This is a genomic window from Rhizobium sp. NLR22b, from assembly GCF_019685295.1.
Classification (GTDB): domain Bacteria; phylum Pseudomonadota; class Alphaproteobacteria; order Rhizobiales; family Rhizobiaceae; genus Rhizobium.
In genome coordinates this window covers 1-115,343 of record NZ_JABDWM010000018.1, presented here as the reverse complement: position 1 = coordinate 115,343, position 115,343 = coordinate 1, and the positions used below count along the sequence as shown (strand labels likewise).

General features: G+C 61.5%; 100 protein-coding genes and 5 pseudogenes (1 of these 105 running past the window's edge). 44 read left to right on the top strand and 61 right to left on the bottom strand.

Annotation, left to right across the window (positions count from 1 at the left end; genetic code table 11):
• The 6 genes from HJC00_RS25815 to HJC00_RS25790 all read right to left on the bottom strand — a co-directional run.
• On the bottom strand, nt 1-80 hold the beginning of the coding sequence (locus HJC00_RS25815) for a mandelate racemase/muconate lactonizing enzyme family protein (RefSeq protein WP_221147424.1). Its footprint begins 1,108 nt before the window's first position; only the first 80 of its 1,188 coding nucleotides appear in the window; the start codon lies at nt 78-80; its stop codon lies beyond the left edge, outside the window.
• 12 nt (nt 81-92) lie between these two features.
• Entirely contained in the window at nt 93-1,310 is a 1,218-nt protein-coding gene (locus HJC00_RS25810) for a mandelate racemase/muconate lactonizing enzyme family protein (protein WP_221155892.1), read from the bottom strand.
• Nucleotides 1,307-3,028, bottom strand: coding sequence for an ABC transporter ATP-binding protein (locus tag HJC00_RS25805; RefSeq protein WP_221147410.1), 1,722 nt, complete (start codon nt 3,026-3,028; stop codon nt 1,307-1,309). The genes HJC00_RS25810 and HJC00_RS25805 overlap by 4 nt, the downstream gene beginning before the upstream one ends.
• Nucleotides 3,029-3,035: 7 nt before the next feature.
• Complete coding sequence (locus tag HJC00_RS25800) at nt 3,036-4,157, bottom strand: ABC transporter permease (protein ID WP_210631880.1); 1,122 nt, start codon at nt 4,155-4,157, stop codon at nt 3,036-3,038.
• A gap of 9 nt (nt 4,158-4,166) precedes the next feature.
• Nucleotides 4,167-5,153 carry an ABC transporter permease gene (locus tag HJC00_RS25795; RefSeq protein WP_221164801.1) on the bottom strand — a complete coding sequence of 329 codons (987 nt, stop codon included), beginning with the start codon at nt 5,151-5,153 and terminating at the stop codon, nt 4,167-4,169.
• Between the two features lie 115 nt (nt 5,154-5,268).
• Entirely contained in the window at nt 5,269-7,206 is a 1,938-nt protein-coding gene (locus HJC00_RS25790) for an ABC transporter substrate-binding protein (RefSeq protein WP_221164800.1), read from the bottom strand.
• Nucleotides 7,207-7,577: 371 nt separating this feature from the next.
• Between HJC00_RS25790 and HJC00_RS25785 the strand changes: the two genes are divergently transcribed.
• From HJC00_RS25785 to HJC00_RS25750, 8 genes and pseudogenes are all read left to right on the top strand, one after another.
• A complete protein-coding gene (locus tag HJC00_RS25785; protein WP_210631877.1) occupies nt 7,578-8,291 on the top strand; it encodes a FadR/GntR family transcriptional regulator in 714 nt (237 codons plus the stop codon).
• Between the two features lie 21 nt (nt 8,292-8,312).
• Nucleotides 8,313-9,143: an NAD(P)-dependent oxidoreductase gene (locus HJC00_RS25780; RefSeq protein WP_221147407.1), complete on the top strand. Its 831-nt coding sequence runs from the start codon at nt 8,313-8,315 to the stop codon at nt 9,141-9,143.
• The gene (locus HJC00_RS25775) at nt 9,140-10,015 is read left to right on the top strand and encodes an SMP-30/gluconolactonase/LRE family protein (protein ID WP_221147406.1); all 876 of its coding nucleotides are present in this window, start codon (nt 9,140-9,142) and stop codon (nt 10,013-10,015) included. The genes HJC00_RS25780 and HJC00_RS25775 overlap by 4 nt, the downstream gene beginning before the upstream one ends.
• A 33-nt stretch (nt 10,016-10,048) precedes the next feature.
• Nucleotides 10,049-10,993 carry a dihydrodipicolinate synthase family protein gene (locus HJC00_RS25770; protein WP_221164799.1) on the top strand — a complete coding sequence of 315 codons (945 nt, stop codon included), beginning with the start codon at nt 10,049-10,051 and terminating at the stop codon, nt 10,991-10,993.
• Nucleotides 10,994-11,038: 45 nt separating this feature from the next.
• Nucleotides 11,039-11,307: pseudogene (locus tag HJC00_RS25765) on the top strand (ABC transporter substrate-binding protein); the annotation flags it as partial.
• Nucleotides 11,308-11,487: 180 nt separating this feature from the next.
• Complete coding sequence (locus HJC00_RS33055) at nt 11,488-12,582, top strand: hypothetical protein (RefSeq protein ID WP_221164808.1); 1,095 nt, start codon at nt 11,488-11,490, stop codon at nt 12,580-12,582.
• Nucleotides 12,583-12,805: 223 nt separating this feature from the next.
• Nucleotides 12,806-13,723, top strand: a complete 918-nt coding sequence (locus HJC00_RS25755) for a DMT family transporter (RefSeq protein ID WP_221164798.1) — start codon at nt 12,806-12,808, stop codon at nt 13,721-13,723.
• 369 nt (nt 13,724-14,092) lie between these two features.
• Complete coding sequence (locus HJC00_RS25750) at nt 14,093-15,085, top strand: DUF4105 domain-containing protein (protein ID WP_259672317.1); 993 nt, start codon at nt 14,093-14,095, stop codon at nt 15,083-15,085.
• Between the two features lie 75 nt (nt 15,086-15,160).
• Here HJC00_RS25750 and HJC00_RS25745 read toward each other — a convergent pair whose 3' ends face one another.
• Entirely contained in the window at nt 15,161-16,411 is a 1,251-nt protein-coding gene (locus HJC00_RS25745; RefSeq protein ID WP_221147402.1) for a DUF763 domain-containing protein, read from the bottom strand.
• A 108-nt stretch (nt 16,412-16,519) separates the two neighbouring features.
• Here HJC00_RS25745 and HJC00_RS25740 point away from each other — a divergent pair, with 108 nt between their 5' ends.
• Complete coding sequence (locus tag HJC00_RS25740) at nt 16,520-18,055, top strand: phospholipase D-like domain-containing protein (protein WP_221164796.1); 1,536 nt, start codon at nt 16,520-16,522, stop codon at nt 18,053-18,055.
• Here HJC00_RS25740 and HJC00_RS25735 read toward each other — a convergent pair.
• A complete protein-coding gene (locus tag HJC00_RS25735; RefSeq protein WP_210631869.1) occupies nt 18,002-18,961 on the bottom strand; it encodes a lysylphosphatidylglycerol synthase domain-containing protein in 960 nt (319 codons plus the stop codon). The two genes, HJC00_RS25740 and HJC00_RS25735, sit on opposite strands and share 54 nt — an antisense overlap.
• Before the next feature lie 124 nt (nt 18,962-19,085).
• Here HJC00_RS25735 and HJC00_RS25730 point away from each other — a divergent pair, with 124 nt between their 5' ends.
• Nucleotides 19,086-19,814: an endonuclease/exonuclease/phosphatase family protein gene (locus tag HJC00_RS25730; RefSeq protein WP_221164795.1), complete on the top strand. Its 729-nt coding sequence runs from the start codon at nt 19,086-19,088 to the stop codon at nt 19,812-19,814.
• A 210-nt stretch (nt 19,815-20,024) separates the two neighbouring features.
• A pseudogene (locus HJC00_RS33180) lies at nt 20,025-22,528 on the top strand (methyl-accepting chemotaxis protein).
• Between the two features lie 149 nt (nt 22,529-22,677).
• On the opposite strand, the gene HJC00_RS25720 reads toward HJC00_RS33180, so the two are convergent.
• From HJC00_RS25720 to HJC00_RS25700, 5 genes are all read right to left on the bottom strand, one after another.
• Nucleotides 22,678-22,929 (bottom strand): hypothetical protein, encoded by a 252-nt coding sequence (locus HJC00_RS25720; protein ID WP_221164794.1) that lies wholly within the window; start codon nt 22,927-22,929, stop codon nt 22,678-22,680.
• Nucleotides 22,930-23,047: 118 nt separating this feature from the next.
• Entirely contained in the window at nt 23,048-23,560 is a 513-nt protein-coding gene (locus tag HJC00_RS25715; protein WP_221164793.1) for a hypothetical protein, read from the bottom strand.
• Between the two features lie 94 nt (nt 23,561-23,654).
• Nucleotides 23,655-24,791, bottom strand: coding sequence for an FAD-binding oxidoreductase (locus tag HJC00_RS25710; protein WP_221164792.1), 1,137 nt, complete (start codon nt 24,789-24,791; stop codon nt 23,655-23,657).
• Between the two features lie 64 nt (nt 24,792-24,855).
• Nucleotides 24,856-26,394, bottom strand: a complete 1,539-nt coding sequence (locus HJC00_RS33050; RefSeq protein ID WP_221164791.1) for an amino acid ABC transporter permease/ATP-binding protein — start codon at nt 26,392-26,394, stop codon at nt 24,856-24,858.
• A 76-nt stretch (nt 26,395-26,470) separates the two neighbouring features.
• Nucleotides 26,471-27,298: an ABC transporter substrate-binding protein gene (locus HJC00_RS25700; RefSeq protein ID WP_210631859.1), complete on the bottom strand. Its 828-nt coding sequence runs from the start codon at nt 27,296-27,298 to the stop codon at nt 26,471-26,473.
• 179 nt (nt 27,299-27,477) lie between these two features.
• On the opposite strand from HJC00_RS25700, the gene HJC00_RS25695 reads away from it, so the two are divergent.
• Entirely contained in the window at nt 27,478-28,548 is a 1,071-nt protein-coding gene (locus HJC00_RS25695; RefSeq protein ID WP_210631858.1) for a LacI family DNA-binding transcriptional regulator, read from the top strand.
• A gap of 31 nt (nt 28,549-28,579) precedes the next feature.
• Here HJC00_RS25695 and HJC00_RS25690 read toward each other — a convergent pair whose 3' ends face one another.
• The 5 genes from HJC00_RS25690 to HJC00_RS25670 form a co-directional block, all read right to left on the bottom strand.
• On the bottom strand, nt 28,580-28,843 hold the full coding sequence (locus HJC00_RS25690; protein ID WP_221164807.1) for a hypothetical protein: 264 nt from the start codon (nt 28,841-28,843) through the stop codon (nt 28,580-28,582).
• Nucleotides 28,844-28,942: 99 nt separating this feature from the next.
• Complete coding sequence (locus HJC00_RS25685; RefSeq protein ID WP_210632201.1) at nt 28,943-29,173, bottom strand: hypothetical protein; 231 nt, start codon at nt 29,171-29,173, stop codon at nt 28,943-28,945.
• Nucleotides 29,174-29,381: 208 nt separating this feature from the next.
• Nucleotides 29,382-29,630 (bottom strand): hypothetical protein, encoded by a 249-nt coding sequence (locus HJC00_RS25680; protein WP_210631857.1) that lies wholly within the window; start codon nt 29,628-29,630, stop codon nt 29,382-29,384.
• 66 nt (nt 29,631-29,696) lie between these two features.
• The gene (locus HJC00_RS25675; protein WP_221102841.1) at nt 29,697-30,104 is read right to left on the bottom strand and encodes a hypothetical protein; all 408 of its coding nucleotides are present in this window, start codon (nt 30,102-30,104) and stop codon (nt 29,697-29,699) included.
• 15 nt (nt 30,105-30,119) lie between these two features.
• Nucleotides 30,120-30,410 (bottom strand): hypothetical protein, encoded by a 291-nt coding sequence (locus tag HJC00_RS25670; protein WP_221164790.1) that lies wholly within the window; start codon nt 30,408-30,410, stop codon nt 30,120-30,122.
• A 340-nt stretch (nt 30,411-30,750) separates the two neighbouring features.
• Here HJC00_RS25670 and HJC00_RS25665 point away from each other — a divergent pair, with 340 nt between their 5' ends.
• The 4 genes from HJC00_RS25665 (at nt 30,751) to HJC00_RS25650 (ending at nt 32,116) form a co-directional block, all read left to right on the top strand.
• Nucleotides 30,751-30,957 carry a DUF982 domain-containing protein gene (locus HJC00_RS25665; protein ID WP_311044193.1) on the top strand — a complete coding sequence of 69 codons (207 nt, stop codon included), beginning with the start codon at nt 30,751-30,753 and terminating at the stop codon, nt 30,955-30,957.
• 200 nt (nt 30,958-31,157) lie between these two features.
• The gene (locus tag HJC00_RS25660; RefSeq protein WP_184491010.1) at nt 31,158-31,346 is read left to right on the top strand and encodes a hypothetical protein; all 189 of its coding nucleotides are present in this window, start codon (nt 31,158-31,160) and stop codon (nt 31,344-31,346) included.
• Between the two features lie 135 nt (nt 31,347-31,481).
• Nucleotides 31,482-31,844, top strand: a complete 363-nt coding sequence (locus HJC00_RS25655; protein ID WP_221164789.1) for a hypothetical protein — start codon at nt 31,482-31,484, stop codon at nt 31,842-31,844.
• A 47-nt stretch (nt 31,845-31,891) separates the two neighbouring features.
• On the top strand, nt 31,892-32,116 hold the full coding sequence (locus HJC00_RS25650; RefSeq protein ID WP_221164788.1) for a hypothetical protein: 225 nt from the start codon (nt 31,892-31,894) through the stop codon (nt 32,114-32,116).
• 212 nt (nt 32,117-32,328) lie between these two features.
• Here the strand turns inward: HJC00_RS25650 and HJC00_RS25645 are convergent, their stop codons facing one another.
• The 9 genes from HJC00_RS25645 to HJC00_RS25605 all read right to left on the bottom strand — a co-directional run bounded on the left by HJC00_RS25645 (nt 32,329) and on the right by HJC00_RS25605 (nt 45,581).
• On the bottom strand, nt 32,329-32,490 hold the full coding sequence (locus HJC00_RS25645) for a hypothetical protein (RefSeq protein ID WP_221164787.1): 162 nt from the start codon (nt 32,488-32,490) through the stop codon (nt 32,329-32,331).
• Nucleotides 32,491-32,573: 83 nt separating this feature from the next.
• Entirely contained in the window at nt 32,574-32,762 is a 189-nt protein-coding gene (locus HJC00_RS25640; RefSeq protein WP_221164786.1) for a hypothetical protein, read from the bottom strand.
• A 9-nt stretch (nt 32,763-32,771) separates the two neighbouring features.
• Nucleotides 32,772-32,948 carry a hypothetical protein gene (locus HJC00_RS25635; protein WP_210631848.1) on the bottom strand — a complete coding sequence of 59 codons (177 nt, stop codon included), beginning with the start codon at nt 32,946-32,948 and terminating at the stop codon, nt 32,772-32,774.
• Between the two features lie 10 nt (nt 32,949-32,958).
• Nucleotides 32,959-33,174 carry a hypothetical protein gene (locus tag HJC00_RS25630; RefSeq protein WP_210631847.1) on the bottom strand — a complete coding sequence of 72 codons (216 nt, stop codon included), beginning with the start codon at nt 33,172-33,174 and terminating at the stop codon, nt 32,959-32,961.
• Nucleotides 33,175-33,277: 103 nt separating this feature from the next.
• Complete coding sequence (locus HJC00_RS25625) at nt 33,278-33,478, bottom strand: hypothetical protein (RefSeq protein WP_210631846.1); 201 nt, start codon at nt 33,476-33,478, stop codon at nt 33,278-33,280.
• 11 nt (nt 33,479-33,489) lie between these two features.
• Nucleotides 33,490-35,412 carry a 4-alpha-glucanotransferase gene (malQ, locus tag HJC00_RS25620; RefSeq protein ID WP_221164785.1) on the bottom strand — a complete coding sequence of 641 codons (1,923 nt, stop codon included), beginning with the start codon at nt 35,410-35,412 and terminating at the stop codon, nt 33,490-33,492.
• Nucleotides 35,413-35,425: 13 nt separating this feature from the next.
• The gene (gene treZ, locus HJC00_RS25615) at nt 35,426-37,207 is read right to left on the bottom strand and encodes a malto-oligosyltrehalose trehalohydrolase (RefSeq protein ID WP_221164784.1); all 1,782 of its coding nucleotides are present in this window, start codon (nt 37,205-37,207) and stop codon (nt 35,426-35,428) included.
• A 390-nt stretch (nt 37,208-37,597) separates the two neighbouring features.
• Nucleotides 37,598-39,271, bottom strand: coding sequence for a response regulator (locus tag HJC00_RS25610; protein ID WP_221147393.1), 1,674 nt, complete (start codon nt 39,269-39,271; stop codon nt 37,598-37,600).
• Nucleotides 39,272-39,281: 10 nt separating this feature from the next.
• Nucleotides 39,282-45,581 (bottom strand): HAMP domain-containing protein, encoded by a 6,300-nt coding sequence (locus tag HJC00_RS25605; protein WP_210631842.1) that lies wholly within the window; start codon nt 45,579-45,581, stop codon nt 39,282-39,284.
• A gap of 168 nt (nt 45,582-45,749) precedes the next feature.
• Here HJC00_RS25605 and HJC00_RS25600 point away from each other — a divergent pair, with 168 nt between their 5' ends.
• From HJC00_RS25600 to HJC00_RS25580, 5 genes are all read left to right on the top strand, one after another.
• Nucleotides 45,750-46,202: a hypothetical protein gene (locus tag HJC00_RS25600; RefSeq protein WP_221147391.1), complete on the top strand. Its 453-nt coding sequence runs from the start codon at nt 45,750-45,752 to the stop codon at nt 46,200-46,202.
• Between the two features lie 26 nt (nt 46,203-46,228).
• Nucleotides 46,229-46,510 (top strand): hypothetical protein, encoded by a 282-nt coding sequence (locus tag HJC00_RS25595; protein WP_210631840.1) that lies wholly within the window; start codon nt 46,229-46,231, stop codon nt 46,508-46,510.
• Nucleotides 46,511-46,671: 161 nt separating this feature from the next.
• Complete coding sequence (locus HJC00_RS25590; protein WP_210631839.1) at nt 46,672-47,697, top strand: ABC transporter substrate-binding protein; 1,026 nt, start codon at nt 46,672-46,674, stop codon at nt 47,695-47,697.
• Nucleotides 47,694-48,734: an iron ABC transporter permease gene (locus HJC00_RS25585; RefSeq protein WP_210631838.1), complete on the top strand. Its 1,041-nt coding sequence runs from the start codon at nt 47,694-47,696 to the stop codon at nt 48,732-48,734. The genes HJC00_RS25590 and HJC00_RS25585 overlap by 4 nt, the downstream gene beginning before the upstream one ends.
• The gene (locus tag HJC00_RS25580) at nt 48,731-49,492 is read left to right on the top strand and encodes an ABC transporter ATP-binding protein (protein WP_221164783.1); all 762 of its coding nucleotides are present in this window, start codon (nt 48,731-48,733) and stop codon (nt 49,490-49,492) included. The genes HJC00_RS25585 and HJC00_RS25580 overlap by 4 nt, the downstream gene beginning before the upstream one ends.
• 18 nt (nt 49,493-49,510) lie before the next feature.
• Here HJC00_RS25580 and HJC00_RS25575 read toward each other — a convergent pair whose 3' ends face one another.
• Nucleotides 49,511-49,978 carry an Lrp/AsnC family transcriptional regulator gene (locus HJC00_RS25575; protein WP_210631836.1) on the bottom strand — a complete coding sequence of 156 codons (468 nt, stop codon included), beginning with the start codon at nt 49,976-49,978 and terminating at the stop codon, nt 49,511-49,513.
• A 153-nt stretch (nt 49,979-50,131) separates the two neighbouring features.
• On the opposite strand from HJC00_RS25575, the gene HJC00_RS25570 reads away from it, so the two are divergent.
• Nucleotides 50,132-51,310 (top strand): amino acid aminotransferase, encoded by a 1,179-nt coding sequence (locus HJC00_RS25570; RefSeq protein ID WP_221164782.1) that lies wholly within the window; start codon nt 50,132-50,134, stop codon nt 51,308-51,310.
• A gap of 25 nt (nt 51,311-51,335) precedes the next feature.
• Nucleotides 51,336-52,964 (top strand): thiamine pyrophosphate-dependent enzyme, encoded by a 1,629-nt coding sequence (locus HJC00_RS25565; protein WP_221164781.1) that lies wholly within the window; start codon nt 51,336-51,338, stop codon nt 52,962-52,964.
• A gap of 21 nt (nt 52,965-52,985) precedes the next feature.
• On the opposite strand, the gene glgB is transcribed toward HJC00_RS25565, so the two are convergent.
• From glgB to HJC00_RS25550, 3 genes are read right to left on the bottom strand one after another with little or no spacing between them, the layout of a single operon-like run.
• Nucleotides 52,986-55,190 carry a 1,4-alpha-glucan branching protein GlgB gene (glgB, locus tag HJC00_RS25560; RefSeq protein ID WP_221164780.1) on the bottom strand — a complete coding sequence of 735 codons (2,205 nt, stop codon included), beginning with the start codon at nt 55,188-55,190 and terminating at the stop codon, nt 52,986-52,988.
• Nucleotides 55,187-58,468 (bottom strand): maltose alpha-D-glucosyltransferase, encoded by a 3,282-nt coding sequence (gene treS / locus HJC00_RS25555; protein ID WP_221164779.1) that lies wholly within the window; start codon nt 58,466-58,468, stop codon nt 55,187-55,189. The genes glgB and treS overlap by 4 nt, the downstream gene beginning before the upstream one ends.
• Nucleotides 58,469-61,696, bottom strand: a complete 3,228-nt coding sequence (locus tag HJC00_RS25550; RefSeq protein ID WP_221164778.1) for an alpha-1,4-glucan--maltose-1-phosphate maltosyltransferase — start codon at nt 61,694-61,696, stop codon at nt 58,469-58,471. It abuts the gene before it with no gap.
• Between the two features lie 269 nt (nt 61,697-61,965).
• Here HJC00_RS25550 and HJC00_RS25545 point away from each other — a divergent pair, with 269 nt between their 5' ends.
• The 3 genes from HJC00_RS25545 to HJC00_RS25535 all read left to right on the top strand — a co-directional run bounded on the left by HJC00_RS25545 (nt 61,966) and on the right by HJC00_RS25535 (nt 64,064).
• Nucleotides 61,966-62,328, top strand: a complete 363-nt coding sequence (locus HJC00_RS25545) for a hypothetical protein (protein ID WP_221164777.1) — start codon at nt 61,966-61,968, stop codon at nt 62,326-62,328.
• Between the two features lie 70 nt (nt 62,329-62,398).
• On the top strand, nt 62,399-63,280 hold the full coding sequence (locus HJC00_RS25540) for an MBL fold metallo-hydrolase (protein ID WP_221164776.1): 882 nt from the start codon (nt 62,399-62,401) through the stop codon (nt 63,278-63,280).
• Between the two features lie 10 nt (nt 63,281-63,290).
• Nucleotides 63,291-64,064: a phosphotransferase enzyme family protein gene (locus HJC00_RS25535; protein WP_221155915.1), complete on the top strand. Its 774-nt coding sequence runs from the start codon at nt 63,291-63,293 to the stop codon at nt 64,062-64,064.
• On the opposite strand, the gene HJC00_RS25530 is transcribed toward HJC00_RS25535, so the two are convergent.
• Nucleotides 64,065-65,108: a magnesium and cobalt transport protein CorA gene (locus HJC00_RS25530; RefSeq protein ID WP_210631827.1), complete on the bottom strand. Its 1,044-nt coding sequence runs from the start codon at nt 65,106-65,108 to the stop codon at nt 64,065-64,067.
• Between the two features lie 160 nt (nt 65,109-65,268).
• Complete coding sequence (locus tag HJC00_RS25525) at nt 65,269-65,979, bottom strand: DUF4272 domain-containing protein (protein WP_221158221.1); 711 nt, start codon at nt 65,977-65,979, stop codon at nt 65,269-65,271.
• Nucleotides 65,980-66,159: 180 nt separating this feature from the next.
• On the opposite strand from HJC00_RS25525, the gene HJC00_RS25520 reads away from it, so the two are divergent.
• Nucleotides 66,160-68,043 (top strand): HAMP domain-containing methyl-accepting chemotaxis protein, encoded by a 1,884-nt coding sequence (locus HJC00_RS25520; RefSeq protein WP_221164775.1) that lies wholly within the window; start codon nt 66,160-66,162, stop codon nt 68,041-68,043.
• Between the two features lie 89 nt (nt 68,044-68,132).
• Here HJC00_RS25520 and HJC00_RS25515 read toward each other — a convergent pair whose 3' ends face one another.
• From HJC00_RS25515 to HJC00_RS25495, 5 genes are all read right to left on the bottom strand, one after another.
• Nucleotides 68,133-69,584 carry an NCS1 family nucleobase:cation symporter-1 gene (locus tag HJC00_RS25515; protein WP_221164774.1) on the bottom strand — a complete coding sequence of 484 codons (1,452 nt, stop codon included), beginning with the start codon at nt 69,582-69,584 and terminating at the stop codon, nt 68,133-68,135.
• 82 nt (nt 69,585-69,666) lie between these two features.
• On the bottom strand, nt 69,667-69,807 hold the full coding sequence (locus tag HJC00_RS25510; protein WP_221164773.1) for a hypothetical protein: 141 nt from the start codon (nt 69,805-69,807) through the stop codon (nt 69,667-69,669).
• A gap of 11 nt (nt 69,808-69,818) precedes the next feature.
• Entirely contained in the window at nt 69,819-72,890 is a 3,072-nt protein-coding gene (locus tag HJC00_RS25505) for an efflux RND transporter permease subunit (protein ID WP_221164772.1), read from the bottom strand.
• Nucleotides 72,887-73,972, bottom strand: a complete 1,086-nt coding sequence (locus HJC00_RS25500) for an efflux RND transporter periplasmic adaptor subunit (protein ID WP_221147379.1) — start codon at nt 73,970-73,972, stop codon at nt 72,887-72,889. Before HJC00_RS25500 ends, HJC00_RS25505 begins: the two co-directional genes overlap by 4 nt.
• The gene (locus tag HJC00_RS25495) at nt 73,969-75,042 is read right to left on the bottom strand and encodes an efflux RND transporter periplasmic adaptor subunit (protein WP_221155918.1); all 1,074 of its coding nucleotides are present in this window, start codon (nt 75,040-75,042) and stop codon (nt 73,969-73,971) included. Before HJC00_RS25495 ends, HJC00_RS25500 begins: the two co-directional genes overlap by 4 nt.
• Before the next feature lie 108 nt (nt 75,043-75,150).
• Between HJC00_RS25495 and HJC00_RS25490 the strand changes: the two genes are divergently transcribed.
• Complete coding sequence (locus HJC00_RS25490) at nt 75,151-75,783, top strand: TetR/AcrR family transcriptional regulator (protein ID WP_210631820.1); 633 nt, start codon at nt 75,151-75,153, stop codon at nt 75,781-75,783.
• A gap of 113 nt (nt 75,784-75,896) precedes the next feature.
• The gene (locus HJC00_RS25485; protein WP_221164771.1) at nt 75,897-76,934 is read left to right on the top strand and encodes a LacI family DNA-binding transcriptional regulator; all 1,038 of its coding nucleotides are present in this window, start codon (nt 75,897-75,899) and stop codon (nt 76,932-76,934) included.
• Between the two features lie 161 nt (nt 76,935-77,095).
• On the opposite strand, the gene HJC00_RS25480 is transcribed toward HJC00_RS25485, so the two are convergent.
• Complete coding sequence (locus HJC00_RS25480) at nt 77,096-78,100, bottom strand: AraC family transcriptional regulator (RefSeq protein WP_405048801.1); 1,005 nt, start codon at nt 78,098-78,100, stop codon at nt 77,096-77,098.
• 192 nt (nt 78,101-78,292) lie between these two features.
• On the opposite strand from HJC00_RS25480, the gene HJC00_RS25475 reads away from it, so the two are divergent.
• Entirely contained in the window at nt 78,293-79,444 is a 1,152-nt protein-coding gene (locus tag HJC00_RS25475) for an ROK family transcriptional regulator (protein WP_221164770.1), read from the top strand.
• Between the two features lie 137 nt (nt 79,445-79,581).
• On the opposite strand, the gene HJC00_RS25470 is transcribed toward HJC00_RS25475, so the two are convergent.
• From HJC00_RS25470 to HJC00_RS25445, 6 genes are read right to left on the bottom strand one after another with little or no spacing between them, the layout of a single operon-like run.
• Complete coding sequence (locus HJC00_RS25470) at nt 79,582-80,628, bottom strand: carbohydrate ABC transporter permease (protein ID WP_210631817.1); 1,047 nt, start codon at nt 80,626-80,628, stop codon at nt 79,582-79,584.
• A gap of 1 nt (nt 80,629) precedes the next feature.
• Nucleotides 80,630-81,625 carry a carbohydrate ABC transporter permease gene (locus tag HJC00_RS25465; RefSeq protein ID WP_210631816.1) on the bottom strand — a complete coding sequence of 332 codons (996 nt, stop codon included), beginning with the start codon at nt 81,623-81,625 and terminating at the stop codon, nt 80,630-80,632.
• 1 nt (nt 81,626) lies between these two features.
• The gene (locus tag HJC00_RS25460; RefSeq protein WP_221147376.1) at nt 81,627-82,733 is read right to left on the bottom strand and encodes an ABC transporter ATP-binding protein; all 1,107 of its coding nucleotides are present in this window, start codon (nt 82,731-82,733) and stop codon (nt 81,627-81,629) included.
• Nucleotides 82,721-84,085: a glycoside hydrolase family 28 protein gene (locus tag HJC00_RS25455; RefSeq protein WP_221164769.1), complete on the bottom strand. Its 1,365-nt coding sequence runs from the start codon at nt 84,083-84,085 to the stop codon at nt 82,721-82,723. Before HJC00_RS25455 ends, HJC00_RS25460 begins: the two co-directional genes overlap by 13 nt.
• On the bottom strand, nt 84,082-85,176 hold the full coding sequence (locus HJC00_RS25450; RefSeq protein WP_221158215.1) for a glycoside hydrolase family 105 protein: 1,095 nt from the start codon (nt 85,174-85,176) through the stop codon (nt 84,082-84,084). Before HJC00_RS25450 ends, HJC00_RS25455 begins: the two co-directional genes overlap by 4 nt.
• A gap of 17 nt (nt 85,177-85,193) precedes the next feature.
• The gene (locus HJC00_RS25445; protein WP_221164768.1) at nt 85,194-87,716 is read right to left on the bottom strand and encodes a hypothetical protein; all 2,523 of its coding nucleotides are present in this window, start codon (nt 87,714-87,716) and stop codon (nt 85,194-85,196) included.
• A gap of 190 nt (nt 87,717-87,906) precedes the next feature.
• Between HJC00_RS25445 and HJC00_RS25440 the strand changes: the two genes are divergently transcribed.
• Nucleotides 87,907-89,193, top strand: a complete 1,287-nt coding sequence (locus HJC00_RS25440) for an ABC transporter substrate-binding protein (RefSeq protein ID WP_210631811.1) — start codon at nt 87,907-87,909, stop codon at nt 89,191-89,193.
• A 134-nt stretch (nt 89,194-89,327) separates the two neighbouring features.
• On the opposite strand, the gene HJC00_RS25435 is transcribed toward HJC00_RS25440, so the two are convergent.
• Nucleotides 89,328-89,804, bottom strand: a complete 477-nt coding sequence (locus tag HJC00_RS25435; RefSeq protein WP_221147372.1) for a MarR family winged helix-turn-helix transcriptional regulator — start codon at nt 89,802-89,804, stop codon at nt 89,328-89,330.
• A 97-nt stretch (nt 89,805-89,901) separates the two neighbouring features.
• On the opposite strand from HJC00_RS25435, the pseudogene HJC00_RS25430 reads away from it, so the two are divergent.
• A pseudogene (locus HJC00_RS25430) lies at nt 89,902-90,271 on the top strand (antibiotic biosynthesis monooxygenase family protein).
• 96 nt (nt 90,272-90,367) lie between these two features.
• Here HJC00_RS25430 and HJC00_RS25425 read toward each other — a convergent pair.
• The 6 genes from HJC00_RS25425 to HJC00_RS25400 all read right to left on the bottom strand — a co-directional run bounded on the left by HJC00_RS25425 (nt 90,368) and on the right by HJC00_RS25400 (nt 98,096).
• Complete coding sequence (locus tag HJC00_RS25425) at nt 90,368-92,512, bottom strand: methyl-accepting chemotaxis protein (protein WP_221164767.1); 2,145 nt, start codon at nt 92,510-92,512, stop codon at nt 90,368-90,370.
• A 16-nt stretch (nt 92,513-92,528) separates the two neighbouring features.
• Nucleotides 92,529-93,458 (bottom strand): substrate-binding domain-containing protein, encoded by a 930-nt coding sequence (locus HJC00_RS25420; RefSeq protein WP_210631807.1) that lies wholly within the window; start codon nt 93,456-93,458, stop codon nt 92,529-92,531.
• 197 nt (nt 93,459-93,655) lie between these two features.
• Nucleotides 93,656-94,540, bottom strand: a complete 885-nt coding sequence (locus HJC00_RS25415) for a carbohydrate ABC transporter permease (protein WP_210631806.1) — start codon at nt 94,538-94,540, stop codon at nt 93,656-93,658.
• On the bottom strand, nt 94,530-95,456 hold the full coding sequence (locus HJC00_RS25410) for a carbohydrate ABC transporter permease (protein WP_221147370.1): 927 nt from the start codon (nt 95,454-95,456) through the stop codon (nt 94,530-94,532). The genes HJC00_RS25415 and HJC00_RS25410 overlap by 11 nt, the downstream gene beginning before the upstream one ends.
• Nucleotides 95,457-95,508: 52 nt before the next feature.
• Complete coding sequence (locus HJC00_RS25405) at nt 95,509-96,729, bottom strand: sugar ABC transporter substrate-binding protein (RefSeq protein WP_221164766.1); 1,221 nt, start codon at nt 96,727-96,729, stop codon at nt 95,509-95,511.
• A 47-nt stretch (nt 96,730-96,776) separates the two neighbouring features.
• The gene (locus tag HJC00_RS25400) at nt 96,777-98,096 is read right to left on the bottom strand and encodes an alpha-L-fucosidase (RefSeq protein ID WP_221164765.1); all 1,320 of its coding nucleotides are present in this window, start codon (nt 98,094-98,096) and stop codon (nt 96,777-96,779) included.
• 208 nt (nt 98,097-98,304) lie between these two features.
• Between HJC00_RS25400 and HJC00_RS25395 the strand changes: the two genes are divergently transcribed.
• From HJC00_RS25395 to HJC00_RS25375, 5 genes are all read left to right on the top strand, one after another.
• Entirely contained in the window at nt 98,305-99,312 is a 1,008-nt protein-coding gene (locus HJC00_RS25395) for a LacI family DNA-binding transcriptional regulator (protein WP_210631802.1), read from the top strand.
• Between the two features lie 404 nt (nt 99,313-99,716).
• Complete coding sequence (locus tag HJC00_RS25390) at nt 99,717-100,445, top strand: FadR/GntR family transcriptional regulator (protein ID WP_210632199.1); 729 nt, start codon at nt 99,717-99,719, stop codon at nt 100,443-100,445.
• 263 nt (nt 100,446-100,708) lie between these two features.
• Nucleotides 100,709-101,722 (top strand): ABC transporter substrate-binding protein, encoded by a 1,014-nt coding sequence (locus tag HJC00_RS25385; RefSeq protein WP_210631801.1) that lies wholly within the window; start codon nt 100,709-100,711, stop codon nt 101,720-101,722.
• Between the two features lie 94 nt (nt 101,723-101,816).
• Nucleotides 101,817-102,635 carry an ABC transporter ATP-binding protein gene (locus tag HJC00_RS25380; protein WP_221164764.1) on the top strand — a complete coding sequence of 273 codons (819 nt, stop codon included), beginning with the start codon at nt 101,817-101,819 and terminating at the stop codon, nt 102,633-102,635.
• An 11-nt stretch (nt 102,636-102,646) separates the two neighbouring features.
• On the top strand, nt 102,647-103,528 hold the full coding sequence (locus HJC00_RS25375) for an ABC transporter permease (RefSeq protein WP_210631799.1): 882 nt from the start codon (nt 102,647-102,649) through the stop codon (nt 103,526-103,528).
• Nucleotides 103,529-103,609: 81 nt separating this feature from the next.
• Here the strand turns inward: HJC00_RS25375 and HJC00_RS25370 are convergent, their stop codons facing one another.
• Entirely contained in the window at nt 103,610-105,010 is a 1,401-nt protein-coding gene (locus HJC00_RS25370) for a sensor histidine kinase (RefSeq protein WP_210631798.1), read from the bottom strand.
• A complete protein-coding gene (locus tag HJC00_RS25365; RefSeq protein ID WP_221164763.1) occupies nt 105,000-105,668 on the bottom strand; it encodes a response regulator in 669 nt (222 codons plus the stop codon). The genes HJC00_RS25370 and HJC00_RS25365 overlap by 11 nt, the downstream gene beginning before the upstream one ends.
• Before the next feature lie 181 nt (nt 105,669-105,849).
• Here HJC00_RS25365 and HJC00_RS25360 point away from each other — a divergent pair, with 181 nt between their 5' ends.
• Both HJC00_RS25360 and HJC00_RS25355 read left to right on the top strand, forming a co-directional pair.
• On the top strand, nt 105,850-106,428 hold the full coding sequence (locus HJC00_RS25360) for an isochorismatase family protein (RefSeq protein ID WP_210631796.1): 579 nt from the start codon (nt 105,850-105,852) through the stop codon (nt 106,426-106,428).
• The gene (locus HJC00_RS25355) at nt 106,425-107,435 is read left to right on the top strand and encodes a GlxA family transcriptional regulator (RefSeq protein WP_210631795.1); all 1,011 of its coding nucleotides are present in this window, start codon (nt 106,425-106,427) and stop codon (nt 107,433-107,435) included. Before HJC00_RS25360 ends, HJC00_RS25355 begins: the two co-directional genes overlap by 4 nt.
• Here HJC00_RS25355 and HJC00_RS25350 read toward each other — a convergent pair.
• A pseudogene (locus tag HJC00_RS25350) lies at nt 107,430-107,741 on the bottom strand (carbohydrate-binding protein); the annotation flags it as partial. The gene HJC00_RS25355 and the pseudogene HJC00_RS25350 overlap by 6 nt on opposite strands.
• Between HJC00_RS25350 and HJC00_RS25345 the strand changes: the two are divergent.
• The 3 genes and pseudogenes from HJC00_RS25345 to HJC00_RS25335 form a co-directional block, all read left to right on the top strand.
• Nucleotides 107,741-108,093, top strand: a pseudogene (locus tag HJC00_RS25345) (hypothetical protein); the annotation flags it as partial. The pseudogenes HJC00_RS25350 and HJC00_RS25345 sit on opposite strands and share 1 nt — an antisense overlap.
• A gap of 163 nt (nt 108,094-108,256) precedes the next feature.
• Nucleotides 108,257-108,499, top strand: a complete 243-nt coding sequence (locus HJC00_RS25340; RefSeq protein ID WP_210631794.1) for a type II toxin-antitoxin system Phd/YefM family antitoxin — start codon at nt 108,257-108,259, stop codon at nt 108,497-108,499.
• Nucleotides 108,499-108,921 carry a type II toxin-antitoxin system VapC family toxin gene (locus tag HJC00_RS25335; RefSeq protein WP_221164762.1) on the top strand — a complete coding sequence of 141 codons (423 nt, stop codon included), beginning with the start codon at nt 108,499-108,501 and terminating at the stop codon, nt 108,919-108,921. Before HJC00_RS25340 ends, HJC00_RS25335 begins: the two co-directional genes overlap by 1 nt.
• Here HJC00_RS25335 and HJC00_RS25330 read toward each other — a convergent pair.
• From HJC00_RS25330 to HJC00_RS25305, 6 genes are all read right to left on the bottom strand, one after another.
• On the bottom strand, nt 108,918-109,427 hold the full coding sequence (locus HJC00_RS25330; protein ID WP_221164761.1) for an HIT family protein: 510 nt from the start codon (nt 109,425-109,427) through the stop codon (nt 108,918-108,920). The two genes, HJC00_RS25335 and HJC00_RS25330, sit on opposite strands and share 4 nt — an antisense overlap.
• 85 nt (nt 109,428-109,512) lie before the next feature.
• Nucleotides 109,513-111,879, bottom strand: a complete 2,367-nt coding sequence (locus HJC00_RS25325) for a PAS-domain containing protein (RefSeq protein ID WP_405048800.1) — start codon at nt 111,877-111,879, stop codon at nt 109,513-109,515.
• 198 nt (nt 111,880-112,077) lie between these two features.
• Nucleotides 112,078-112,497, bottom strand: coding sequence for an HD domain-containing protein (locus tag HJC00_RS25320; protein WP_210631791.1), 420 nt, complete (start codon nt 112,495-112,497; stop codon nt 112,078-112,080).
• Nucleotides 112,498-112,502: 5 nt separating this feature from the next.
• A complete protein-coding gene (locus HJC00_RS25315) occupies nt 112,503-112,826 on the bottom strand; it encodes a DUF2934 domain-containing protein (protein ID WP_210631790.1) in 324 nt (107 codons plus the stop codon).
• A gap of 69 nt (nt 112,827-112,895) precedes the next feature.
• Nucleotides 112,896-113,252, bottom strand: a complete 357-nt coding sequence (locus tag HJC00_RS25310) for a hypothetical protein (protein ID WP_210631789.1) — start codon at nt 113,250-113,252, stop codon at nt 112,896-112,898.
• Nucleotides 113,253-113,359: 107 nt separating this feature from the next.
• Nucleotides 113,360-113,650, bottom strand: coding sequence for a hypothetical protein (locus tag HJC00_RS25305; RefSeq protein ID WP_210631788.1), 291 nt, complete (start codon nt 113,648-113,650; stop codon nt 113,360-113,362).
• Nucleotides 113,651-114,001: 351 nt separating this feature from the next.
• On the opposite strand from HJC00_RS25305, the gene HJC00_RS25300 reads away from it, so the two are divergent.
• Complete coding sequence (locus tag HJC00_RS25300; protein WP_210631787.1) at nt 114,002-114,316, top strand: co-chaperone GroES; 315 nt, start codon at nt 114,002-114,004, stop codon at nt 114,314-114,316.
• A 150-nt stretch (nt 114,317-114,466) separates the two neighbouring features.
• Nucleotides 114,467-115,343 (top strand): chaperonin GroEL (gene groEL / locus HJC00_RS25295; protein WP_221164760.1); only part of this gene is annotated, 877 nt, incomplete at its 3' end.

The following is a 115,343-nucleotide window of genomic DNA, read 5'->3' as shown; positions in this document are numbered from 1 at the left end:
TCGTCGGTATCGAGCGCGACGATCACGCGGGGTCGGTCCTTGTCGCGGGTCATGAACACCCGCATGCGGTCGATCTTCATCATTCTGTCCTTCTAGCGATTGAAATAACTGCGGCGCGCCACGCGCGTCTGCACGTAGAGATGCTCGTCGTAGGTTCCGGGATTGTAGGAACCGGCGGCCTCCGGCACGGGAACGGAGACGTTGCCGCCGCTCGGAAAGCGGGCGACGAATTCCTCGTCGATATCGCAGCCAAGCCCGGGGGCGTCGGGAACGGTGATCATCCCGTCCACCTGCTCTGGATGCGGCACGATCGTCTGGCGGCGGCCGTCCCAGTCATCGTCGAGCCGCTCGAGGATGAGCGCGTTCGGAATGGCGGCCAACAGATGCAAGGCTGCATATTCCGCCACCGGTCCGAGCGAGCCTGAATGCGGTGCCATCTGGATATGATGGGCTTCGGCCATGGCCGCGATCTTCTTCATCTGGGTGATGCCGCCGGCTCGGCCGGTATCGGGCTGAATTACGTCGACCAGCTCTCTTTCGATGAGCTCGCGCTCGCCAAAGATGGTCGCCGAACGTTCGCCGGCGGCAAGCGGCACATGAGCGGCGTCGCGAATGCGCTGGTAGCCTTCGAGATTGTCGGGCGCGATCGGATCTTCCACCCACATCAGCTCATAGGGTTCGAGCGCCCGCACCAGGCGGCAGGCGTCCGCAGGGGTCAGCCATGGCGGCCCGTGCAGGTCGATGGCGACGTCCATATCGTCGCCGACCGCCTCGCGCAGTGCTGCGACCTTGCGAACCGGATCGGCCACGCCACCGCACTTGATCGCCTTTATGCCGCGCTGTTTGACCGCAAGCGCGCGTTCGGGCGTATTGGCATGCGAATAGATCGGGATCTTGTCGCGCACCTTGCCGCCGAGCAACATCCAGACCGGCACGCCGAGCGCCTTGCCCTTGATGTCCCAGAGCGCCATGTCGATGCCGGTCATCGCGCCGCCTCCGACGGTGCCGAGCATGCCGTGACCCATCATTGCGATATGCAACTTCTGCCACAGACGTTCGATATGGGCGGGATCTTCGCCGATCAGGAGAGGCGCCAGATCATGGATCGCCGTCTCGATCACCCGCGGCCAGCCGGAGCATTCGCCGATGCCGGTGATGCCTTCATCGGTGTCGATCTTCAAAAACAGCCAATTTCTCGTGCCCCGCAGCTGCGTGGATGCACCGTCTCCCGACCGCTCATCCGAGGCCCATTTCGAAGGGTCTGGCTGACCGGCGTGCATGAGAAATGTTCTTATGCCGGTGATCCTCATCGCTGAGCGCTCCCGTTCTTGAGAGTGTCGGGAGCGATATAGCGGAAGCGCCGCGAACGGTCGCGGTCACGTGGATCGGGGCGCGGAATGGCCGATATCAGCGCTTGCGTGTAAGCATGCTCGGGCGTGCGGCAGACCTTCTCCGCCTCACCGATTTCGACGAGCTGACCCTTATACATGACGCCGACGCGGTCGCACATATAGCGGATCACGCCGATATCATGGCTGATGAAGATATAGGCGAGGCCGAGTTCGTCCTGCAGGCGCATCAGGAGATCGAGCACCTGCGAGCGCACGGAGACGTCGAGCGCCGAGGTCGCCTCATCGGCAACGATGACCCGCGGATTGAGGGTGATGGCGCGGGCGATGCCGATGCGCTGGCGCTGGCCGCCGGAGAAGGCATGCGGGTAGCGTTCGCGCGCCCTCGGATCGAGGCCGACCTGCTCCATCAGGTGGCAGACGCGCTCGTCGAGCGCCCTCCCCTTGGCGATGCCGTTGACGAGCAAGGGTTCACCGATGATCTGGGAGACGGTCATGCGTGGATTGAGGGAGCCGAAGGGATCCTGGAACACCATGCGCAATTCGCGGCGCGCGGCAGCAAGCGTCTGCCCTTTTGCCGTTGCCAGGTCGATGATGCCGCCATCGGCGCGGCGATAGAGGATTTCGCCGGCGGTGGGATCGAGCAGCCGCATGATCGAGCGGCCCATCGTCGTCTTGCCGGATCCGCTTTCGCCGACGATGCCGAGTGTCTCACCGGGCAACAGCGAAATGGAGACGTCGTCGAGTGCTTTTACCTCGCCGAAATCCATCGAAAGATTACGCAATTCCAGGATTGGCGCCGCCGTCCGATCGAGCGGCGCCCGCGCCAGGCGAATCTCGGCCTTCTGCTCCAGCTTCAGCACCGAGCCAATCAACATGCGGGTATAATCGTCTTTCGGGGCGTGAAAGATCTGCTCGACCGGCGCATATTCCTTGGCGACGCCGTTATGCATGACCAAAACATCATCGGCGATCTGCGCCACGACGCCCATATCATGCGTGATGAAGAGAACGGCCATGCCGTTGGCCTTCTGCAGCCGGGCGATCAGGTCGAGAATTTCGGCCTGCGTCGTCACATCAAGCGCCGTGGTCGGCTCGTCGGCGATCAGCAACTGCGGCCTGCAGGCGAGGGCCATGGCGATCATCGCGCGCTGACGCATGCCGCCGGAATATTGAAAGGCATATCGATCCAACGCCTTTTCAGGCGCGGGAATTTCCACCTGTTTGAGCAGCGATATGGCTTCGGCGCGCGCTTCCCCCTTGCTCATCCTGGTGTGGAGGCGAAGCGCCTCGATGATCTGGTTGCCGACGGTGTGGATGGGCGACAGCGACGACATCGGCTCCTGGAAGATCATCGCGATATCGCGGCCGCGGATCGCCCGAATCTGGCGCCCGCGCGGATTGAGGCTGGTCAGATCTATGGAGCCGCCCTTCGGGTGGTTCAATGTGATCGAACCGCCGGCGATCCGGCCGGGCGCGTCGACAATCTGCAGGATCGAGCGCGCCGTCACCGACTTTCCGGATCCGCTTTCACCCACCACGCAGAGCGTCTTGCCCGGCTCGATTGTAAAGGACAGGTCGCTGACGGCGCGAAAGACGCCGGTGCGCAGGGGGAACTCGACGGTGAGGTTTTTCACCTCGAGCAGCGGCCTGCCGGCAATGGGAACGATGTCGGTCATGCCGGCCTCATTTGTTGTAGGGATCGGCCGCGTCGCGCAGACCGTCGCCGAGGAGATTGAGCGCCATGACGGCGACCACGACCGCGCAGCCCGGCAGGAAGAGCCAGGGCGCCGTGGCGATCGAGCGAATGTTCTGGGCCTCGCGCAGCAGCACGCCCCAGGAAATGGTCGGCGGCTGCAGCCCGAGGCCGAGGAAGGACAGAGAGGTTTCAGCCAGGATCATCGCCGGCACTGCGAGGGTGATCGAAGCAATGATATGGCTCGCAAAGCTCGGCAGCATGTGGCGAAAGATGATGCGGCCTTCACGAACGCCATCCAGTCTGGCGGCCGCGACGAATTCCTCGGTTCGCAGGGATAGGAAGCGGCCGCGAACGACGCGGGCAAGCTGGGCCCAGCCGGTCAGCGACAGGATGATCGTGATCATCATATATTGCAGCGTCGCCGGCCAATCCTGCGGCAGGGCGGCAGCCATGGCGAGCCAGATCGGTATCGTCGGCAGCGACAGCACGAAGTCGATTACACGCTGCATGAAGAAATCGATGCGGCCGCCGTAATATCCCGAGATGCCGCCGATCACGATACCGAGCATCAATGACAGGAAGACGCCGACGAGGCCGATCGACAGCGAGACCTGCGAACCCTGAACCGTCCGGCTGAAAACATCGCGCCCCAGCCGGTCGGCGCCGAAGAGAAGCAACGGCGTCGTCTTGTCGGGCGAGGCGATCAGATGGATGTTGGTCTTGAACAGGCCAAACACGGAATATTCATAGCCGCGCCCGAAGAACTGGACGTCGACGCGCTTCGTCGTGTCTTCCTTGAAGATGGCGGCGAGCGTTTCCGGATCGCGGCTCAGCTTCATCGGATAATAGTGCGGACCGAAGGAAAATCCGTTCTCGGTATCGATCAGATGCAATTTCTGCGGCGGGTGGAAGGTCGCCCGCGCATTTTGCAGGTTCGGATCGTTGATGGTGAAGAAGCCCGGAACCAGGGCAACGATGTACATCATCACGGTGACGACGAGCGCCACCATGGCCAGTTTGTGGCGGCGAAAAGCCCACCAGATCAGCTGCCACTGCGATGCGACGGCGGCGCGATCCGGCTGAATGTTTGTAACGGCGATGTCGGCCATATCAGGCTCCTATTCCAACCGGATGCGGGGATCGACCAGCGCAAGCAGAATGTCGCTGATCAGAGAGCCTATCAGCGTCAGCGCGCAAATCAGCAGAACGAAGGCGCCGGCCAGATACATGTCCTGGGCCATCAGTGCCTGCAGCAGCAAGGGGGCGGCCGTCGGCAGGTTGAGGACGATGGCGACGACGACCGAGCCGGAGATGAGATTGGGCAGTAGCCAGGCAATCGTCGAGATGAACGGATTGAGCGCGATCATCATCGGATATTTCATCAGCAGGCGGAATTCCGAGAGCCCCTTTGCCCGTGCCGTCGTCACGTAAGGCTTCGGCAGCTCGTCGAGCATGTTTGCGCGCATGACGCGGATGAGGCTCGCCGTCGAGGAGACGGCAAGGATGACGACGGGAAGCCAGAGATGCGAGAAGAGATCGCCCATCTTGGCAAAGCTCCAGGGCGCATTCTCATATTGTGGCGAAAACAATCCACCGACGTCCTGGCCGAATTCGACCGCTGCGATATACATCAGCACCAGCGCCAGGAGGAAGGACGGAACGGCCAGACCGAAGAAGGTGAAGGCGGTGAAGAAATAGTCGCCGATCGAGTATTTGCGCACCGCGGAAAAGACGCCGATCGGCAGGGCAATCGCCCAGGTGGCGATCAATGTCGAAAGAGCGAGAACCAGGGTCAGCGCCATGCGCTCCCAGATCAGATCCGACACCGGCTGCTGCCATTCGAAGGAAATGCCGAAATCGCCGCGCGAGAGGATGCCCCAGATCCATTTGAAATATTGGATGAGCATCGGGTCATCGAGTCCGAAGCGTTCACGCAATTGTGCCGCGGTGTTCTGATCGACGATCTCGTTGGAAGCCGCCAGCGTCGCAATATAGGTCGTGACGTAATCGCCCGGCGGCAGCTGGATCAGCACGAAAGCGAGGAAGCTGACGGCAAAGAACGATGGAATCATCCACAGCAAACGTTTGGCGATAAAGACCAGCATGGGCGCCTCTTGCATTGAGTACCGCCCTCGGGGCTAACCGGCTCTCATCGCCGGCAAGGCATCGGAAGGCGAACCGAAGAAAGCGCCGTACCGTCGGTACGGCGCTCGATCAAAATCAGCTCGTGAAGGTGAACTGCTGCGGCATCGCAGGTCCCGGATTGGGCCAGGACCAGCTATCCGGCTGCTTCTCGGGAACATTGCGCAGATTATTGCGGATGATGCCGAAGCCGCCAACGGCGAGGCAAAGTCCGACGGTCTCGAATTCCTCCGCGGCGATGTCGAAGATCTGCTTCATGATCGCGCCGCGTTTGTCGAGATCGGCCGTCGAACGTGCTTCGTCGAACAGCTTCATGCGCTTCTTCTGGCTTTCCGGCGGCTCCTCGCCGCGCGCGCCGTTAGACGTATACCAGAGCGTCCACGGAATGGCGTAACGCGAACCCTGCGGATGGAAAGCGAAGAAATCGCGCGGGTCAAGCATCGGATCGAGACCACCCGGCCCCGGCCACACCTGCGCATCATGGGCATTATCGTCGCCGCGGGTATAATAGAGGGCCCGCTCGATCGTATTGACCTTCATGTCGATGCCGATCTGCGACCAATGCGTCTTGACCAGCTCCAGGGCATCGACGAGATCGGGATAAAGCGTCGGAATGACGTCGACCGAGAAGAACACCTTCTGACCGTCGGGCCGAACGCGAAAGCCGTCCGGCCCCTTCTTATAACCGGCCTGATCAAGCATCGCGCCTGCTTTATCGGCGTCATATTCGGTGAATTGGCGCGCATATTTCTCATGATACCACGGATGGGTCGGACGCGGCCCGGCCTGGTAGGGCTCGCTCTGCCCGAAATAGACGATATCGATAAGCTCCGGGCGATTGATGCCGATCGAGAGCGCCTGCCGGAATGACTTGTCCGCAAACATCTTGCGCATGGCAGGATCTTTGTGGGTGATGTTGAAGTAGATCTGGCACTGCTGCGAGGCCGAAGGCACGAGCGTCAGCAGGCGATAATCACCCTTCTGCATGTTCTGGGAAAGCGTCGGCTTGTTGGCCAGCACGCTGATGTGACGTTCCTGAATATCGATCTTGCCCGAGATGACGTTCAGCATCAGCGATTCGACGTCCTGGGAAATGCCGAAATTGATCTCATCGATGTAGGGAAGCTGGTTGCCTGCCGTATCGACCTGCCAGAAATAGGGGTTCCGGGCCATGACGACGCGCGTGGCGCCGCCGACATAAGGCTCACTGACGACCCAGGGATCGAGGGTCGGCTTGTCGACATTGCCCCAGCGTGTCGGGATCTCGATGTCACCGCAGCGGCTGCGGAAGAGCTCCGTCCAGCTGGTGACGCCCGCCTTCTTCGCATCGGCCTCGATATTGGGATTGTATTTCGGCAGGAACTGGCTGCAGTAATGCTTCGGGAAGAGCGTCGGATGCTGGCCGAGCGGCGTGGCGAGATTTTCGAGGTAAAGCGCGTTCGCCGCCGCAAAGGTGAACTTCACCGTATAATCGTCGATCTTCTCGACGGTGACCGGCTTGCCGGCGACAGCAAGCTGCGCCGGTGTCGAGCTGTAGAGTTCGGTGTTCTTGACGCAGTCTTCGATCGCGAAAACGACGTCGTCGGCGGTAAAGGGATGACCGTCTGACCAGCGCACGCCTTCGATCAGATGGAAGGTGAATTGCGTTGCGTCGTCGCTGACTTCCCAGCGCTCGGCAAGGTTCGGCTGCACGGCGGTGAATTCCAGATTCCAGCGCACGAGGCTCTGGTTGCCGACCATGCGCAGGATGCCGTTATGGTCGGATGAACCGCGCAGGCCGCGGCGCAACGTGCCGCCATAGGTGCCGACCTTCTCGAACGGCGTTACCACCATCGGCTTCTTCGGCAGGCGCTCGGCCAGCGGCGGCAATTTGCCGTCCTTGACCAGTTGCGCCAGCGCAGGCGCTTCGCCGCCGGCGGCGAAGGCGCGACCGGCGATGGACAGTGCTGCAGCACCAGCCATGCCGCCGAGAACGGCGCGGCGGGTGACACCGCGAGACAGAATTTCATTGGGCATCGATTCCTCCCCTTTTATGCCGGCACAGGCTTGTCCCGGCTGGTGCGGCGGGCTCCCGACCTGCCGTTTTGCGCCCTCCTCGGCGCTGGAACGAAACCATAGACACGTTCTCAAATGATTACAAGAGTTGACAGATAATTACAGATTCGATAGCACATGCCGTATCAGACACAACGCCAAGCCGTTGGCAATCCTGCGTTGGATAGAGAAAGAAGACAGATCTGTCAGAAGCTGTATACAGGCCGCATCGCGGCCGGTGACGGCGCGGCGCCATCCCGGCGCATGGTCGAGAAGGCATATCCGGCTTCTGCTCGCCGGGCGAAGAGCCGACGGGGCGAATTTGCCACTTGGCGGGGGAGAAAAGAGCGATAATGACGTTTGCACTTGATGCCGTTTCGAACCGGGGCGCAACGCGCTTCAGCGACATCATCTACGAGAAGATCGTGGGGATGATCGCGGACGGCAATTTCCCTGTCAACGAGCGGCTGCCGTCGGAGACCAGGCTTGCAGCCGATTTCGGCGCATCGAGACCCGTCGTGCGCGAAGCGCTCGAACGCCTGAGAGCCGATGGCCTCGTCGTTTCCCGCAAGGGCTCTGGCTCCTATGTCCGGCAGCGGCCGGATTCGTCGATGCTGAAAATGGTCCCGGTCGGCTCGCTTGCCGATGTCCAGCGGTTCTTCGAATTCCGCGCCGGCCTCGAGGCCGAAGCTGCGGAGCTTGCCGCGCGAAACTGGCAGCCGGCCGACAAGGAGCGGATCACTGAGGCGCTTCTTGCAATCGAACAATGTTTGAGGAACGGCGAACTCGGCGCCGACGAAGACCAGGCCCTGCACGACGCGATCGCGATGGCGACGGGAAATCAGTTTCACATCACCGTGCGTGAATGGTTCAAGCCGCATTTCGCCATCGGCCATTCCGTAACGCGAAGCCTGAGCCTGAAACGGACTCCGGAGCAGATCCGCAGCGTTCAGGACGAGCATGCGGTCATCGTAGAGGCGATCTTCGCACGTCGGGAAATCGAAGCGCACGACGCGATGAAGAGACACATACTGAATGCGCGCGCCCGCATGTTCCAGGGGGTTTGAGCGACAATGGGAGGAAGGACGATGAGACGGATCGCCATAACGGGTGCCGCCGGACGTGTCGGGACGCTGTTGCGCCCGTTCCTCCGGCAGCATGCGGAGCATGTCCGCTTGATCGATATTCGCGAGCCTGTGGACCTGGCCGGAAATGAAAGCTTCGTCCGCGCCGATCTGTCAAAGCTCGAAGAGGTAACGGCCGCTTTGCGCGGCGTCGACGGCGTCGTTCATCTCGCCGGCATCGCCAGCGGCGTCGATATGAACGCTATTTTGCAGGCTAATGTCCTCGGCACCTACAATCTCTATGAGGCCGCCCGGATCAACAAGGTCGAGAGGATGGTCTACGCTTCCAGTAACCATGCGACCGGCTTTTATCCCCGCGGCGAGGTCATTTCACCGCTCGATCCCATGCGACCGGACAGCCCCTACGGGCTTTCCAAATGCTGGGGCGAACTGGTGGCGGGACTCTATTACGATACGTCGGGCATTCGCTCCCTATCCATCCGCATCGGCAATGCCGGCACCTATCCCAACAGCGAACGCACGATCGCAATCTGGATCAGCGCCCGGGATCTGGCGCAATTGGTGCGGATCGGCCTCACCCATCCGCAGATCGCCGCGACCGTCGTTTATGGCGTTTCCGATACCGACACGAAATGGTGGGACAACGATCTGGCGACGCGGCTTGGCTACCAGCCGCAGGACCGGCCGCGTGATCACGCCCATATCGAGAACGGCGCGGAAGGACGGGTCGCCCTTGCATTCCAGGGCGGCGGCTTCTGCGAATTCAATCACGATGGCAGCATCCGCATGCGCGATGCCGAAGGCCTCGTCAAAGATCCGGAGACAGTCTCGTGACGGCACCCCGCATCGTTGAGCCGAAGATCCGTCCTGTCCTGCAGCAACCGCTGACGGTCGGTGAATCGCCGGTATGGGACGAGGAGACCGGCGCGCTCTGGCTCGTCGATATCCTGGCGCCGGCGCTCGTCCGGCTCTCGGCCGAAGGCAAAGCCGACCACTTCGACATGCCTTCCGCGATCGGCTGCCTCGGACTATGCCGCGACGGCAGGATCGTCGTCGGACTCCAGACGGGCGTGCATCTCTTCGATCCCGTCTCCCGCCAGCTTGAATTTTTGTGCGATCCCGTGGGACGAGAGATGATCGGCCGCCTCAACGACGGCAAGGTCGGGCCGGACGGCCGCTTCTGGGTCGGCTCGATCAGCGAGGCCAAGCCGCAGGTGAATGATGCGGCGCTCTTCAGTGTCGGCGCCGACGGCAGCACGCGGACCGTCGCAACGGGGCTGACGAGTTCCAACGGCCTTGCCTGGTCGCCGGACGGCCGGCGGATGTATCACTCCGACAGCCGGCAGTGTTTTCTGCAAGCCTTCGATTTCAATCCCGAGACGGGCGAACTCGGCGGGGGACGCCGCCTTCGCAGTTTCACCGAAGAACAAGGCCGGCCGGACGGAGCGACCACCGATCGCGACGGTTTCTACTGGAGCGCCGGCGTCTCCGCCGGCCGCCTGAACAGAATATCGGCCGACGGCGAAATCGTTGAAATCTACATTCTGCCGGTCGCAGCACCGACAATGCCGTGTTTCGGAGGCCCTGATCTCAGCACCCTCTACGTCACGAGCCTGTCGAGCGACCGCACCGGACGTCTCGAGGCGGGGACGGTCATTGCCTTCGATGTCGATGCGGAGGGGCTGCCGCCCTTCCGGTTCGGCTGACGATCACTGAAGAAGAGCCAACGGGGGAGAAAAATGAGCATCGCGATCATGCGCAAGGCGCTTAGGGGCGTGTCGGGCGTTCCCGTCACGGCTTATGATGCCGGGGGCGAAGTCGAGCCCCGGATTACCGCGAAGGTCTATGCGCGGGTGGCCGCGGCCGGCATTCACAACATCGTCGCGGCCGGCAATACCGGAGAATTTTATGCCCTGACGCCGCAAGAGATCCGGATCGTCCACGAGGCGGCGGTATCGGGTGTGGATAGCCGGGCGCCGGTGACGGCGGCGATCGGCCGGTCGCTGCGCGAAGCGATCGGCATGGCCAGGGATGCGGCCGCGCTCGGCGCCTCCGCGGTCATGTCGCATCAGCCGGTCGATCCCTTCGCGGCACCATCGGCCCAGATCGATTATTTCTGCAATCTCGCCGATGCATCCACTCTGCCGCTCGTCGCTTACGTCAGGGCCGAGGGTTTCAGCGTCGCCGAGATCGTCCGCCTCGCCAATCACGGCAATATTGCTGGCATCAAGTTCGCCACGACTGATCTGATGTTGCTGTCGCGGGCGATCCCCGCCGCCGATCCCAAAGGCGCGTTGTTCGTGTGCGGCCTGGCGGAGAGCTGGGCGCCGACATTCACCGCGGCCGGGGCGCGCGGCTTCACCTCGGGCCTCGTCAACGTCGCGCCGAAGCTGTCGCTCGCCGTCCATGAAGCGCTTGAGAAAGGCGACTTCGCCGGGGCGAGAGCAATCGTCAACAAGCTCGAACCCTTCGAGCGGATGCGCACCAAGTTCCGCAACGGCGCGAACGTCACCGTCGTCAAAGAGGCCGTCACCTATTGCGGCCTCGATGTCGGCCCGGTACGCGTGCCAGGATTGCCGCGGCTCGACGCGCAGGATCGCGACGAGCTGCATCGGCTGCTTCGAGGCTGGGAGGCCGAGGGCGATATCCAAACGGACCGCCAGGACGTGAAGACGGCCGGCTAATTCGAAACATCATTCCCGCAAGCAACAGGATTGGGAGGTCTTGAGATGCTGAAACAGCTACTGACGACGATCGCAATGACAGGCGCGCTGATGGCGGCGCAGCCGAGGCTGGCGGCATCGCCGCCAGCATGCTGTTAATCGGGACGAATCTGACAGGTATCCGCACGCTCGATCCGGCTCAGAACAACGCCCGCACGGTGTCCGAGCTGATCTCGAACCTCCACGACAATCTCGTGCAGCTGTCGCCTGATGACCTCAAGACCCTGAAACCGATGCTGGCGACGAAAACCGTCCCTCGATGGTCCGCCAGCGCACGACCCATGACACCCCCAGTTTTATGTGAAGATGTGCCGGTCTCGCGAGACAACCAGAGTGACATTTGGCCGGCGCACAATGTATCAGTGCGAACATTACTGCGAAGCTGTCACCCGCTTCGATCAAAATTCCTATCCGGCGTATTTCTCAGCTCGAATACTCGAAAGGCGTCCTCCCCCGTGCCTGCGCTCGTTCTTCCCAGCCGCCCTTTATCGCTTACACCTGATGTGATCTCCACGCCGCGGGCTTACTTCTGGGCCACTCCCTTCATCGCGGCACTGGCGGTGTTTATGGTCACTTGGCAAGCGCCCGGCGTCATCAGGGATTTTCAGGTCAGCCAAAATCCGTTGACCCTTGAGAATGGTGACGTCCAAAATGGGAGATGCACGACACGCAAGGTCTTCTTTACGGACTGTGAGGCGCGCCTCGTCTACAGTTACGACGGACGCAACTACGACACGGAAGTCCAAGTGATGTTCGTCGATTTTCATACCGGCGATTATGAAACCGGCGTGGTGATCTCGGCCGACCATCCGGAATTGGCGACAATGAGCCTCGGTCTGGACAAGCTCTGGAACCGGATCATAACCCTCACCGTATTTGCCCTGTTTCTTGGCGGCATGAGCCTTGGAACACTGTTCCAGGCGTTGCGGATCTGGCGTGTTAAACGGCAACTGCGCCAACCGGCGTTCTTGGATACCATACTGGTGGAAATTGCTGCGTTCGATCGCAAGCGCAACACTCTTTCCGTTACCTACAATGACAAGATCGCCAACGATCGGACAGGTCGATCAGCCTACACCCAGATGAAGGAAGGTCAGGAGCCTTTGATTGTGGGGGTGGCAAACGGCAAAGCCGTGGGCTTGGCGGTCCGGCATGGCAGGACAGCGCTGCCAGTGCTTCTGGATGATCGTCTGCAACGTATCGGGCTGACGGATGACGAGCGAAAGATTGCGCTTGCGCCATTCGCACAGCACGGCGGTGGACAGACTGTGCCGGTCTTGATCGGCAAGCGCGGGAAGACAATGTCGGTCGGCGCGCGGCTGCGGCTGTTTTTTGGCACCCTCCTCTTGATCCTCGCCGGCTTCATCGGTTTCTGGCTTTGGTACGTGACCAGTGCCAGCACACCTTTCCAGTCGCCGGGGATGGACATCAACAATCTCATGCCGACGCCGTTGAACAAATGGGGGTGCCTTCAATTGCGGAAGCGGTTCGGCCAAGATCGCGCTCCCTTCGGATGCGTTGCGGGCGACTATACAAGCTGGAAATACTGAAGGCGGTCAGATCGCCGCGTTTACGCTCAACTCGACGGAAGTGACGAAGCCGAGAAAAAACAGCGCGCCGTCGGGCTTGCGCTAGGGCACAGTCGCTCACCCTATCACCCATGTGAAATTCAACGCAGGTGTTTCAAACTGATCGTTGACATCGGCCGCGTTAAGGCCGAAGCCGCACGCACTCGGCCGTGCATGCGCGGCCGTTTTTGCGAGGATATGAGGAATGAAGACGAAGGCGACCGTCGCCAATGCCGGAAACCTGATCATGACGGGCGTCGTGCTGATGCTTCTCGGCGATCTGCTGTTTGCGCTGAACGATGCGATGGGCAAGTGGCTGGTGACGAGCTTTGCCGTCGGTCAGGTGTTGGTGATCCGTTCGGTCGGCGCTTTCATCCTGCTCGGGCCGATGATCCTGCGGCAGGGACCGCTGGCGCTCTTCCGCGTCGAGCAGAAAAGCTTGCAGTTCATGCGGGTCATCATGGCGACCGGCGATGTCGCGCTGTTCTACGCCGCCGTCGCCTATCTGCCGCTCGCCGATGTCATGACCTTCTACATGGCCGGGCCGATCTACATTGCGGCGCTCTCGCATTTCTTTCTCGGGGAAAAGATCGGCTGGCGCCGTTGGCTCGCCGTTCTGGTCGGTTTTGCCGGCGTCGTCATCGCGTTGCGTCCGTCGACGGCAATGCTGTCGCTTCCCTCGCTTTTCGGCCTCGCCGGCAGTTTGGCCTTTGCCCTATCGTTGGTGATGAGCCGCTATCTCCGCTCGACCAGCGACACGACGCTGGTGACATGGCAGACGGTTGCGGCGCTTGCCACCGGCATCGTACTCAGCATCGGCCACTGGCAGCCGGCAACATCGATCGATTGGGCCGGCATGCTGCTGCTCGGCATCGTCGCCACCTGCGCGCATCTGCTGATCACCCGCTCGCTGAAGCTCGCGCCAGCATCGCTGCTGGCGCCGCTGCAATATACGCTGCTGCTCTGGGCAATCGTGCTGGGCTATATCTTCTTCAACGATATTCCCGATATGCAGATCGTCGTCGGCGCCGCAATCATCGTCTTTGCCGGCCTGTTCATCTTCCACCGGAAGAACCTGAAGGAGACGGTGCCGGCGGAGGCCGTCCCCCCGGACGGCCATTGACGAACCGCATCGGCATTCAGGAATGCGTCTTGCCCGTAAGGATCTACTCTTGCTGGCGCTGCTCCGAATGGCACGGACATATCGCCCGGATATATTCGACTGTCGTTTGCTCGTAAGACTCTTGGCTTTGTCCGATGCGGACTGGACAAGCGTCCTCAGTTCAAGACAAATTGTTCGCCATCCCCTCGTCACGGGAGCCGCGTCTCCGGATAAATACGCCTTCTCGGCCCTCGTCACATGACTGGGACACCGAAATCATCGATTGACCTTCAACAAGGATAGGAAGGCGTCATGAGTTTCAACAACAGCCAAAGTGCGTCAAGATATTCAGGCCGCGGACGGCGGCAAGCGCCCCTGCTCGTTCGGATATTGTTTCGGGCTGCAAAGGCTGTCTTCTGTCTAGCGTTTCTGCTGGCGACCATATGGGCCTCTCTCGCGCTATTCTATCGTCTGCCCGTTTCCGTGCTGGTCCGAGAGGTCGCAGCAGGAGTCCTCGCGTTGGTCGGTGTTGCCGCGGCAGTTTCCATAATCTGGAAGCCACGCCCCATGGTTGTCCTTCCGTTCGTCCTATGTTTTGCAGGCATCGCCGTTTGGTGGACCTCAATAAAGCCGCCAGTGACGGCCGACTGGGCGGGAGACGTCGCCAGGCAGGTGACAGGCACGGTCGACGGCAACATCCTCACGCTGACCAATGTCAGAAATTTCGCCTGGAAAACGGATGGCGGTTTTGTGGAGAAATGGGAGTCGCGCACCTACGACCTGAGCAAGCTCAGGAGCCTCGATTTGTTCATGTCCTATTGGTCAGGGCCTGAGATGGCGCACATGATCCTGAGTTTCGGGTTCGATGACTACCAATACCTGGCATGGTCGATCGAGGTGCGGAGGACGGCCGGGGGTAAATTCTCTCCGATCGGCGACCTCTTCAAAAGCAATCCCCTCGTCATTATCGCGGCCACCGAAAGCGACGTCATTCTTGTCCGATCCAACATACGCGGCGAGGACGTTCAGCTTTTTCGCATGCGCGTTCCGCCGGCCAATGCCGCTCGGCTTCTCCTGCAATATGTGAGCGATGCGAACACGCTCGCCGAACACCCGCGCTTCTACAACTCGCTCACCACCAACTGCACCACGACTGCCGCTAAAATGATGCGGGCCGTCGGCGCTACATTTCCGTTTGATTGGCGGCTGATCGTGAACGGTTACCTTCCGGAATTCGCCTATGACCGGAAAGCGCTCGATATGAAGCTGCCTTTTGAGGAATTGAAAGCGGCGGCGCGTATCACCGCACGGGCAAAGGGTGCCGCCGCCTCCGAGGAATTTTCGAAAGAGATCCGCGAGGGTGTGCCTTCACCGGGCGATTGAACAGCGCATCGGCCTGAAACTCCGAATCGATGGCACGATGCCGCCCGAAATGGCTGACACATTCGCCGTCATGACCTAATCCTCATCCCCGGGCGGCGGCTCCCAGCCGAAGACGCTGCGGCCGCCGAAATCGGCGGATTGGCGGAATTCGCCGGCGATGATCTCCTTGAGATCGGGACCCGTGACATAGCGTTCCATCTGCCGGGATTGATCGTCCAGGCGCTTCAGCGCCTGCAGTTCCTCCTCGCGCCCGAGCCTGCCCTTGCGCACCGCCGATTTCATCACGTCGATCGTTTCGTCATAGACCTTGAGCGGCACCGGGAAGGGATGTCGATCCTTGCCGCCGTGGGCGATGGAGAAGCGTGCCGGGTCAGAAAAACGGCAGGGCGCGCCGTGTATCACTTCCGCCACCATCGCCAGCGCCTTCACCGTGCGGGCGCCGACACCTGGAACGAGGAGCAACTCCTGAAAGTCCACCGGTCCGCGGTCCGCCGCAGCCGCCATATTTCCATGCAGGCGCCGCATGTGGACATCGCTCTCGCGGACATCATGATGAGTGGGCATGACCAAATGCGGCAGCATCGGCTGTTCGGCAGGTTCGGGCGCCGGCTCCTCCGCACGCATCAGCGCGGCCGCCTCACGGATGATCCTGTCGGGGCCGAGCGTTGCCAAGAGGTCGAGCTGACCACGCCGTGAGCGCTCGGCGCGTTTATCGGCGAGATTGACAATTTCGCCCTGACTTCTGCCTTCAATTGCCGCATGCGGCGAGTCGACGAAACTTTCGAGTCCTTCGGAGAGCCAGTGATAACGCCGGGCCTGCCGCCGGTCGCCATTCATGCCCTGCTGCACCACTACCCAATGACCGTCATCGGCGACGATGAAGCCGTGCAGATAGAGGTCGAAGCCGTCCTGCAGCGCGGCGCTGTCGACCTTGGCGATGAGCCGGCTCGTCGTCGCCAGCCCCTCCCCGTCGAGGCCGACGCGCTCGCCGATCGAGACCAGCTCTTGCGGGGTCTTGCGCGAATGCGCGCCTCGGCCGCCGCAGACATGCAGGCCGAGCTCGCCGGCGCGCGGCTTCAGCCCGCGCTTCAACGCACCGAGAACACTTGTCGTAATGCCGGAGGAATGCCAATCCATGCCCATGACCGCGCCGAAGGACTGGAACCAGAAAGGGTGGGCAAGCCGGCGCAGAAATTCGTCGCGGCCGTAGTGATGAACGATCGCCTCGGTGATCAGCGTTCCCAACCGGGTCATCCTGTCGCCGAGCCAATGCGGCACACGTCCCCCGTGAAGGGGAAGATCGGCGCTGCCTGCCCGTTGTGACATCTCGTTTCCTATATCCTCGCTGTTCGACCCGCTGTGCGGCGACGGCCGGGATCGGGAACCCGGTGAATTTCCAGGCGTTTGTTTTCAGTCAAAACGGCCGAGGCAAACATGACCGCATTCGAAACCATTTCCGATCAACCTTACCTGACCCGAACAAAAGCGCAACATCGGGGAGGCGAAAAAGAGGGGAGTGCGGCATTTCGGCTCCAGGGACGCGCGGAAAAAGCCGCCTTTCTAATCAACGGCAACAAATATTTTGCCGAAGTTTCAAGGGCGTTGCGGCAGGCCCGCCGCAATGTGTGGATCATCGGATGGGACTTCCATCCCAATATTCGATTGGAGCCCGAGAAGTCGGACGAAACCTTGGCGGACCTGCTGCACGCGCTGGCGGCGGAAAATCCCGAACTCGAAATACGCATTCTTATTTGGGCGCTCGGGCCGATCTACTCGGACAAATCGATAGATCTACTTCGGAAGAAGAATTTCCCCAAGAATGCCAGGATCGATCTGCGTTTCGATCTTCAGGACGCGTTGCGCGGCTGTCATCATCAGAAACTCGTCTGCATCGACGACGCGGTCGCCTTCATCGGCGGTATAGACATGACGTCGCGGCGATGGGATACCAGGCGCCATCACGCCAAGGACAAGCTGCGGCGCGACCCCGACGGTGCCCCCTACGATCCGCTGCACGACGTGCAGGCGATGGTTACGGGCGATGCCGCCCGGCTGATCGGCGATATCGCCAGGCGGCGCTGGGAAAACGCCACCGGCGAAAAGCATCTGCCACTTGCCGGCAGCCTGTCCTTCGCCTGGCCAGACGATCTCTCGATATCGCTGCAAGACATCCCGGTCGGTTTCGCCCTCACGGAGCCGGAAACCACCTGGCGCACCGGTATCGGCGACGGCATCGCATCGACCCTGGAGATCATCGCCCGAGCGCGGCGTCAACTCTATATCGAGGCGCAATATCTCGCCTCCTTCCGCGTCGCCGACGCCATTGCCGCACGGTTGCAGGAGGAGGACGGGCCCGAGGTGGTCGTCATCTGCACGCGCAGTTCTCACGGGCTGATCGAAAAGCTCGTCATGGGCAGCAATCGCGACCGTGTCATCCGCCGCCTCAAACGCGCCGATCGCGCCAACCGCCTGCGGGTCTGTTACCCCGTCGTGCCCGGGCCGAAAGTGCCAGGGCCTGAGGCGCCCGGGCAGTCGGCGCAGGCAGACAGCGAGGTCGAGGTGCTCATCCATTCGAAATTGATAATCGCCGACGACGAACTGGTCCGCATCGGCTCTTCCAATCTCAACAATCGCTCGGAAGGGCTTGATTCAGAATGCGATCTGCTGTTCGAGGCTGAAACCGGCGAGCATCGCCGCGCGATCGCGGAGCTGTACAATCGGCTTCTCGCGGAATATCTCGGAGCGGCTCCCGAGGCTTTCGCGGCTGCCTACGCGCAACGCGGTTCGATGATCGAGGCGATCGACGCGCTAAACCAGGGGGCTCGCGGCCTCAGGGAATTTGCCGTCGAACTGTCAGGCAAAGTCTCGCCGATCACAGGTACGGCGATCGTCGACCCCAGCCGGCCCTTTCTGCTCCTACACCGACTGGGCCTCGGCGCGCTCCTCCGCCTGTTCGCCGGCACTGCGTGACCGCCGGAAGATGAATTCGCTGATGAGGAGAAGTGTCGTGCCCAGCGTCAGCGGGATGAAGAAATAAGCGCAGCGGAAAGCGATCAGCGCGCCGATCGAGGCCTGCTGCGGCACGGCGTAGGAGACGGTCGCCTCCAGCACGCCGAGGCCGCCGGGGACATGGGTTGCCAGGATCGCCGAATTGGCGAGCACGTAAGCCGTGACGGAGCGGAAGAAGGCAACGTCGCCGAAGGTCGCGAGCATCTGGTGCAGGCAGGCGGACACCAGCATGAAGTTGATCGTCCCGACGCCTACCTGCGCCACCGCGATCGGAAAGCGCGGCAGTTGAAACGACCACCGCCACAGCCGCAGCTTGCCGCGGATGAAGAACGCCAACCCCGCGTAGACGGCCGGCACGGTCAGAGCCAGCAGCCCGAACACCCGGGTGCTTGCCGCATCGAGACGCAGCAGACGTGCCGCGTCAGCGGGATTGACGATCAGGGCAAGGCCGCCGAGCGTGATGAGGCCGAGCCCCACTGTGACACCGCAGAACAGGATGATCTTCGCCACGTCCTCCGTCGTCAGTCCCCAGCGGGAATAATAACGATAGCGGAAGGCGCCGCTACTCAGACCTGCAAAGCCAATATTGTGACCGAGCGAAAGGCTGATGAATGAGGCGAGCAAGACCCTCCGGTAAGACAGGGATTTGCCAAGGGAACGGATCGCCAGCAGGTCGAAACAGCTGAGGCATAGATACGATGCCGCCGCGAAGAGCAACGCGGTGGCGAAGGTCGCAAACGGTATGCCGCGGACCGATTGGACGATCTGCTCCAGGCTGTACTGGCGGAAAATCCGATAGAGAAGAAAGCCCGCGACGCAAAGGGCGGCAACGAGCAGTCCATTCCAGATTATGGTTTTCAGATTCATCGATTGTCCGTTTCCGAAGTGCGAGCCCCACGGCTCGATCATTTGGAACGATCAAAAGAGTTCTGTGTTCCCCTGGGGGAGAACGAGTCCCGTCTCTCGAGGGGAGATCAGCTTCAGCGGACCTATGCCGGATAGATCGATCAAACTCCTAACTTATAACGTTCACAGCTGCATCGGCAACGACCGGAAGCTCGACCCCGGGCGGATCGCTTCGGTCATCGCCGAGGCTGAAGCCGACATTGTCGCCCTGCAGGAGGTCGACGTCCTCAGGCGCAGGACCGGCGGCGTCGACCAGGCCCATGCAATCGCTTCCCTTCTAAAGATGCAGGCTCATTTTCACCCTGCGCTGTCGATTGCCGAGGAGCAATATGGCGATGCAATCATCACCGCGTTGCCAACCGGCGCGGTCAAGGCCGGTCCGCTGCCCTCCATCGGCGAAGCGAGGGGCGCGTTGTCCGTCGAAATATTACTCGGCGACAGGAAGTTGCTCGTTGTCAATACTCATCTCGGCCTTCGAGGGCGCGAGCGCATTCGGCAGATGACGACGCTCTTGAATTCCGGCTGGCTGCGCGGTCCGTCGGACGAACCGGTTCCAAGCGTTCTCTGCGGCGATTTCAACGCCATTCCGTCATCGGCGACTTACCGGCTTGCCGCGCGCTCATTGACCGACGCCCAGCTCGCAGGCAGCGAGGCGCCGAGAGCGACCTTCCCCTCCCGCTATCCGCTGATGCGTCTCGACCACATCTTCGTCACCGATGACCTGGTCGTCCAACGGGCAATAGTGCTCCAAAGCCGGCTGACGAGGGTCGCCTCCGACCACCTCCCTCTTCTTGCAGAGATCAGTTTCGCCTGATCATTCGCCAGCGGCGATGGAGTCTCCGGCAGAAAACGGCATTCAACGTCACCCATAGCGACATTGAAACGAATATTTCACGAGTTAGGCGTTATGAAATATTCATTCCGCGATACCATAGGTTTCGGGACGGAGACGGATAGAGTCGATTCAAGCGGATCGGGACTTTCACTCGAGATCGGCTGTTTCCTGCAGGGGTGGAGGGGTTTGATGCTGGGAAGGCTGTTATCGCGGGTTCGCATCCAGACGCAGGTGATGCTGTTCATCATTCCGTTCATCTTGAGCATCATGGCCGTGGGCGCGACGGGTTTTTATGCATCGAGTCTGCTTCAGGGGCGGATGGATATTTCCAACTCCGTCCTGCAATCCTTGAGCGGCTTTCGCAATCTGTCGGCGGCAATGGCCGAGTTCCTCGCCAATGCCACGCAGGAAAACCGGGAGGCCGTCAACGCCAGGCTTGCCGACCAGCGCAGCCTTCTGAAATCCGGCATCGAGCGGCTCAGCGCAGATCATAGTGGTCAGCAGGAACTGGAGCAGGTGCTCTCTTCCATTGACGGAATTGCAGCCCGCATGGATTTGCTGTGGCAGCTTCAGGAGAGCAGGGCAGCGCTGCTCACCGATCTTCAGAAAGCCCAGAGCGTCGTCGTATCGTCTCAGACAGATATTGTCGAAGGGACCAAGGCTCTCCAGCGTACCGCCGACCTGCAGGAAGATGAATCCCGCAACACCCTCGCCGACGCACAGCGTATTTCGGACTTCGCGTCCTTCGCCCAATTGCTGAACGACAAGGCCCAGGCCGCAGGCACGATTGCCAGGCCGGATATGGAGCAACTCGCCCGGCAGCAGCGCGTCGTGGGAATGGCCCTTGGCGGCGAAGCGCCGGATGCCAAAAAGGCGATCGACGACGCCGTCGCTTCCCTGAAGCCGCTCGTCGAAGCCTCTGGCCAGACCGAGGAACGCGCAGCCGCGCTTAGCGATAAAACTGGCCAGATCGTCGGCAGCCTGCCCGAATTGCGGGTGGTCGCCACACGGCGGCTGAAGGCCGTGACCGACAAGGCGGCCGAGACAGCCAAAATGGTCGAGCGCGCCAAGATCAGTCAGAGAGATGGTCAGAAGCTGACGACCTCGGCTTACGTGATCCAGATCGTCCTGGCGAAGCTGGCGCTGGCCCCGACGGACGCCAATCTCCAGCGGCTTTCGCAGGAGATCACCGCCGTCAGAAAAGGTCTGGACATGCTGATTTCCAATGCCGGCGGCGTTACACAATTCGATAATCTCAAACCGAAGCTTCTGCCGGCGCTGGACAAGATGCAGAAATCCGCTGCCGACCTCGTCCGCATCAGCGCGCAGCGCCAGGACGAATTCCGTGCCGCCGCCGCCGATGTGGATCGGATGTGGTCCCAGCTGACGGCTTTCGCCGAAATGCAGCGGCAGAACGCGGCCGACGAACGCGATGACGCCAACTCCATGTCGCTTGGAACAACGATCCTCGGCGTGGTGATCGCAATTCTCGCCGGCATCGGTCTGACTGTGACGCTTAAAGGGCCGATCAATCAGATCACCTCGGCAATGCGGCGACTGGCGGACGGCAGGCTGGAAACGTCGATCGTCGGCGAAAGCCGCGCCGATGAATCGGCGACATGGCTCGTGCGCTTGGTGTCTTCAAGAACAATGCGATCGCCAAGGTCGAGATTGAGGAGCGCAGCGAGATCGAACGGACGAGGGCCGAGGAGGAAAGGCACCGCAATGACGAGGAGAAACGCGCTGTCGAGCAGCAGATCGATTTTGCGGTGACGGCACTGGCCGAGGGGCTCGGGCGCCTGGCGCGAGGCGACATCTCCCAGCCGATCGCGACGCCTTTCTTCGGCCGGCTGGAGCAACTTCGTAACGATTTCAATTCGTCGCTGCTTCGTCTGCAGGAAACGATTGACCAGATTCGCACCAACACGCGGATGATCGAGGGCAATGCCGGTCAGATGGATCTGTCCGCCAGCAACCTCGCGAAGCGCACGGAACAGCAGGCCGTAGCGCTCGAAGAGATCGCCGCCGCCATCGAGGAGATTACAACGACGGTTCGCTCATCAGCGGCCTGCGCCGACGATGCCCGTGAGATTATCACGGATACCAAGAAGACCGCCGATTCTTCATCCGAGGTGGTAGCCAGCGCCATCGACGCGATGAGCAAGATAGAGGCGGCTTCCAACGAGATCGTGCAGATCATCGGCGTTATCGATGACATCGCCTTTCAGACGAACCTGCTCGCGCTCAATGCCGGCATCGAAGCGGCCCGCGCCGGCGAGGCCGGCAAAGGTTTTGCGGTCGTGGCCCAGGAAGTCCGCGATCTCGCCCAGCGCTCAGCGGAGGCCGGTCAACGGATCAAGCAACTCATCGGACGTTCGCGAGCCGAGATCACCAACGGCGCGCGGGTCGTTCGCGAAACGAGTGAGGTCCTTGAAAGCATTTCCGCAAAAGTGGTCACCGCATCCGAGCAGATGGATGTCATCGCCCGCTCGAGCCGGGAGCAGTACAACGCGCTGCACGAGGTCAATTCTTCCGTCAACAGGATGGACCAGATGACGCAGCAGAATGCCGCCATGGTCGAGGAAACCAGTGCGGCGACGAAGGAACTTGCCGATGAGACCAGAACGCTCCTGCAGCTGATCGACCAGTTCCAGCTGGATCAAACGGAGGCACGCCGGGTTGCCGCTGCATAGAGCATGACGCGCAAAAGTGTGCAGCGGTTTTGCAAAAACGACATGCGTAAGCACAAGGACGCAAAGCGCGGCAGGCGAATCCGAAAGATCGCGACGCGCTTTAGGCCCATCCTATCCTACCCTCGCGATGGTCACGACGCGCGGGTGCGTCAGTGATGGCTGTAGAGCGGCGGCGCCACCTCTTCGTCGGCTAGCTCCGGGTAGAGGTACCTGCGCGTGCGGGCGAGTGCTTCCGCCTCCCGGCGGTTCCGCTCCAGCAGCGCAGCAGTAACATCCTTGTACGGTTCGCCCTCCGATAGGGCGACGCGGACAGTTCCGCCCTGCGAGAGGAAGTCGCAGAACGACCGTACCGAGCGAAGACGCGTGGTAATCTCGATGTAGCGATCGTCATGTCCAGCCATGTTCGCCTCCGTTTAAAGCGGTAGGATGTCACGAACACTTCGGCGAGATGATGGCGTGCCTTCCATTGTGAGGAAACCGACGCGCGATCAAACCCAGACCCGTTCGTGCCTGCTGCCATCACCGCCGGGCGAGGTTTCGATTCATCGCAGCGACGGCCAAAGGCAATGCCGTTGTCATCACGGCTCCCCAAGGCAGGCGCTTCAGACCCCTGGTGATGACGAAGGCACCCGCCATCGCGCCGGCGAGCTTCAGCCAGGGCTGATCGCCAAGCTGGGCATGGGCGCTGGAATCAGCCCACCGGAGGTTTTCGGTGACAACGGTCGCGGCCTGGCGTCTGATTCCATGAAGACGAGCCTGCAGAATTTCGAGTTCCCACCTCAATTCCTGCAGCCGGCTTCCCAGGATGTGTTCCTCGGAGGTCCGCACCGGTTCTCCCACGTGATCTTCGGTCGGAGCGGACACATCTCTGCCCAATGTGGCAAAGTAGGCGCGGTATTCGGCCTCGCTCGCGAACCCCTCACGCCGAATGAGATCCGGATTGATGGCCGGTTCCTCTCCATTCGGCATTGAAGCGGTGGCATCGCCGCGGTTATTTTCGGCGCCGAAGGCGGCGGCCTGATCCTTGAACATGTTGCGTCTCCCATTGGTTCCTTTCGGCAGAACGCTCGATGGCTCTAAATGATCCGCGTGCCGATCAGGCTGGCAGCCACCCATATCGCGGACGTCACCGGCACGATGCGCTGAAGCGCTCAGGGCGAAACGCCGCCAGCAGCGGATGGCGGCGGCCCGTGGCGATCTCATCCGCCAACAGCTCGCCGGCAATCAGGCCAAGGGTGGCGCCGCTATGACTAAAGGCGACGAAGTAACCCGGGATCGAGGACAGCTCGCCGAAAACAGGCTCGCCATCGCCAGGAATAGGTTTCGGACCGACCCCATAATCTTCGATCTCAAGGACCGGATTGCCTTCGAGGACTTTCGACGCTTCCCGCATCAGTCCCTGCAGCGTCGATTGCCTGACATTGTAGCTGCCGTCGGGGTTGGCGCCTACCTCTTCCTCCGACCAGGCGGAATCGAGTGCGAAGCCGCCATTGGACATCGGTCGAATGGCAACACGCGGCGTGTTGAGCACGGCCTTCAGCGGGTGGCGGATCGGCTTTGTCCTGACGAGAAGGGCGACAGGCGTTGCATCCTCGATCTGTTGGCCGGCCTCCGCAACGATTGCGGGAACCTCGCTGCCTGCAGCGAGCAGCACGGCGTCGGCGTCGTGGCGCGTGCCGTCCGGTGTGACCACGCAGCTGGCACGCCCGTTGCTGACATCGACCGCCGCGCGTCCGGCATCCGTGATGATCTCGCCGCCCAGCGCCTGGAATTCTTCCGAAAGCCTACCAATCAGGGATGGAAGATCGACCCACCCCTCCCCCGGATTGAAGATAGCGCCTTGCGGCGTCACAGCGCTTGGGTCGACGCCGGGCGTTACCGCAGCGATCTTCTCCGGGGTGAGCCATTGTGCGTGATAGCCGAGGTCACGTTCATAGTCGAAGACTTCGGCGATCTCGTTGCTCGCGTCGTCCGCGTCCCAGGTCAGGCCGCCGTCGAAGCGCAACCACGGCGCATCGGGATATCGAGCAGCCAGCGTACGATAGCGGTCAATGCCTGCCAGACGCAGCCGGTGATAGGCATCGGAGCGCTTTCGCGCCGAGTTCAGCCAGGCGAGCGACCGGCCGGAAGCCCCGTTGGCAAGGGGGCCGTCATTGATGAGCATGGTATCAACCCCGAGCCGGGCCAGATGGAGCGCGGTCGAGACGCCGAAAATCCCGCCGCCGATGACAACGACCTTCGAAGGTTTGGTGGAAGCATTCATGTCGGGTACCCTGTTCCTGCTCTTGCTTGATCGAACCGAATTTGCACGCCTTACGGCTGGCGCCTCACAGAACTTCCGCAAGGAAGCGCTTCAGCCGTTCGCTTCGCGGATTGTCAAAGATCTGCTGCGGCGAGCCGGCTTCGACGATACGGCCCTCATCCATGAAGACCACCTGGTCGGCGACGCGGCGGGCAAACCCCATCTCATGCGTCACGACGGCCATCGTCATGCCCTGACGACCGAGCCTCGCCATCAGGTCGAGCACGCCCTTCACCAATTCAGGGTCAAGCGCGCTCGTCACCTCGTCAAACAGGATGATCTCCGGATCCATGGCCAATGCCCGCGCGATCGCGACGCGCTGCTGCTGCCCGCCGGAGAGGCCTGCCGGCCGGTGATCCCGGCGCGCGGCAAGACCGACATCGGCCAGGCGCGCCTCGGCGACGCGCCGCGCCTCCTGCCTCGGCATCTTCTTGATCTTCGTCAGTGCAAGCATGACGTTTTCGAAAGCGGTGTGGTCGGGAAAGAGGTTGAAGTGCTGGAACACCATGCCGACCCGACGACGGAGCTTTTCCGGCTTCATGGCCAGGATGCTTTCGCCGTCGAGCCGTATGTCGCCACCCTTCGGTTCGACGAGCCTGTTCATGCAACGCAGCAGCGTCGATTTTCCCGAGCCGGAAGGGCCGATGATGCAAGTGACGGTTCCGGCGGCGATATCGAGATCGACACCCTTGAGTACCTCGAGCTCTCCGTAAGCCATACTCACATCTCGGATTTCAAGCGTCCCGCCCTTGAAATGCTGATTATCGCAGCTCGCGACGCCGGTGATGGAGTGGGGGCCCACCGCCGCCGCAAGCTCGGTCACCTCGACCAATCCACTCCCGGGACCGGGACCCCGCCCCTGTTTTCCCAATCGCAGCCTCGCATCGATGTAATTGACGAAGTGGGTCAGCGGCACGGTGATCACGAGGTAGAAAACACCTGCCAGGAGCAGTGGCGACAGGTTGCCGGTTACGACCGCGTGGTCTTGCCCGACGCGGAAAATCTCCCGCTCTGAGGCGAGCAATCCGAGGAAATAAACAAGGCTCGAATCCTTGACGTTGCCGATGAACTGATTGACCAGCGCCGGCAGCACGCGCCGCACACCCTGCGGAATGACGATCAGGCGCATGCCTTGCCCATAGCTCATGCTGAGCGCCCGGCAGGCTTCCATCTGGCCGCGCTCGACGCTTTGGATGCCCGATCGAAAAATTTCGCCGATGTAGGCGCCGGCAATCAGGCTGAGCGCCAGTATTCCGAGCGGGAATGGCGACGGGCCGAAGATATCCCGTCCGATCCGGGCAAAGCCCTGGCCGATGATCAGGATCGTAACGATGGCCGGCAGCCCGCGAAATATATCGGTATAGATGCGCGCCGGCAGCCGCAGCCAGCGAGACTGAGAGATGCCCATCACGGCAAGAACCATGCCGATGACGACGCCGAGCACGGTCGATGCCGCGGCAAGGATCAGAGTATTTTTCAGGCCGACACTGATCATGCTCGGCAGCACGTCCCCCATCGCGCTCCAATCGAGGAAGCTGCGGCGCAGATTGTCTATCCAGTTCATCGTGATCCCCGTGAGGCCTTGTCGGGCATGCAGCCGCCGAGACTAGGCCGTCCGCCTCGGCGGACGGCTTGGCGCCTCATTTCTTCGGGAGATATTGGTCCGGCATCGGTGAGCCGGGGAACCACTTCTCATAGAGCGTCTTCCAGGTGCCGTCCTGCATCGCGTCGTGAAGGGCACTGTTCAGGGCCGTGCGGAAGGCGTCGTTTCCCTTCCTGATCACGAAGCCCGCCGGCGCATCGAAGGATGGAATGTTGACGGCGACCTTCAGCGCAGGATAGCGCTCGCCATATTGTTTGGCCGCCTCGTAGTCGAGGAAATGCGCATCGATCGTGCCGTTGTTGAGCGCGGCGACGGCGGAATTGTTGTCAGGAAATTTAACGAGATCGGTCTCACCGAAATTCTTGGCGGCGTAGACTTCCTGCAAGGTTCCCTGCACGACACCAAGCCGCTTGCCCTTCAGCCCGGCCGCGTCCTTGATGGCACCGTCCGACGTCAGCACAGAGAGATAACCGGCGAGATAGCCGTCGGAGAAGTCGACGGTCTTCTTGCGGGCTTCGGTGGTTCCGATCGCGGCGACGGCAACGTCGAACCGCTCGTTCGCCACCGATGGCAGGAGGGCGGAAAATTCCTGGCCGGTGAATGTCACCTTGTCTTTCTGAAAGCCGAGCCTAGACACGACGTTGAGAAACAGTTCGATGTCGAAACCGGTGAACTGGCCATCCGCGGTCGCAAATGTATAGGGCTTGGCATCGCCCATCGTGCCGACGCTGATAACGCCAGGCTCGATCAGATTGTAGGGATTGTCGGCCGCTGCTGCGAAACCCACTCCCATCGCCAGAAAGCAAGCCGTGAGGCCGGCTTGCAGAGGCGCAATGACTGCCGGAAGTGATTCAAAAAGTTTCATGTTCGTTCTCCGCTCCGGAAGGAATGCTCTTGTCGGCATTAGCTGTTTATCCGTTGCCGCCGTTCTGCGGCAACACTTTCCTGCAAGGAAACCGGTCTCTATCTAAAAGAGACCGGTCTCACAGCCATTTTGATAACTGTCAATTGACCGCCCGTCAATAACTCTTGTAGTGCTGCGGCATGGAAAATTCCGCTGGCCCGAAACGTTCAGTTACTGTCGCCGACGTCGCGAAGGCGGCACGGGTGTCGAAAGCGACGGCCGCCCGCGTGCTCGGCGGCTACGGTGTCGTTAGCGGTAAGATAAAGGATCAGGTCCTGGCGGCGGCGGCCGCACTCGAATACCGGCCGAACGAACTTGCGCGCAGCATGAGCACCGGCCGGTCCGGCATCATCGGGATCGTCGTCGGCGATATCGAAAACGCCTTCTTCAGTCTGGCGGTACGCGGCATCAGCGATGCGGCTCGGCTCGCCGGCTTCAACGTGATCATTTCCAATTCGGGCGAGAAGCTCGAAGCGGAGAAATCAGCCGTCGACCTCCTGATCGGCAAGCGTGTCGATGGCTTGATCGTGACGCCCGCTCGCTGCGACAGCGTCGACCATCTCCGGCACGTCGGCCGCGCCGGTATGCCGCTGGTCCTCTTCGACCGGAGCATCCCGGAACTCGATGTCGACGCCGTGACCGGCGATGATCGCGAGGCTGCCATCGCCGCCGCCCGGTTTATGGTCGAGGCAGGACACCGACATCTCGCTTACGTTTCGGCCATGGACGCCGAGGACGGCGGACCCACCGATGTCGCCCGCATATCGAATTCTGCCGTGCGTGAACGCGTGGAGGGCTTCGTGAGCGTCCTGACAGAGGCAGGCTTGCCCAACCCCCTTCACTATGTGCGGCTCGGCGCGACGGACCAACCGCAGACGGACGCCGTGATCAGACGCCTGCTCTCGGATTCATCACCGCCAACGGCAATCCTCGCATCAGACAGCCTGGTGGGGCTGCGCGTCTTCAAGTCGCTGCAATCACTCGGCCTCTCAATTCCCGACGACATCTCGATGATTTCCTTCCTGGATGCCGATTGGACAAGCGTTACCGTTCCCCCGATCACAGTCGTTGACCAGCGCGTATACGAGATGGGCAAACTCGCCGGCGAGCGGCTCGTCGCCCGCATCGAACAGATCCCCCTAGCCGTTGAACGGCTGCGGGTCAGCACGAGCCTCGTCATACGCAGCTCGGTCGCAAGGATTGGCCGGTGAGATGCGTCCTGAGCCGGATGTGAGCGACGTCCTAATCGAAAAGCTCACCATGGCCGATCTGCTCCCGCTTGCCCGGCACGTCGCTAATCACGGGATCTTCCGCAGGATCGGGATCTTTTTTATTGGCCTCGGTCAAAAACCGCGCCGCCTCAAGGAATGCGACCGAGATTTCTTCGGTTCCCCATCCGGCTTGATTGGCGGCTGCAATCAGCTCCTCCAAAGCGTCGCGCGCAGCAGCGCTCGCTTCTTCGAACCGCTGAGCGGGAGCCTCGGCTTTTGGCGGTGGAAAGGTCATCGGCGTTCCCTTCATGTCTGACTACCCAGGATGAACGCAGCTCCACTGAAATGGATGCACCACCAACACGATTTAGCGGTGGATGCTCGACTTTCTCGATCAGATGACCGTCCGCAAAAGAAACGGGGAACGCTCCAGCGGACGCTGGGCGAGGATCTTTAGCATCGCCGGACCCTGTATGCCGGTTGTCGTGCGCGAGCGGCCGTCGTGATAGATGACCGTCATAACATGACTGCGAATATCATAGCGTATCTGAGCGATCGTCCGGGTGTGAACCGGAAATACGAATTCGTCGGGCTCGGATATTTGCCCGGATGTTTCCAAAGTCATCGCGATGCCCCAACGATAACAGCGCCCCTGTTCCTCGTCCCCCGTTTCATGCACCCGGTGCCGGAAATCATAAGCGCTAAGCGGCCCAATCAAGCATATATTGCTTCCATGGTCGCGTGACATCGGCGTGACATGCAGTTACGCTTTAAAAATTCCTTGGAAAACAGTAATTTATGGAAAACGACAGGGAGCCTGTGAAGTCACGCAATCAGTGCAATGTCGTCTGCAGCGCATGGACACGAGCGGCCTGCGGCCAGCGTTCGCTCCTGCGCGCGAGCGACCGGACGGCCTCCTCCACCGCAAGAACCGCGTCCCTCAGCCGCTCGATCTCATAATCGAGTTCATATCGCTCGCCCTCAGCAAGATCATGCCTGTCAAGCAGCCGTCTCGCCGCTTCGATCAAGCGCTCCGCGCGCCGGACAATATCGAGAGCGCTTCGTATAAGGACGTCGAGCATGCATTTTCCCTCCTTGCCTGACAGAGAGTCGGGCAGAATCGGAATGCTGGCAATCCTAAAATCTTGTCAGATCCGCTCGCGCATCCTGTCGTAGAAATCCCTGAGATCTCGTAGGGCTGAGGACTCACGATGGCGTGGTGGGGAGAGCTGACGTGAGGCAAACGTCAACAAACCCGCGACAGCAGCCATGAGGGCAAACGTTGAGAGCGGATAATGCTTCACCAGAGCCTCGGTCTCGCGGACTGCGTTTCGGGCGCCGCCCTTCGCAGAACGCCCGGCACTGATGACCTGTTGCTGTAGCCTATCAACCTGTTGCCGCAGAGCGCCCAATTCAGTGCGCAAATCTTGCTCGGCCTGGCGGGGGACCCCGACAGAGGCGGTGTTGATATCAATGATCGCTTTCGGAACAGGCTCGCCGATCTTGGCTCCCTCGGTGTCGAGCGTCGTCCCAACATTGTTCTTACGGCGCGGCATGATCAGGTCTCCTTCCTAGTCGTCGTCGAGCGAAAAAACCGGTCGGTAGTGGCGCTGGGAAATCAGTAAGCTGCGGTCCGGCTGGATAATATAGATCTCCTCGACTTGCCGCCCCCATCGATCCGTGAAGCTGTGCGGGAACGATGAACCGACCGGCGATTTCGTCAGCTTTGTGCGCGGCTGCCCCTGATAGGTGATGCTGCCCGGAATAGGCTCAAGTCCCGCCGATGTGTAGCTGCCTGCGCTGGTGGTGCAACCCGTCAGCGCGATGGCCAGAACCAGCCCAAGCACAATGCTCCGCCTCATCGTATCCTCCGGCTGCTTCGGCATTCGCCTGTCGCACAAATAACAAGGCGAGGCAGACATTGTTCCAGTACTCGGTGGCGGCAGGCAGGAGTTCCTTTTTCGAACAGGAACAACCGTGCCATGGCGTAGTTCGACCGGCAAAGGAGATGCCATATGGACCATGAAGCACCGATCCGACCAAGGCTCCCGGCCAGGGCCCGCCATGCGTTTGTTCACCCGGGCCAGTACCGGACGTTCCAGGACAGCGGCAGGGGCCACCGTCCGAAAGACCATTCTGGATCATATCATGGCTGACGTCATCGAGGTCGATTTCCACCTGGTTTGGTAATATCCAGTTTTCATCCGCACCGCCGAGAGCGAGCAGCAGCGCATAGAAGGTCCGGACGCGGCACTCGACGTCCTGAATCATCGCTGGACCAACGTTCGGGGCGGCGGTTATTTCGAAGCGAAGCGGCGCTGCGTCGATGCGCTTCGCCGACGCGGAAGCGCCGAACTGGCGCGCCAACGTTTCATCCAGGCCGCCATTGCCGCGGGTGTCCTTGCCTGAGGCAAAGGAGGCTCGGCACGCCGCTCGAAATAGCTGGTCCGTGCGCTAACGCACCGAAGAAACAAGCCGCTTGGTATCAAACAGGACGGGCATTATCTTGATTAAGTGAAGGCGACAAGCGGCAATCGTGGTGGGCGTTCATGGCGATTTTCTACAGACCGATACTACCGCAGGATTTCAGATGCCTTTCGAAGGCTGTCATGAGCTGGTATCGCCATTTCGGCGTCTCGGTGAGCGAACACGACAGCCAGATCCTGTGCAGCGCCGCCATTCAGCTCTTCAATGACGGCAAGACCGATGTCGACGACCTCGCAGCAGGATTGATCGAGATGTTTCCCGCCCCGGATCTGCTCAAAATCAACGCTCCGACCTCGCAGTCGATCCACTAGCGCCTGCCAAACCCTTCGCTTCGGCAGGACCGGCCTCCCGTAAACGAGCGGTGACGCTGCTGACTCGAGCTGTGCCACCGCTCTCGGAACAGGGTGCGCTTTACCGCGTTTCTAACTTTCCAAGGGAGATGTACTATGGCCAAAACAAAGATTCCGAAGAAGATCGCAGGTTACAAGGTGCCGAAGGCTATCCGAAAGAATTCCATACTGAAAACATTACTGGCGAGCCCCACAGGCCGCGACATCTTGGGAAAGGCGTTGATCGCCGGCGCGGGCGCTGCCGCCGCCGTGCTGGTAGAGGATAGCGACGACATTGCCGGCGCCGCAAAATCGGGAACGCGCAAGGGCACCAAGACCCTTGGGCTGGTCGGACAGGCCTTTCATAGCGCAACAGATGCCGCGATCGATGTCGTGCGCGACGCCGCCAGTTCGGCGCTTCCGAAGAAGGTTCGGAAACAGGCGGAAGAAAACCCTCGGAAGGGCGTCGCCGTGCATTAGATGCGACGCCGCCCCCAAAGCATTCGAAGCGAAAGCTGGAATCTCTCTTGCGCAAACGCGCCGATAAAGGCGTCTTGTCTCAGGCCAAAGCGGCCGCGACGGCCAAGGCTCTCGGAAAGCTTGTGCGCAAACACCCTCTCATCGCGGCCGAGATTGCCTTGACGGGAACGGCCAGAGGCATTGCGGTCGCGGCCGAGGAAGTAAAGCACCGCATTCTACCTGATCACGATGTCGAGGAAACCGGCGACAAGGATTCCGGGGAAATCGACTGAGAACAGGATCTGAAGGAGCCGGCGAAGCGATCCTGAACGAAATGCGGGCAGTTATCATTTCGAGGCAATAAATCGAGGTGTATCCGCAGGCCTCCCTAAAAAGGGTGGCATCCTTCCCGATCAGTCCGCGCACCGATGAGACCGAGCGACACTACGGTGGCCTGGATATTTTGCCATCGAGGATAATATTCTGCCACTGTCTATTTCGACAGCTAGAGCTCGTCGCTGCGACGCTTGACCGCGTGTTTCACAGCCAGCAAATGTCGGCGCCGTTCGATCATGTAGTCAGCATAACCGACGCAGATGTAAAGCAATGTCGGGCCGGCGTAGATGAAGATGAGAGCCAGTGCAACAAGGATGAATGCGCTCGTCATGGTCTGTTTTCCGTCATGTTGATCATGTGAAGCGGTGGACCTCGTGCCATGGGCTCATCAGGTTCCACCGCCAGGTCTTTCCATCACTTCTCTCTTGCGTCGTGGGTGTGGTGGCGATCATGCTCGCCCCCGCCGCCGGAAACCTTGCTTCGCGTACGTCTATCCGGCTCGGCTGCCGGCTTCGGGATTTCAAGCGGCGCCTTGGCGTTTTCGTGGGATGCGCCTGGGCCGCCCTGGCGGATCGTTGGCGGGCTCTTCTGCGAGGTAGACATCGATGCCTCCTACCTGTCCTGCTGGTAACCCTGATGTGTAGTGTTGACTTTGGTGTTTCCTTGTTGACCCTTCTTCTCAGGGTTTTCGTTGCCGCTTGCGGTATCCTCCGCCTCGGTCCGCGCCGGCTTGCCGGCTCCCTTGTTGCTGACGTTTTTGGCGGGAATGGGGGGCAATCTGCTGCTCATCACCTTTTCCTCACTTAGGATTCCGATTGGAGCTGTGATCCGCGTATTGCTCAGTTTGGATCGTCTTGCCGTCGAGGCCGCGCTCCTTGGAATGCTGCGTCTTGTCGCGGTTCGAGAGGACCATGTTTTCGGGAAGCTGTTCCCGGTCGAGATCGGTCATCGCGCCGCCGCCGTCGCCCTTTCCCTTCGTGCCAGCACCAATATGTTTCCGGTCGGCATGTGCCATGATTTTCTCCTTCGGTTTATCGAGTCAAACACTCCAGGCCCGCCGAGGTTCCGGGCTCGAATTCAAATCGCCTGCCCGCGTCGAGCTGGTAAGGTGACGCATCCTATGACTTGTCCAGATGCCGGTGCAGTTCGTCCTTGGGAATGAAAATGTCGGTGCTGCCCGGCTCGTGATCAGGATGCGATACCTTCACATCGAGATCGTCAGGAAGCGACAATGCCTGCTTGGCGTTCATGATGCCCAACGGCACCCGGCCTTCCTCGGTCTCTACCGCGACCTCGACAAGTGGTTTTCTGGCTTTCATCTCGGCGATCCTTATCCCTGTCTATTCGAAATCCGCCTGCTCCCTGATCGTTCCCTCGCCGCGTGAATTCGTGGCCTTTCTTCCCGCATCGCCGCCGTAATGCGATGCAGCAGCGGGTTCGACGCCAGCCCCTCCAGCGAAACCGACAGCTTCGGTTTCCAGTTGGGGTAGCTGTCGCTCGTGCCGGGGATGTTGGTGGGGCTTTTCTCGTCGGTCAGGTCGGCAACCCGAACCGCGACGAGAAGCGACGGAGTACGGGCGATGAAGCGGTAGGCGCTGACGGTCAATTCCCTCAAGGTCTCCCGGCTCGCCCTTGCGTTGAGACGGGCCGGCACGTCGATGCCGGCAGCGCGGAGCGCCGTCTTCAGATTTCGTCGCTCGCGTCGGCGGTGCTGAAGATGTTTTGCCGTGAGATCGGGCGGCACGATACCATGGTCGCGGCGATCCTGGATGTCGGCGCTGCGCCACCAACCGGCAAGCGTCTGATGGTCGTGCGTCGAAATGCAGGCCAGGCCGAAAACGGGATAGGCATCCGGCGGCTTGAAGCCTTTCCCGTCCTGTTCATAGGAGAGAATGCGATACGAAAGGATCTGCGCCGCCGCGAGCTCGTCAGGCAAATCCGGCGGTATCACTCCCAGCGCTTCACCGATGACGAGGCATCGATGCTCAGCGGAGGTCTCGGCCAGGATCTGTAGAAGCCGATGCTGGGGGTAGCGGACATAGGCGCCGCCATCCGGCCTGCTGCCGAGCGGCACCAGAAAGAGGCGTCGGAGCGCCGGGGCGTGATCGATCCGGATCGCACCGGCATAGCGCATGGCGGCGCTTACCATGCGCCGGTAAGGAGAATTGTCTCCCGCAGCGATCGCGGACGGCAGATATCCGGCGAGATGCCAGTCCTGCCCCTCTACCGCGAATGGATCGGGAGGGCTGCCGATGGTCGCCTTCGAGATATAGACATCCGGCTCGCTCCACATCGCCGATCCGTCGACCGCCTCGCCCACGGCAAGATCGAGATAAAGCCCGATCCGCAGGCCGGCTTCGCGCGCCCGGTCCGCCGCCTGCAGCAACTGCCGGTGGGCGAGCCACTGCAACCACATATGAAAACGGACCTCCTCCGCATGCTCACGTGCGAATTCGGCGACGGCGGCGCTGTCGAAGCGCCGGAAATCGGCCGGCCATCCCTGCCAACCGGCGCCCCTCCCACGCTCCACCATGGAAAGCGAAAGGCATTCGAAAAGCGCGTGTCGCCGCAAGCTGTCGCCGCCCTGCGCGACGAAGACATCGAAATCGACGGGATTGTAGGTTTCATCGGCGGCATCCGCTTGCAGCCAGGCGCGCCAGCGATCCCGCAGAATTCCAAGCTTGACCCTCGCAACTCCGGCATAATCGACGAGGTCGCTTCCGCGAAGTCCCTCCAATTGCCGTTCGAGTTCGGCACTACTGACAAAACCCGGCAATCGGTCGACCGCGATATAGAGCGGGTTGAGATGCTGACGGCTTGAAGGTTCATAGGGGCTGCAGCGATCGGGATCGGCAAGAAATGGTGCGTGAAGCGGATTGAGGCCGATGAAATCAGCGCCAAGCTTTCCCGCCAGGTCGGCCACATCGGACAGATCCTCGAAATCTCCGATGCCCCAGTTGCGCACCGAACGGAGTTCGTAAAGCTGCAGGCTGATCCCCCAGACCCGCGTCTTGAGCAGGAAGTTCGGCAGAAATGACTTGGGAATTGTATCCTTCGCCGGCCCCGGCTCCTGCTCCCGCCGCGGTGCAACCGTCCCGCGATGGGTGGTTCCTGGCAGATCGACTTCCAAAGCCGAGAGTATCTTGCGTTTGGTGTCGGCGGAAATCGCCACCTCGCCGCCGTCGTCGGGACTGGGCCTGGTCAAGCTGATCCCGTATTGGCGGGCGAGCTTGTCGAGCTCGGCAGACTTCATCGTCCGATCGCCTTCATGCGATGCCCTCGCCTTTCGAGATGCGCCAGATCACCGTCCAGGGCGCCAGTTGACCTCCATCGCAGCTGCCGAGGCGGAAGATCGTTTCACCTTGGTCGCACCGCTTGGGAAGCCGCACCGCCTCGCTGCCGAGGTTGGCGTCGAGATGAAGGCGCCAATCGCCGGCCAGGGTCCAATCGACCGCAAGCGTCGCACCCGCCGAGTGATAGGCCGCGTTTCCGCCGCGGGCGCCCTTCAACAAGGGTACGATTCGTCCATGCCGGAGGCTGAGAAGCTCCCGGTAGAATTCGAGCATTTCCGAAGAGGCGCATTTCGACCAGTCGAGCTTGGCGGCCGCAAAGGTCGACGGAGCCGTTGGATCGAGAAGCTCGTCAGCGTCGAAACCCGGCAGACGCGAAAGCTCCTCTCGCCTGCCCTTCCTGACCTTCTCGTTCAGATCCTCGTCGAAGTCGCAGAAAAACGGAAAAGGCTCGCGCGCACCCCATTCCTCGCCCATGAACAGCATCGGTATCTGTGGTGCCAGCAGGTAGATCGACGTGACGGCCTTGACGGCATCGGTCGGGCTCGAAGCCATGATCCGGTCCCCCAGCGCCCGGTTACCGATCTGGTCATGGTTCTGGATAAAGGAGACGAAGGCGGTGGGCGGCAGGTGGCCGCTCGGCCTGCCTCGGCTTCCTCCACGATACGGCATGTGCTCGCCCTGGAACACGAATCCTTGCGTCAGCGCCCGACCGAGCTTGCCGGTGTCGCCGGCATAATCGGCATAGTAGCCGAAGGTTTCACCCGTGGCAGCAACATGCAGAACATGGTGGATATCGTCGTTCCATTGGGCCGTGAACAACCTCGCCTCGCCGTCTGCGTCACGTTCCAAAAGGTCGCTGTCATTCTCCTCGTTTTCCACGATCAGATGAACATGCCGGTCACCGGCCGCAGCCCTGAGGCGGCGGGCCAGCGCGTGAAGAAGATGCTCAGAACTGTCGTCCTTGATGGCGTGGACGGCGTCGAAGCGAAAACCGTCGAGCCTGAACTCGTTGATCCAATAGATGGCGTTCTCGATGAAGAATTCGCGGATCATCTCGGAGCCGTCGCCGTCGTAATTGATGCCGTGGCCCCAGGGCGTCCTGTGATGATCGGTAAAGAGCGGCGCGTAGGAGGGGATATAGTTCCCGTCGGGTCCGAAGTGGTTGTAGACCGCGTCGAGGAAAACCGAGATGCCACGCTGGTGCGCCGCATCCACCAGCGCCATGAGATCTTCCGGCCGGCCGCAACTGCTGTCGGGCGCATAGGGAAGCACACCGTCATAGCCCCAATTCCAGCGCCCCGGAAAGTCACTGAGCGGCATGATCTGCAGCGCCGTGACACCCAGCCCCCGCAGATGATCGAGACGCTCGATCGCGGCCTTGAAGGTTCCCTCTGGTGTGAAGCAGCCGATGTGCAGTTCGTAGATGACCATCTCCTCCCAGGGCCGGCCGGACCATTCGTGCGTCTTCCAGTGATAGGCGGAAAGGTCGACCACTTCGCTCGGACCATGCACATCTTGCGGCTGGAAGCGCGAGGCAGGATCGGGAATTTGAAGACCGTCCGGCAGGATAAAGCGATAGCGCGCACCGGGACCGGCGTCCGCGACCGTGCACCGATGCCAGCCATCTTCAGTCGCGTGCATCGGGCGCGGATCACAGCCTTCGATTTTCAACGACACGCTTTCATGCAGAGGAGCCCAAACACGAAACAGAATGCCATCTTGGGTGAACGCGGGGCCGAACATCGTTTTGGTCAAAGGAAAGCCTTCAGTGAAGTGAGACGGATTTGAGTAACTTTTGTCAGGGCAAAAAGTTTCGCCGGGCTGGGGTGCGCTGATCGAGGAAACCTGATCAGCGAGCAGCCTGAATCCGGATTGGCCGCTGCAGTGGCATTCCTGCTGGCGAAAGGTTCACGCAGCGCGAAAGACCACCCTCGGGTTCAGCTTGAAACGCGGTTGTGCTTCAACCTGCGGCTGGAATGAATGTGAGCCTTGAGGCAAAAGGTGAGATGCGAATCGCAAGCTATTTCAACAACTTCACAATCTTTCATTCATGCAGCACACCCTGGTTGTGCTGAGAGCGAAGCAAATAAAAGATGAAGCCGATCCACTTCAATTACGCCAGCTCCCCCGGCGGCGCCCCCATCATCACGCTGCCGCGACCTTGTCCCTCAGCGCCTCGTCCATGGCCGCTTGGAGTTGCTCTTGCGTGAACGGCTTCGCCATCCTGAGCATGCGGCCGAGCCCCTGATCCTCGGCAAGCTCGACATAACCTGAAGCGAGGATCACGGGCAGGTTGGGGAAGGCTGAACGAAGGTGGCGCGCGAGCTCGGCGCCGGTCATCCCCGGCATGGCATGATCGGTGATGACGAGATCACACTCCTGTCCGCCGGCGAGGAATTCCAGGGCCTGGGTAGCGGAAGCCGCCTCCCGCGGCAGATGTCCGAGATCCTCCAGCATTGCCACGGTTCCGGTCCTGACGAGCGCGTCGTCGTCGACGACGAGGATGGCAAGCGATCGCGAGACCGGCTTCAAGGGTTCCGCGGCCGCAGGCACGACCGCCGGCTCCTCCTTGGCAATGCTCTGCGCAACGGGCAGCCAGAGCGAGACAGTTGTGCCCTTCCCTCTTGTGCTCGAAATCTGGATGGAACCGCCCGATTGCGCCGCCAGGCCGTGCACCATCGATAGGCCAAGACCAGTGCCTTTGCCGATTCCTTTCGTGGTGAAGAATGGCTCGGCGGCGCGCAGGACCGTCGCCTCGTCCATCCCTTCGCCGTCATCCGAGACCGATATCCTGATGTAGTTTCCGCCTGCAAGACCGGCGGGCCGGTCTTGCTCCGCCGCCGCGGCGACCGTCACCGCACCGCCACTTTCAAGCGCATCCCGCGCATTGACGAAGAGATTTAGCAGGGCCAGTTCCAACTGGTTGCTGTCCACCAGAAGCGGCTCCAGATCCGCCGGTATGCGCTTTCGGATCTCGACGCGCGGTCCAACCGCCTTTGCGAGCAGATCCTCGACGTTTTCGAACAGCCGGAGGAAGTCGACCGCCTGTGGCTTCAGCTCCTGTCGGCGGGCGAAGGCGAGCAGACGCTGGGTGAGCGCCGTACCGCGTTCGGCCGCCTGGATGGCGTTCGTCACCAGGCGTTCGCTGCGCTCATCGGCCGGAAGCCGCTTCTTGAGCAGACTGAGGCTGCCGAGCACCGCCATGAGAAGATTATTGAAATCGTGCGCCACGCCGCCTGTCAGGTGGCCGATCGTATCGAGCTTCTGCGCCTCGAACAGCTGTGCCAGCGCCTCCTCGCGTTCGCGCGTCCTTTGGTCGATGCGGTGTTCGAGTTCCTCGTTCAGCTGACGCAATTGCGCGGCCGAGGCCTCGAGCTCGGCGGTGCGCTGGTGCACCCTGGCCTCCAGTTCGGCATTCAGGCGCTCGAGTTCCCGTGTCTTCCGGTAGAGATCGGCAAAGACTCTGACCTTTGCCCTCAGCACCTCGGGCACGATCGGGACCGAGACATAGTCGACGGCGCCGACCGCGTAGCCGCGCAGCCGGTCAGGTTCGGCCAGCATCACGGCCGAGACGAAGATGATCGGCGTGTTCTGATAGCGCGGGTGCTGACGGATCATTCCGACGAGTTCGAAACCGTCCTGCTCGGGCATGCAGACGTCGACGAGGATCACGGCGATCTCGGTGCGCAACAGGTGCTCGAATGCTTCGCGCGCCGACTGCGCCTTGATCAGGTTTTCCTCGAGCTCTTCGAGAATCACCTCATAGCTCAGAAGCTTTGCAGGCTGATCGTCGACGAGGAGGATATTGACGGGGCTCATGACCGGATCCTCAGCGGTGCAGCCACATGCGCAGAGCCGACAGCAGCTGCTCTGTGTTGACGGGCTTCGCCAGGTAGTCCGAGGCGCCGGCTTCCAGGCATTTTTCCCGGTCGCCCTTCATCGCCTTGGCCGTCAGCGCCAGGATCGGCAGCCGCCGGAAGCGGGGCTCAGATCGGATCACCTGCATTGTTTCATAGCCATCCATCCCCGGCATCATGATGTCCATCAGCACGATCGCGACGGAAGGCTCATTGTTGATGACGTCGATCGCCTCGCTGCCCGTCGTCGCCGTCAGCACCTTCATGCCGCGACGTTCGAGAACGCTGCTCAGCGCGAAGATGTTGCGCGCATCGTCATCGACGAGCAGCACGGTCTCGCCCACCAGATCCTCGTCCGAGCTGTGCAGCTCCTGCAGCGTCGCTTGTTTTGCGGCCGGCAGGTCGGCGACGACGCGGTGCAGGAAGAGCGCAGTCTCGTCGAGCAGGCGCTCGGGCGACTCGACGCCCTTCACCACGACGCTGCGGGCCATGCTGTGCAGCATCGCGTCTTCGTCAGGCGAAAGCTCCCGGCCGGTGAAGACGACCACCGGGACTTCGGCGATCCCGTCGTCGTCGCGGATTTGCTCCAGCACTTCGAAGCCGGACATGTCAGGCAGCGTAAGGTCAAGCACGACGCAGTCGGCAGAGCCTTGCCGGAGAACGGCGAGCGCCTCCGAGCCGGAGCCGACGCTTGTTATGTCGATGTCGTCGTGCCCGAGAAGGGCGGTGACGCTCACGCGCTCGGCCTCGTTGTCTTCCACCAGCAGCAACTGCTTGCGGCGCGGCTCGGCATAGGCCTTCAGCCGCGACAGTGCCTTGCCGAGGCCTTCCGGGGTCGTCGGCTTGCTCATGAAGGCGAAGGCGCCGCGGGTCAACCCGTGCTGGCGGTCCTCGTCGAGGCTGATGATCTGAACCGGAATGTGTCGCGTCTGGGAATTCTGTTTGAGCTGGCTCAGCACCGTCCAGCCCAGCATATCAGGGAGGAAAATATCGAGCGAGATCGCCAACGGTCTGTATTCCTGGGCGAGAACAAGCGCGTCGCTGCCGCGCATCGCGACCAGCACCTTGAAACCGTTGTCGCGGGCGAGATCGACGAGGACGCGGGCATAATGCGCATCGTCTTCGACGACGAGCAGCACGGAGTCGCCGGGCTCGATCCGGTGACGGTCGTCCGCGACATGTTCGACCGGTTTGTCAGCCCGACGGGCAGCCGCCTCGGCGAACTCGACGACGTTCGCCGCTGCCGGAGTGGACTTCGGCGCCACCGCGCCGGCGCCGACATAGGTGAGCGGCAGGTAAAGCACGAAGGTGCTGCCGACGCCGGGCGTGCTGCGCAGCTGGATCTCGCCGCCGAGCAGGTTCGCCAGTTCGCGGCTGATCGCCAGGCCAAGTCCGGTGCCGCCATATTTGCGGCTGGTCGACGCATCCGCCTGCTGGAACGCCTCGAAGATGATGCGCTGCTTCTCGGGCGGTATGCCGATGCCGGTATCGACCACTTCGAAGGCAATGACCGAAGGCGCGTGCCGCAGAGAAGGATGCTCCGGTGACCAGCCGCTCGTCGCCGATGCGACGCGAAGCGTCACGCCGCCCTGCGCGGTGAACTTAAAGGCGTTCGAGAGCAGGTTCTTGAGGATCTGCTGCAGCCGCTTCGAGTCGGTGATGATGCTCTTTGTCACATCGGCGCCGACCTCGACCGCGAAGGAGAGGTTGCGGTTTTCCGCCTCGTGGCGGAACGGCCGCGCCATCACCTCCAGCAGGTTGCTGACGAAGATCTCCTCGGCATCGACCGAGACCGTGCCGGACTCGATCTTCGAGAGGTCGAGAATGTCGCTGATGAGGTTGAGCAGATCGGTGCCGGCGCCGTGGATCGTCTTTGCGAATTCGACCTGCTTGACCGACAGATTGCCGTCCGGGTTTTCTCCGAGCTGCTGGCCGAGGATGAGGATCGAATTCAAAGGTGTGCGCAGCTCATGCGACATGTTGGCGAGGAATTCGGATTTGTATTTGGAGGTGAGTGCAAGCTCCGTCGCCTTTTCCTCGAGCGCGCGTCTCGCCTGCTCGATTTCCTGGTTCTTCGCTTCGACTTCGACGTTGCGTTCCTCCAGCTGTTGCGCCTTCTGGCCGAGCTGTTCGTTGGTCTGCTGCAACTCGCGCTGCTGCGTCTGCAGTTCGGCGGCAAGCTGCTGCGACTGCTTGAGCAGTCCTTCGGTTTGCATCGTCGCTTCGATCGAGTTGAGAACGATGCCGATCGAGGTCGTCAGCTGGTCGAGGAAGGAAAGCTGCAGCTCGGTGAATTCACCGGCGGAGGCAAGCTCGATCACCGCCTTCACCTGCCCCTCGAAATGCACTGGCAGGACAATGGCGCTTCGCGGCAGCGTCGTGAACACGCCCGAACTGATGGGAACGACGTTGTCGGGAAGATCGGTGACGAGGATGCGGCGGGCATCGCTGGCGCATTGCCCGACGAGGCCCTGGCCGAAATCGAGCCGCGGCGGATGCGCCGCTTCGACGCCCTGCGCATAGACCGACAGCAGCGACAGAAACGCCTGCTCTTCGTCGGCATCCACCTGATAGATGACACCCTGATGCGCGCCAACCAGCGGCGCGAGCTCGGAGAGCATCATCTTGCCGACCAGCGTCAGGTCGCGCTGCCCCTGCAGCATGTTGGTGAAGCGCGCCAGGTTGGTCTTCAGCCAGTCCTGCTCGGTGTTGCGCTCCGTCGTCAGGCGCAGGTTGTCGATCATCGTGTTGATGTTGTCCTTGAGCTCGGCCACTTCGCCGCGTGCATCGACCTTGATCGAGCGCGTCAGGTCGCCCTTGGTGACGGCGGTGGCGACCTCGGCGATGGCGCGCACCTGGGTCGTGAGGTTCGCGGCAAGCAGGTTGACGTTACCGGTCAGGTCCTTCCACGTTCCCGCGGTACCGGGGACATTCGCCTGGCCGCCGAGGCGGCCCTCGACGCCGACTTCACGCGCCACCGTCGTCACCTGATCGGCGAAGGTCGCGAGCGTATTGGTCATGTTGTTGATGGTTTCGGCAAGCGCCGCCACCTCGCCCTTGGAGGCGACGGTGAGGTTCTGCTTGAGGTCGCCGTTGGCGACCGCCGTCACCACCTTGACGATGCCGCGCACCTGTTCGGTCAAGTTGGCTGCCATGACGTTGACGGTGTCGGTCAAATCCTTCCAGGTGCCGGCCACACCCGGCACCTGCGCCTGGCCGCCGAGCTTGCCTTCGGTGCCGACCTCGCGCGCCACGCGCGTCACTTCGCCGGCAAAGGCGTTGAGCTGGTCCACCATCGTGTTGATAGTGTTCTTCAGTTCGAGGATTTCGCCCTTCACGTCGACGGTGATCTTGCGCGACAGGTCGCCGCGCGCCACTGCGGTCGTGACTTCGGCGATGTTGCGCACCTGGGTCGTCAGGTTGGCGGCGAGCAGGTTGACGTTATCGGTCAGGTCCTTCCAGGTGCCGGCCACGCCGGGAACGACGGCCTGGCCGCCGAGCCGGCCGTCGGTGCCGACTTCGCGGGCGACGCGCGTCACTTCGCCGGCGAAGGAGCGAAGCTGGTCGACCATGGTGTTCAAGGTATCCTTGAGGAGCAGGATTTCGCCGCGCACGTCGACGGTAATCTTGCGCGACAGGTCGCCATTGGCGATCGCGGTCGCCACCTCGGCGATGTTGCGCACCTGCGCCGTCAGGTTGCCGGCCATGGAGTTGACGCTGTCCGTCAGGTCCTTCCAGGTGCCGGCGACGCCGGAGACCTGCGCCTGGCCGCCGAGTTTGCCTTCGGTGCCGACTTCGCGGGCGACGCGGGTCACTTCGCCGGCGAAAGCGTTGAGCTGGTCCACCATCGTATTGATGGTGTTCTTGAGTTCGAGGATTTCCCCCTTCACGTCGACGGTGATCTTGCGCGAGAGGTCGCCGCGCGCCACGGCGGTGGTGACTTCGGCGATGTTGCGCACCTGGCCTGTCAGGTTGGAGGCCATGGAGTTGACGTTTTCGGTGAGGTCCTTCCAGGTACCGGCCACGCCAGGCACCTGAGCCTGGCCGCCGAGCTTGCCTTCGGTGCCGACTTCGCGGGCGACACGAGTCACTTCCGAGGCGAAGCGGTTCAGCTGGTCCACCATGGTGTTCAGCGTTTCCTTGAGCTCGAGGATTTCGCCCGAGACCGACACGGTGATCTTTTTCGACAGGTCACCATTGGCGATCGCTGTGGAGACTTCGGCAATGTTGCGCACCTGCGCCGTCAAATTGCCGGCCATGGAGTTGACGCTGTCGGTCAGGTCCTTCCAGGTACCGGCGACTCCGAGCACGTTCGCCTGGCCGCCGAGCCGACCTTCCGTGCCGACCTCGCGCGCCACGCGCGTCACCTCGCCGGCAAAACCGTTCAACTGATCAACCATCGTGTTGATGGTCTCCTTCAGCTCGAGGATTTCGCCCGAAACCGGAACGGTGATCTTCTTGGAAAGGTCGCCCTGGGCGACGGCGGTCGCGACTTCGGCGATGTTGCGCACCTGGCCGGTCAGGTTCGAGGCCATGGAATTGACGCTATCGGTCAGGTCCTTCCAGGTGCCCGCGACGCCGCGCACGTTCGCCTGGCCGCCGAGCCGGCCTTCCGTGCCGACCTCGCGCGCCACGCGCGTCACTTCCGAAGCGAAGGCGTTCAGCTGGTCCACCATCGTATTGATGGTTTCCTTGAGTTCGAGGATTTCACCCTTCACGTCGACGGTGATCTTCTTCGACAGGTCGCCGTTAGCGATCGCAGTCGAGACTTCGGCGATATTGCGCACCTGCGCCGTCAGGTTGCCGCCCATCGAGTTGACGTTTTCGGTCAGGTCCTTCCAGGTGCCGGCGACGCCACGCACGTTCGCCTGGCCGCCGAGCCGGCCTTCCGTGCCGACTTCGCGCGCCACACGGGTCACTTCCGAGGCAAAGGCGTTCAGCTGGTCGACCATCGTGTTGATGGTCTCCTTCAGTTCGAGGATTTCGCCCGACACTGTCACCGTAATCTTCTTCGACAGGTCGCCATTGGCGATGGCTGTGGAGACTTCGGCGATATTGCGCACCTGCGCCGTCAGGTTCGAGGCCATCGAATTGACGTTGTCAGTCAGATCCTTCCAGGTGCCGGCGACGCCGGGCACCTGCGCCTGGCCGCCGAGGCGGCCCTCGGTGCCGACTTCGCGCGCCACGCGCGTCACCTCGCCGGCAAAGCCGTTCAGCTGATCGACCATCGTATTGATGGTTTCCTTCAGTTCAAGGATTTCGCCCGAGACGTCGACCGTGATCTTGCGCGAGAGGTCGCCGCGCGCAACCGCCGTCGTCACCTGCGCGATGTTGCGCACCTGGGCAGTCAGGTTGCCGCACATGGCGTTGACCGAGTCGGTCAGGTCCTTCCAGGTGCCGGCGACGCCAGGCACCAGCGCCTGGCCGCCGAGCTTGCCTTCGGTGCCGACCTCGCGGGCGACGCGCGTCACTTCGGAAGCGAAGGAGCGCAGCTGGTCGACCATGGTGTTGATCGCTTCCTTCAACTGCAGGATCTCGCCGCGCACGTCGACAGTGATCTTCTTGGAAAGGTCGCCGTTGGCAACGGCGATGGTCACTTCCGCGATATTGCGCACCTGCGCCGTCAGGTTCGACGCCATCGAGTTGACGCTTTCGGTCAGGTCCTTCCAGACGCCGGTCACTTCAGGCACCTGCGCCTGCCCGCCGAGTTTGCCGTCGGTGCCCACTTCGCGGGCAACGCGCGTCACCTCCGAGGTAAAGACGCTGAGCTGCTTGATCATCGTGTTGACGATATCGGCCGAGCGCAGGAATTCGCCCTTGAGCGCCCGCCCGTCGACATCGAGCGGCACGGTCTGCAGCAGATCGCCCTTGGCGACCGCGGTGATCGTGCGGGTGACGGCCGTCGTCGGCCAGAGGAGATCGTCGATGAGACCATTGATCGAGCCTTCCATCTCGGACCATGAACCATCCGACAGGCCGAAGCGCACGCGCGTGCTCGTCCGCCCGTCGCGGCCGACCACCTGGCCGACATGTTCGAGCTGCTTTGCCATGCGCTGGTTGGCGGCGATGATATCGTTCAGCGCATCAGCGACCTTGCCGGTAACACCGGTCAGGTCGGAGCGCATCCGTACGGAAAAATCGCCGCGCCGGACCGCGACAAGCACCTCCAGAAGCGCGCTGGCATCGTCAAACGCCATGCTTTTATGGTCACGTCCGTTGAGGCTCTCTGCCGCAATGCTATCGGCCGAATATTCACTGGTCTGCTTGCTCACGGAATCCCCCTTATTCGACAGAAGGTAACTAGTGCTCGGCTGGAAAAAGGGTATGGGTGTGCGGCAGGGTTGCAGAGATAGGCCTAACCCATCGTCAACGCCCAAACTTTGCCTGCGCGGGAACAGTTTCCCGCCGCCCGTCGTTTCCGCCCTGACAAGGAGAGCGACATGTCGAACGTCTCAAGGACAGGCAAAGACGAGATCAACAACGCGACCAGCCCGACGACCTTCGGGCGCTCGGTCGAGAGTCAGGCGCAGATGCAGGATGCCGCCGCGGAGGCATCGCCAGAGGCCGGCGGCGAGGTGCTCAACATCTATCGGCTGGAACCGATTGCGAAACCCGATGATCCCAGATGGGGCAATGCCACCAATCACGGCACGATCGTCGTGGCCGCCCGAACGCCAGGCGATGCCAGGATCGTCGCGGCCGCACGAGAACTCGATTTCATGGAAGTCGATGCGGCGCCCGCCGAGGACGTCACGACCGCCAATGCTAGCGCCTTTCGCGACGATAAACTCTACACCGTGATAGAGATCGATCGGAACAGACATGATATAAAGCGCGGTATACTCGAGGGTACGGTCTCGGTCGAAACAATCCGGCCCGTCGAGCCAGACTAGGATCCTTTCTTCACCTGGGAGTTCTCATGAATACCGCCAATCTGCAGCTCAAAGGCCTGATCATGGCGATGGCCTCGATATTCGACGCCATCGTGGAAAAGGAACTGCTCACGCGCGGCGAGATCGACGCCGCGCTCTCGAAAGCTCAAAAGGCGATTGAGGAAGACGATGACCACGAGCTGTCCGGCGCCAACTTGGCGGCAATCCTATTTCCGATCCGCGTACTGCAGCTTGCCGGCGAAGCCGGCGGAAAAGGCGAAGGCGCCACTTTTTCGGACTATGCCAAGCTTGTGGGCAAGCTCAGCTAATCATGTTCGAAGGCTTTTCGCTCGACACCGGCGAGCACTGTTCCGGCGGCAATGTTCAGTGCCGTCGATTTTTGCGATAAGTTGATCTTTTTTGTCTTGTTTTCCGATCGTTCCTGTGGCTATACCCCGGCCGCATATATTCACGCACCGGGATTTTCTTCGTGACCAGCCTCAAATCACTTCTGGCCGCCTGCGGCCTCTCCGCCCTGATCGGCCTTGCCGCAGCCCCGTCATTCGCCGGTTCGACAACCTACCCGCTGACGCTCGAAAACTGCGGCGCGCAGGTGACCTTCAAGAAAGCGCCCGAGCGGGCGATCGGGCTTGGGCAGAACAGCGCGGAAATCCTGCTGCTGCTCGGCCTCCAGGACAAGATGGTCGGCACCGCCTTCTGGCCGAGCAAGGTCCTGCCGCAACTCGCCGAAGCCAATGCCAAGGTCAAGCTCCTCACCGTGGAGATGCCGACCTTCGAATCCATGCTTGCCGAAAATCCCGATTTCGTGGCCGTCGCCCTGCCGAGCCTCGTCGGCCCGAACAGCAAGATCGCCAAGCGCGAGGATTTCGACAAGGTCGGCGTTTCAACCTATCTCTCGCCGAGCACCTGCCTCAGCACCAAGGATGTCAAGGACCAGTACGGCAGCCGCGGCGAGCCATGGAACATGGATCTGCTCTACAGGGAGATCGACGAACTCTCGCAGATTTTCGATGTCGCCGATCGCGGCCAGGCGCTGATCGCCGATTTCAAGGCGCGTGAAGCCAAGCTCCGCGGCAGCGTTGCCAAGGACGGCCAGAACCTCTCCTACGTTTTCTGGTTCTCCAGCCCCAGCCCCTCGGCCGATGCCTATGTCGGCGGCAAGTACAGCGCTTCCGGCTTCATCGCCGACCTGCTTGGCGGCCACAATGCGATCACCGCGGACGCCGAATGGCCGACCGTCGGCTGGGAAGGCATCATCGCCTCCAATCCCGCCGTCATCGTCGTCGCCAGCCTCGACCGCAACCGCTGGGAGCTCGACAAGCCCGAGGCCAAGATCAACTTCCTGAACACCGATCCGGCCGTCAGCCAGATCCCGGCCGTCAAGAACAAGGCTCTCGTCGTGATGGACGGCCAGGCGATGAATCCGACCATCCGCACGATCTACGGCGCCGAGCAGGTTGCCGAGCAATTGAAGGCCCTTGGTCTGCTGAAGTGACCAACGCAGGCCGTCTCTTCCGGCGGCTGGGAGCGGTCACCGCACTGCTGCTCGCTTCCCTCTGCCTCATCGCTGTCGCCATTGGCGTCAGCGTCGGGATCGGCGACCTGCCGATCCCGCTTGCGACCACTTTTTCGGCCGTCACCAACCGGCTCGGCTGGACCGCGGTCGAGCTGAACCGCATCCATGAGACCGTCATCTGGGACTATCGGCTCAGCCGCGCGCTCGTCGCCGCCTTCTGCGGCGCGGGGCTGGCGCTGTCGGGCGCCATCATGCAGTCGCTGCTGCGCAATCCGCTGGCCGAACCCTATGTGCTCGGCATCTCCGCCGGAGCCTCCACCGGCGCCGTCGCGATCGTCATCTTGGGCGTCGGCGCGGGCGCTGTATCGCTCTCGGCAGGCGCCTTCGCCGGCGCCTTCGCGGCCTTCTTCTTCGTGGCGCTGCTGTCGAACGGCACGCGCGGCGGCGCGGACCGCACCATCCTTGCCGGTGTCGCCGCATCGCAGCTCTTCAACGCCTCCACCTCCTATATCGTCACCACCTCGGCCAACGCGCAACAGGCCCGCGACGTCATGTTCTGGCTGCTCGGCAGCTTCAGCGGCGTGCGCTGGCCGGAATTCGCGCTGGTCTCGATCGTCGTCGGTTTCGGCCTCGCCGCCTGTCTGTTCTACGCCCGCGTGCTCGACGCCTTCGCTTTCGGCGACGAAGCGGCGTCCTCGCTCGGCGTCAATGTCAGCCGCGCCAGAATGGCGCTCTTCGCGCTGACCGCGATGATGACGGCGACGATCGTCAGCATGGTCGGCTCGATCGGGTTCGTCGGCCTCGTCGTGCCGCATGTCGCCCGCTTCGTCGTCGGGCCGCTGCATATCCGTCTCCTGCCGGCCTGCGCCATCGCGGGAGCGATCTTCATGGTGCTCGCAGACATTGCCGCGCGCGCCCTCATTCCCAACCAGATCCTGCCGATTGGCGTCGTCACGGCGCTGGTGGGCGTGCCCTTCTTCTCAATCATCCTCTACCGGTTCCAGCGCGCGCCATGAGCATCAAGGCTGACAACCTCACCTGGAAAATTGGCAGGAAGACCATTCTGGACGGTGTTTCCATGGAGGCGCAGCCCGGCCGGATGCTCGGCCTGCTCGGGCCAAACGGCTCGGGCAAGACCTCGCTGCTGCGGCTTCTCGCCGGCCTGAAGCGGCCGCATTCGGGTCGCGTCATCCTCGCCGGTAGCGATATCGGTACCATCAGCCGCCGGTCGATCGCCCGGCGCATCGCCTTCGTCGAGCAGCACGCGACGACGAACGCCAACCTCAAGGTCGTCGACGTCGTCAAGCTCGGCCGCTTCCCGCACCGGTCGATGTTCTCGGGCTGGACGAGAGCCGACGAAGAGGCGGTCGAGGCCGCACTCGCACGCGCCGGCATGGCCGAAAAGCGCGACGAGCGCTGGCAGAGCCTGTCGGGCGGCGAAAAGCAGCGCACCCATATCGCCAGGGCGCTTGCCCAATCGCCGCAGGAGCTGATCCTCGACGAACCGACAAATCATCTCGACATTCAGCACCAGATCGGCCTAATGCGGCTCGTTTCCGGCCTGCCGATCACCAGCATCATCGCGCTGCACGATCTCAACCATGCCGCCATGTTCTGCGATGAGCTTATTATCATGCAGCAGGGCAGGATCGTCGCCTCCGGCGCGCCAGAGGACGTGTTGAGCGAGAAACTGCTGCGCGAAGTCTTTTCGGTCGAAGCCCGCATCGAAGCTTCACCCCATCATTCGCGCCCGCATATCCATTATCTCAGGTGAAAGCGGCCGGAGCCGCCCTCACGTCACGATCTGCAGCGGCAGAGCGGTCGTTTTTTTGATCGTCTTCAGGACGATGCTCGATTTCACCGACGCCAGATTGTCGGTGACCCGGATCATTCTTTCGAGAAACTGGCTGAGATGGTCGAGGTCGCGCGTCATGACCTTCATCAGAAAGTCGGCGTCACCCGTCTGCGAATAACATTCCAGGATCTCCGGCGCAGTCTCGATGAAACGATGGAGCCGCTCGTTTCCGCCTTCTGTATGCGCGCGAAGGCTGACGAGCGTATGCGCGACGACGGTGAAACCCAGCTTCACCGGATTGAGGATGGCGACGACGCTCTGAATATATTGCTCGTTGCGCAGCCTTTCCAAACGGCGGGCGCATTGGGTCGCCGAGAGATTGACCTTCTGAGAGAGTTCGCTCTGCGTCAGTTCGCTGTTCTGCTGGAGAGCGGCGAGCAGTTTGATATCAAATGGGTCCAGCATGGTCATCGGCCTCGATTGCGGTGAGTTTCTGCGTATTATACCGATATGACGCAGATTATCTGCACAATTACGCTTAAACAGGAAGATAATCGCAGAAATTCGTCGCGATAGTTCCGTTAATCTTCGGCCTCTGACATGCAAGTGGAGGTGACAGTGTTTGACCAACTGAACAGCCGGCCGGCCGATAGCCTGCTCGCGCTCATCAAAGCCTTCCAGGCCGACGATCGTCCCGGAAAGATCGACCTCGGCGTCGGCGTCTATCGCGATGCCATGGGACGCACGCCCGTCATGCGGGCCGTCAAGGCGGCGGAGCAGTTTCTCCTGGAGACCCAGGACAGCAAGAAATATCTCGGCCCCGAGGGTGATCTGCAATTCGTGCGCCTGCTTGAGCCGATCATCTTCGGCAACTCGCCGAAATTCGCCCAACGGCTCGCCGGCATTCAGACGCCGGGCGGCAGCGGCGCGCTCCGTCTCGGCGCGGAACTCATCCAAACGGCAAATCCATCGGCAAAGGTTCTCTTGGGAACGCCGAGCTGGCCTAACCATGCACCGATCTTCGCTTCGGCACGCTTGGACGTAAAGGAATATGCCTTCGTCGACCTGACGTCACAGCAGGTGACGTTCGAAAGCGTGGTCTCCGCTTTGTCTTCCGCCGGGGAAGGCGACGTCGTGCTGCTTCACGGTTGCTGCCATAATCCCACGGGTATCGATTTTACCGTGGAACAGTGGCGAGAGATTACCCAACTTCTCGTTGCGCACAGGCTCGTGCCCTTCATCGATCTTGCCTATCAGGGGCTCGGCGACGGTCTTGAACAAGATGCAGCACCGACGCGCATAATCCTCGATGCGGTCGAGGAAGCGCTGATCGCCTATTCCTGCGACAAGAACTTCGGCCTCTATCGCGAACGCGTCGGCGCGCTGTATGTCGTGGCTCGCCATGTCGATGACGCCAGAAAGGCGGAAAGCAACATGGCGGCGCTTGCCCGCGTCAACTGGTCCATGCCGCCGGATCATGGGGCCGCCATCGTCAGGGCCATTCTCGAAAACCCGGAAATGACGGCAATGTGGCGCGCCGAACTCGAAGAGATGTGCGAGCGCATCAACGGCAATCGCGCGGCGCTGGCTGCTGCCTCGCCCGAACTGGCTTTCATCAGCCGTCAGCGCGGCCTGTTTTCCAATCTCTCCATGCGCAAGGAAACGGCGGTCGCGCTCAGGGCAAACCACGGCATCTACATGGCGGATTCCGGGCGCATGAACCTTGCCGGCATGCAGCCCGCCGATGCCGGCGCCATCGTCGCGGCGCTCCGGGCCGAAGGCTGCCTGAAATCATAACCGATCGCACCATTGGAGCCTTTGAATGAACAGGAAAGAAACGACCGGCCAGGCGATCACCCGATCGCTTGTCGCCCATGGGATCGATACAGTCTTCGGCATCCCCGGCGCCCACATGTACGATTTCAACGATGCCCTCTACGACGCCGGCGACAAGATCCGGTTCATCCACACCCGGCATGAACAGGGCGCGGCCTACATGGCCTACGGCTATGCCAAATCCACCGGCAGGATCGGCGCCTATACCGTCGTGCCCGGCCCGGGTGTTCTCAATTCGGGCGCCGCCCTCTGCACCGCTTACGGCGCCAACGCGCCGGTGCTCTGCATCACCGGCAACATCATGTCGCACCTCATCGGCCGAGGCAGAGGACAGCTGCACGAACTGCCGGATCAGCTTGCGACGATGCGCGGGATTACCAAGGCGGCAGAACGCATCAACCATCAGTCCGAAGCCGGCCCGGTCATGGCGGCGGTCGTCGGCAAGATGCTCTCCGGCCGCCAAGGCCCGGGAGCGGTCGAAGCCCCTTGGGACGTGTTCGGACAATCCGGCCCTGAAATCGACATTCCCGTTGGCGCGAGAGCGCCTCATCCAACCGTCGATCCCGATCAGATCGCGGCCGCGGCAGCACTGATATCAAGCGCAAGCAATCCGATGATCATGGTCGGCGGCGGCGCGGTGGATGCCGGCGCGGAGATCGCCGCGTTAGCGGAATTGCTGCAGGCGCCGGTGACATCGCATCGCTCCGGCAAGGGCATCGTGCCCGACGACCATCCGAACTATCTGAATTTCGTGGCCGCCTATGAATACTGGAAGAAGGTCGACGTGCTGATCGGGATCGGCAGCAGGCTCGAATTGCAGTTCATGCGCTGGAAGTGGCTTCCCAATGGGCTCAAGATCATCCGCATCGATATCGATCCGACCGAGATGGTCCGGCTCAAGCCGGATGTCGGCATCGTCTCGGACGCCAAGGATGGGGCCCAGGCTCTGACCGACGCGCTGGCGGGATACTTCCGCGAGGATCGCAGGCACGAATTTGCCAAACTCAATGAAGAGGCAAGATCTCGTTTCTCGGCGGTGCAGCCACAGCTTGGCTATCTCGAAGCCATTCGCGAGGCCCTGCCGAAAAACGGCTTCTTCGTCGAGGAAATCACTCAGACGGGCTTTGCCGCCCGCTTTGCCTTCCCGACCTACGGCCCTCGCCAATACGTGACATGCGGCTATCAGGACAATCTCGGTTTCGGCTTCAACACCGCCTTGGGCGTGAAAGTCGCCCATCCCGATAAGGCAGTGGTCTCCGTTTCGGGCGATGGCGGCTTCATGTTCGGCGTCCAGGAACTTGCCACAGCCGTCCAGCACAAGATCGCCGTCGTCGCCATCGTCTTCAACAATTCAGCCTACGGCAATGTGCTGCGCGACCAGAGGCAGATCTACAAGGGCCGCACTCTCGGCTCGGATCTGACCAATCCCGATTTCGTCGTCCTTGGCGAGAGCTTCGGCATCCGATCCTTCCGGGCGACAAGCCCCGGCGAATTGAGAGAGGTGCTGGAGAAGGCACTCGCACTCGACGAGCCCGTTCTCATCGAAGTTCCGGTTGGAAGGGGATCTGAGGCGAGTCCCTGGCCTTTCATTCATCCGGCTCCGCATGCCGAATGACCGCAAGGGGCCGAGACCTTTTCACGGCGACGGCCCCTTGAAAAATATCGTCGCCAGCGGTGGCAGTGTCAGCGCGAGGGAATGCGGCCTGCCGTGGGCGGCCACGGGTTCGCTCGACACTGCGCCGTTGACGAGACCGGACCCGCCATATTCGCGCGCATCCGTCGTGACCCGTTCGACCCACACGCCATCCTGCGGCACGCCGATCCTGTAGCCGTAACGGGGCACCGGCGTGAAGTTCGAGAGGACGAGAACCGAGGACGAGCGATCGGGGGCATAACGCAGCATGCCGAGCACTGAATTCACCGCGTCGTCGGCCGCCGCCCATTCGAAGCCTTGGTGATGGAAATCGCCGAACTGCAATGCCGGCTCGTCTTTGTAGAAGCCGTTCAGATCCTTGACCAGCCGCTGGATTCCCGCATGCGCGGGCCGATCCAGCACATCCCAGCTGATTGAGGCGTCGTGGTTCCACTCGCCGAGCTGAGCGATCTCGCCTCCCATGAACATCAGCTTCTTGCCGGGATGGCCCCACATGAAGGCGAGGTAGCTCCGCAGATTGGCGAATTTCTGCCACTCGTCGCCCGGCATCTTGCCGAGCAGCGAGCCTTTTCCGTAGACCACCTCGTCGTGCGAAATCGGCAGAATGAAGCGTTCGGAATAGGCATAGATCATGCCGAAGGTCATCGTGCCGTGATGGTAGCTCCGATGGACGGGGTCCTTCTCGATATAGCTCAGGCTGTCATGCATCCAGCCCATGTTCCACTTCATGTCGAAACCGAGCCCACCCTCTTCCGGCGGCTTGGTGACGCCGGGCCAAGCGGTCGACTCCTCTGCGATCGTCATCGCATGCGGGCAGCGCTCATGGACGATGCTGTTCAGGTGCTTGAAGAATTCCACCGCTTCCAGGTTCTCACGGCCGCCATACCGGTTCGGAATCCATTCCCCCTCGTTGCGGCTGTAGTCGCGGTAGAGCATCGAGGCGACGGCATCGACGCGCAATCCGTCGATATGGTAGCGTTCGAGCCATTCCAGCGCGCTGGCGATCAGGAAGCCTTTCACCTCGTTGCGGCCGAGATTGTAGATCAGCGTGTTCCAGTCACGGTGAAAGCCTTCACGCGGATCCTCGTGTTCGTAGAGCGCGGTGCCGTCGAAGCGGGCGAGCCCCCAGACGTCGGTGGGAAAATGAGCCGGCACCCAATCGAGGATGACGCCGATCCCGGCGCCATGGCAGCGGTCGATGAAATAGGCGAGATCCTCAGGCGTGCCATAACGGCCGGTCGGGGCGAAGAGGCCGAGCGGCTGATACCCCCAGGAGCCGCCGAAGGGGTGTTCCATGATCGGCAGCAGCTCGATATGGGTGAATCCCATATCGCGAACATAGGGAACGAGCCGCTGGCTGAGCTCGACCCAGTCGAGCGACCGCCCGCCATTCTCCCGCAGCCAGGAACCGGCATGCACCTCGTAGACGGAGATCGGCCCTTCCAGTCTTTGCTGTCGCGACCGGCCCTTCATCCAATTGTCGTCAGTCCACCGGAATCGCATCGACGATGCGACGATCGAAGCGGTGGACGGGGCAGCTTCGCTCGCTCTCGCCACCGGATCGGCCTTCTGCGGCAAACAGTTTCCATGCGGATCGATGATCTCGAACTTGTATCTTTCGCCGGGCGCCAGCCGGGGCACGAACAGCTCCCAGACGCCGGCGGACTGCCTCAACCGCATCGGGTTTCGCCGCCCGTCCCAGGCGTTGAAATCGCCGACAACCGAAACGCGGCGGGCATTCGGCGCCCAGACGGCGAAGCGGACGCCTGCGACGTCGTCGACCGACATTTCAACCGCGCCGAGCGTCCGGCTCAGGCTATAATGCGTGCCCTCGGAGATCAGGTGGAGATCGAGCTCTCCAAGCAGAAGTCCGAAACTATAGGGATCCTCGGTGATCTGCTCGCCATCCGGCCATGTGATCCGCAACCGGTAGGGCATCCTCGAACCCATCGCCGCCGCAAACAAGCCTGAGGGGTGAGCGATGCTGAAGGGTGCCACCACCCTGCCGCTCGCCGCTTCGATGAGATCGACGCCTTCGGCACCCGGCAAATAGACGCGCACGATCGTCATGCCGCCGCTTTCATGCGGGCCGAGGATCGAAAAGGGATCGCCATGGCGTCCCTCGATCAGCGCCCAGAGCGCATCATGTCCGATGCCGGCGAGAAGTTCCGAGCGTTCAACATTCATGCCTCGACCCCCGCTAAGCGCGATACGATTTCGGTAAGGCCGGCAAGCGGGATCGGCAGCCATTTCGGCCTGATGCGGGCCTCATAGGCGATTTCGTATGCCGCCTTTTCGAGAAGAAAAGCATCGAGAACCCTCCGTCTTTGTTCGGTCGGCATGGCGAGCGCCTTCGAGGTCGAGACCGCCTGCCAATAGGCATCGAGAAAAGCCTGCTCGGCATTGCGCCCAAAACGCGCGATGGCGTCACGGCGCACCTCGTTTTCGTGTTCGGTGACCGCGTCATTGTCGAGCTGGGCGGTGGCGACGAGATAGCTGAGCGACCGGAGAAGCCCGGCGACATCGCGCAGCGGAACTGTCTTGGCGCGGCGTTCAGCGAGGTTTTTCGCGGGTTCGCCCTCGAAATCGATGATGACGGCGTCGCCCTCACTGACCAGGATCTGACCGAGATGGAAGTCGCCATGCGTACGCGTCATCAGCGTGCCGCGGGCGCTCTCCGCCAGGCGCCCGCCAAGTTCAACCAGTTCGGAGCGGCGTTCCAGAAGCGGACGAGCGAGCAGATCGATAGCGGGCTCGGCATTTTCCTCGCGCTCGGCAAGCTTCGACATGGCATAGGCGACTTCGCCCGCCACCGCCTTTTTGATCGCCTCGACCTCATCGTCGCCAGCGACCACAGGGCTGAAAGCCTCGTCCGCGTTTTCCCCGGAGAGCACGACGTGTAACTCGCCGAGCCTCATACCGACCATGGCAACGAAGCTGATCAGCGGCCGGAAGACGTCGTCGCCGGGCTCGACCGCCGGATCGTTCAACACGAGCTCGTCGGCCGCGCGGCGCAGATTGTTCAGCATCCAGTTCCAGGCGTCGCCCTGGTTGCGGATCGCGCCCTGGACGATGATCAAGGTCGAGCGACGCCCACTGGAATCCGTATGCGCGACCTCGCCGAGCAGTGGAGCGGTGTGATGGTAACCCGCGCAGGTCAGAAACCGCGTCATCTCGACTTCCGGATGGACGCCCGGAAAGATGTGCCGGATCAGCTTGATCATGGCGACGTCGCCGACGATCAGCGAACTGTTGGATTGTTCGGCCGATAGCCAATGAACCGGCATGCCGTCGGTAACCTGTAGGCGGTCGAGCCGCTCGGTGCCGAGAAATTCGAGGGTGCCGGTACGTCCGGTGATGCGCGAGCGGTCGCTCAGCCCGCGCAGGATACCGCGCGCCATCGGCTCGACCGCGAACCCATCCGTCAGGAAGCCGACCCGCCTGCCCTGACGAACCCGCCCGAGCGCAAGCTGCTGTGTCAGAGCGGAGGGTTGCGCATCATCCCAGGCGACCGCCAGCGGCAACTGATAGGATTCGCTGTGATCCGGCAGCTCCACCTCCAACTCGCCGAGAACGATCCCATCGGCATAGGGGATCGGCGTCGCCGAAATCAGTCGAGCCGCCTGAAGCGGCTGATCCTTTGCGCCGAACCACCGCCGTTTGGAGAGGTAGGCGGGCAGAATTTCGTTGCTGAGGACGCGTCCCAGCCGCGGTTCATCGACGAGGTCGAGCAGACCGCGGCGGAGGACCATCGTCACGAGATCGGGAAGCTGTTCGGGCGGAGCAGTACGCCATGCCGGCGGATCGGCATCGGCCTCCAGCTGAAACCAGAAGAAGCCATAGGGCGGCAGCGTCAGGAGATAGGTCAGTTGCCCGATCGGCGGAAAGGGCGACATGCCCGTCAGTTCGATCGGCACGCGGCCCTCGAAGGCCGAGAGGTCGAGCTCGACCGCCTGGGGCAGTCGCGAGAGGTTTGCGACGCACATCAGCGTCTCGCCTTCATATTCCCTGAGATAGGCCAGGATCTTGCGGTTCTCAGGCGAGAGGAAACGCAGCGAACCGCGTCCGAAGGCCGGATGCCGACCGCGCAGCGCCAGCATCTTGCGCGTCCAGTTAAGCAGCGAATGCGCATCGGTGCTCTGGGCTTCGACATTGACAGCTTCGAAGCCGTAGAGCGGATCGGCGATCGGCGGCAGGACGAGGCGCGCCGGGTCCGTTCGGGAGAAGCCGCCATTGCGGTCGGGTGACCATTGCATCGGCGTCCGCACCCCGTCACGGTCGCCGAGATAGATGTTGTCGCCCATGCCGATCTCATCACCGTAATAGATAACGGGCGTCCCCGGCATCGACAGAAGAAGCGCGTTCATCAACTCTATGCGCCGGCGATCGCGTTCCATCAGCGGCGCCAAGCGCCGCCTGATGCCGAGATTGATGCGGGCGCGCTTGTCGGAAGCATAGGTCTCCCAGAGATAGTCCCGCTCGGCGTCGGTGACCATCTCAAGCGTCAGTTCGTCGTGATTGCGCAGGAAGATCGCCCATTGGCAATTCTCCGGGATTTCAGGCGTCTGGCGCAGGATGTCGGTGATCGGGAAGCGGTCTTCCTTGGCAATCGCCATGTACATGCGCGGCATCAGCGGGAAGTGGAACGCCATATGGCATTCGTCGCCTTCGCCGAAATATTCGCGCGTGTCCTCCGGCCATTGATTGGCTTCGGCAAGCAGCATCACGCCGGGATGAGTGGCATCGAGGGCGGCACGGATGCGCTTGAGGATTGCGTGCGTCTCGGGAAGGTTTTCGTTGATCGTCCCCTCGCGCTCGACGAGGTACGGAATCGCATCGAGGCGGAAACCGTCGATACCGGTCTCCAGCCAGAAGCGCATCACCTTCAGCAGCTCCTCCATAACAAGCGGGCTGTCGAAATTGAGGTCGGGCTGGTGGGAATAGAAGCGGTGCCAATAATAGGCGCCGGCGACGGCATCCCACGTCCAGTTCGATTTTTCCGTGTCGAGGAAGATGATGCGCGTTTCCGGAAATTTCTGATCGCTGTCCGACCAGACATAGAAATCCCGCTCCGGCGATCCCGCAGGTGCATTACGTGCCCGCTGGAACCAGGGATGCTGGTCGGAGGTGTGGTTGATGACGAGCTCGATGATGACACGGATATTGCGCTGGTGGGCGGCGTCGACGAAAGCGCGGAAATCCTCCATGGTCCCGTAATCCGGGCTGACATTGCCGTAGTCGGCGATGTCGTAGCCGTCGTCACGACGCGGTGAGGGAAAGAAAGGCAGAAGCCAGATCGCGTTGACGCCGAGGGCTGCGACGTGATCGAGCTTCTGGTGCAGGCCGGCAAAATCGCCGACGCCGTCGCCATTGGCGTCGTAGAATGACTTGATGTGCAGCTGGTAGATGATCGCATCCTTGTACCAGAGCAGCGGGTCGACGCTACCGGGATTCATCGTGTCCATTCATGCCTCCGCTGCGCGAACGCGCCAGATCGCAAAGGGCAGGATCTGAGGATTGAAACCCACTCTCTGCCGCTTGCCGTTCCACCTGAACCGGTGCCCCGTGACCAAGTCCTCGGCGTCGAGCGCGCCGCCATCATCCAACGACCACTTCCAAAGCGGCAGTTCGACATCGCTTTCCTGAAAATTATGGGGGTCAAGGCTGATCGCGATCAGCAAGACATTGTCGCGGGCTTGGCTCGCCTTCTCGAAGAACAGGATGTTGTCATTCCAGGCGTTCAGCAGCGTCAGCCCGAGATGCGAATGCAGCGCGGTATTTTCGTTCCGAATGCGGTTCAGCATCCTGATTTCGGCGATGATGTTGCCCGGCCGGTCGTAATCCCAGGCGCGGATCTCGTATTTCTCGCTGTCGGCATATTCCTTGCGCTTGGCGTCGGGACGGCCCTCGCAGAGTTCGAAGCCGTTATAAACGCCCCACAGACCGGAAAGCGTCGCGGCGAGTGCAGCGCGGATCAGGAAGGCCGGGCGCGGCGCGTTCTGCAGAAAATCCGGATTGATGTCATGGGTGTTGACGAAGAAATGCGGGCGGAAGAATTCCTTCGGCGCCGTCTCGGTCAGCTCTCGCATATATTGCTCGAGCTCCCACTTGGTATTGCGCCAGGTGAAGTATGTGTAGGACTGGGAGAAGCCAATCTTCGCCAACCGGTACATGACCTTCGGCTTGGTGAAGGCTTCCGACAGGAAGACGACGTCGGGATGGCGCGCCCTGATATCGCCGATCAGCCATTCCCAGAACGGAAATGGCTTTGTGTGCGGATTGTCGACACGAAACAGCTTGACGCCCTGGTCGACCCAAAGCTGGACAATATCCCTGAGTTCCACCCACAGAGAGGGCAGCGCGTCTTTCGTATAGAAATCGACATTGACGATGTCCTCGTACTTTTTCGGCGGGTTCTCGGCATATTTGATCGTGCCGTCGGGCCTCCAGTCGAACCAGCCGGGATGTTCCGTCAGCCAGGGATGATCGGGCGAAGCCTGGATCGCGAGATCGAGCGCGATCTCCAACCCATGCCGGCCCGCCTCCTCGACCAGCCGGCCGAAATCCTCGAAATCGCCAAGCTCGGGATGAATGGCATCATGGCCGCCCTCCTCGGAACCGATGGCATAGGGACTTCCGGGATCATCAGGCGCTGCCTTCAGGCTGTTATTGCGTCCCTTTCGGTTGGTCGTTCCAATCGGATGGATCGGCGGGAAGTAGAGCACGTCGAAACCCATGTCGCGGATGGCAGACAATCTCGGGATGACGTCGTCGAAGGTGCCGTGCCGATTGGGATCGCCGCTCTGTGAGCGCGGGAAGATCTGATACCAGCTGGCGAAGGCCGCTGACTTGCGTTCAGCATCGACGGCGCTTGTCGTGGAGCGAAGCCGGAAGGGCCGCCTGTCAGCCTTGTTCATCAACTCGGAGGTCTCGGGGTCGAGCAGGATTGCCGTGCGCTCGGCATCCGAGGCGTTTTCCAGACCGTCGATGAGCGCCTGCAAGTCGGCGCCGAGTGCCGCCGGCGCTTCGGTCCTCGCGGCGCGCACGAGGTTCAACCCCTCCTGAAGCTCCAGCTTCAGGTCCAACCTGGCATCGTTCTTCTTGGTCAGTTCGTAGCGGAAGATCGCGAACGGATTCTTCCACGCTTCGACCGCGAACTCGTAGCGTCCGATGCGCTCCAGCAGGAATTCGGCGCGCCAGCGGTCGTTCTCGACCAGCTGCATCTCAGTCTCGTTCCACTCCGCCATGGCGTCGTGCGGCCGCCAGAGCAGGACGGCCGCGATCGGGTCGTGACCGTCGGCGAATAGATCGGCCTCGACGGTGACGGTCTCGCCGACCACCCGCTTGACAGGAAAGCGTCCGTCATCGACCCGCGGCATGATGTTTTCGATGGCAAGCCGCGGCGAAGCGATCGCCTGCTCAACGTCGAGGGCGGGTCGGGATGTGATCGGCTCCGGCGCTCTGGCTCCGATGATCCGCGTCTCTCCGGCCCGCAGGCGCAGGATTGCGCCATCGGCCGCGACGGGAAGATAGCCGGACACCGCCTCGCGAAGCGCCGTCATCGGCGCGGGCGCGCTTCTCCGGAGGTCCCGGTTAATCAGGACGAACCGCACATTCGATGCACTGCGGAGATCCTGCTCCTCGGATTGCACAAGCGCGGAGACCGGCCCGTTGGCGTTGCGGATCAGGCGAAGCGACGGAGCGCGCGCGTGGCCGGGCCTGCCGATCTCGGCATTGGCGGCGCGTATTTCAGAGGAGATGTCGAAGGCGAGATCATGGCGCAGCTTCCGCAGCCCCGAACCATCGCCGTGGGTTGGATCGAGCGGCGTCGCCGCACCATATTCGAAACCAATCGGAACCATGAGGCCGCCGCCGAGCGAGGCGGCGAGCCGCAGCGCTCTGACCGCACGCCGCTCGAGAATTTCACGGCTCTCGGTCCCATGCGCAATCCGTCTGGCAAAGGGCGGTTCGGGAAAGGCAATTTGCCAGCCGAGCGCCTCCTGAACGCGATGCTCCTCGACGAACCATCTCTCGTCGAGATCCCACCAGGCCATCGATGAAAAACATCCAGAAAAGCCCGCATCCGCGATCCCTCTTCTTACCGCAAAGTCGGTGCCGGGCGTCCAGGCGAGGAATTGCGCGTCAGCCTTCTCGCGCACCGCAGCGATCAGCGATTTGAAAAGCGCCGGTTCAGCGCGATCGATCCCGAGCACTCGGTAGCCGGAGAGGCCGAGCCCGGACAGCCGCCACAGCCGTTCGGTCCACTCCCCCAACAAACGCAATTGCCGCTCGGACCCGATCGTGTTCATCGGCTCCGCCGGATCGAGCGGCGAGCGTCGAGGATCGATCGGACGAAAGCCCACTTGCGCATCGCCGACTTTCCCGTCGAGCATCAGGTCCATCATCAGGCCGACGCCGCTCTTGTCAGCGGCCTCCGACAGGCGCGATATCCCATCATCGACCGCGCTTCCGAGCTGCAGTTCAGGATCGAGCCGATCGAAATCCCGGGAGGTAAAGACGCTGCAGTCCCCGCCTCGGTCGAAGAGCGGCGCCGTCAGAACATACTCAAAGCCGGTATCCGCCGCATGGTCGAAAACCTCGCGCCATGCATCGATGCCTTGGAGAAGTAGCGGGTTGACATAATAGATCCGGGGTGGGGTGCTGAACGCACCCTGCTTCGCAGAGAGTAACATCGGCCGCCGCCTCGTGTTGCTTTTCAGGCAAACTTCTTTTGGCGGAGGTTGTTCCACTCAAACCGTCAATTCACGGCTGCATGGGGCACATGGCTAAAGGCTGAACGCGCCTGCGCGCGAGGTGGGAGACGACGTGATCCGGCAGGCCGATCTCGCTCAGCGAGAGAAGGAAGTCCTCACGATTTGCCGGTAGAGATATTGCCGCCATGCGATAAAAGATCGTCCGACTGTTTCCGATCCGGAAATCTCGAGCGGTTGAGAGCCCATCAATGCTTCGATCAATAGTCTTCATCACCGCCCTCACGGCTTGCATACCCTGCCTCGCCTCCTGGAGCATCGAGACCGATCGCTCGACGCCGGATAAGCACGGCCTGTTCGAAATCCGCGAAAAGGCCAGGCGCTTCATCGCACAGGAGAACGCCAACGCGCACGAGCAGTGGAACGTGCTAGAACCCAATGCGAAGGTGCTTGTGCCCCGATGCGCGGTGCCCCTGCAGGCACGATGGACGCCGAAGAGCCTCGGCCGCTCGAAGCCCAGCGTTATAGTGATCTGCGCGGCCGCTGTGCCGAACGCCGTGATGGAACGGTGGGATGTGCCAGTGCCGGTGGAGCGGAAATCGGGAAGCCCTTAGAGGGCGAGCATCCAAACGAGATTTGATGTAGTAGATGATATCACTGCGATTGCAGCGAAGGCGGGCAGACGTGAACCCAGCGGTAGAATTGTGCTCCTATCCCGGACTTGACGAGCGCATCATTATCCTCCGGGCGGGAGACGAGGTCGATGCCGTGTTTGTGCGGACCGAGAGGTTCAATGTCCTGATCGATACGCTCGGCACACCGGAACTGTGCCGGATTGCGCTCGATCTGGTTGGGGACAGAGGCGAGGATCGCCCGCTGATCGTCGTCAATTCGCATATGGATTGGGATCACTTCTGGGGGAACACTGCGGTTTCAGGGCGTGCTCCGATCATCGCGCATGCCGCCGCGCTCGACCGTCTGCGTGATGCCTCTACGCAGCAGATCCTGAAGGACAAGGCGAGACAGGAAACGCGGTTTGCGAACGTCGAACTTATCGGCCCGGATATCACCTTCTCCGGCTCGATGGTCCTCAACGGCGGCGATCTGACGCTGGAACTCATTCACACGCCGGGACACACGCCTGACCATATCGCCGTCTGGATTCCGGAACTCCGCATCTGCCTCGCCGTCGACGCGGTGGAATATCCCATTCTCGAAGTCTGGAGCAGGAGTGCCGATGATCTTCGCCAGATCCGCTCCTCACTCAGGCTTATCCATGACCTTGATGCGAAACTGGTCATTCCCGCACACGGCAGAACATCGACGCCTTCGGCAGTGGACGAGAACCTCGCTTATTTCCAAGACTTGGCCGTTCGCGTCGGCGCCCTGAGTGAAAGCCAGCTGGCTGACCCGCAACTCGGCAGTACAAGTGGTTTCCGGCTTGACGACTTCGTCGCCATTCCCAACGGGATGCCGTCGGACACGGCGGCGTTCTACCGGAACTGCCATGAGACGAACCTTGGCGCTACGGTTCAGGCCCATATCGAAAAACTGAAATCTGCGTAGGAGGCCATGCGTGGAATTATTGGAGGGCGGTCGAACCGGGCAGATCTGGCGCGACGGCGATACCGTCATCAGACCATCAGGAGCATGGACGCCGACCACGCACCGGTTCTTGCGTCATCTCAGAAGCAACGGCTTCCCGGCGGCTCCGCAGCCCATTCAAATTATCGGCGACGATCAGGAGGTCGTCAGCTATGTCGACGGGCGCGTCTGCGAAGACCTCAGTGATCCCCTTGTCGGATCGGAGCGCATGCTGATTTCCGCAGCAAGACTTCTGCGCGATTTTCATAGAGCATCTCAAGGCTTTCTGGAGTCGGATGACGATGCTCAGATATGGATGCTGCCGCCGCAGGAGCCGCGGGAGATCGTCTGTCACGGAGACTTTGCGCCCTACAATGTCGCCACCGTCGATCAGGAAGCTGTCGGGATCGTCGATTTCGACACTGCCCATCCCGCCCCGCGCCTTTGGGATCTCGCCTATGCGGTCTATCGCTGGGCGCCCCTCTCCGATCCTGCCAATGCCTCCGTGGCATTCGGTCTCGACGACCAACTGCGGCGGGCGGAAATCTTCTGCACCGCCTATGGCGCGACGATGGCAGAACGGCGTGGGCTTCCCGAAATGGTCTGCACGCGGCTCCAAGCCCTTGCCGATTTCATGTTGGCAAAGGCTGCGGCCGGCGACGAGACCTTCGCGGAAGACGTCGATGCAGGAGACGCCAGGCTCTATCTGAACGACATCGGCTATATCGGGATACACCGAAATCGGCTGCTGAAAGCGCTGTCCTGACTAAAGCCACTTTCGCCGGCGGAAGAAGCCGAAAAGGCTGAGGCACAGGACGGCGATGACGCCCAACACGACGAAATAGCCATATTGGAATTTTAATTCCGGCATGTCGCTGAAATTCATGCCGTAGATGCCGGCGATCGCGGTGGGAACAGCGAGGATCGCCGCCCAGGCGGCGAGCTTGCGGGCGATTGCCGTCTGTTCCGTCTGGCCGATCATCACGCTGGCCTCGAAGGCGAAAGCGAGCACCTCGCGCAACGCGTCGATATCCTCCTGAACCCGGCGCACGTGATCGGTCACATCGCGGAACAGCGATTGCAGCGTCGGATCCATGCCGGGAAGATCGATATGCTCGTATCGCCGGCAGACGTCGACGAGCGGCACCACGGCGTTGCGCAGCCGCAGAAGCTTGCGCCGCAGCATGTAAAGCCGCTCGATGTCGGATTTTCCCAGCTGTTCGCGCAGCACGAGATCCTCGAGCATCTCGACCTCTTCCTGCACCACCTCGATAACAGGCATGTAGTTGTCGACGATGAAGTCGAGGATGGAATAGAGAATGTAGTTCTCGCCATGGGCAAGGGCGGCGGGCGTCGCCTCGCATCGCTGCCTGACGGCCAGATAGGAAGACGATTCTCCGTGGCGAACGGAGACGACATAACCGCGGCCAACGAACAGATGCGTTTCGCCGAAGATGATCTCGCCATCCTTCATATGGGCGGTCCGGGCGACGATGAACATCGCGTCACCGTAAATCTCCAGCTTCGGACGCTGGTGCGGCTGCGCCGCATCCTCGATCGCCAGCGGATGGAGATTGAACTCGGCCTGGATCTGGTGCAGCAGCACTTCATCCGGCTCGTGCAGGCCGATCCAGACGATCGCATCCTCCCGGTTCCGCCATTCGCCAGCCTCCTCTATCCTGATGTCGCGAATGCGCTGCCCATGCTGGTATACGGCTGCGGCCACGACGCCGCGCCGCTCGTAGGGAGACGACGCCGACCCGCTGCCAACCCGCGCGGAAACACTGTCCAGATCCTTCAGCCGTTCCAAATCCTGCCGTCCTCCCCGTCCTGCGGATCACGTGTCCGAAACCAACGCCGGTCAGGCGATGCGCCGATCATAATGCCATTTCGCAAAACATGCATCCACTTCGGCACGGGGGCCGACTGCCCCGCCTCAATCCTCGACTTGGGCAGGAAGTCCACACTCGTCACGTATCGGTGGAAATATCATCCCAGTCCTGATTCAGGTAACCGATCAGCCAGTTGAGGGCGTAGTGGCGCTCGTAAACCACGCCCTTGTCCAGTCCGGCCGGCGCCTCCTCGCCCTTCAGCCGTGCATTCACGACCGCCCAATCGTAGCGGTAGATCAGGTCGGCGGCGTCGAGCAGTTCTTTCTGCGGACGCAGCCTGGCGCGGCGCATCAGCCCGTCGGTGCCGAGTTCGCGAAGCGTCCCGGCGATGGATGGCACATCGCAAATATGGTCGGGACGTTCGAGATCGGCCGTGATCCCGAGCGCCCATAACATGACGTGCACGCCCTCATAGCGCCAAGCGAAGTTCACCCGGTCCTGCTCCGAAGGATCGGGGTCGTCCATGAACGCCTGTTCCTTGGGGGTGAAGAAACTTGCTGCATCGAATTGCCGGATGAGAGCCTGGCCCATCGAGTGATCACCAGTCTCGCCTTTTACGGCAACGATCGCAAGCGCGATAGCGCGCTGAACGACTGCTCTTTTATCGCGGCGGGTACTGTCGCTCTCTGCCTCGATGGACGGCAGATGATCGATGGTCGGCACGCCTTCCGACTGAAGCTGGGCGACAGACCGGGCTTTGCGTGCCTGTGCGTCATCAGGGGGTTGAGAAACGGCTGCCTGTACCGGAAGGATCAAGGCAAGAAGGGCGGAAAATATGCGCTTCACCATGTCTGGCTCCTATTGTCCCTGAGCCGTCGATTAAGCGTTTTCCGGTTGGAGCGGGAATCTGAACACGAAGAGGGCGGCGAGTTTGGCGTTTTACACTCCGGAACACATCGTTAAATTTTTTCCGTTACAAACATGCCTGGTCAAACCGGCACGACACCGGACTGTTCGATGGGGACTTTGATGCGCCGTCCAAACATTAAATCGAGTTTGCTGTTCATTTTCAGCGGCATAGCTCTCCTTTTCGGGCTCGTTGCCTATCTCGCGGTCGACGGCCTGCAAAAGACGAACGGCTCCACCGAAGAAATCGCCGCCAACTGGCTGCCGAGCGTGCAGGCTTCGCAAGCGATCAGCCTCGCCATGACAAATTTGCGCCTCGCTTACCGCGATCACATTATCGTCCAGGCGGAAGCAGAGAAGAAATCCCGTGAAGAGGCCATTAAGGCCGCCGAAGATGCAACTCGCAAATCGGCAGACGCTTATCTTCAGCTGGCTTCATCCGATCGCGAGCGGGATCTGATCAAGACGATCAAAGAAAGTGTCGAAGGCTACGTCGCCAGCAGTTCGCAGTTGCTTGCTCTTTCCCGTGCAAACAAGACCGAAGAAGCTGGCCAATATCTGGGCGGCGAGATGCGTTCCTATTCGGACAAGCTCAAGGAGGCCACGGCGGCCCTGGTCGAATTGAACGTCAGCGGCAGCAAGAAGGCTGCCGATCTCAGCAAGGAGACCTTCGCCTCCATTAAATTCTACCTCCTTGCAACGATCGCTTTTGCGGGATTGCTCGTTCTCGGCGCGATTGTCTTCGTACTGAAGAGCATCGCCAATCCGATTACCAACATCACCGCCTCGATGCGGCATCTCGCCGAAGGCGACACCGGTTCGGAAATTCCTTTTGCCGATCGCGCCGACGAAATCGGATTGATGGCGGGAGCGGTGGAGATTTTCCGCCAGGCCGCGATTGCGAACAAGCGCCTGGCGACGGAAGCCGAGGAGAACCGCAACAGGGCGGAGGCAGATCGTGTTGCGGCGCAGATGCAGGCGGAAGCCGACGCATCAGAGCGGTTGCGCATCGCCACTTCCGGTCTGGCCGCCGGTCTGAAACGGCTCGCTTCGGGCGATCTCGCTTTCCAGCTCAATGAGGCCTTCGCCCCCGAGTTTGAAGCACTCCGCCATGACTTCAACCAGTCGGTCACGCAGCTTGGCGCGACGCTGAGAGCAATCTCCGAAAGCATCGGCACGATCGACGAAGGCACCCGGGAAATCTCCTCGGGCGCCGGTGATCTTTCGAAACGGACAGAGCAGCAGGCGGCCTCGCTCGAAGAAACGGCGGCCGCATTAGAACAAATCACAGCGAACGTGTCGAACTCCAGCAAGCGGACCGAGGAGACGCGCGCAGTCGCCACCGAGGCAAACCGGAGCGCCGGGATTTCGGCGGAAGTCGTCTCCCATGCGGAGGAAGCGATGGAACGCATCGAGGCCTCGTCGCAGCAGATTTCCAACATCATCGGCGTCATCGACGAAATCGCATTCCAGACCAACCTTCTTGCCCTCAATGCCGGCGTCGAAGCGGCGAGAGCCGGCGAAGCCGGCAAGGGTTTTGCGGTCGTCGCCCAGGAAGTGCGCGAACTCGCACAGCGCTCTGCCGGCGCTGCCAAGGAAATCAAGGGGCTTATCCAGAACTCATCGAGGGAAGTGGAAAGCGGCGTCAAGCTGGTGCGCGATACCGGCCAGGCCTTGAAGACCATCGGCGGCTTCATCACCCAGATCAATCACCACATGGATTCGATCGCCACCTCTGCGAAAGAACAGTCGATCGGACTGAGCGAAGTGAACGTCGCGGTCAATCAGATGGACCAGACCACACAACAGAACGCAGCGATGGTGGAAGAATCGACTGCAGCATCCGATTCACTGGCGCAGGAGGCCCAGAAGCTTCGCGAACTTGTCGCACAGTTCAGGCTCGACGAGGTGGTCTCCAGCCATTCCGCAGCCCTCCGCTCGACGGCAAAATCCATGGCCCAGCCCATCGGCCGTGGGGCCATCCATGCGGTGGCGGCACGCCGTTGAACCGGGCGAAATGACCGGCTCCCTCGGGCCGGCAGATTTTCCAAACAGAACATGAAGGCGCCTGGCGATGGCCAGGCGCCTTTGTTTCGTCATGCGGCGAAGGCCGGATTGCGCCGTGCGCCCATCCTCAGCACGAAATAGATCGCTCCGCCGATGGCGACGCCGAAGAACCAGCCATAGGTGCCCCACCAGTCCGGCAGGATGGAGGTGAAGGTCGGCAGGATCGACGAGAACAGCGCACCGACCGCAAAGGCGATGAAGGCATTGCCGTGCCAGCCGTTCTGGAACCGGAACTCGCCATTCTCCTGGTAGAGAGCCTCGACGTTCAGTTGGCTCTTCCTGATGAGATAGTAGTCGACCATCATGATGCCGAAGATCGGCCCCATCGTCGAACCGATGAAGTTGACGAAATGCGCAGCACCCGTCTCCCAGGGAGCGAAGGGATAGAGCACGAGGGCGATCAGCGCGGCGATATATCCGCCGCGCTTGAAGTTGATCTGGCGCGGGAAGACATTGGCAAAGTCGAAGGCGGGCGAAACGAAGTTCGCCACGACGTTGATGCCGAGCGTTGCAACCGCGAATGTCAGCGCCGCAAGCAGCGCCAGGAACCAGCTGTCGAATTTCGCCGATATCATTTCCGGATGCAGCAGGACCTCACCGTATACGGTGAAGGCTGCCGTGGTCGTGACACCTGCGACGAGGCAGAATGCCAGCAGGTTGATCGGCAGGCCCCAGAGATTGCCCTTCCTGAGCGCCTTCTCGCTCGTCGCGTAACGCGAGAAATCGCAGAAGTTCAGATAGAGTGCCGCGAAATAGGTGATCCAGGTGGCGGCCACCGCGGCAAGCGCCGCAATCGAGCCCGGCTCGCCCGGCACGCCGGCATCCTTGGTTTTTTCGATCAGCACGTCGCGCGGGATTTCGGAACCGAACGAGAAGGTGCCTGATTTGACGACCAGATAGATGGCCAGGATCAGCATCATGATCCAGACGGCGGGACCTGCCCAATCCTGGAACTTGCGGACAGTTTCCATGCCGCGCTGAATGATCAGCAGCTGCAGCGCCCAGACGATGACGTAGCAGATGAGTTCGAGGGTCGAATGGCCGAGCATGTGGCTGTTCTGGTGGAAGGCGAGCAGGCTTTCGTTGCGGATCAGCAGGGCAACGATTGCGCCGGAGGCGGCGGCAGTCTGCGCGCCGTACCAGAAGCAGGCGACCACCGCCCGGACGAGTGCGGGAACATTGGCGCCGAAGGTGCCGAAGGAGGCGCGCGCCAGAACCGGAAAAGGGACACCGGTGCGCACGCCGGCATTTCCGACCAGGCTCATCAGGAAGAAGATGACGAGAGAGCCGATGCCGATGGCGATGACGAAATTCACGAAGCTGCCGCAGAGCAGGAACAGGCTCGCCGCTAGATAATAGCCCCACAGGCTGTGAACGTCCGATGTCCAGACGTTGAAGATGCTGAATGCACCCCACTTACGCTCCTCGGCGGGTGCAAGATCCTCGTTATATAACGAGGCAGACGGATTTCGTACGCTCATGAATGCCCTCCCATATCCCCTGAGGCCGACTCGGCCACAGACGGAAGTCTGCTCCTCATTTGGGCACCTGACAATTTAAGAGTCACATTGAACACAATCCTGATCGACCAGATGGACAGGCCATCAGCCTATTGCGGGCGAAGGACACGCCCGGCCAGGCCATGCTGTGCCCGAACAGGATGATGTGCTTCACCTTGCCGCGGCGGCCGTAGGCGATGGCCATCGAAGACCGCATCATGCCTCTGCCGTGGCTTCGGCCCGAGTACCCTCATCCCTTGGGATTCTGAACCATGCGACGTAGAGCGCCGGCAGGAACAGCAGGGTGAGGGCCGTGCCGATGATGATGCCGCCCATCATGGCGTAGGCCATCGGACCCCAGAAGATCTCGCGCGAGATCGGGATCAGCGCGAGGGTTGCCGCCGCCGCCGTCAGCATGATCGGCCGCATGCGGTGTTCGGTCGCCTCGATGACCGCCTGCCATGGCGTCACACCTTCGGCACGCAGATGCTCGATCTGCACCACGAGGATGACCGAGTTGCGGATCAGAATGCCGATCAGCGCCAGAATGCCGAGGATGGCGACGAAGCCCATGGGAGCATTGCTGAGCAAGAGCGCCGCCACCACGCCGATCAGGGCCGTCGGCGCGACCGCAAAGACCAGGAAGAGGCGGCTGAAGCTCTGCAGCTGGATCATCAGGATCGTCGCCATCGTAAACAGCATCAGCGGAGCCACGGCCGCAATCGGCCCTTGCGCCTCGGCGCTGGATTCGACGGCGCCGCCGATTTCCACCTTGTATCCGACAGGAAGGTTCTTCTGGAATTCCTCCACCTTCGGCTTCAGCTGATCGACAATCGTAGCCGGCTGTGTCGAACCGATGACGGCCGCCTTGAGCGTGATGGTGGGCTGCCTGTCGCGACGCCAGATCGTTGGCTGCTCAAGTTCGAAGCGGAAATTCGCCACGGCCGAGAGCGGCACGACCTTGCCATTGGAGGTCGAGAGCTGCAGATTCTCAAGCGTCTGGACGGAATCGCGCTCGGACGCCCTGGCCCGGCCGATGACATTGACCAGGTAGATATCGTCGCGGATCTGCGTCGCGGTCGAACCTTCGACAATGCCGTTGAGGGCGGTCGCGATGTCCTCGGAAGAGACGCCGAGCTGGCGCGCCTTGTCCTGCAGCACATCGACCTTCACCACCCGCGAAGGCTCGTTCCAGTCCAGCACCATGTTCGACAGCAGCGGATGAGTACCGACAACGCCTGCAAACTGCTGGGAGATATCACGTACCTTTTGGATATCCGGGCCGCTGATCCGGTACTGGACCGGTTTGCCCACCGGCGGGCCGATATCGAGAAGCTTCACGAAGGCGTCTGTGCCGGGGAAGGTCTTCGTCAGATAATCCTGCAGTTCCGCCCGCACCTTGTCGCGCACGTCGAGGCCTTTGGTGACGATGATGGTCTGTCCGAAGGTGACATCGGGCGTTTGCACGTCAAAGGACAGGATGAAGCGCGGCGCGCCCTGGCCGACATAGGTTGTCCAATGATCGATATCCTTGTTATCGGCCAGCATCTCCTTTTCGAACTTGGCCATCTGCCTGTTTGTCTCGGCGATCGAGCTGTTGTGGGGCAGGTTCCAGTCGATGACGAGCTCTGTTCTGTCCGAGTTCGGGAAGAACTGCTGCTGCACCAGCCCCATGCCCCCGACCGAAAGGGCGAAGACGACGACCGTCAGCACGATGGTGACCCAACGCCAGCGCATCGCCAGCCCCAAAAGCCAGGAGAACACGGGGGCGAAACGACCCTTCTTCTCGTGATGCGACTTCATCGTCTTCGGCAGGATCGTGACGCCGAGAAGCGGCGTGAACAGCACGGCGACGATCCAGGACACCACAAGCGAAACCGCGATGACGACGAAAAGCGTGAAGGTGAATTCGCCGGCCGCACTGCTGTTGAGACCGACCGGGATGAAGCCGGCGACGGTGACAAGTGTTCCAGTCAGCATCGGAAAGGCCGTCGACGTATAGACGTGGGTGGCGGCTTTCCTCAGATCGTCACCTGCCTCCAGGCGAGCCACCATCATCTCGACGGCGATCATGGCGTCGTCGACGAGCAGCCCGAGCGCAATGATGAGCGCACCGAGCGAGATGCGCTGAAGCGAAATGCCGGAGTATTCCATCACCACAAACGTGATTGCCAGCACGAGAGGAATGGAGATCGCCACCACCATGCCGGCGCGCAGGCCGAGGCTGATGAAGCTGATGACGAGGACGATGACGATCGCTTCGAAGAGCGCGCGGGTAAAGCCGGAGACAGCCTCGTCGACGACGTGCGGCTGATCGGAGACGCGGTGGACGTCCACCCCGATCGGAAGATCGGCGACGACCTGTTTCATCCGCGCGTCGAGCGCCTCGCCGAACTCCAGCAGATTGGCGCCCTGCTTCATGCCGATGGCTAGTCCGATCGCCGGCTCGCCGTTGAAGCGGAACAAAGCCGAGGGTGGATCGACATAACCGCGCTTGATGGTGGCGACATCGGTCAGCGGGAAGAAGCGGTCGTTGATGCGAAGGTTGATCGAGCGCAGGCTTTCCTCGGAGGTGAACTGTCCGCTCACCCGCAATGCGATGCGCTCCGGACCGGCATCGACGAAGCCGGATTGGGTGACGGCGTTCTGGGCCTGCAACGTCTGGATAACAGACTGCTGGTCGATGCCGAGCGCTGCGATCTGGCGCGTGGAGAATTCAAGATAGATCGCCTCGTCCTGGGCGCCGATCACGTCGACCTTGCCGACATTGGGTACCGTGAGAACTTCGGAGCGCGCATTTTCCACGAGATCGCGAAGCTGGCGCTGGGTCAGCCCGTCACTGGTGAACGCGTAGATGTTGCCGAACACGTCGCCGAAGCGGTCATTGAAGAAGGGACCAACGACCCCGCTCGGGAAATCTCCCTTGATGTCGGCGATCATGTTGCGGATGCGCAGCCAGGTCGGCGCGACATCCTTAGCCTTTGTCGTCGGCAGCAATTCGACGAAGACGGTGGTCTGACCGGCAACAGTCTGGCTTTTGGTGTAGTCGAGCGATTCCAGTTCCTGGAGCTTCTTCTCGATCCTGTCGGTCACCTGCCGCGTCACCTCTTGGGCGGATGCGCCGGGCCACTGGGCGGTGATCACCATCGTCTTGATGGTAAAGTTCGGATCTTCCTCGCGGCCGAGGTTCAGGTAGGAGAATGCGCCTGCGAGAATGAAGACAATCATGAAGTACCAGACGAGCGAACGGTGCTCGAGCGCCCAGTCGGAAAGATTGAAGGACTTCACTGGCTGATCTCCTGGTCGATGCTGATGGCTTGGCCATCTTGAAGTTTATGCACGCCGGCAACGACCACCCGCTCTCCGGGAGCGAGTCCTTCGGTGACGCGAACGGTGCCGCCGTCGGTTAACTTGCCGTCGATCGTGACGCGCCGTAGCGTCACCTTCTTGCCGGCTACGTCGACGATCCAGACACTGGCGCCGTCGGCACCGGCAAGGATCGCCGAGGACGGCAGCATGATCTCGGGATCGGCAGCGATGGTTGCGGAAGCCGTGATGACCGCGCCGAGCCTGAAGGCTTCAGGCGGATCGGCGAGCGCGATCTTGGTCCGACTCGTTCGGGTGGCGGTCTCCGCCTCCGGCGCGATTTCGCGCACGACGCCCCTCGTGCGGATCGAAGGCTCGAGCTGCAGCGTCACCTCAAACGGCGCGCCGATCTCCAGTTTCTGCGCAGCGGCCTGGGGCACGTCGACGACGGCGTCTCGCTTGTCCGGCCGGGCGATGGTCACGACCGTCTGGCCGGCCGACACGACCTGGCCGACCTCAGCCGAAGTCGCCGTGACGACCCCATCGAATTCAGCCTGAAGCTGCGCATAGCCGAGCTGCTCCTTGGCCTTGTCGAGGTTGGCCTGCGCCTTGGCGACCGCGGCCGTGGCCGTCCGTCTCGCCTGCTCGGCTTCTTCGAGCGAGGCTTCCGTGCCGGAGCGCGATTCAACAAGCGCGCGCTGGCGCTGCTCCGTGGTCACGGCGTTTCGGAGCTGAGCGTCGCTGTTCTCTACATCGGACTGGGCGCTGCGCACGGCAAGCTCCAGCGCCAGCGGATCGATGGCGGCAACCACGTCACCCTTCTTGACGACATCACCGACATTGACGTTGCGGGCGATCATCCGCCCGAGGATCCGGAAGCCTAGATCGGTTTCTATGGTCGGCTGGATCGTGCCGGTCAGGCCGAGGCTTGTGGCGGGCGTCTGCCTGACCGTCATTGACAGCACGGGACGGGGCGCCTCCTGCCTGCTTTCCTCCTGCTTCGTGCAGGAGGAGATCAGGGCCGCACCCATCAACAGGGCGATTATCTTGGGACGAATACTCACTTGGATGCTTCCTTGACATAAGACACGGTTTCACCGGGCCTGAGGAATTTGGTCCCGTCGGTCACCACGACATCTCCCGCCGACACGCCCGACTTGACGACGAAGCTGCCGGTCTCGTAACTGGCGACCTCGATCGCTCTCACCGCAACCGCAGAGGATGCAGGATCGACGATCCAGACGGCCGGTTTGCCGTCCTTTGAGGTCATTGCCGACCAGGGCAGCTGGATCACGTCCTGCGGGACGTAGTTGAATTTTCCGACGACGGGAGCGCCGAGAGGAATGGGAGCATCGCTCGATATCGCGACCTTGACCCTGATGGTGCCGGTGGAAGAATCGATCGTCGGCGATATCTCGCGCACCTTCGCCGTGATCTTCTGCGAGGGGTTCGCAAGCAGGTTCACGGTGCCGTCGCCGTCGATCGGGCGCAGGAACGCACTCTCGACCACTTCGAAGACGGCGTCCCTGTCGCCGTCATGGGCAAGGGTGAAGACAACCTGGGCGGCCTGCGCCACCTGCCCGACCTCGGCATTGCGGGCGGTGATCACGCCATCGGCATCGGCTTTCAGCTCCGTATAGGACAGGGTGTCCTGCGCGGTCTCGAAGAGCGCCTGCGCCGACTTCGTCGAGGCCTGCGCGGTCAGAAGCGCCTCCTGTGCCTGGTCGAGTGCGGCGCGCGTCGTCACCTGCGTCCGAAACAGGCTCTGCTGACGGTCGAAGGCGAGCTGTGCCTGGGTCTGCTGGGCTTCAGCCGACTGAAGATTGGCCGCGGCCACATCGAGATCGGCCTTCTGCTCTTCGGGATCGATGCGCGCCAGTACCTGCCCCGCCTTCACTGACTGACCGACTTCGACCAGCCGTTCGATGATCTTGCCGCTGACCCGGAAGGACAGATCGGTCTGGACCCGGGCGCGCACCTCTCCCGTCAGCGCACCGCCATCACTCAGCGGCTCAGACTTGGCGACGACGACGCCGACCTGCCGCGCGCCGGGTTCTTTCGGCCCGTCCGATTCGCTGCAGGAGACGAGACCGATCGTGCATACGATCGCTGTGGCGAACAGAATGGTTCTCATAGCTGACCTCTTGCTCTCAACGGCAGCTGCTATATAATTGACTGACGGATTAGTCAATGAAACTTTTGCACAGGACCGATAGCGCAAAACAAGGGAGGCGAGGCACGAATGACAGCTCAGAAGAAACTCACACGCGCGGAACAGAAGGCGCTGCGACCCATCCAGATCCTGGATGCCGCATTCGAGGAATTCGTCAGAAACGGGTTCACGGGCGCCCGCGTCGACGACATCGCAGACAGGGTCGGCGTCACCAAAGGCACAGTCTACGTTTACTTCGAGACGAAGGAAAAGCTCTTCGAAGCCATGATCAGTCACTTCTCCGTCCCCTTTCAGGAACTGCTTGAAATCACCGCTGGCCTCAGCGGCAGCGCCACCGACAGGCTGATGTCCATTCTCGGTCTGCTTTACGACCAAATCGCGGAGGATCGTACAACCCGCGAATTGACGCGTCTGGTCATTTCGGAAGGACAGCGCTTCCCCGACCTGATCGATCGCCACCACGATGAATTCATCGCGCCGATTATCGCAAGGATCGACGCTCTCATCCTGGAAGGTGTTGCGTTGGGGGAATTTCGCGAAATTCCTGTCGAATTTTCCGACATCGTGGTTGCGCCGATTCTGACGACGACGGTTCTGCGGCTGATATTCGATGATCGCCGGGTGCCGACGCCCGACAAGGACGCCTTCATGCGCGCCTATTTCGACCTGCTGTTCAACGGGCTGCTTGCCGAACGTCGCTGATTGCGAATGACGAAAATATCGGCGCAAGCACATAGCTTTTTTAAAGTCCTTTATGTGAAAACATCAAGTTAGCTTATGCTTCGAAGGTACGATCTGAATTCGCGGCGGAAAAAGTGGAACGTAAAGTCAATCTCAAAGATGTAGCACGCGATGCCGACGTGTCGCTGAGCACGGCCTCGCACGCCCTGAACGGAACTGCGCCGCTCACGATCGAGGTGCGGGAAAGAGTGCTGGATTCGGCAAAACGGCTCGGTTATCTCGATCGCCGCAGAAAGAAGGCGACGATTGCCGCCTTGCACGTTCTGCTTCTCGCCATTCCTGACGATGCCGCCCCGGAGAGCGACCTCAATCTGGTGAGCTGGACGATTCTCAACGGTCTTCGCAGGGAATGCGAGCGTCGAGGCATCCGGATCGTACCCTATGTCAGCAGCGGCCGGCGCATCGACGGCGCCGAAGTCAGGCAGATTGCGATAGCAGAACGCGCTGACGGTATCGTGGTGCTGAACGACGATCAGCCAGAACTCATCCGCAGCCTCGCCTCGGCTGACATGCCCGTCGTCATCGTCAACGGCGAGGATCCCGCCATGCTGGTCGATACGGTGACGCCAGAAAACCGCTTCGGCGCACGGCTCGGCATCGAGCACCTCCTGGCGCTCGGCCACCGCCGGATCCTGCATCTGACCTGGAAGGGCCGAACGACCATCCAGCGCCGGTATGACGGTTTTTCCGATGCTTATTTGGCCGCACAGCTTCCGGTGCCGAAGGACATGATCATCGAAGCCGAGGGATATGAGCCCCGGCATGGCGAAGCGGCCATCAACGCGCTGCTCGATCGCGACGCCGCGCTGAAAGGCGCAACCGCCGTCTTCTGCGCGGCCGACAATCTGGCGCTCGGCTGCCTGAAGGCATTGGCCGATCGCGACATACGCGTGCCCGACGCGATATCTGTGCTCGGCTTCGACGACATCGTTCCCGGCGAGTTCAGCCGCCCGCCGCTCTCCACCGTGAGCGTGCCGACCGACCGTCTCGGGGCGGCAGCGCTCGCGCTCATCGAACAGCGGCTGATCGCCAATGATCCGCAACGGCCGGCCCATCGCCTGGAGCTCGGCTGCCATCTCGTCCTGCGCGGCAGCATCGCGACGCCTCCGTGATCCCAGCCGTCGGAGAATGCAGAAGGCGCGACCTCTCAGCAATGCATCGAGTGCTCCGCCGCGTCGAGAAGAAACATCACGCCATAGGGACTGCCCGGGACACCGGGGATTCATGTATGTGCCGGCTCCATCATCTCACCTGGGAGAATGTAGAAACTCATTCAGCGCAATCGCTCAGCCCGTAACCGCGTATCCCTCGGACTTTCACCAAAAGTGCTGCGGTAGATGATGGAGAACCTGCCGGCATGCGCAAAACCCCAGATCGCGCAGATTTCGCGGACAGATTGCTGGTTTGTCGGATCCCGCAGCTGCTCGCGGGCCGCCTGCAGCCGGATCGTGCGGAGGTAGCCGGCCGGTGAGGTTCCCCTGAAGGCCTTGAAGCCCGTTTGCAGCGCCCGTAGCGAAACGCCGACGCCATCGGCAACCATCGTCATGGTGATAGGTTCCGCGATATTGGCATGCATGTAGTCGATAGCGCGTCGGACATGCCAAGGTGCAATCAACGGTACTTTCTTTTTTTCCAGATGATCGGAAAACCGATGCCGGCCAAATCGGATCACGAGGTGAGCAAGAGTTTCGCTCATCGCGGCTGCGGCAAGAGGCGAGGATAGCAACGGACCGGCGCCGCGCATGCCCTGCACGATCGTCTGGAGCAGATTGCCGATCAGTTGGCCTGACTGCGTCGCGCGATCGAGAATCGGGTCGAGATCGAACGACTCCGAGAGGGGCTTTTCCACCAGCGAGGCGAGGACCCTTTTCACAACCTTCCAGTCCAGAAAAAGGGCGTCCGAGCGGTGCGGTCCTCCCTGGACCACACGATCGCCGACTTCGTGATTGTTGGCCATGAGAAAGTAACCGGCGCCGCTTTCGACCGTTCTCTTTCCTATCGACAGTCGAAAAGAGCCTGTGTGGGGCATGAAAAACGCGAGATGCTGCGGAGAGTCATCAAGCGTCCGGATCGTCCAGGAACTCTGATAGACCGAATGAAGCACCGTGAGCGCCTCGGTCCTTCTCAGATCCGCGGCCCAGGCGAATTTTCGGTCATCCTTCAACGGCTGTGCGCCGAAAACGCCGTAACCAGCCGTAAAGGCCTGAACCATTGATTCGAAGCTGGTGCCTCCATGCGTGGGCTCGAATCCATAACCACGATGCTCGGCAATTGCCATTTTCTCCCGTGTTAACGCATCCATGCCGCTCGGTTCTTTTCTTCTGCCGCCTGACATCATCGCGACTGGTCTGGCCAATCTTGATGGGTTAAGCAGGACCGGCAAAACCACGGATGATTTCGTTGCCCCGCAGAAGCAAAGCGTCCCCTCCACCTGCTTCACACTTACAGTGTAAATCAATATGTTTGGAAAATGAAGTACGCTCCGCTGGACCACGTTGCCCCACATTTCCTGCGAGACACAGAGCCCGCGAGAGTAGCCTCCCGTAACGAACGGGACCTTTTGCGGTTGATCTGGAAGTCGCCCGGCATCGAGCGCTCCAGCCTGACCGTTCCACTCGATCTCACCCAGCAATCGTTGCACAGAATCGTCGGCCGGCTTCATGATCGGGGAATGGTCGTCTTTTCCCAATCGGAAAACCGGCGCGCCGGTCCACCAAGTCCGGAGCTGACACTGCGAAGGGAGTGGTGTCTGACGCTCGGCATCTCCATCAACGTCGGAACGATTGGCCTTTGCCTCATGGGTTTCGGCGAACCGTTGGACAATATGGAAATTCCCCAGGCCGGCTCGTCGCTATCCCTGGAAATGGAGCGGATCGAAGCAGCCGTCGAACAGATCCTCGCCCGGCGCGGCGCCAAGCGGCGCGACATCCTCGGCGTCGGCCTCGCAGTCTCCGGCCATCGCATGCTGGATACGGCTTTCAATTGTCCCCTGCCGCTGGCCCATTGGTCGCTGATCGATCTGGCGCCATTGCTTGGGGAGCGGCTTGGCCTGCCGGTCTGGGCGGACAATGTCGCCAGGACTGCGGCCTTGGCGGAAGCAATTTTCGGCGTCGGGCGTGACGTTGCCGATTTTGCCTATATCGCCCACCTTCATGGCTACGGCGGCGGCCTTGTCTCCGGCGGCATGCCGTTTCGCGGCAGTTTCGGAAATGCCGGCGAAATCTCCGTTCTTTTCGGGCGTCAGGACTACGATGATCGCCCCGCTCTCAACCAGCTGCTCGAGCATCTTCGCGGCAAGGGGCGCAGCGGCCTGACCCTGAGGGATCTGAAGGACGAAAATATGGTGGAGTGGGATGGTGTCGAGGAATGGATCGACCGCGTCACTCCGGCCCACAATCGTGCCATCAACGCGATCTGCGCGATCTTCGACCCGGCATTGATCGTGCTTGGCGGCGAGCTTCCACATTCGCTTGCGAGAATGTTGATCAAACGCACCGAATTCAACAATCTGCCTCGGCATGGCGCCTTGCGCGACATCCCGCAGCTCGCAGTGGCCCAGATCATCGATGCCCCCGGCGCGATCGGCGCAGCATTGATCCCGCTATTCGAAACCGTGTTGTGATGGCCTCTGCCAGTTAATCCTGCACGGCTCCGATCCAAATAGGACTGAAGCTGGCGCGACGAAATCGGAAAGGCAGACTTAAATCCTTGGAGGTTTCCTCGCCTCGACCCCAATCGGTGCCGCGCGCCAGGATTCGTTCACTTCATTCCCGTACCGGCAATGCCTGTGGTGATGTATTTCTGCAGGAACAGGAAGACGACGGTGACCGGCAACAAGCTGAGGAACGTCATCGCCAGGATATAGTGCCACTGCACTGAGAACTCTCCCTGGAAGGCGTTGAGCCCGACCTGCAGGGTGAAATTCTCGCGGCTGTTGAGGACGATGAGCGGCCAGAGGAAATCGTTCCAACGCCAGAGCACGGAAAAGATCGCCAGCACGGCAAGCGCCGGCGCCGTCAGCGGCAGGATGATCCGCCAGAAGATGCAGAATTCGCTCGCCGCATCGACGCGTGCCGCCTCGATCAGTTCGTCCGGTATGGTCAGCATATATTGCCGCAGCAGGAAAACGGCCGTCGGCGAGGCGACGGTCGGCAGGATGACACCCCAGAGATTGTCGGCGAGCCCGACCCCGACAATGACGAGATAGGCCGGGACCATGACGACGGCGAGCGGGATCATCAGCGTCGAGATGATGATGACGAACACAGTCGTGTCACCGCGAAATTTGTATTTCGACAGCGCAAAGGCAGCCATGGCGTTGACAACAAGCGTCAGCAGCGTCGCAACCACGGTGACGAAGACCGAATTTTTCAGGAAGGTCAGGAAGTTGAAGCGCGTCAACGGATCGGTGTAGTTCTCGGTGGCAACGGTCAGATGCTGCACCGGCGTGATTCCCTTGACATCGACACCGATCGGTTGCCCCGGATTTGCAGGATCGACCATCTGCGCCTTGAGACCGATGCGCCGCACCATGGCCATTTCACGCTGCTGGCCATCAATCGTTACGTTCCAAAGGCTGAGAGGCTTGTCGAATCCGGGCACGGTCTGCTCCACGGCGGCCCGCGGAAGCAGCGACGGCGGAAAGCGGGTGATCTCGGCCGCCGGCTTCAGCGAGGAGAGGCCTGCCCAGACGACGGGAATGAGCACGGCGAGCGTTCCACCGATCAGCCAGACCCATGACAAGATATCGGTGATATCGATGCGTCCGGCCCGGCGTGTGCGTGAGAGAAAACTGATCGGGTTCATCTCAGGACTCCATCCGCTTGCCGAGGCGCAGCTGTATGAGGGTGAGAACCAGAAGCACCAGCCCCATGAGAACCGAGGCGGCGGAGGCAAGCCCGAAGAGACGAAGATCGCTGCCGAAGGCCATCTGGTAGATATATTGGACGATGAAGCTGTTGGCCGTGCCCGGGCCGCCGCCATTGGTCAGAACCCAGGCTTCGTCAAAGATCTGCACCGACTTGATCATCAGAAGGATGAATACGACCAGCAGGTTCGGGGCAAGAAGTGGAAGCGTGATCCTGAACAGCGTGCGGCGCGGTGAAGCGGCATCGATGGACGCGGCTTCATAGAGATCTTTCGGGATCGCCTGGAGGCCGGCGAGCAGGATCAACGTGTAAAAGCCCATATGGAACCAGACCGACACGACCACGACAAAAAAGCGCGACCAGCCAACGTCGAGCAGGAAGATCTCGGGCGGAACACCAAGCATCTGAAAGAAGGCGTTCAGCAGGCCGTTGCGATCGAGGAACCACTTCCAGATCAGGCCGATGACGACGGGAGACAGCAGAACCGGATAGAAGAACATCGCTCGGAAGAAGCCACGCGCCAAGATCGCCCGATTGAGGATCAGCGCCGTGATCAACGCCACCAGCAATGTGGCGATGACGTTGAAGGCCACGAACCAAAGCGTGTTCCACACCGCCGTCCAGAACAGCGATTCCTGGCAGGTTCCGGGCTGCAGATAATTGCCGCAGGAAAGCAGGGTGCGGAAGTTGTCGAGACCGACGAACGGCCGGTCGGAGACGAAGAGATTGGTGCCGCCCGTGAAGGCGTAGCCAACGGCGATGGCGATGGGAAGGAAGGTGAAGATGGCGAACAGGATGAGGTTCGGCGCCAGGAACAGCCATGGCATCCGCTTGCGGCCGAACAGACGCTCGATCGCATTCATCGGCGCCTCGACCACCCTCATCGCCGTTTCGCCTGTCTGAGACAGCAACGTACCGGCCGTGAGCTCTGCCATATCAGCGCCTCCCCTGCCCGGACCGTCTGCCAAAGGCCAGGCCGCTTTCGGGATCGAACAGATGAACGCGGGCCGGATCGGCATCGATCATGATCCGGTCGCCGGAAACCGGCGCGAAATGGCCGGCTTCATGGATGATGATCTGATCGTCTTGCCCGGCTAGATTTCCATAGACATAGGTCTCGGTCCCGAGCCCTTCGTGATACTGCACGACGAATGGCAGGCCGCGCTCGCTGGAGCGGGTGAAATGCGCTGGCCGGATACCGGCAACAACCGACCGACCGACCGCAATGCCGGCTGGATCGACACTGCTGACGATTGTGCCGCCGTTGCCGACATCGACGACGACGCCGCTTTCGCCGACGCCCGAGACCTTGCCCTTGATGATGTTCATGCGCGGCGAACCGAGGAAGCCGGCGACGAAGAGATTGCGCGGATGATCGAAGAGCTCCAGCGGTGCGCCGACCTGCTCGATCCGACCGGCGCGTAAAACGACAATCTTGTCGGCCATGGTCATCGCCTCGACCTGATCGTGGGTAACGTAGATCATCGTCGTCTTGATGTCGCGGTGGAGCTTGGTGATCTCGGCCCGGGTCTGGACACGCAGCGCCGCGTCGAGGTTCGACAGTGGCTCGTCGAAGAGGAAGATGTCGGGCTCGCGCACGATCGCCCGGCCGATCGCCACGCGCTGGCGCTGGCCGCCCGAAAGCTGCTTCGGACGTCGGTCGAGATACGGTTCGATCGCCAGCATCCTGGCCGCCTCGGCAATGCGCGCCTCGATTTCGGCACGTTTGAACTTCAAATTTTCCAGGCCGAAAGCAAGATTCTTGCGTACGCTCATATGCGGATAGAGCGCATAGGACTGGAAGACCATCGCGATCTTGCGCTCGGCCGGCGACAGCGCGCTGACGTCGCGTCCACCGATCGCGATTGCGCCCGAAGTCACCTCCTCAAGGCCCGCGATGATGCGCAAAAGGGTTGACTTGCCGCACCCCGACGGACCGACGAAGACGACGAACTCGCCGTCCTTGATGTCGAGTTCGACGTCATGCAGGATTTTGACGGCGCCATACGACTTGTTGACGGTGGAAAGTTTCAGTTCTGCCATGCCCCACTTCCATCAGATGCCGCCGTTTCCATGACGACGTCGATTGCGTTCCAGCCTTGCGGCAGCGGTGCAGGCCTCGTAATCCGCACCTCGTTCATCAATATCCCGGCGACATCGGCCACGTAGACGGCCGGCATTCCGCCGGGATACTCCTGCAGGCCGATCACCCGTCCGTCCGAACCTCGGGTCCAGGCATTGGCACGCCCGCCGCCACCCGTCTTCGGCGCGAGGTCGGCATTCGTCGGGCGCAGATCGTAGGTCCGCCCGGTGCCAAGCTGCCCCGGCTGCTGATCGACGGTGATACGGGCCAGCGACACGTTCCGGATGCCTGACGGCGCCGCCGCAATGATGGTGATCGCGCCTTCCATCCGCCCGGTCACATCCTCGACGATCAGATTTTCGATGGCGCCCGCAGGGCGTTCGGCGATGCGATCGACGACATTGACGGTCAGCGCCTCCCCCGAACCCCAGAAACCATCCGGCGTTTCGCGGCACTCTACCGAAATTCTGGAAAACCTCACATTCGAGATCCGGCCGCCGTCGCGCGAGAATATGCCGAGCGCCCGGCTGGAAGCCGAGACGCTGCAATCCTCGAACAGGACATTGCTGACGTCGCCATGTGTTTCCGTGCCGATCTTCAGCGCGCAGCTCAGGCTCTGAACGGAGCAGCGGCGCACGAGAATGTTCTCGCACCGGCCGATGGCGACGCCTTGAGGACCGATGCTGGTTTTCAGGCAGATGCCGTCGTCGGCGGTCGAGATGTTGCAATCCTCGATGACGGCGCCGCGGCAGGCATCGAGCACGATGCCATCCGTATTGGGAAGGCGGCGGTCGTTCTCGATGGTGACGTCGCGGACGAGGACATCGGTGCAGTCGACGAAATGCAGTGTCCACATCGGCGAGCGGCTGACATGAATGGAACTGATCTCGACGTCGTCGCAGCCTTCGAAGACGACGACGCGGGGGCGGGATTCGGCGGGGATGAAGGTTCCCACAGTCTCATCGTCGCCAATGATGAAGCTCTCGCAGCCGGCTTCGATGCGCCCTTTCCCCGTCAGACTGATCCGCTGCGCATCCTTGGCGACGATCATGCCGCGATCCGATTTCTCGGCGATCACCGAAACCGTCGTCTGCGCGTACGCGGCATAATCGGGAACCGGACGCAGGATCGCCCCGGCGGCAAGATGCAGATCGACGCCGGAGCGCAGCCGGAGCCCCCGGCAGAGGTGGATGCCCGCCAGGAGTTCCAGGCGTCCGCCGCCGGACGCCGAAAGACGGTCGATCTCCGCTTGCAGACCGTCGGTATTGTCACCGTCGAGCGCCTCGATCGCGACGAGGGAGGTGGCGCTCATTGGCGGCGGCCGCCTTCGATCAGGACTTCGGTCAGCAGCAGCATGGTCAGCGCCTGGCCGTAAGGCGTCGGCAGGTTCGGGATGCGCCGGTAGAAATCGAGGTCATGGCCCATCGGGGTGCCATCGGAAACGCCGTGGACGACGCCCTCGTCGTCGATCTGCGCCATCACGGCCTTGAGCGCGCGCTCCGCATGAACCCTGTCGCTCTCGTCGAGAATGCCGGCATCGATGGCGCGCAATATGCCATAGGCGATGCCTGCCGTGGCCGAGGTTTCGAGCGGCGAGGACGGATCATCCAGAAGCGTCGTGAACATGCCGTCCGGCCGCTGATAGACTTTCAGGGAGCGCACTTGGCTGACGAGGACGTTCGAGAGGTAACGCCGATCCTTCTCACTGAGCGTCGGCACGAGATCGAAGAGCTCGGGAATGGCAACAGTGATCCAGGCGTTGCCGCGCGCCCAGAAGGCACTGGCGAAGTTGTGCCGGCCGTTGAAGGTCCAGCCGTGATACCAGAGCCCGGTCACGGGATCGGAGAGATAGCGGGTGTGGATGACGAACTGATAGACGGCCTCGTCGACCCAGTCGTTGCGCTCGCAGAGCACGCCGGCGCGCGCGAGGAAGAGGCAGGCCATGAACAGCGTGTCGTCCCACAATTCGCCGTCGTTGAGGCGTTCCTTGACGACGTGCTGGAAGCCGCCCTCCTCGGTCTTCGGCAATTCCATGATCAGCCAGTCGGCCCAGTCCTCGACGAGGGCGCGGAAATCGGGGCGGTCGACATGCTCGACGAGGATTGCGAGCGGCAGCATCGGCGCCGTGCTGTTGATCTGGCGCGGCGGAAGGCCGCGTTCGATCTGTGCGCTGTACCAGGCGACGAGCTCCTCCAGCGCCTTATGGTCATTGGCGGAAATCGCGCGGCGCAGAAATCCATAAAGGCCAACGCCGACTTCCCAATCCCATTCGTCGAACTGGATGCCGGAGGCGGCATCGTCCGTCACGAGACCTTCCTTGATGCCCCGGAGCCGGCTGAAAGCCGTCGCCACGCGATCGATCGTCGTCAGGAGGGCGGCGTTGTCGACAGATGCTGTGTTCATGCTGAAGAACCTATGTTTTAGCAGTAGAACGGCCCGTCAGCGCCGGCTTGGCAAGCGGCGCTGTCGTGGGTGAGGATCGGGTGCGGCTGATCATGCGTGAACGCCCGGGGCTGACCGGCGATCGAAAAACCCTCCGCATAGGATAGAGCGATCGCCGGACCGCACGGCGGCGTCAGGGAAAGACGCCGAAGGGTCGGATCGAAGGACACCGCCGTCTGGCACAGGCGCTCGATGAAGCCCTTGAAAGCATCGTCATTGCCGGATGCGACGATGGCCGCCCAGCCGCAGAGCGATCCATGCGAGCGCGCCTCCCGGCCGGCCGTCGGCCCGTCGGTGATCAGCTCCAGGCCGTTCGAGGCCCAGAGGGCGGCAAATCCCCTGCCCGACCGGGCGATCAGCCATTTGTCCTCGACGATCAGATCGTCGAGACCGTCGCGGCCGATATAGGCGTGCGTCCAGGCATGCCGCGCATCACCCGTGTCCTCGATCAAAAGGGCGACGTCGCGATGCTGGGCGACACGCGGCAGGATGCCGTTGCCGGCCCAATAGGACGGTCGTTGGTTGCCCCACGGGTCGTCTTCGCCGGGATGGTTGACCCAGAGCCTCGCCATCGGATGGCCGGCGAGCCGGATATCGAGAACGTGCTGCTGATGCCCCTTCCGGCCGGTCTTGTGATCGACGACAGTCGAAAGCTGTGCGGCCTCGTTCTTGAAGAGCACGAGCTTGCCGCTCTCGAGCCCCTGGCTGTAGCGCGCCTCGACGCTTCTTCCGCGCGAAAGCGAAGCAAGCTCGGCGAGATCGGCCGGAGGCTCATAATCGCCGGCGCAGAACATGGTCAGCGCCGCGACGCCGTTGTTGAGCCAGCCCGTGCCGAAGGCGACCTGGGCGAAGGGCGCAAGCTCGGTCAGCGGGCCGGCGCGCAGTTCCTTGTCATAGGCGCGCCCCTGCGACCCCGCCGGAACGCCGGCAAGCGTATGAAGGGCGATCATGCGGAAGATGAGATCGATCTGGCCGCGAGCGCGGCCGGCGATCCCGCTCTCCGCCCAGCGCTCCAGTGCCAGCAGGCCGATGAAATCGATCGGGTAATAGGCGGCCGAGTTCCACTCCGCCAGGCCATGCGCTTCGACGCTGTCGAACCAGCGCCCGAGGCGCTCGGTGGCGAGCGCCGCCTGCTGACGGCCCGTGCGCCCCGAGGCCGAGAACATTTCGTCGGGCAGGAGAAGTCCGGCCAGAAGCTGGCTGGTATGGAAGCAGAGCACATGGTTCTCGCTCCAGAACCACATCGCGTCGTTGCCCGGCTCGTCGACCCAGTAGCGGTAGGAGAGAACGGAATGGCGGATGCGCTCGACCATCGCCTTGGGCATCCGGTCGCCATAGGCGCCAAGCAGCCACAAGAGCGGCACCATGATGAAATCCGAGCAATCCTCACGCTGATCGATGGAGGCGAGCGTCGCATCGACGATGCGGTCGAAGCTTTCCTGGTCGCCGTAGCCGGTTTCCATCATGGCGATCAGGCGGCCGGCGCGGTTGGCGCCGAAGCGGGCGCTGTATTCCAGCGCCTGCCGCTTGCGGGCGGCAAGCGACGCCTCTGCCGGCAATGGCGAGATGCTGCTCATGAAGGCGGCATCGATGACGCGGGTGACCGAGCCCGTCCCGGAGCCGATCGTCATATGGATGCCGTGATAACCGTCGGCAATGGCGCAGACATCGTCGGCCGTCAGCCGGTTCTGGCCGGCGTGCAGGGTCAGCTTCGCATGGGCGAGAACCGGCCGCTCGTGACCATGGCCGACCACCTTGAGCTCCACCGGCAGGTCGCGCTCGGGCGCCGTATCGAAGATGATCTCCAGCGGCTCTTTGACGAAGACGTCGCGGGCCGGGCGCACGCCGCGCGAAAGCGCTTCCAGCTCCCGCACCTCGTCCTGATCCAGCGATACTGGCAGCAGCACGCAGAGCGGCTCCTCGTCCAGCATTTCGAGCTCGAAGAACCAAGTCGTGTCGCGCTCGGCAAGATCTTCGGTATGGACGAGAATCTCGTTGTCGCCTGCCTCGAGCTGCAGCCTTATCTCGGTTGCGCTCTCGATGTTACGCTTGAAAGGTTCGAAGCGCACCGCCTCCTGCCCGTTGACCCATATGCGAACGCCGCCGCAGGTCTTGAGCGCGAGATTGAGCGTGCGGGGCGCCTCCGTCCTGAAGGTGCCCTTCAGCCATTTCCTGACATGCGTCGGCACATGCCAGAAGCTGGTGAATTCGACGCGGCGGTTGGAGCCGGGAAGATTGAGGCTCTCGGTCTGCCAGGATGTGTCGGGCATAAGCTCGCGGCCGACCATGGTGGACCAGAAGGCCTTGCGGCACGGCAGGTCGCCGACATCGACAAAACCGTTGATGAAACGATAGTCGACGCGGTCTTCGGCGGGCGCGGGCTCGCCGGGAAAATAGCGCGCGATGAGGGCGGACACGGCCCACGCTGTTATCGTCTGCCTCTGGCCCACGCCATAGGCTGGCGCCATGTCGTCCGGCTGCTTGATGCTTTCCGTTTTCACAGATCGCCCCCTCCGCAATCCAATGAAAATATTTTCATCAGGTTATTTGGTGCGTGATTTTTGAAAATTGCTCAAGAACGCCGCTATTGCTGCAGGAAATAGCTTGACGAGATGAATGTCAAGTATATGAAATTGACTTATCGATGGCCAAGGCCGCGATTGATGAAAATGTTTTCATGGGAGGATGAAAATGAAAAACTATCTATCAGGGGCTTTCGCACTGGCGTTGACGACTGTTTCCCTCGCTTGGTCCAGCACTGCCATGGCGGAAACCAAGACGATCACCTTCTTATTCACCGACGACGATCAGGCTTACGTCGAGCGGATGGAAGCCCTGAGCAAGGAATTCGAAACGGCGCATCCCGACATCAAGGTCAACTTCGTCTCATCGGGCTATGATGCGGTCGCCAAGCAGTTGCCGGTACAACTTGCCGTCGGCGAGGGTCCCGACATCGCCAAGATCACCGATTGGCAGCTGGCGCCCTATTACCTCGACATGCGCCCGCTGATGAAGGATCCGGATGGCTTCGCCAAGCTGCACGGCGACAGCCTGAACACGCTTCGCTTCCCCGGCGTCAACGATCCGAACTCGATCAACGGCTATGTTGCGTCACAGACCTTCAACCTGCCCTTCGTCAACAAGACGCTCTTCGAGCAGGCCAAGGAACCGCTTCCCCAGCCGACCGCTACACTGAGGGACATTGTCGAAGCCTCCGCGCGCGTCGCCAAGGCCACGGGTGCGCAGATCCCCTTCACGATGGACCGCTCGGGCCATCGCTTCTCGGGCGCTGCCTTCTCCTACGGCTCGAACTACGTCAAGGACGGCAAGTTCTCGTTCCCCGACGATGCTGCCAAGCGCTACATCACCGACCTCTACAACTGGACGAAGGACGGCTCATTCCCCAAGGAAATGTGGGGTGCGGCCGGCGGAACCCAGTACAAGAACATGGGTGACGAGTTCGTCAACGGCAATGTCGTGACCTATCTTGCTGGCAACTGGATGGTCAATCCGTTCCAGAAGAAGATCGCCGACGCTTTCGACTGGACGGCGATCAGCGCGCCGTGCGGCGATGCCGGCTGCTATGCAATGCCGGGCGGCACCGCGATCGTCGGCTTCAAGCGCACCAAATATCCCGAAGCCGTGGCCGCGTTCATCGAGTTCCTCGGCTCTGAAAAGATCCAGCGTGAAATCGCCGAAAATTACGTCATCCTGACCGGCGCCGACATCAAGGATCCGCAATACAAGCTCGAGAGCAAGAACGCCAAGGAAGCCATGGCCGTCTTCCTTGCGGCCCGCGACAGTGCGCCGCAGGCCGCCCGCGACCTGGAACGCCTCAAGGGATCCGGGGCCATTTATCAGCTTATCGTCCAGCGGATGAGCCAGCTGATCGTCGGCGAGCTTTCCCTCGACGACACCTTCAAGGCCATGAGCGCCGACGTCGACAAGATCAACGGAGCGCTTGCCGCCAACAAGTAATCGGCCGCGCCTGTCTCCCACAGATTGCGCGCTGCATCAGCCACGGCCTCGCAGCGGGCCGTGGCTGATCGTTTTTGGCCCCTTTCTCACAGATCCGTTTCCGAGGATCGGCGGCAGCGTTATTTCAACTGCCGTCAACCCGGCTCCTCGCCGCCTTCGCTTCCTTCCAGCTTCTGGAGAAGCGCCTTCATGACCCGATGGGTGATTTCGATGTCGGTGATTTCGAGGCCCTCCGCGAGGCCGCTTGCCCATGGGGCCTGGAGGCGCATAGCGGCGTTGAAGGTCTCGCGGCCCTTCTCCGTCAGCACCACGAGTTGGGCGCGCCGGTGATGCGGATTGGCCGCGAAGGCGACAAGGCCCTCCTTCTCCAGATCGTTGACGATGCGCTGCACATTCTGGCGGTTCGCGCCCATGTCACGCGCGAGCCAAGCGACCGGCTGAGGGCGCGCCGACGCGCCGACCGTGCCGAGAACCTGCCAGCGCGCACTCGTCAGCCCAAGGCCGGCAACCAGCCTGTCGCCCGACGTCAGCATACGGTTGTTCAGCCGGAACAGGTCGAGAATGAGAATGGTCAATGCGGATCCAGCAGCTGTTCGCTCAGGTTTATCCATTTGTCACCATGCAATATATTTGACATCATAATGTCAATATCATATGTCTCGTTTATGTCGAATTGACATCACGCAACCATACAGAATGGAGTGTACCATGTCACGCATTCGCCCGATGGACCCTGCCTTCCCGATCGAGCGCCAGATCGGCATCGATGCGTTCCCGGTCGTACTCGTCAACCTGTTCACGCTCGACAAGGCCGATGAAAAGGCATTCCTCGAAAACTGGCAGGACGACGCAACCTTCATGAAGAAGCAGCCGGGCTTCATCTCCACCCAGCTGCATCGCGCATTGGGCGAGAACCCGACCTATCTCAATTACGCCGTCTGGGAATCGAACGAACATTTCCGCGAGGCCTTCACCCATCCCGAGTTCCGGGCCAAGATTTCGGCCTATCCCTCCTCGGCGATCGCCTCGCCTGCACCTCTTTCAGAAGGTTGCGGTGCCAGGCATCTGCGTGGCTTAGCCGAAAGAGTCAGGAATTCGGGCCCGTGAAGGAAAGTAGACGCGGCTCCCGCCGGCTTGCCGGCGGGAGCGGTTGGATGTTTGCATCAGCAGGACATCAGGACGCCAATGCGCAGTATCGCTGCTCCGACCCCCTGCCGCTGCCGGTCTTGAAGCGGCGCAGCAGTTCGGCGAGGCTTTCGGTTTCCTGGGTCAGGCTCTGGGCGGCGGCCGTGGTCTGTTCGACCATCGCGGCGTTCTGCTGTGTCACCTTGTCCATCTGGTCGCCGGCGGCCGAGACTTCGCGCAGACTCGTCGCCTGCTCGCGGGCGGCAACCGCGATTTCAGCAACGGTCTCATTCATCGAAGAGACCTGCTCGACGATCTGCTCCAAGGAGACGCCGGATTCGCCGACCAGCTCGACACCCGTCTTGACCTGCGCCGAGGAGGTGGAGATCAGTTCCTTGATCTCCCTTGCCGCATTGGCCGAGCGCTGGGCAAGCTCGCGGACTTCCTGGGCGACGACGGCAAAGCCCTTGCCGGCTTCACCGGCTCGAGCCGCTTCGACACCGGCATTCAGTGCAAGCAGGTTGGTCTGGAAGGCGATCTCATCGATGACGCTGATGATGTTGCCGATCTTCGACGACGAATTCTGGATTTCCGTCATTGCGGCGATGGCGCGGGAGACGATCTCGCCGCCCTTTTCCGCATTGGTGCGGGCCGTCGCCACGACAGCCTGGGCGCGGCTTGCACCCTCGGCCGTCCCGTTGACGCCCCGCGTCACGTCGCCAAGCGCCGCGACGGTTTCTTCCAGCGACGCAGCCTGCTGCTCGGTGCGGCGGGCAAGATCGTTCGAGGCGGTGGAGATTTCCGCAAGGCCGGAGCGGATCGTCGTAACCGCGCTGATGACGGAATCGACCGCCTCCTCGAGGCTTGCGACCGAATTGTTGAAGTGATCGCGGATTCTGACGTAGCGGGCGTCCACTTCGCCGACGCGGACGGAGAGGTCGCCTTTCGAGAGCGCGTCGAGACCAAGCGAAATCTGTCGGAAGGCATGTTCCATCACCTGCGCGTCGGAAAGCCGCTCGGCCTCCTGGCGCAGCCGCTCTTCTTCGGCCGCCAGGCGGGCGCGCTCGGCATTGGCCTCGGCGATCAGCTTGGCGCGACCCGTTTCCTGGAACACCTTCAGCGAACGCGCCATGGCGCCCAGTTCATGGCGGTGCTCGACGCCTGTGATGACGATAACGTCGTCGCCGCGGGCGAGCTGTTCCATGGATTGCGCCATGCCCCGGACAGCCGAGGAAATCAGCCGGCCGACGAAATAGGAGAGCACGAGGCCGATGACGATCAGCAGGCCGCTGATGACGAGCGTCGTGCTGGTCGCCGAGGCAACCGTTGCTTCGACCGAGCCATCAAGGTTCTTCTGCGCGCCGGTCACCGTCGCCTGCAGATCCTTGAATTCGCCTGCGATCTTCGGCGCCAAAACGTTGAGCTGCGTCTGGCGGATATTGCCGGAGGCCTGCAGCACCTCCTTCATGTCGCCGAGGCGCGCGGTGTAATTCTGCATGAGCTGGCCGGCGCCCATCAGGCGCTTCTTCTGCAGCTCGTTCTTGGCAGCCTTGGCAGCGGCGTCGTTCAACGCCACTGCCTGGGCAAGTGCTGCCTGCGCCGTGTCATAGGCGGCGAAGTCATCGGAGTGAACGAAGCGCTCGGAGAAATAGAGACTGCGGTTCAGGGCCTCCAGCGTTTCCGCTGTCATGTGCAGCAGGGCAACGTCGGTCTGGCGCCAGGCGCTGCGCATGACGTCGTTGAGCGCGATGCTGGTCCAGGGGCCGAATTCGGTGACCTTGGAGATCAGCAGGTCGCGCCGGGCCTGAAGGGTGACAATCTGTTCGAAGGCCTTTTCGTAGGCAGCGATATCCTGGCGGATCATCGCAAGGCCGGACTGCAGCTCCTTGTTGCCGGCAAAACGCGGGTCATCCGCCTCGAAGGCCTTCACGCCGGCGCGGAAACCATCGACGACGGCCTGCGTCGGCGTCGAGCGGAAGGCTTCGGCCGACAACTGGATCTCGTGCAGCTGGTCGCTGTAATCCGAGATGGCGAGGCTCTGGCCTGCCGTGGCGCGATAGGAGGCGAAGATGGCGGCAAGCCCGTTCATGCCGGAGATCGCGCTGACCGTGAGCAGGCTCATCAGCAGGATCAAAGGCACGAAGCCCGCCGTGATCTGCGCGCGAATGCCGAATTTATTCCAGAAATGCAACATTATAGGCCTCTTATGCTCACTGGCTCTTCGGCAGGTATTTGGAAAGGTTCTCAGACGTCACGAGTTCGAAGGGAACGTTGTTTTCACGCGACACCTTCTCCTTGTTGACGAGCTTCACGGCAGCGTCGACTGCGGCCGCGCCCTGCCCGACGGCGCTCTGGAGAATGGTGACGTCGAGATCGCCGGCCACCATTGCGGCAAGCGCATCGTCGGTCGCGTCGACGCCGGCGACGACGACATCTTTCATCGGCATGCCGGCCTTCTTCATGGCGCGGATCGCGCCGAGCGCCATCTCGTCATTGTTGGCGATAACGGCGTCGAACTTGACGCCGGCCGCAAGCCACTCCTGCATCTGCTGGTCGGCATAATCGCGCGACCAGTAGGCGGCCTGCCGCTCGACGATCTCCAGGCCCTTGCATTCCGGCGTGGCGATGACATCCGATATATCCTGGGTGCGGGCGCGGGCGGCCGCGTGGAAAGGCTCGCCCATCAATACGACGACGCGGCCCTTACCCTTGAGCAGCGCGCAAACCTGCTTCGTCTCCAGCGTCCCCGATTCCTTTTCGTTGGAGGCGACCACGACCTGATTTTCAGGAAGATCGAGCAGGTTGGAAGGAACGTTGTTGATGTAAACAAGCGGAATGCCCGCATCCGCCGCCATCTTGGTCATCTGCGGCCCGAGATCGCCATCCGAAACCGCCAGGATGATGGCGTCGACCTTGTCGGCGATGAGCTTCTGGACCTGCTTCTTCTGCAGCTCGTTGTCGCCCTTGGCGTTCTCGGTAACCAGCTTGAGGCCGGAGACCATCTGCCCGTGCGTGACGACGCCATTGAGAAGCGCTGTCCTGAATTTGTCGAGATCGGACATCGAAACGCCGATCGTCTGAGCATTGGCAACAGAGACCGACATCGCCAAGGCGATGGATACAAGCGTGGCCGTTTTCATAAATTCCCCTGCGCAATTCGGATAGAAGCGCGTTATTTCAAATTTTGGTTAAATTTTACTTTTCGCGCCGGAGCTGGAAGTATCGGCGGGGGACTTGATGCCGTGGCGGCAGCCCCTTCTTCGGCTCCGGTCACGTGGACTTGAGAGGCGCTGCGGCAAATTCGGAACTGATGCCTCAAGTCTTTGTTTCATTGACGTTATCTTCCGCCGAATCCGGAGCCGACGCTGATGCCCTTGTAGATTACTCTCTGCAGCACGATGGCGAGGATTACCCCAGGCACCATGGAGATGGTGGCGCCCGCCATAATGTAGTTCCAGGCGGTGCCCTGCTGCGTCTGGAACAAGGTGAGCCCGAGCGGCAACGTGGCCTTTTCGAGCCCACTGGTGGCGATCAGCGGCCAGAGGAAACTCTTCCACTGCGCGATGAAGGTAAAGAGCGACAGCAGGCCGATCGCCGGCATGGCGAGCGGAACGATGACCCTGACCAGGATGCGCAGGCGCGAAGCCCCGTCCATCATCGCCGCCTCATCGAGGTCCTTGGGAATGCCGAGAATGAACTGCCGCAGCAAGAAGGTGCCGAAAGAGGAGAATGCGACCGGCAGGATCATGCCGTGATAGGTGTTGATCCAGCCGAGCTTGCTGACCAGAAGGAAGAGCGGGATGACCAGCATCACCTGCGGGATCATCAGCGTGCTGAGATAGGTGAGCAGCAGCCCTTCACGGCCGGGGAACCTCAGGCGGGCGAAAGCGTAGGCCGACAGGCAGGAGACCACGATGACGATCACGGTCACGCCGCAGGCAACGACGAAGGAGTTCAGCAGGAAGGTGCCGAAGGGCAACGACACCAGCGCCTCGATGAAATTACCCCACTGATATTCCTCGGGCAGGATACGGACCGGCACGGCCAGCACTTCGGTGTTGGAACGCACTGCATTCGACACCATCCAGAAGAAGGGAAAGAGAAAGAGCAGCGCGATCAGCGACAGTCCTGCGTAGCTGACGAAGCTGCCGATCCGCCGCAGGATGCGATGCCGGTTCCGGGACTGGGAATGCGGATACCGCGAGGCCGGGTCAGTCGTCATAATGCACCCATTTGCGCTGCATGTGGAACTGCAGGATGGTGAGCGCCATGATCATGACGAACATCACCCAGGCGAGCGCCGAGGCGTAACCCATCTGGAAATTGGTGAAGCCCTTCTGGTAGATGGCGAAGCCGAGGGTGGCCGTCGCCGAGCCCGGGCCGCCACGCGTCATCGCAAAGATCTCGTCAAAGACCTGCAGCGAGGTGATGGCCGTCATGACCGTGGCGAAGAAGACCGTCGGCGAGATCAGCGGCAGGCGGATGCGCCAGAAGCGCCGCCAGGGACCGGCGCCGTCGATCATCGCCGCTTCGAGATAATGCTTCGGCACCAGGTCGAGCGCGGCGTTGAACATCACGACGTTGTAGCCGACATTGGCCCATAGCGTGACGAGCACGACCGCCTGCATGGCCCAGCTCGAACTCAGCAGGAAGTTCGGCAGGCCGAGGCCGAGCGAACGGATGACGCTGTCGGCGAGCCCGTCCGGCGTGAAGATCAGCAGCCACACCACAGAGGCTGCGATCGTCGGAGTAAAGGTCGGCAGAAAGAAGATCACCCGAAAGATCGCCTTGCCGCGCTTCAGGCTCGATATCCAGACCGCGAGCGTCAGCGAAACGATGATATTCACAGCCAGATACTCGACGGCGAAGAACAGCGTATTGCGCAATATGGTGTAGAGGGCTGGATCGACGGTGAAGAGCTTGATGTAATTCTGCAAGCCGACGAAGGATGGCGTCGAGATCAGCTGCCAGTTGGTGAAGGAGAGCGCCAGCGACGCGGCGATCGGCAGGGCCATGAAGATCATGAAGCCGAGGAAACTCGGCAGCAGGAACAGCATGGCCGTCTGCGTCTCGGGTTTCAAGAAGTGCCTGGGATGACCGGGCTGCAGGGCAATTTCGGCAACGGCGCTTTCCGACATCTCTTCCTCCATGCGCGGCAGCTCCCGCCGCCGCGCTCTAGCACGGCACGCTCTATTGCTGCGCGAGGCTCTGGATGGACTCCATCGTCTGCTTGGCGTCGGCGCTACCGCCGAAGGCGGGCGGGAAATACTGGTTGAAGAGATTTTCCACGGCCGCCCAGTTGTTCGTGATCGCATAGGGCACCGAATGCGCCAGCGAATAATCGAGCGCCTCGCCGCCATTGGTGATGTCCTTGGCCGCCACCTTGTACCAGGAGGATTGCGAGGCCGTACGCGCCGGCAGCGCCCGGCCCTGTTCGGCGAGGTACTGCAGCGCCTCAGGGCTGGTCAGCACCTGGATCGCCTTCCAGGCCGCGTCCTTGTTCTTGCTCGTCCTGGCAATGCCAAAACCGGAGCCCGCAGTGACGGCCGTAAGCTCTCCGTCTGCGCGCGGCAGGGTGGTGGAACCAACCTTGAACTTGACCTTGTCCTTCATGCCGATGATTGACCACGGACCGTCGATATACATGGCGACATTGCCAGAATAGAAGCGGCCCTGGATGACCGTGCCCGCATCGGCACTCGACGGCACCAGCGGCGCGACCTTGTCCTTGGCGGCAAAGCCGATCACCCTCTCGGCAGCGGCAATGGCGCTCCGATTGGTGAGGTCGAGCTCACCGGCATCGTTGACGTATCTATCGCCCCAGGCCGAGGCCAGGACCGAATAGTTCTGCGGGGTGATGCCGAAGCCGTACTTTCCGTCTTTCGTCAGCTTCTTGGCGGTATCGGTAAATTCGGCGAGCGTCCAGCCCGGTTTCGGCAGCGGAATGCCGGCGGCTTCGAGCGCGTCCTGGTTATAGTAGATGACCCACGGACCGACGTCATAGGGCAGGCCGTAGAGCTGCTTGTCGACAGACATGCCGCCGATGATCGAGGGCGTGAAGGCGCCGACGTCGAACTTGGCTGCCGCGATCCGGTCGTTCAGCGGCTCGAGCAGCGAATAGAAATTCGGCATGCGCAGCGACTGCATCGAAACGATGTCGGCAAGCTGGCCCGACGCCGCCAGCACCGGCAGCCGCGTCCAGTAATCGACCCAGCCCGTCGTCGTCAGCGTCACCTTGATATCGGGATATTTGGCGTTCACCATGTCGGCCAGGTGCTGCCAGCCTTTGGTATCGGCATCGGAGCCGGTCCACATCTGCCAGGTCAGGTTGATCTGCTCGGCCGAGGCGGCTGTGGCAAAGAGGCTGCCGCTAATTGCGGCAAGCATAAGCGTCTTCTGCAGAACCTTCATGGGTTTCTCCTCCCTCCATGACGCAATGAACACGCAAGTGCGATCGACTACGCCTTGAGGACGATCTCGATCACCGGGACGGTAACGTCGGGTCGCCGCACCGGCAGTTCGAGCGTGATCATGCCTTCCGGCACCATCACGCCGATATTGGAATCCACATCCCTGGTGTGGCTGAGCCAGCGCACCTCGCTGGCGTCGTGCAGGAATTGCGCATATGCGATCCTGTCGGCGAGACCTTCGATATGGATGTGGCGGTAAGGCCAGTTGTAGACATGCAGGTAGAGGCGGTTGCCGCGCTGGGTGTAGCGGCAGCCGGCCGGCACCGGAAATTGGGCCGGACCGGCTCCGTAGATGGATCGGGCATTGACCGACATCCAGTTCTGGTAGACTTCGAGCGCGTCGATGGCGCGCGCATCGAACGTGCCGCGGCCGGTCGGGCCGACATTCATCAGCAGGTTGCCGCCGAGCGCGACGGAATCGATGAGCAGCTGGATGATCTGTTCCGGGCTCTTCCAGCTGTCCTCGTCGCGATGATAGCCCCAGGAACCGCTGAAGGTGTGGCAGGCTTCCCAGAGCACGCCCTGGCTCGCAAGAGCCGGCGCCACGCGCGGCGTATATTGCTCCGGCGTCGTGATGTCGGGCAGCTTGCCCGGCGGCAGATCGAGGCGGTTGTTGACGATAATTTCGGGTTGCAGCTCGCGCACCAGCTCCAGCAGCCGTTCGCTCTCCCAGTCTGCGCGCCCCTTGCCGGGCAGGCCGCGATATTCACGGCGGGGATAGCTGAAATCGAACCAGATGATGTCGATGCGGCCGAAGCCGGTCAGAAGCTCGCGCACCTGTTCGCGCATATAGGCGGCGTAATTGACGATGTTGCGGCCGGCATTCAGCGCCTCGACTTCCGGATGATTGCGCAAGGGGTGGTGGACGTCGATCGGGAAATCGGGATGGTGCCAGTCGAGCAGCGAATAATAGAAGCCGATCTTCAGTCCCTCGGCGCGGAAGGCCTCGACCAGCGGCGTCAGCAGGTCCCTGCCGCAAGGCGTGTTCGGCGCCTTGTAGTCGGTCACCTTGCTGTCCCAGAGGCAGAAGCCCTCATGATGCTTGGTCGTAACCACGACATATTTCATGCCGGCAAGACGCGCGCGGCGCGCCCATTCCTTCGGATCGTAAAGATCGGGATCGAAATTATCGAAATAGCGCTGGTAATGGTGGTCAGTCAGCTCTTCTCGGTTCTTCAGCCACTCATGCCGCGCTCCGAGGGCATAGAGACCCCAATGGATGAACATGCCAAGACGATCATGGCTGAACCAGGCGTGCTTACCCGCTCCCGACACCGAATTTTCAGGCTGGCGCTCCGAACTCGTCACAGGTTTTCTCCTCCCTGTTTTCCGGCCCCACCTCATGTCGAACCGGTTCGGTGACTGAACATCGTCCTGGATCCAGCGCATGTCAAGCCGAAATTCACAATTTGCAAACTCCGAAAAGAGCCGGCTCAGAAGTAGTCATTTCGCCAGGTTCTGTTGCAACGGCGGATAAAATCTGACAAAAGAAAGCTTTAGAACCGGTTCGATAACCATGACGACCATACGAGATGTCGCGCGCCTGGCGGGGGTTTCGATCTCGACCGTCTCGCTCGCGCTCAACAGCCCGAAGCGGGTCGGCGCCGAGACGCTCGACCGCATCCGGCAGGCGATACAATCGACCGGCTACCGCATCGATCCGGTGGCCCAGACGCTGGCGCGCGGGCGCAGTTCGCTGATCGGCTTCGTGTCGGCCAATCTCGGCAACATGTTCTTCGGCGACATCCGCCGCGAGATCGAGCACCAGGCGCTCGACCACGGCTATTTCGTGCTGATCGCCGACTCCTCCGGCAGGGCCGATCTCGAACGGGCGCTCTTGGAGCGGCTGCAGGCGCAGAAGATCGCCGGCATCGCTTTGGCGGCAAACGGGCGCGGCGAGGAATACGCAAGCTTCCTGCGCGAGTTCAAGACGCCGATCGTCATGTTCGACCAGAAGGTGGAGGGCGCCGAACGCGATTTCGTCGGCTCCGACAATCCGCTGACGACGACGATCCTGACCGAGCACCTGCTGCAGCTCGGCCACCGGCGCATTGCCTTCATCTCCGGCCCGAGCGGCCTGCACACCGCCGACGAACGCCTGAAGGGCTTCATGGATACGATGGCGGGCGCCGGCGTCGACGTCGATCCTTCACTGGTGGTCGAGGGCGGCTATACCAGGAGCGGCGGCCACACGCAGGCGATGCGCCTGCTCACCCGCCGCGATCGCCCGACCGCGATCATCGGCGCCAACAACATGATGGGGCTGGCAACCTTGCAAGTGATGCAGGAGATGGGCTTTCGCTGTCCCGACGACGTATCGCTGGCAATGGTCGACGACGTGCCCTGGAGCAACGTCATCACGCCGCGCATCACCATGGTCGTGCAGGATGCGCAGAAGCTCGGGGAACTGGCTGCACAGCGCCTGTTGGCCAGGATCGCAAGCCCCGAGGCCGCCGCCGAGCCGCCGCAGGATTTCATCCTGACGCCGAGATTCGTGCGTGGGGAGTCGACAAAGCGGCTATAAGGCGCTGGCCTAAACTTCCTTGCGAGGCCAGGGAAGAGGCCGATCATCATCGAGGCTATCAGCCCATGCTTGCATCAACCCGTGATCGACAGTCTTGCCCTCGTCCACATCAACCAGTGCTTCAAGAGTCAAACTGCGGCGCTTTCCTGCACAGGCGGAAGCGGAACCTGTTCAGCCGGGATTCTGGTTCCCATCGCAGCTCTCTTATCGACCATCGCAATCATAGCGAATAACTCAGATCATATGCAACGGGGCACCCTACCGCCAAAATCGGCAAGCACCCACAATTGTGCGTCCATTGAAAGATCACAAGATTTGTCATACATGTGTGATGAATCGTAATTTCGGGGTGTCGCGGCCCTGGCCGGCGGGATCAAAGCCGATGCGGGGATCGAGGCGTGGCTATGCAGGGGAAGGATCGCAGCAGGGGCTCGGGGTCTCTGGTCTCACAGGTTGGCGAAAGCCTGCGGCAAGCGATCCTCAGCGGCCAGTACGCCGCCGGCGACAAGCTTCCGAGCGAGCATGAACTGACCGAGACGCACAGCGTCAGCCGGACCGTGGTGCGCGAAGCCGTGGCAGCCCTTCGCTCCGACGGGCTGGTCGAGGTGCGCCAGGGCGCGGGCATCTTCGTGATCAGCCCCGACGCGGCGCTGTCGGGCCGGAAAGTCGACAAGGCCCGCGTCGCCTCCGATCTGGAAGTGCTGGAGATCCGCACACCTGTCGAAATCGAGGCGGCGGGGCTCGCCGCGCTGCGCCGCTCGCCGGCGCAGGAGGAAGCGATCTTCGAATGCCATCGGAAAATCCTCCACTGCATCGAGACCGATCAGTCCATCCGCGAGGCGGATCTGGAACTCCATGTCGCGATCGCCGAGGCGACGAACAATCCGCTGTTCAAGCACTTCCTGGAGTCTCAAGGCTCGGCGATCATCCCGCAATCGAGGGTCGTTCCGGAAACAAGGGCGGCCGAACAGACCGCCTACCGCAAGCTCATTCACCGGGAACATGAAGCGATCATCGTGGCGATCTCCGACAGGGACGATCAGGCGGCCCGCAACGCCATGCGTGAGCATCTGGTCGGCAGCCAGGCCAGGTATCGCAACCTGCTGAAGGATCTGCGAAGTTTTACGAGCTGAGGCTAACGCAGAGCGCTGCAGCAGACATCACCAGACCAACCGCTATCCCGGCTGCCGCGAGCAAATGGCCGATTGCGCAGCCGCGTTATGGTAAGGGACGTGCGCAGCTCATATCGGCGTGATGGATGGACGGGCTGTTAACCTGTCTGCGGCTGAAAGCTAGTTGAAAGCTTCGACGTCTTAGGAAAGGGCAGCATCGTGGAGGAGACACGGGTCAAGGTGACGAGACGACGATGCGGGTAAACCATCAGGAGGAGATATCAATGCGTTCTTCACGCAGCCTTTTTCACACCGTCGCTTTTTCCGCGCTTCTCGCCGCAGCCTCGTTCACGTCAGGCGCCGCCCACGCGGCCGACAAGATCACCATCATGGTCGGCGGCTATGAAAAGCAGATCTATTTGCCGGCCAAGCTCGCTGAATCCCTGGGCTACTTCAAGGACGAAGGTCTCGACGTCGAGCTGCTGAACGAAGCGGCTGGCGTCGATGCCGAAAACCAGCTTCTGGCAGGCGCCGTGCAGGGTGTCGTCGGCTTCTACGACCACTGTGTGGACCTGCAGGCCAAGGGCAAGTTCGTCGAATCCATCGTTCAGTTCAGCCAGGCGCCTGGCGAGGTCGAGATGGTTTCGAGCAAGCACCCCGACATCAAGTCGCCCGCCGACTTCAAGGGCAAGAGCCTCGGCGTCACCGGTCTCGGCTCCTCCACCAACTTCCTCACCCTCTTCATGGCCTCCAAGGCGGGCCTGAAGCCCGGCGACGTCGTCACCATTCCGGTCGGCGCCGGCGGCACCTTCATCGCCGCCATGCAGCAGGATCAGATCCAGGCCGGCATGACGACGGAGCCGACGATCTCGCGCCTGATCAAGACAGGCGAAGCGAGCGTTCTCGTCGACATGCGCACGGTCGAAGCGACCCGCAAGGCACTCGGCGGAACCTACCCGGCTGCCTCGCTCTACATGGAAACTTCGTGGGTCGAGGAACATAAGGACGAGGCACAGAAACTTGCCAGCGCCTTCGTCAAAACGCTGAAGTACATCAATACGCATTCCGCCGCCGAGATCGCCGACAAGATGCCGAAGGATTTCTACGTCGGCGACAAGGACGGCTACGTCAAGGCTCTCGACGAGGGCAAGGGCATGTTCACGCCTGACGGCGTGATGCCGGAAGACGGTCCGCAGACCGTGCTTGCCGTGCTCTCGGAGTTCTCCAAGAACGTCAAGGGCAAGCAGATCGACCTTGCCAAGACCTACACGACCGAGTTCGTCAAGAACGTCAAGTGAGGCCGCCGCGCCGCTTCCAGCTCCCGAGCGGAAGCGGCGTCCGTTCGATCACGGGCATCGCGTGCGCGCCCCTAAGCACGCCTCAGGTATCACCATGCAACAGGACAACAATCAGACCCCGGCGATCGAGTTGATCAATGTCAGCCGGCGCTTCGTCTCTCCGACCGGCAAGTCGCTCACTGCGCTGCGCGATTTCAACATGACGGTCGCCCGCGGCGAGTTCGTCGCCGTCGTCGGCCCCACCGGCTGCGGCAAGTCGACGACACTCAACCTCGTGACGGGCCTCGCACGCCCGAGTGCCGGCGAAGTCCGCCTGATGGGCGGGCCGATCACCGGCATCGACCCGCGTGTCGGTTTTGCGTTCCAGACCGACGCGCTCTTCCCGTGGAAGAACGTGATCGACAATGTCATGGCCGGCCCGCTGTTTCGCGGCAAGTCGCGCGCCGAGGCGGAACAGAGCGCCCGCGACTGGCTGGCCCGCGTCGGCCTGTCGAAGTTTCTGAACCATTATCCCCATCAGCTTTCCGGCGGCATGCGCAAGCGTGTCTCGCTGGCGCAGACCTTCATCAACGAACCTGAAATCCTGCTGATGGACGAGCCCTTCTCGGCGCTCGACGTGCAGACCCGCACGGTCATGCACGAAGAGTTGCTGAAGCTCTGGGCCGAGCGCAAGGCGTCTGTGGTGTTCGTCACCCACGATCTCGAAGAGGCCGTGGCGCTTGCCGACAAGGTCTATGTGCTGACCGCCGGCCCGGCCACGGTGAAATCGGTCTATCCGATCGACCTTCCCCGCCCCCGCGTCGTATCGGAAATCCGCTACGAGCAGAGCTTCATCGACTACTGCAAGACGATCTGGGAAGACCTGCGCGAAGAGGTCGAGACCAGCTACCGCCGCGCAAGCGAAGCGGCCTGACGGAGGATATCATGGCACACGTCACATTCGAGGCCGGTTCGGCCACTCTGTTTCGCCCGGGCACGTCGGATGCCGAGATCGAAGCCTCCGCGCTGAAGGCGATACGCCGGCGCAACACCCTGGTGCGCTTCTGGCAGATCGCCATCCTGGTCTTCGTGATCGGCATGTGGGAGCTTTCCTCCAACATGAACTGGATCGACCCATTCTTCTATTCCAGCCCGAGCGGCGTCGTTGAGCGGCTTTACGAATGGGCGACCGAAGGCACCACCGAAGGATCGCTCTGGTATAATCTGTGGGTGACGATGGAAGAGGCACTGATCGGTTTCTTTGCGGGCTCGATCACCGGCGTCTTCGTCGGCATCGGCCTCGGTCGCAACCGCTTCCTGTCGGACATTTTCTCCGTCTACATCAAGGCAATCAACTCGATCCCCCGCGTGGTGCTCGCCCCGATCTTCATCATGATCATGGGTCTCGGCCTGCCGTCCAAGGTGGCGCTCGCCTTCATCATGGTGTTCTTCGTCGTCTTCGCCAACGCCTTCCAGGGCGTGCGCGAAGCCGACCGCAACATGATTGCCAATGCCCGCATCCTCGGCGCTTCCGACTGGCAAGTGACGCGCACGGTGGTCATTCCCTCAGCGATGAGCTGGATCTTCGCCAGCCTGCACGTCTCCTTCGGCTTCGCGATCATCGGCGCGATCGTCGGCGAATTCGTCGGCGCCCGTTTCGGCATCGGTCAGTTGATCTCGATTGCAAAGGGCACGTTCGATGCAGCCGGCATGTTCGCGGCCATCCTCCTCGTCATGGTCGTCACGCTTTTTGCCGAATACATCATGACGCTGATCGAGAACCGCCTGGCAAAATGGCGTCCGCAGCAGCACCTCGACACGCAGTAATAAATCCGCCTCCTCCCAAGGCAGATCGAAGCGAAGGCCGGGCTCCATGCCCGGCCTTTGTCAATTCGGAGCATCGCCGGTTCAAGCGAGCGGAAGCCGCACGGTCACGACGAGACCGCCGCCCTCCGCATCGCTCAGCGAAACCGAACCTCCGGCGCCTTCGACGACCTCCCGAACGATCGCAAGCCCGAGACCGCTCCCTTCGCTTTCGGTTCCCATGATCCGATAGAACCGTTCAAAAACCTGCTCGCGCTCCCCTTCGGGAATCCCCGGCCCATTATCCCAGACGGTGACGACGGCGTGGCCGTTCTCCTTCCCGACGGCGACGGTCACTCGCCCATCGGCTTTGCTATAGCGGATCGCATTGTCGATGAGATTGACCAGCATTTCGCGCAGCATCGTCCCGTCACCCGCCACGATGGCGGAGCGGTCCGCCTCCAGGCCGAGATCGATGTTGCGCTTGAGTGCCTCTTCGGCATAGGCCTCCAGGATCTCGCGGGCAGCCTTGCTGAGATCGGTCGCGTCGCTGCGGGGGCGCCGGCTGCCGGGCTCGGCTCGCGACAAGGTGAGAAGCTGGCTGGCGAGGCGCGAAATCTGCCGTGTGCTGGTGCGCAGCGCTGCAAGCGCCTCGTCGCGGCGGGCCGCATCATCCTCCCGGGATGCCACGCTCGCCTGCGTCGAAATCAGCGCGAGCGGCGTCCTCAACTGATGCGCCGCATTCGATACGAACCGCCGCTGCGCGGCCATCTGGTTCTGGACGCGCTCCATGTAATCGTTGAGCGCATGGACGAGCGGGCGTAATTCGCTCTGGACCATCTCCGGCGGCAGCGGATCGAGGCGGTTGCGTCCGCGCCGCCGCACGGCGTCCCGCAACCTGAGCGCCGGCGCGAGGCCGCGCTGAAGCCCGAGGATGGTCACCAGGCTTGCGACGAAGACAAGCACGAACTGCTTCGAAAAATCCGAAAGCCACAATTGCTGTCGCATCGCGTACTGGCTGTTGTGGGTCACGGCGACGGTCACCGAGATCGTGCCGTCATCGGGAAGACCGACGACGGGATGGTCGAGCATGATGACACGCACATCGGCGCCGTGGAAGGCGCGATCATCGCCCGCCCGCTGGACGGCTGGCCGCGGCAGGTCGGGAAAGCCGCTCACCAGATTGCCCCAGGCGGTGATGACCTGATAGGATACACGGTCGCCAAAGCCGGTATCGAACATCTCGAGCGCGGCCGGCGGCACATCCACCTGAACATTGCCGCCCTCATCGACGCGTACCGCCTCGGCGATGACGCGGGCGGAGGCGAGAAGCGTTCGATCCGTCACCAGCTTTGCCGTCGCGTCGGCCGACCAGAAACTGTCGTAGAGATTGAAGGCGATCGCGCCGAAGAGCGTCAGCAGCACCCAGCAGAGCAATTGCACCCTCAGGCTCTGGCTGAGCCGCGCGATCGTTCCGCCGGCCTTTGTCACGGCGCTATTGGACATGTCTGAGGAGATAGCCGAGCCCGCGCAGCGTCGCGATCTGAACCGAACTGTTTTCGAGCTTCTTGCGCAGCCTGTGGACGTAAATTTCGATGGCGCTGGGATCGGCCTCATCATGGAAACCGAAGACGCTTTCCGACAGGGCGGCTTTCGAGACCGTGGTGCCGAGCTTCATGACGAGCTGTTCGAGAACGGCATATTCCCGCGGCGTCAGTTGCAGCGGTTCGTCTGCGACGAAAAACTGCCGCGTGCCGCCGGAAAAGCGCAGGTTTCCGACGGTGATCTCCGAGGACGCCCGGTGCTGGCCGCGGCGGACGACCGCGCGGATTCTCGCCTCGAGTTCGGCGATTTCGAAAGGCTTGGCGAGATAATCGTCGGCGCCGCTGTCGAGCCCTGCCACACGGCCGTCCAGGCTCGCATTTGCGGTCAGGATGATGACCGGCAGCTTGCTTCCCGATTGCCTCAGCCGCTTCAAAAGCGTCAGTCCGTCAAGCTTGGGCAGCGCAAGATCGAGGATCATCGCTGAATATTCCGCCACCTTGAGCAGATGCTCGGCGTCCTCGCCGTCATAGGCAATATCGATAGTGTACTGCGCCTGCCGCAGGGCTTTGCCCAGCCAGGCCGCCAGTTCCTTGTTGTCCTCCACCACAAGCAGTCTCATCCGTCCCCCTTAGCACGGGCAGAGGGGCTGGCGGAAGCGTGCCTATGGCGTTGTGTCTCGCCCGCCGTTCCCGGCACGAGGCCGCCCTCGGCCGCATTGGCGCGAATTGTCCGCTATTTGTCCGGCGCGTGCATTTTCCTCTGTCTTCATGTCGTCGAATATGGCTTCATGATTAACCGCCATGGAGCAGAAAATGTCCGGCCATGAAACCATTCTTCTCGTCATAGACGCCCAGGAGTCTTTTCGGCAGCGCGATTATTGGGATGGAGCCCTCGCACCCGCCTATATCGAACGCCAGCAGTCTCTGATCGACGGCGCCGCAGCCCACGGAATACCTGCCATCCAGATCTTTCATGTCGATGGAAGCGGGCCGTTTTCGGAAAGCTCCGGCTTCGTCAAAACGCTCGCCCCGCTCAGGATCGCTCCCGAAGCAACCTTCAGGAAGAGCCGCCATAGTGCGCTCGTCGGTTCCGGGCTCGACGTGTGGCTCACCAAGAATGGTGTTCGTCGCATCATCGTCTCCGGCATCCGCACCGAACAGTGCTGCGAGACCACGACGCGCCACGCCTCGGATCTCGGCTATCAGGTCGACTATGTCGGCGAAGCGACTCTGACCTTCCCGATGACCGACGCGGCGGGGCGCACCTGGAGCGCCGGGGAAATCCGGGGCCGCACGGAACTGGTGCTGTCGGGCCGCTTCGCCCGGATCGCCACGGTCGAACAGGCGCTGGCGGGGCGCGAAGAGCAACTCGCGGCATGACTGGTACCGCGCAGCCCTTCGATATTCCCGTCTACGTCGTCGTGCCGCCGCGCGTGCTGCTGCTCGATGTCGCTGGCCCGATCGAAGTGCTGCGCAAGGCGAACCTCGAACAGACGGCGGTGCGTTTCAGCGTCACCTATATTGGCCCCTCGGCAACGGTCGGCAGCTCGATCGGCCTTGCCGTGACCGGCGTCGCCGCCTTGCCGGAGCGATTGCCCGACCAGGCGCTTGTCGTCATCGCCGGCAGCGCCGACGCGCCGATGGAGAACAACCGTCCGTGGGACGAAGAGGAGCGCGCCGCCCAGGCCGCGATCGTCGCCTGGCTGAAGCGGGCCATTCGTCCAGGGGTTCGGCTGGCCTCGATCTGCTCGGGCGCCTTGCTCGCCGCCGAGGCCGGAATGCTTGACGGCCGCGAATGCACCACCCATCACGGCTGCATGGAGGACCTGGCGAGGCTTGCGCCCACCGCGCGCATCCGGGACAACCGGCTCTATGTCGAGGATGGAGAGCGCCTGACGAGCGCCGGCATCACCGCCGGTATAGACCTCATGCTGCACATTGTTGCCGAGGCGGCGGGACATGCCTGCGCGCTTGCGGTGGCGCGCTATCTCGTCGTCTATCTCAGGCGCGGCGGCTCGGATCCGCAGCTTTCGCCCTGGCTCGAAGGCCGCAACCATATCCATCCGGCCATCCATCGCGCCCAGGACGCAGTCGCTGCCGATCCCTCCCGCGACTGGTCGGTCGCCTCGCTCGCGCGCCTCAGCGGCGCCAGCCCGCGAAACCTCTCGCGGCTGTTCAACGAATATACCGGCATGAGCGTCACGGATTTCGTCAACCGTATGCGCGTGGCGCTCGCCCGCGAGATGCTCGCCGGTTCACGGCTGGATATGGAGGCCGTGGCGATGCGCGCCGGCTTCGGCTCGGCCCGGCAGCTGCGTCGCGCCTGGAACAGACTGCATGACAGCCCGCCGAGCGCGGCGCGGCCCAAGCCGGCCCTCGGCTCATAGCGTAAGAGGAAGGCGGTGCCCGGCCTCGTCTTCGACAGCGACGACGGCAGCCACCTCCGTCCCCCAGATTTCGATCTGCGTCAGCGCCGGGAAGGGCGAACTGTCCTCAGCCTTTACAAGGCCGTGCAGTTCCATCCATTCGATGATGCACGGCTCTATCGCAAAGCGCTGCGCAGCACCCGATTTCACCAGCGGGAATGAAAAGCTCCTGCCGTTCGAGAAGGTGACGCTTGCCTTTTCCCACCAGGAATCATGCGGGAAATCCGCCCGGAGGTAGAAGACGATCTCATCGATCCGCACCGGCCGAGCGCGCCAATTTCAACGCCGACCGATCCGAACAGGCAGAGGGCCGTGCCGTCTGGTACGGCCAGACCGATATCAGCGCTATCGTCGATCTCTCGACTCGCCGAGAGCCGGCCATGCGATGAGCCCTATACCCAACACCAACCTCATCCACGCCAAGACCCTGCTGCCGCAGTTGCACGGCGAAATCGACCCAGGAACTACCGTGCTGGTCACCGCGGCACTGGCTCTGCCGGTTCAGGAGAATTGGGTGCTGGCGCTGGAGAATTCGCCGGCCTGCCCGGATCTTGATGAAGTGGAGCGGCACTTCCGCGAGAAGAGCGTTCGGGTGCCGGCATTCGCTCTGCCGCAGTAGCTTCAAAGCCTGCCTCCGCCGTCTCGCACTCCGGGCCTGAGGCTGTCGAGGCAGGTTGGTTTGCGGTTGACCAAGTTGCAATTCGAAGCCTATCATCGCTCAAGATATCGGCAGGCCGCTGTGGCCCCGCTCGACAATAAACGCAACAGCAGGGGAGGCCGTCATGGCGGTCACAGTCAAAGTCGCTGAAGCAAAGACCCATCTGTCAGAACTACTCGCCAAGGTCGAGGCCGGCGAAGAGGTTATCATCTCCCGCGGCAACAAGCCGGTTGCTCGGCTTTCGCGCATTCGCCGCGAAAACGATATCGCTGCACTGATCGCCGAGATCAAAGCTCAACGTGCCAGCCGTCAATTCACGACGCAGGAAGAAATCCGCGAGTGGCGTGACGAAGGCCGACGTTACTGATGACCTTTGTCCTTGACGCCTCGATCGCCGCAGCGTGGTTTCTCCCTGATGAGCAGCACGATGCTGCCGACCGGCTTATGTTCGATCTCAACACGACGGTTGGATTAGTACCGACCTTGTTCTGGTTCGAAACCCGTAATCTGTTTCTGATGGCGGAGCGACGTGGACGGCTTCGATCCGGCGAAGCGGTGCTGCTGATGACGCAATTGCGGGGCCTGTCCTTGGAGGACGCCGGATCAGGAGGAGACGGATTGATACTTCATCTGGCAAACCGCTATGCACTCACGGCATATGACGCGAGTTATGTTGCCCTTGCGAAAGCGGATGGCCTGCCTCTGGCCACAGCCGATCGAAAGATGGCGGACGCGGCGCGCAACGAAGGCATCACCATCCTCGGGCCACTCGAACGACGTGAAGTCTAACAACGATTAGTCCCCTCTGCGTGATATGCTTCAGCGATCCGCCGCGCCAGCTCCGCCATTTCATTTTCGGGCATCTGCAGAACGCCATGTTCCGCCATCAACGCATGGTATTGCTGCTTCTCAAGAGGTAGACCTGCAGGCAAAGGAACGACATGAAAATGCAAGTGACTATTGGCCTGCCGGCTGCCGAGCGAAAGCACGTAAATTCGTTCAGCATCGAAGACGCTTATCAGCGCACGAGACAAAAGGTGCACCTTCTCCTGCAGTCGAAGATACTCATCGGTCGACATGTCTTGCGCCAAATCCTCCCGATGTTCTCTCGGGCAGACAAGGCAATAACCGGGCAGTGTCTGATATTTGCTCAGGAAGATAATCGTCTCATCGTCTTCGAAAATACGATGATGAAAACAAGCCGGATCATTCTCGATCAAGCCGCAGATAAAGCATGGCCGCGTCGCAATGTCGCGCACATAGGTCTTGAGATCGAAGGGTTGGCGATCGATCATTCTGAACCTCCATCTCCCAGCGGCGAGCGCTAAACAATGCGACCAACAGCGAAGGCCGCCGCCGCTCGGAGAAGATGCCGTCTGCCTATCCGGCAGCGACACGCAACTGATCTGGCACCTCCGCGCCGATCGGAATCCGAAGCGTAAACGTCGTGCCGTCCCCGCGGCTGCTTGTCACTTCTATCGATCCGCCGTGAAGCTCGATGATCTGCTTGACGAGATTAAGGCCGATGCCAGTGCCGGCAATGCCCGTGGAACTTCTGGCACGGAAATAACGCTGGAACATCTTCGGGAGGTCATCGGCGTCGATGCCGATGCCTTCGTCGCGGACAGTGATGCAAACGCTGTCCCCTTCCTGCCATCCGGTGACGTGGACGTTCGGCGAATCCGGTGCGTATTTCACGGCGTTCGAGAAGAGATTGCTGAAGACCTGGTCGAGCGCAGGATGATCCCCATAGATGGTCGGAGGAAGCCGATCGAGGTCAAGCAGAAAACGGTGGGTGCGCCGGATGCTCTCCTGGCGGGCGCGGCAGATTTCGATGATTTCCGCGATCGAGCACGGCTTGTGCACGATGGTGATCCTGCCATGGTCCAGCCGCCCGGCAGCAAGAATACTTTCCATCAGTTCGAGCATGCGCGAAACCGAGCTGCGGATCTGATCGGCTTTTTCGCAAAGAAACTCCGGCGTCGCTGCCTCTTTGCGCCGAATGAGCCGTTGCGCCGCGCCGTCGATCACCGCAAGCGGGGTGCGGAATTCATGCGACGCCATCGAGACGAACTGCCGCTGCAATTCGTTGATCTGCTTTTCCTGTTCGAGCATCCGTTCGAGCTCTTCTGTCTGCCGCGCCAGTTCGACCGTGCGGGAGCGCACCATCTCTTCAAGCGTGTCACGGTGCTGCAGCAATGCCTTTTCGGCGCGCTTGGCCTCGGTGACGTCGACGACAGCCATCAGCGATGCCGCCTGGCCCTTGTAGTTCAAGCAGGTGGAATAGACGGTGACCTCGATGGCCGCGCCATCTCCCTTGAGATGGCGGCAAGAGCGGGACGACGCAGGATCCTCGACATCGAAAACGACGGCCTGCGGCGGATTGGATTCCTGCGCCTCGATGTCGGATAGTCGCATCGTCAGGAATTGCTCCAGACGATAGCCATAGTGATCGATGGCGGCTTGGTTTACGTGGAGAAATCTCAACGTTTCATGATCGTAAACCCACATCGGCATCGGGTTGCCTTCGAACAGCAGCCTGAACGACGCCTCCTGCATCTTGAGATCGGTAATGTCGACACGTATGCCGACGCTGCCGCCTTCGGAGATCTGGCGTTCTTCGATCCGTATCCAGCGGTTTCCGGGTAGGCGTTGCTCGTGTTTGCTGGTGGGCTTTGCATGATGGGCCAGCCTTTCCGCCAGCCATTCCTCTTCGCGTCCGACCGCTTCCGGATATTGGCCGCGCTCGAGGCCTGCACGCAGGCGGTCTTCGAAGCGCATGCCTTTTACGAGCATATCGCCGCTTTCGGCGTAAAGCTGCTCATATCTCTGGTTCCAGAGGACGAAGCGGTCTTCCTCGTCGAATAGGACGAGACCTTCCGGGACGACTTCGAAAGCCGCCAGAAGACGTGAATGCGCTGCCCGCGCCTCCTGCTCGGCGCGTTCTGCCTGGACATGCGCCTTCGCAAGGGCCTTTTCAGCCTGCCAGGCCTGCGTGATATCCTCGTGGGTCGATACCCATCCGCCGTCCGACGTGCGCTGATGATAGCCGCGGATGATCTGGCCCGACTTGAGTTCCTTGATCCAATCCCGAGGCGTATCGCCCCTATTGGTCGCTTCGGCCCAGGCGAGATATTCCGAGGTCGAGGTGGCGGGAACGGCGCCGACCCCCTGTCTCAGGTTGAGGATGTCCTTGAGTGACTGTCCCGGATGGATGACGGAGGGATCAAGTCCGTAGACTTCGGCATAACGGTTGTTTGAAAGCAGCAGCCGGCCGGCCTCGTCGAACAGGCAGACGCCTTGTCCCATGCTGGCAAGTGCCGTATCGAGTTGCTCGTTGCGCCGCTGCAGGCGCGCGTGGACTGCGCCGAGCTCGATATGTCGCTTAATGCGGGCGACGAGCTCCGCGGCGGAGACAAGGTTGGAAACGCAATCCACCGCACCGGCGGCAAGCCCTCCGATCCGGCTCTCCTCGTCCTCCGGCGAGACCAGAATGATGACTGGAATATCACACGTTATAGGCTTTGATTTGAAACGCCGGCAGTCTTCGAGCCCACCTCCCTCCGGCGACAGGGCGTCCAGCAGAATGAGCGCCGGCAGCGGTCGTTTGGCGGCGCATTCGTGAAACTCAGCTCGGTCGAGGTGAACGCGCAGCACGATACCATGTCGCTCGAGGGTGTCGCCGACACCCTGCAGGCCTGCCAACGTGCCATCCATTGCCAAGATTGTGTGCAGTTCGCCGGACACGACCGTTCCCTCGTTCATCCACATGGACGCGACTATAGGTCGTACCGGTTAACACGACCCTCACCTCAGGTCGGCCCCAGGGTGCTCCGCTTTCTATGGTTGAAGAATGGTTGCGAGCGAGGCGGAAAATATCCGGTGATGCAAGAGGACGCACGGCAGACATTCTTCGGGACTTTCGCCGGCACCGCCCGAACAGACCTAGCGTTCGTTCCGGATGTCGTGCAGGAGATCCAGACCGCGCTGGTATTTTTCGGTTTTCTTGCCGGCTTGTTCGGCCTGTCGGAGATTGTCTTCAAGGTCCGCCTGTTTGACTGGCAGGGCCAGCGAATTCGATGCGGCGCGTCTGACGAATTCGTCGTCAGGCTCCTCGGGCCGCCGCGTCAAGGCATCCACCGCAGAGATGATCGCCGGCGGGAAGCCTTCCTCCCTTAACCTGTCGAGCGTCCAGCCACTGCCTTTTTCGGCGACGTCGTGAAGATAGGCAACCGTTCGCGCCTCGTCTCCCGACACGAGAAGCGCGACCCGCTGGCAATGCTCAAAGAATGGCCGCCCGGTCTTGTCCACCTGCCCTTCATGCGCCTCTAAGGCGATTTGCATGGCATGGTCGAGATGCTGCATGGCGGTTACGGTCCTTCGGTCCTTCTGATTTTTCGCCGGGAAGGGTTCTCCCCGGTTGTTATCTCGATATCGGGCGTCGTGGAGCCGGCAACACCAAGGTCGGCTCGCGGCGGATCGAGATCACCGCTTTCCCCGGCTCCTTGCAGCAAGGCCGCATCATCTCTGTCGTCTTGATCAAGCAGGTCTTGCAGCGTCTCATGCTCGTCTTCGCCAGCCAGTTCGTCGCAAGCTTGCATCCAGTGACGCAGGTCCGAACCTTCAGGGCGGCCTTCGGCTTCCCAGATTTCATAGGCGCGCCGGCGTATCTGCTCGTGTTTATCTATGGCCATGATCTTCTCCAGTTTCGACCTGACCTCGCTACTCAATTTGGCGCGCGGCGACGAGCCGGGCGGCCATCTTCAAGGCGTGTTGATGGTCGGAAGAAAATCCTCCACCTGTTTGCGCTGATCCTTTGAAAGCGTCTCCACTCGCTCTTTCCAAAAGCGTTCGGCCGCCGGGGGATCCTCATTCCATTGACGAACAGTGGTGATGTTGTCGTCGATCTTGGACCGGCGCCGCCCGCCGAGACTGAGATACTCCCTCGCCAGTTTCAGGCTTGGGGTCTCGGTGCCGCTCTCGCGATCCAACGTCGAACGCACATTGCAGCGGGCGGCTTCCAATGCCGCCTGGCGATCGGCCTCAGCTTGCTGCGTGTCGAAGGAGCGCGCATCGTCGGTTCCACTCTCGGGTGAGATGTTGGTTGGGGAAGTGGTCATGGATCACCTTTCGATGCTGTGATCCAATAACCTCCGCCAGCCGCGAGAGTTCCGCATGCTGGCGATTGATTCGAGCGGGCGGCCAAGCCAAGCCGTCCTGCCGGCAATCAGTGAACGGCCATGCTTACCATGCGATAGGGGTGCACGGCCTCGAACTGCGAGATCATCGCCGTTGCCTGGAGCAACACGCGCTCGGCATTCTCGGGATCGTCCCTGGCGAGTTCGTCGGCATTGACGCGGATCGCTTCGGCCATGTTGTTGGAGAGCACGGCAAATTGCGTATTGCCTTCGACAAGAGCCTCACGCGCCGTATCCTCCAGCGTGCGAGCGATATCGACGAAGATCTCCTCGCGTTCCTCGATACTGAGGTCTTTGATTATATTGGTCTTCTCTTCCATGTCACTCACTCCTAAGACGTGGGACGGTGATCGAGCTCATCGAGCCTCGATCGCCAGAGAGCTAGGAACGCCGACATCCGGATTCAAGCCTTGTGCAGTTTGAACTCGCCTTCGAGACGAGGGGACGACTATCTTCATTATGTCGAACGCAGGAAGGGGGCTTCTGTTCCCGGGAGAGTTGCTAGCAGTCGACAGCAGAGAGTGCTAATTTTTCTCCTGCTCCTCTTGAAATCGAAAAACGCTCGAACCAGATCATTCGCGCAATGCGCGCGACTTGCACCCGTCCGGATCTCATCAATCCGGTCCGGCCAGCACCGACACCGTCGTCATTGTTTGTCTATGGAGGAAGACATGTCGTTCCGACCGCTTCATGACCGCATTCTCGTCCGCCGCGTCGATTCCGAGGAAAAGACCAAGGGCGGCATCATCATTCCCGACACCGCCAGGGAAAAGCCGCAGGAAGGCGAGGTCATCGCCGTCGGTCCCGGCGCACGCGACGATGCCGGCCAAATCCAGGCACTCGACGTCAAGGTCGGCGATCGCATCCTGTTCGGCAAGTGGTCCGGCACGGAGATCAAGATCGATGGCGAAGACCTGCTGATCATGAAGGAAAGCGACGTGATGGGTATCATCGAAGCTCAGAGCGAGCGGAAAGAGGCCGCCTGAGTCCATCAAGTCGGAAGTCAACGCTAAAGCGCGTTGCGATCTCTGAGGGTCGTCCCTCGCGCTTTGGATCTTAATTTCTTCGCATGTCGTTCTCGCAAAACCGCTGTACACTTGGCGACATGCGCTAGCTGCCGATGAAGGAGTGAGGACATGGCTGCTAAAGAAGTCAAATTCAGCGTCGAAGCCCGCGAAAAAATGCTGCGCGGTGTCGACATCCTGGCCAACGCCGTAAAGGTGACACTGGGTCCGAAAGGCCGTAACGTCGTGATCGACAAGTCGTTCGGCGCGCCGCGCATCACCAAGGACGGCGTTTCGGTTGCCAAGGAAATCGAGCTCGAAGACAAGTTCGAAAACATGGGTGCCCAGATGGTCCGCGAAGTCGCTTCGAAGACCAGCGACATCGCCGGCGACGGCACCACGACTGCGACGGTGCTCGCCCAGGCGATCGTCAAGGAGGGCGCCAAGGCCGTGACATCAGGCATGAACCCGATGGACCTGAAACGCGGCATCGATCTCGCCGTCAGCGCTATCGTCGAAGAACTGAAGGCCAACGCCCGCAAGATATCCAACAATGCCGAAATTGCCCAGGTCGGCACCATCTCCGCCAATGGCGATGCGGAAATCGGCCGCTTCCTGGCGGAGGCCGTGCAAAAGGTCGGCAATGACGGCGTCATCACCGTTGAAGAAGCCAAGACCGCCGAAACCGAACTCGAGGTCGTCGAAGGCATGCAGTTCGACCGCGGCTATTTGAGCCCCTATTTCGTCACCAATGCCGACAAGATGCGGGTCGAATTCGAGGATCCCTATATTCTCATTCATGAGAAGAAGCTCTCGAACCTGCAGGCGATGCTGCCGATCCTCGAAGCCGTGGTTCAGTCCGGCAAGCCGCTCCTCATCATCGCTGAAGACGTCGAAGGAGAAGCCCTTGCGACCTTGGTCGTCAACAAGCTGCGCGGCGGCCTGAAGATCGCTGCCGTCAAGGCGCCTGGCTTCGGCGACCGCCGCAAGGCCATGCTTGAAGACATCG

Excerpts from the sequence above, each read along its gene's own strand:
- HJC00_RS25685 (WP_210632201.1), bottom strand. The coding sequence starts at position 29,173 with ATGACTTTGGAAACATCCGGGCAAATATCCGAGCCCGACGAATTCGTA.
- HJC00_RS25305 (WP_210631788.1), bottom strand. The coding sequence starts at position 113,650 with ATGGAAGAGAAGACCAATATAATCAAAGACCTCAGTATCGAGGAACGC.
- HJC00_RS25455 (WP_221164769.1), bottom strand. The coding sequence starts at position 84,085 with ATGAGCGCCACCTCCCTCGTCGCGATCGAGGCGCTCGACGGTGACAAT.
- HJC00_RS25610 (WP_221147393.1), bottom strand. The coding sequence starts at position 39,271 with ATGAGCCCCGTCAATATCCTCCTCGTCGACGATCAGCCTGCAAAGCTT.
- HJC00_RS25330 (WP_221164761.1), bottom strand. The coding sequence starts at position 109,427 with ATGATCGATCGCCAACCCTTCGATCTCAAGACCTATGTGCGCGACATT.
- HJC00_RS25715 (WP_221164793.1), bottom strand. The coding sequence starts at position 23,560 with ATGTTCAAGGATCAGGCCGCCGCCTTCGGCGCCGAAAATAACCGCGGC.
- HJC00_RS25370 (WP_210631798.1), bottom strand. The coding sequence starts at position 105,010 with ATGTCCAATAGCGCCGTGACAAAGGCCGGCGGAACGATCGCGCGGCTC.
- HJC00_RS25380 (WP_221164764.1), top strand. The coding sequence starts at position 101,817 with ATGCAACAGGACAACAATCAGACCCCGGCGATCGAGTTGATCAATGTC.
- glgB (WP_221164780.1), bottom strand. The coding sequence starts at position 55,190 with ATGAATGTTGAACGCTCGGAACTTCTCGCCGGCATCGGACATGATGCG.
- HJC00_RS25785 (WP_210631877.1), top strand. The coding sequence starts at position 7,578 with ATGACGTTTGCACTTGATGCCGTTTCGAACCGGGGCGCAACGCGCTTC.
- HJC00_RS25640 (WP_221164786.1), bottom strand. The coding sequence starts at position 32,762 with ATGTCTACCTCGCAGAAGAGCCCGCCAACGATCCGCCAGGGCGGCCCA.
- HJC00_RS25495 (WP_221155918.1), bottom strand. The coding sequence starts at position 75,042 with ATGAGAACCATTCTGTTCGCCACAGCGATCGTATGCACGATCGGTCTC.
- HJC00_RS33050 (WP_221164791.1), bottom strand. The coding sequence starts at position 26,394 with ATGAACTGGATAGACAATCTGCGCCGCAGCTTCCTCGATTGGAGCGCG.
- HJC00_RS25385 (WP_210631801.1), top strand. The coding sequence starts at position 100,709 with ATGCGTTCTTCACGCAGCCTTTTTCACACCGTCGCTTTTTCCGCGCTT.
- HJC00_RS25670 (WP_221164790.1), bottom strand. The coding sequence starts at position 30,410 with ATGAGGCGGAGCATTGTGCTTGGGCTGGTTCTGGCCATCGCGCTGACG.
- HJC00_RS25645 (WP_221164787.1), bottom strand. The coding sequence starts at position 32,490 with ATGACGAGCGCATTCATCCTTGTTGCACTGGCTCTCATCTTCATCTAC.
- treS (WP_221164779.1), bottom strand. The coding sequence starts at position 58,468 with ATGGACACGATGAATCCCGGTAGCGTCGACCCGCTGCTCTGGTACAAG.
- HJC00_RS25730 (WP_221164795.1), top strand. The coding sequence starts at position 19,086 with ATGCCGGATAGATCGATCAAACTCCTAACTTATAACGTTCACAGCTGC.
- HJC00_RS25675 (WP_221102841.1), bottom strand. The coding sequence starts at position 30,104 with ATGCCGCGCCGTAAGAACAATGTTGGGACGACGCTCGACACCGAGGGA.
- HJC00_RS25300 (WP_210631787.1), top strand. The coding sequence starts at position 114,002 with ATGTCGTTCCGACCGCTTCATGACCGCATTCTCGTCCGCCGCGTCGAT.
- HJC00_RS25660 (WP_184491010.1), top strand. The coding sequence starts at position 31,158 with ATGAGCTGGTATCGCCATTTCGGCGTCTCGGTGAGCGAACACGACAGC.
- HJC00_RS25425 (WP_221164767.1), bottom strand. The coding sequence starts at position 92,512 with ATGTTGCATTTCTGGAATAAATTCGGCATTCGCGCGCAGATCACGGCG.
- HJC00_RS25545 (WP_221164777.1), top strand. The coding sequence starts at position 61,966 with ATGCTTCGATCAATAGTCTTCATCACCGCCCTCACGGCTTGCATACCC.
- HJC00_RS25420 (WP_210631807.1), bottom strand. The coding sequence starts at position 93,458 with ATGAAAACGGCCACGCTTGTATCCATCGCCTTGGCGATGTCGGTCTCT.
- HJC00_RS25700 (WP_210631859.1), bottom strand. The coding sequence starts at position 27,298 with ATGAAACTTTTTGAATCACTTCCGGCAGTCATTGCGCCTCTGCAAGCC.
- HJC00_RS25395 (WP_210631802.1), top strand. The coding sequence starts at position 98,305 with ATGACGACCATACGAGATGTCGCGCGCCTGGCGGGGGTTTCGATCTCG.
- HJC00_RS25405 (WP_221164766.1), bottom strand. The coding sequence starts at position 96,729 with ATGAAGGTTCTGCAGAAGACGCTTATGCTTGCCGCAATTAGCGGCAGC.
- HJC00_RS25315 (WP_210631790.1), bottom strand. The coding sequence starts at position 112,826 with ATGGCCATAGATAAACACGAGCAGATACGCCGGCGCGCCTATGAAATC.
- HJC00_RS25550 (WP_221164778.1), bottom strand. The coding sequence starts at position 61,696 with ATGTTACTCTCTGCGAAGCAGGGTGCGTTCAGCACCCCACCCCGGATC.
- HJC00_RS25580 (WP_221164783.1), top strand. The coding sequence starts at position 48,731 with ATGAGCATCAAGGCTGACAACCTCACCTGGAAAATTGGCAGGAAGACC.
- HJC00_RS25735 (WP_210631869.1), bottom strand. The coding sequence starts at position 18,961 with ATGAATCTGAAAACCATAATCTGGAATGGACTGCTCGTTGCCGCCCTT.
- HJC00_RS25565 (WP_221164781.1), top strand. The coding sequence starts at position 51,336 with ATGAACAGGAAAGAAACGACCGGCCAGGCGATCACCCGATCGCTTGTC.
- HJC00_RS25810 (WP_221155892.1), bottom strand. The coding sequence starts at position 1,310 with ATGAGGATCACCGGCATAAGAACATTTCTCATGCACGCCGGTCAGCCA.
- HJC00_RS25770 (WP_221164799.1), top strand. The coding sequence starts at position 10,049 with ATGAGCATCGCGATCATGCGCAAGGCGCTTAGGGGCGTGTCGGGCGTT.
- HJC00_RS25360 (WP_210631796.1), top strand. The coding sequence starts at position 105,850 with ATGGAGCAGAAAATGTCCGGCCATGAAACCATTCTTCTCGTCATAGAC.
- HJC00_RS25710 (WP_221164792.1), bottom strand. The coding sequence starts at position 24,791 with ATGAATGCTTCCACCAAACCTTCGAAGGTCGTTGTCATCGGCGGCGGG.
- HJC00_RS25575 (WP_210631836.1), bottom strand. The coding sequence starts at position 49,978 with ATGCTGGACCCATTTGATATCAAACTGCTCGCCGCTCTCCAGCAGAAC.
- HJC00_RS25600 (WP_221147391.1), top strand. The coding sequence starts at position 45,750 with ATGTCGAACGTCTCAAGGACAGGCAAAGACGAGATCAACAACGCGACC.
- HJC00_RS25355 (WP_210631795.1), top strand. The coding sequence starts at position 106,425 with ATGACTGGTACCGCGCAGCCCTTCGATATTCCCGTCTACGTCGTCGTG.
- HJC00_RS25805 (WP_221147410.1), bottom strand. The coding sequence starts at position 3,028 with ATGACCGACATCGTTCCCATTGCCGGCAGGCCGCTGCTCGAGGTGAAA.
- HJC00_RS25800 (WP_210631880.1), bottom strand. The coding sequence starts at position 4,157 with ATGGCCGACATCGCCGTTACAAACATTCAGCCGGATCGCGCCGCCGTC.
- HJC00_RS25410 (WP_221147370.1), bottom strand. The coding sequence starts at position 95,456 with ATGTCGGAAAGCGCCGTTGCCGAAATTGCCCTGCAGCCCGGTCATCCC.
- HJC00_RS25465 (WP_210631816.1), bottom strand. The coding sequence starts at position 81,625 with ATGGCAGAGCTCACGGCCGGTACGTTGCTGTCTCAGACAGGCGAAACG.
- HJC00_RS25515 (WP_221164774.1), bottom strand. The coding sequence starts at position 69,584 with ATGAGCGTACGAAATCCGTCTGCCTCGTTATATAACGAGGATCTTGCA.
- HJC00_RS25520 (WP_221164775.1), top strand. The coding sequence starts at position 66,160 with ATGCGCCGTCCAAACATTAAATCGAGTTTGCTGTTCATTTTCAGCGGC.
- HJC00_RS25595 (WP_210631840.1), top strand. The coding sequence starts at position 46,229 with ATGAATACCGCCAATCTGCAGCTCAAAGGCCTGATCATGGCGATGGCC.
- HJC00_RS25790 (WP_221164800.1), bottom strand. The coding sequence starts at position 7,206 with ATGCCCAATGAAATTCTGTCTCGCGGTGTCACCCGCCGCGCCGTTCTC.
- HJC00_RS25390 (WP_210632199.1), top strand. The coding sequence starts at position 99,717 with ATGCAGGGGAAGGATCGCAGCAGGGGCTCGGGGTCTCTGGTCTCACAG.
- HJC00_RS25375 (WP_210631799.1), top strand. The coding sequence starts at position 102,647 with ATGGCACACGTCACATTCGAGGCCGGTTCGGCCACTCTGTTTCGCCCG.
- HJC00_RS25450 (WP_221158215.1), bottom strand. The coding sequence starts at position 85,176 with ATGAACACAGCATCTGTCGACAACGCCGCCCTCCTGACGACGATCGAT.
- HJC00_RS25795 (WP_221164801.1), bottom strand. The coding sequence starts at position 5,153 with ATGCTGGTCTTTATCGCCAAACGTTTGCTGTGGATGATTCCATCGTTC.
- HJC00_RS25480 (WP_405048801.1), bottom strand. The coding sequence starts at position 78,100 with ATGGCAATTGCCGAGCATCGTGGTTATGGATTCGAGCCCACGCATGGA.
- HJC00_RS25720 (WP_221164794.1), bottom strand. The coding sequence starts at position 22,929 with ATGGCTGGACATGACGATCGCTACATCGAGATTACCACGCGTCTTCGC.
- HJC00_RS25740 (WP_221164796.1), top strand. The coding sequence starts at position 16,520 with ATGACCGCATTCGAAACCATTTCCGATCAACCTTACCTGACCCGAACA.
- HJC00_RS25630 (WP_210631847.1), bottom strand. The coding sequence starts at position 33,174 with ATGGCACATGCCGACCGGAAACATATTGGTGCTGGCACGAAGGGAAAG.
- HJC00_RS25460 (WP_221147376.1), bottom strand. The coding sequence starts at position 82,733 with ATGGCAGAACTGAAACTTTCCACCGTCAACAAGTCGTATGGCGCCGTC.
- HJC00_RS25310 (WP_210631789.1), bottom strand. The coding sequence starts at position 113,252 with ATGACCACTTCCCCAACCAACATCTCACCCGAGAGTGGAACCGACGAT.
- HJC00_RS25475 (WP_221164770.1), top strand. The coding sequence starts at position 78,293 with ATGAAGTACGCTCCGCTGGACCACGTTGCCCCACATTTCCTGCGAGAC.
- HJC00_RS25655 (WP_221164789.1), top strand. The coding sequence starts at position 31,482 with ATGGCCAAAACAAAGATTCCGAAGAAGATCGCAGGTTACAAGGTGCCG.
- HJC00_RS25490 (WP_210631820.1), top strand. The coding sequence starts at position 75,151 with ATGACAGCTCAGAAGAAACTCACACGCGCGGAACAGAAGGCGCTGCGA.
- HJC00_RS25510 (WP_221164773.1), bottom strand. The coding sequence starts at position 69,807 with ATGGCCATCGCCTACGGCCGCCGCGGCAAGGTGAAGCACATCATCCTG.
- malQ (WP_221164785.1), bottom strand. The coding sequence starts at position 35,412 with ATGAAGTCTGCCGAGCTCGACAAGCTCGCCCGCCAATACGGGATCAGC.
- HJC00_RS25525 (WP_221158221.1), bottom strand. The coding sequence starts at position 65,979 with ATGGTGAAGCGCATATTTTCCGCCCTTCTTGCCTTGATCCTTCCGGTA.
- HJC00_RS25365 (WP_221164763.1), bottom strand. The coding sequence starts at position 105,668 with ATGAGACTGCTTGTGGTGGAGGACAACAAGGAACTGGCGGCCTGGCTG.
- HJC00_RS25780 (WP_221147407.1), top strand. The coding sequence starts at position 8,313 with ATGAGACGGATCGCCATAACGGGTGCCGCCGGACGTGTCGGGACGCTG.
- HJC00_RS25755 (WP_221164798.1), top strand. The coding sequence starts at position 12,806 with ATGAAGACGAAGGCGACCGTCGCCAATGCCGGAAACCTGATCATGACG.
- HJC00_RS25695 (WP_210631858.1), top strand. The coding sequence starts at position 27,478 with ATGGAAAATTCCGCTGGCCCGAAACGTTCAGTTACTGTCGCCGACGTC.
- HJC00_RS25320 (WP_210631791.1), bottom strand. The coding sequence starts at position 112,497 with ATGCAGCATCTCGACCATGCCATGCAAATCGCCTTAGAGGCGCATGAA.
- HJC00_RS25470 (WP_210631817.1), bottom strand. The coding sequence starts at position 80,628 with ATGAACCCGATCAGTTTTCTCTCACGCACACGCCGGGCCGGACGCATC.
- HJC00_RS25625 (WP_210631846.1), bottom strand. The coding sequence starts at position 33,478 with ATGAAAGCCAGAAAACCACTTGTCGAGGTCGCGGTAGAGACCGAGGAA.
- HJC00_RS25635 (WP_210631848.1), bottom strand. The coding sequence starts at position 32,948 with ATGAGCAGCAGATTGCCCCCCATTCCCGCCAAAAACGTCAGCAACAAG.
- HJC00_RS25335 (WP_221164762.1), top strand. The coding sequence starts at position 108,499 with ATGACCTTTGTCCTTGACGCCTCGATCGCCGCAGCGTGGTTTCTCCCT.
- HJC00_RS25415 (WP_210631806.1), bottom strand. The coding sequence starts at position 94,540 with ATGACGACTGACCCGGCCTCGCGGTATCCGCATTCCCAGTCCCGGAAC.
- HJC00_RS25745 (WP_221147402.1), bottom strand. The coding sequence starts at position 16,411 with ATGTCACAACGGGCAGGCAGCGCCGATCTTCCCCTTCACGGGGGACGT.
- HJC00_RS25435 (WP_221147372.1), bottom strand. The coding sequence starts at position 89,804 with ATGGATAAACCTGAGCGAACAGCTGCTGGATCCGCATTGACCATTCTC.
- HJC00_RS25340 (WP_210631794.1), top strand. The coding sequence starts at position 108,257 with ATGGCGGTCACAGTCAAAGTCGCTGAAGCAAAGACCCATCTGTCAGAA.
- HJC00_RS25440 (WP_210631811.1), top strand. The coding sequence starts at position 87,907 with ATGAAAAACTATCTATCAGGGGCTTTCGCACTGGCGTTGACGACTGTT.
- HJC00_RS25680 (WP_210631857.1), bottom strand. The coding sequence starts at position 29,630 with ATGCTCGACGTCCTTATACGAAGCGCTCTCGATATTGTCCGGCGCGCG.
- HJC00_RS25690 (WP_221164807.1), bottom strand. The coding sequence starts at position 28,843 with ATGACCTTTCCACCGCCAAAAGCCGAGGCTCCCGCTCAGCGGTTCGAA.